At 66.3% G+C, this 115,343-nt stretch carries 103 protein-coding genes (1 of these 103 running past the window's edge); 65 read left to right on the plus strand and 38 right to left on the minus strand.

Features of this window, described 5'->3' with window-relative positions; genetic code table 11:
• Positions 1-81: 81 nt before the first annotated feature.
• On the minus strand, positions 82-435 hold the full coding sequence (locus tag AC1M2K_RS06250; RefSeq protein WP_480238871.1) for a hypothetical protein: 354 nt from the start codon (positions 433-435) through the stop codon (positions 82-84).
• 154 nt (positions 436-589) lie between these two features.
• Between AC1M2K_RS06250 and AC1M2K_RS06255 the strand changes: the two genes are divergently transcribed.
• Together AC1M2K_RS06255 and AC1M2K_RS06260 are read left to right on the plus strand one after the other, a co-directional pair.
• The gene (locus tag AC1M2K_RS06255) at positions 590-955 is read left to right on the plus strand and encodes a TraR/DksA family transcriptional regulator (RefSeq protein ID WP_480240264.1); all 366 of its coding nucleotides are present in this window, start codon (positions 590-592) and stop codon (positions 953-955) included.
• Between the two features lie 245 nt (positions 956-1,200).
• The gene (locus AC1M2K_RS06260; RefSeq protein ID WP_480240265.1) at positions 1,201-1,716 is read left to right on the plus strand and encodes an 8-oxo-dGTP diphosphatase; all 516 of its coding nucleotides are present in this window, start codon (positions 1,201-1,203) and stop codon (positions 1,714-1,716) included.
• Here the strand turns inward: AC1M2K_RS06260 and AC1M2K_RS06265 are convergent.
• Positions 1,694-3,841, minus strand: a complete 2,148-nt coding sequence (locus tag AC1M2K_RS06265; RefSeq protein ID WP_480240266.1) for a RecQ family ATP-dependent DNA helicase — start codon at positions 3,839-3,841, stop codon at positions 1,694-1,696. The two genes, AC1M2K_RS06260 and AC1M2K_RS06265, sit on opposite strands and share 23 nt — an antisense overlap.
• A 101-nt stretch (positions 3,842-3,942) precedes the next feature.
• Here AC1M2K_RS06265 and AC1M2K_RS06270 point away from each other — a divergent pair, with 101 nt between their 5' ends.
• Positions 3,943-4,299 carry a hypothetical protein gene (locus AC1M2K_RS06270; RefSeq protein ID WP_480240267.1) on the plus strand — a complete coding sequence of 119 codons (357 nt, stop codon included), beginning with the start codon at positions 3,943-3,945 and terminating at the stop codon, positions 4,297-4,299.
• A gap of 26 nt (positions 4,300-4,325) precedes the next feature.
• On the plus strand, positions 4,326-4,682 hold the full coding sequence (locus tag AC1M2K_RS06275; RefSeq protein WP_480240268.1) for a nuclear transport factor 2 family protein: 357 nt from the start codon (positions 4,326-4,328) through the stop codon (positions 4,680-4,682).
• Positions 4,683-4,721: 39 nt separating this feature from the next.
• Here AC1M2K_RS06275 and AC1M2K_RS06280 read toward each other — a convergent pair whose 3' ends face one another.
• The gene (locus tag AC1M2K_RS06280) at positions 4,722-5,093 is read right to left on the minus strand and encodes a YccF domain-containing protein (protein WP_480238865.1); all 372 of its coding nucleotides are present in this window, start codon (positions 5,091-5,093) and stop codon (positions 4,722-4,724) included.
• A 42-nt stretch (positions 5,094-5,135) separates the two neighbouring features.
• Between AC1M2K_RS06280 and AC1M2K_RS06285 the strand changes: the two genes are divergently transcribed.
• The 6 genes from AC1M2K_RS06285 (at position 5,136) to AC1M2K_RS06310 (ending at position 12,890) form a co-directional block, all read left to right on the plus strand.
• Entirely contained in the window at positions 5,136-6,665 is a 1,530-nt protein-coding gene (locus AC1M2K_RS06285; protein WP_480240269.1) for a class I SAM-dependent methyltransferase, read from the plus strand.
• A gap of 225 nt (positions 6,666-6,890) precedes the next feature.
• Entirely contained in the window at positions 6,891-7,133 is a 243-nt protein-coding gene (locus AC1M2K_RS06290; protein WP_480240270.1) for a hypothetical protein, read from the plus strand.
• Positions 7,130-10,171, plus strand: a complete 3,042-nt coding sequence (locus AC1M2K_RS06295; RefSeq protein ID WP_480240271.1) for a helix-turn-helix transcriptional regulator — start codon at positions 7,130-7,132, stop codon at positions 10,169-10,171. The genes AC1M2K_RS06290 and AC1M2K_RS06295 overlap by 4 nt, the downstream gene beginning before the upstream one ends.
• 103 nt (positions 10,172-10,274) lie before the next feature.
• The gene (locus AC1M2K_RS06300) at positions 10,275-10,775 is read left to right on the plus strand and encodes a bifunctional nuclease family protein (protein ID WP_480240272.1); all 501 of its coding nucleotides are present in this window, start codon (positions 10,275-10,277) and stop codon (positions 10,773-10,775) included.
• A gap of 184 nt (positions 10,776-10,959) precedes the next feature.
• Positions 10,960-11,937 carry a carbohydrate ABC transporter permease gene (locus tag AC1M2K_RS06305; protein ID WP_480240273.1) on the plus strand — a complete coding sequence of 326 codons (978 nt, stop codon included), beginning with the start codon at positions 10,960-10,962 and terminating at the stop codon, positions 11,935-11,937.
• Between the two features lie 47 nt (positions 11,938-11,984).
• Complete coding sequence (locus AC1M2K_RS06310) at positions 11,985-12,890, plus strand: carbohydrate ABC transporter permease (RefSeq protein ID WP_480240813.1); 906 nt, start codon at positions 11,985-11,987, stop codon at positions 12,888-12,890.
• A gap of 116 nt (positions 12,891-13,006) precedes the next feature.
• Here the strand turns inward: AC1M2K_RS06310 and AC1M2K_RS06315 are convergent, their stop codons facing one another.
• The 3 genes from AC1M2K_RS06315 to AC1M2K_RS06325 form a co-directional block, all read right to left on the minus strand.
• Positions 13,007-14,371 carry an ABC transporter substrate-binding protein gene (locus AC1M2K_RS06315; RefSeq protein ID WP_480240274.1) on the minus strand — a complete coding sequence of 455 codons (1,365 nt, stop codon included), beginning with the start codon at positions 14,369-14,371 and terminating at the stop codon, positions 13,007-13,009.
• Between the two features lie 161 nt (positions 14,372-14,532).
• Complete coding sequence (locus AC1M2K_RS06320; protein ID WP_480240275.1) at positions 14,533-14,976, minus strand: SRPBCC family protein; 444 nt, start codon at positions 14,974-14,976, stop codon at positions 14,533-14,535.
• Between the two features lie 7 nt (positions 14,977-14,983).
• On the minus strand, positions 14,984-16,450 hold the full coding sequence (locus tag AC1M2K_RS06325; protein WP_480240276.1) for a phytoene desaturase family protein: 1,467 nt from the start codon (positions 16,448-16,450) through the stop codon (positions 14,984-14,986).
• A gap of 218 nt (positions 16,451-16,668) precedes the next feature.
• Between AC1M2K_RS06325 and AC1M2K_RS06330 the strand changes: the two genes are divergently transcribed.
• Positions 16,669-17,628, plus strand: coding sequence for a phosphodiesterase (locus AC1M2K_RS06330; protein WP_480240277.1), 960 nt, complete (start codon positions 16,669-16,671; stop codon positions 17,626-17,628).
• A gap of 170 nt (positions 17,629-17,798) precedes the next feature.
• On the opposite strand, the gene AC1M2K_RS06335 is transcribed toward AC1M2K_RS06330, so the two are convergent.
• The 3 genes from AC1M2K_RS06335 to AC1M2K_RS06345 form a co-directional block, all read right to left on the minus strand.
• Positions 17,799-18,224 (minus strand): hypothetical protein, encoded by a 426-nt coding sequence (locus AC1M2K_RS06335; RefSeq protein ID WP_480240278.1) that lies wholly within the window; start codon positions 18,222-18,224, stop codon positions 17,799-17,801.
• A gap of 154 nt (positions 18,225-18,378) precedes the next feature.
• A complete protein-coding gene (locus AC1M2K_RS06340) occupies positions 18,379-20,094 on the minus strand; it encodes a stealth family protein (protein ID WP_480240279.1) in 1,716 nt (571 codons plus the stop codon).
• Positions 20,095-20,357: 263 nt separating this feature from the next.
• The gene (locus AC1M2K_RS06345) at positions 20,358-20,972 is read right to left on the minus strand and encodes an NADPH-dependent F420 reductase (RefSeq protein ID WP_480240280.1); all 615 of its coding nucleotides are present in this window, start codon (positions 20,970-20,972) and stop codon (positions 20,358-20,360) included.
• Positions 20,973-21,073: 101 nt separating this feature from the next.
• Here AC1M2K_RS06345 and AC1M2K_RS06350 point away from each other — a divergent pair, with 101 nt between their 5' ends.
• Complete coding sequence (locus tag AC1M2K_RS06350; protein ID WP_480238855.1) at positions 21,074-21,565, plus strand: MarR family winged helix-turn-helix transcriptional regulator; 492 nt, start codon at positions 21,074-21,076, stop codon at positions 21,563-21,565.
• A 59-nt stretch (positions 21,566-21,624) separates the two neighbouring features.
• Positions 21,625-22,176: a type 1 glutamine amidotransferase domain-containing protein gene (locus AC1M2K_RS06355; protein ID WP_480238854.1), complete on the plus strand. Its 552-nt coding sequence runs from the start codon at positions 21,625-21,627 to the stop codon at positions 22,174-22,176.
• A gap of 97 nt (positions 22,177-22,273) precedes the next feature.
• Here the strand turns inward: AC1M2K_RS06355 and AC1M2K_RS06360 are convergent, their stop codons facing one another.
• Positions 22,274-22,666, minus strand: coding sequence for a PPOX class F420-dependent oxidoreductase (locus tag AC1M2K_RS06360; protein ID WP_480240281.1), 393 nt, complete (start codon positions 22,664-22,666; stop codon positions 22,274-22,276).
• A gap of 93 nt (positions 22,667-22,759) precedes the next feature.
• Between AC1M2K_RS06360 and AC1M2K_RS06365 the strand changes: the two genes are divergently transcribed.
• Positions 22,760-23,185, plus strand: coding sequence for a hypothetical protein (locus tag AC1M2K_RS06365; RefSeq protein WP_480240282.1), 426 nt, complete (start codon positions 22,760-22,762; stop codon positions 23,183-23,185).
• 36 nt (positions 23,186-23,221) lie between these two features.
• Here AC1M2K_RS06365 and AC1M2K_RS06370 read toward each other — a convergent pair whose 3' ends face one another.
• Positions 23,222-23,770, minus strand: coding sequence for a pyridoxamine 5'-phosphate oxidase family protein (locus tag AC1M2K_RS06370; RefSeq protein ID WP_480240283.1), 549 nt, complete (start codon positions 23,768-23,770; stop codon positions 23,222-23,224).
• Between the two features lie 173 nt (positions 23,771-23,943).
• On the opposite strand from AC1M2K_RS06370, the gene AC1M2K_RS06375 reads away from it, so the two are divergent.
• The 3 genes from AC1M2K_RS06375 (at position 23,944) to nhaA (ending at position 28,414) form a co-directional block, all read left to right on the plus strand.
• A complete protein-coding gene (locus AC1M2K_RS06375; protein WP_480240284.1) occupies positions 23,944-25,371 on the plus strand; it encodes a lipase maturation factor family protein in 1,428 nt (475 codons plus the stop codon).
• A gap of 73 nt (positions 25,372-25,444) precedes the next feature.
• Entirely contained in the window at positions 25,445-26,989 is a 1,545-nt protein-coding gene (locus AC1M2K_RS06380) for a CYTH and CHAD domain-containing protein (RefSeq protein WP_480240285.1), read from the plus strand.
• A 90-nt stretch (positions 26,990-27,079) separates the two neighbouring features.
• Entirely contained in the window at positions 27,080-28,414 is a 1,335-nt protein-coding gene (gene nhaA, locus AC1M2K_RS06385; RefSeq protein WP_480240286.1) for a Na+/H+ antiporter NhaA, read from the plus strand.
• A 4-nt stretch (positions 28,415-28,418) separates the two neighbouring features.
• Here the strand turns inward: nhaA and AC1M2K_RS06390 are convergent, their stop codons facing one another.
• The 4 genes from AC1M2K_RS06390 to AC1M2K_RS06405 form a co-directional block, all read right to left on the minus strand.
• Positions 28,419-28,691: a hypothetical protein gene (locus AC1M2K_RS06390; protein ID WP_480240287.1), complete on the minus strand. Its 273-nt coding sequence runs from the start codon at positions 28,689-28,691 to the stop codon at positions 28,419-28,421.
• Between the two features lie 236 nt (positions 28,692-28,927).
• Entirely contained in the window at positions 28,928-29,512 is a 585-nt protein-coding gene (locus tag AC1M2K_RS06395; RefSeq protein ID WP_480240288.1) for a PepSY domain-containing protein, read from the minus strand.
• A gap of 76 nt (positions 29,513-29,588) precedes the next feature.
• Positions 29,589-31,031, minus strand: coding sequence for a sensor histidine kinase (locus tag AC1M2K_RS06400; protein WP_480240289.1), 1,443 nt, complete (start codon positions 31,029-31,031; stop codon positions 29,589-29,591).
• A complete protein-coding gene (locus AC1M2K_RS06405; protein WP_480240290.1) occupies positions 31,024-31,701 on the minus strand; it encodes a response regulator transcription factor in 678 nt (225 codons plus the stop codon). Before AC1M2K_RS06405 ends, AC1M2K_RS06400 begins: the two co-directional genes overlap by 8 nt.
• A 366-nt stretch (positions 31,702-32,067) precedes the next feature.
• Between AC1M2K_RS06405 and AC1M2K_RS06410 the strand changes: the two genes are divergently transcribed.
• The 6 genes from AC1M2K_RS06410 (at position 32,068) to AC1M2K_RS06435 (ending at position 45,162) form a co-directional block, all read left to right on the plus strand.
• Positions 32,068-32,991 (plus strand): J domain-containing protein, encoded by a 924-nt coding sequence (locus AC1M2K_RS06410; protein ID WP_480240291.1) that lies wholly within the window; start codon positions 32,068-32,070, stop codon positions 32,989-32,991.
• A 171-nt stretch (positions 32,992-33,162) separates the two neighbouring features.
• Positions 33,163-36,996, plus strand: a complete 3,834-nt coding sequence (locus AC1M2K_RS06415; protein ID WP_480240292.1) for a hypothetical protein — start codon at positions 33,163-33,165, stop codon at positions 36,994-36,996.
• A gap of 1 nt (position 36,997) precedes the next feature.
• Positions 36,998-41,308 carry a hypothetical protein gene (locus tag AC1M2K_RS06420; RefSeq protein WP_480240293.1) on the plus strand — a complete coding sequence of 1,437 codons (4,311 nt, stop codon included), beginning with the start codon at positions 36,998-37,000 and terminating at the stop codon, positions 41,306-41,308.
• A 145-nt stretch (positions 41,309-41,453) separates the two neighbouring features.
• Positions 41,454-42,437 (plus strand): LacI family DNA-binding transcriptional regulator, encoded by a 984-nt coding sequence (locus AC1M2K_RS06425; protein ID WP_480240294.1) that lies wholly within the window; start codon positions 41,454-41,456, stop codon positions 42,435-42,437.
• A 98-nt stretch (positions 42,438-42,535) separates the two neighbouring features.
• Positions 42,536-44,170: a fucose isomerase gene (locus tag AC1M2K_RS06430; RefSeq protein WP_480240295.1), complete on the plus strand. Its 1,635-nt coding sequence runs from the start codon at positions 42,536-42,538 to the stop codon at positions 44,168-44,170.
• 164 nt (positions 44,171-44,334) lie between these two features.
• Positions 44,335-45,162, plus strand: a complete 828-nt coding sequence (locus AC1M2K_RS06435) for a nuclease-related domain-containing protein (protein ID WP_480238840.1) — start codon at positions 44,335-44,337, stop codon at positions 45,160-45,162.
• Positions 45,163-45,490: 328 nt separating this feature from the next.
• On the opposite strand, the gene AC1M2K_RS06440 is transcribed toward AC1M2K_RS06435, so the two are convergent.
• Positions 45,491-46,222: an IclR family transcriptional regulator gene (locus AC1M2K_RS06440; RefSeq protein WP_480240296.1), complete on the minus strand. Its 732-nt coding sequence runs from the start codon at positions 46,220-46,222 to the stop codon at positions 45,491-45,493.
• Between the two features lie 125 nt (positions 46,223-46,347).
• Between AC1M2K_RS06440 and AC1M2K_RS06445 the strand changes: the two genes are divergently transcribed.
• The 4 genes from AC1M2K_RS06445 (at position 46,348) to AC1M2K_RS06460 (ending at position 49,807) form a co-directional block, all read left to right on the plus strand.
• Positions 46,348-46,671: a nuclear transport factor 2 family protein gene (locus AC1M2K_RS06445; RefSeq protein WP_480240297.1), complete on the plus strand. Its 324-nt coding sequence runs from the start codon at positions 46,348-46,350 to the stop codon at positions 46,669-46,671.
• Between the two features lie 40 nt (positions 46,672-46,711).
• Positions 46,712-46,942 (plus strand): PLD nuclease N-terminal domain-containing protein, encoded by a 231-nt coding sequence (locus tag AC1M2K_RS06450; RefSeq protein ID WP_480240298.1) that lies wholly within the window; start codon positions 46,712-46,714, stop codon positions 46,940-46,942.
• 295 nt (positions 46,943-47,237) lie between these two features.
• Complete coding sequence (locus AC1M2K_RS06455; protein WP_480240299.1) at positions 47,238-48,692, plus strand: flotillin family protein; 1,455 nt, start codon at positions 47,238-47,240, stop codon at positions 48,690-48,692.
• 161 nt (positions 48,693-48,853) lie between these two features.
• Positions 48,854-49,807, plus strand: a complete 954-nt coding sequence (locus AC1M2K_RS06460) for an L-lactate dehydrogenase (RefSeq protein WP_480240300.1) — start codon at positions 48,854-48,856, stop codon at positions 49,805-49,807.
• A gap of 86 nt (positions 49,808-49,893) precedes the next feature.
• Here the strand turns inward: AC1M2K_RS06460 and AC1M2K_RS06465 are convergent, their stop codons facing one another.
• On the minus strand, positions 49,894-50,811 hold the full coding sequence (locus tag AC1M2K_RS06465; RefSeq protein ID WP_480240301.1) for an NADP-dependent oxidoreductase: 918 nt from the start codon (positions 50,809-50,811) through the stop codon (positions 49,894-49,896).
• A 170-nt stretch (positions 50,812-50,981) separates the two neighbouring features.
• Here AC1M2K_RS06465 and AC1M2K_RS06470 point away from each other — a divergent pair, with 170 nt between their 5' ends.
• The gene (locus AC1M2K_RS06470; RefSeq protein WP_480240302.1) at positions 50,982-51,953 is read left to right on the plus strand and encodes an NAD(P)-dependent alcohol dehydrogenase; all 972 of its coding nucleotides are present in this window, start codon (positions 50,982-50,984) and stop codon (positions 51,951-51,953) included.
• A 141-nt stretch (positions 51,954-52,094) separates the two neighbouring features.
• Entirely contained in the window at positions 52,095-52,568 is a 474-nt protein-coding gene (locus AC1M2K_RS06475) for a VOC family protein (protein WP_480240303.1), read from the plus strand.
• A 6-nt stretch (positions 52,569-52,574) separates the two neighbouring features.
• Here AC1M2K_RS06475 and AC1M2K_RS06480 read toward each other — a convergent pair whose 3' ends face one another.
• On the minus strand, positions 52,575-53,156 hold the full coding sequence (locus AC1M2K_RS06480; protein WP_480240304.1) for a CGNR zinc finger domain-containing protein: 582 nt from the start codon (positions 53,154-53,156) through the stop codon (positions 52,575-52,577).
• A 75-nt stretch (positions 53,157-53,231) separates the two neighbouring features.
• Between AC1M2K_RS06480 and AC1M2K_RS06485 the strand changes: the two genes are divergently transcribed.
• Both AC1M2K_RS06485 and AC1M2K_RS06490 read left to right on the plus strand, forming a co-directional pair.
• The gene (locus AC1M2K_RS06485; protein ID WP_480240305.1) at positions 53,232-54,425 is read left to right on the plus strand and encodes an MFS transporter; all 1,194 of its coding nucleotides are present in this window, start codon (positions 53,232-53,234) and stop codon (positions 54,423-54,425) included.
• Positions 54,426-54,613: 188 nt separating this feature from the next.
• Entirely contained in the window at positions 54,614-55,627 is a 1,014-nt protein-coding gene (locus AC1M2K_RS06490; RefSeq protein WP_480238830.1) for an isopenicillin N synthase family dioxygenase, read from the plus strand.
• 224 nt (positions 55,628-55,851) lie between these two features.
• On the opposite strand, the gene AC1M2K_RS06495 is transcribed toward AC1M2K_RS06490, so the two are convergent.
• Both AC1M2K_RS06495 and AC1M2K_RS06500 read right to left on the minus strand, forming a co-directional pair.
• On the minus strand, positions 55,852-56,148 hold the full coding sequence (locus tag AC1M2K_RS06495; protein ID WP_480240306.1) for a hypothetical protein: 297 nt from the start codon (positions 56,146-56,148) through the stop codon (positions 55,852-55,854).
• Positions 56,149-56,299: 151 nt separating this feature from the next.
• Complete coding sequence (locus AC1M2K_RS06500; protein ID WP_480240307.1) at positions 56,300-57,193, minus strand: HNH endonuclease; 894 nt, start codon at positions 57,191-57,193, stop codon at positions 56,300-56,302.
• A 213-nt stretch (positions 57,194-57,406) separates the two neighbouring features.
• Here AC1M2K_RS06500 and AC1M2K_RS06505 point away from each other — a divergent pair, with 213 nt between their 5' ends.
• A complete protein-coding gene (locus AC1M2K_RS06505) occupies positions 57,407-58,390 on the plus strand; it encodes a DNA cytosine methyltransferase (RefSeq protein WP_480240308.1) in 984 nt (327 codons plus the stop codon).
• A gap of 21 nt (positions 58,391-58,411) precedes the next feature.
• On the opposite strand, the gene AC1M2K_RS06510 is transcribed toward AC1M2K_RS06505, so the two are convergent.
• The 4 genes from AC1M2K_RS06510 to AC1M2K_RS06525 all read right to left on the minus strand — a co-directional run bounded on the left by AC1M2K_RS06510 (position 58,412) and on the right by AC1M2K_RS06525 (position 61,797).
• On the minus strand, positions 58,412-59,353 hold the full coding sequence (locus tag AC1M2K_RS06510; protein WP_480240309.1) for a NaeI family type II restriction endonuclease: 942 nt from the start codon (positions 59,351-59,353) through the stop codon (positions 58,412-58,414).
• 44 nt (positions 59,354-59,397) lie between these two features.
• Positions 59,398-59,844: a very short patch repair endonuclease gene (locus tag AC1M2K_RS06515; protein WP_480240310.1), complete on the minus strand. Its 447-nt coding sequence runs from the start codon at positions 59,842-59,844 to the stop codon at positions 59,398-59,400.
• Positions 59,845-59,914: 70 nt separating this feature from the next.
• A complete protein-coding gene (locus AC1M2K_RS06520) occupies positions 59,915-61,207 on the minus strand; it encodes a J domain-containing protein (RefSeq protein WP_480240311.1) in 1,293 nt (430 codons plus the stop codon).
• 134 nt (positions 61,208-61,341) lie between these two features.
• Entirely contained in the window at positions 61,342-61,797 is a 456-nt protein-coding gene (locus tag AC1M2K_RS06525; RefSeq protein WP_480240312.1) for a VOC family protein, read from the minus strand.
• Between the two features lie 107 nt (positions 61,798-61,904).
• Between AC1M2K_RS06525 and AC1M2K_RS06530 the strand changes: the two genes are divergently transcribed.
• Together AC1M2K_RS06530 and AC1M2K_RS06535 are read left to right on the plus strand one after the other, a co-directional pair.
• Positions 61,905-62,846: a helix-turn-helix transcriptional regulator gene (locus AC1M2K_RS06530; RefSeq protein ID WP_480240313.1), complete on the plus strand. Its 942-nt coding sequence runs from the start codon at positions 61,905-61,907 to the stop codon at positions 62,844-62,846.
• A gap of 55 nt (positions 62,847-62,901) precedes the next feature.
• A complete protein-coding gene (locus tag AC1M2K_RS06535; RefSeq protein ID WP_480240314.1) occupies positions 62,902-63,504 on the plus strand; it encodes a YdeI/OmpD-associated family protein in 603 nt (200 codons plus the stop codon).
• 14 nt (positions 63,505-63,518) lie between these two features.
• On the opposite strand, the gene AC1M2K_RS06540 is transcribed toward AC1M2K_RS06535, so the two are convergent.
• On the minus strand, positions 63,519-64,235 hold the full coding sequence (locus AC1M2K_RS06540) for a DUF4386 domain-containing protein (RefSeq protein WP_480240315.1): 717 nt from the start codon (positions 64,233-64,235) through the stop codon (positions 63,519-63,521).
• A gap of 40 nt (positions 64,236-64,275) precedes the next feature.
• Positions 64,276-65,178, minus strand: a complete 903-nt coding sequence (locus AC1M2K_RS06545) for an oxidoreductase (protein ID WP_480240316.1) — start codon at positions 65,176-65,178, stop codon at positions 64,276-64,278.
• 202 nt (positions 65,179-65,380) lie between these two features.
• On the opposite strand from AC1M2K_RS06545, the gene AC1M2K_RS06550 reads away from it, so the two are divergent.
• Positions 65,381-66,034 carry an MBL fold metallo-hydrolase gene (locus tag AC1M2K_RS06550; RefSeq protein ID WP_480240317.1) on the plus strand — a complete coding sequence of 218 codons (654 nt, stop codon included), beginning with the start codon at positions 65,381-65,383 and terminating at the stop codon, positions 66,032-66,034.
• Positions 66,035-66,060: 26 nt separating this feature from the next.
• Here the strand turns inward: AC1M2K_RS06550 and AC1M2K_RS06555 are convergent, their stop codons facing one another.
• Positions 66,061-66,687, minus strand: coding sequence for a small multidrug efflux protein (locus tag AC1M2K_RS06555; protein WP_480240318.1), 627 nt, complete (start codon positions 66,685-66,687; stop codon positions 66,061-66,063).
• Between the two features lie 226 nt (positions 66,688-66,913).
• On the opposite strand from AC1M2K_RS06555, the gene AC1M2K_RS06560 reads away from it, so the two are divergent.
• The 7 genes from AC1M2K_RS06560 (at position 66,914) to AC1M2K_RS06590 (ending at position 75,783) form a co-directional block, all read left to right on the plus strand.
• Positions 66,914-67,684 carry a MerR family transcriptional regulator gene (locus AC1M2K_RS06560; protein WP_480240319.1) on the plus strand — a complete coding sequence of 257 codons (771 nt, stop codon included), beginning with the start codon at positions 66,914-66,916 and terminating at the stop codon, positions 67,682-67,684.
• 202 nt (positions 67,685-67,886) lie between these two features.
• A complete protein-coding gene (locus tag AC1M2K_RS06565; RefSeq protein WP_480240320.1) occupies positions 67,887-69,527 on the plus strand; it encodes an ABC transporter substrate-binding protein in 1,641 nt (546 codons plus the stop codon).
• Entirely contained in the window at positions 69,505-70,542 is a 1,038-nt protein-coding gene (locus tag AC1M2K_RS06570) for an ABC transporter permease (protein ID WP_480240321.1), read from the plus strand. The genes AC1M2K_RS06565 and AC1M2K_RS06570 overlap by 23 nt, the downstream gene beginning before the upstream one ends.
• On the plus strand, positions 70,539-71,402 hold the full coding sequence (locus AC1M2K_RS06575; RefSeq protein ID WP_480240322.1) for an ABC transporter permease: 864 nt from the start codon (positions 70,539-70,541) through the stop codon (positions 71,400-71,402). Before AC1M2K_RS06570 ends, AC1M2K_RS06575 begins: the two co-directional genes overlap by 4 nt.
• Positions 71,399-73,090: a dipeptide ABC transporter ATP-binding protein gene (locus AC1M2K_RS06580; protein WP_480240323.1), complete on the plus strand. Its 1,692-nt coding sequence runs from the start codon at positions 71,399-71,401 to the stop codon at positions 73,088-73,090. The genes AC1M2K_RS06575 and AC1M2K_RS06580 overlap by 4 nt, the downstream gene beginning before the upstream one ends.
• A gap of 27 nt (positions 73,091-73,117) precedes the next feature.
• The gene (locus tag AC1M2K_RS06585; protein WP_480240324.1) at positions 73,118-74,494 is read left to right on the plus strand and encodes an LLM class flavin-dependent oxidoreductase; all 1,377 of its coding nucleotides are present in this window, start codon (positions 73,118-73,120) and stop codon (positions 74,492-74,494) included.
• 398 nt (positions 74,495-74,892) lie between these two features.
• Positions 74,893-75,783 (plus strand): TM2 domain-containing protein, encoded by an 891-nt coding sequence (locus AC1M2K_RS06590; protein WP_480240325.1) that lies wholly within the window; start codon positions 74,893-74,895, stop codon positions 75,781-75,783.
• Between the two features lie 18 nt (positions 75,784-75,801).
• Here AC1M2K_RS06590 and AC1M2K_RS06595 read toward each other — a convergent pair whose 3' ends face one another.
• From AC1M2K_RS06595 to AC1M2K_RS06610, 4 genes are all read right to left on the minus strand, one after another.
• Positions 75,802-76,245 carry a bleomycin resistance protein gene (locus AC1M2K_RS06595; RefSeq protein WP_480240326.1) on the minus strand — a complete coding sequence of 148 codons (444 nt, stop codon included), beginning with the start codon at positions 76,243-76,245 and terminating at the stop codon, positions 75,802-75,804.
• Between the two features lie 97 nt (positions 76,246-76,342).
• Positions 76,343-76,615: a DUF6510 family protein gene (locus AC1M2K_RS06600; protein WP_480240327.1), complete on the minus strand. Its 273-nt coding sequence runs from the start codon at positions 76,613-76,615 to the stop codon at positions 76,343-76,345.
• The gene (locus AC1M2K_RS06605) at positions 76,615-77,349 is read right to left on the minus strand and encodes an FAD-binding oxidoreductase (RefSeq protein WP_480240328.1); all 735 of its coding nucleotides are present in this window, start codon (positions 77,347-77,349) and stop codon (positions 76,615-76,617) included. Before AC1M2K_RS06605 ends, AC1M2K_RS06600 begins: the two co-directional genes overlap by 1 nt.
• Entirely contained in the window at positions 77,346-77,939 is a 594-nt protein-coding gene (locus tag AC1M2K_RS06610) for a molybdopterin-dependent oxidoreductase (RefSeq protein ID WP_480240329.1), read from the minus strand. Before AC1M2K_RS06610 ends, AC1M2K_RS06605 begins: the two co-directional genes overlap by 4 nt.
• 236 nt (positions 77,940-78,175) lie before the next feature.
• Between AC1M2K_RS06610 and AC1M2K_RS06615 the strand changes: the two genes are divergently transcribed.
• The 3 genes from AC1M2K_RS06615 (at position 78,176) to AC1M2K_RS06625 (ending at position 82,070) form a co-directional block, all read left to right on the plus strand.
• Entirely contained in the window at positions 78,176-79,249 is a 1,074-nt protein-coding gene (locus AC1M2K_RS06615) for an alkene reductase (protein ID WP_480240330.1), read from the plus strand.
• Between the two features lie 136 nt (positions 79,250-79,385).
• Positions 79,386-80,930 (plus strand): deoxyguanosinetriphosphate triphosphohydrolase family protein, encoded by a 1,545-nt coding sequence (locus AC1M2K_RS06620; protein ID WP_480238810.1) that lies wholly within the window; start codon positions 79,386-79,388, stop codon positions 80,928-80,930.
• 333 nt (positions 80,931-81,263) lie between these two features.
• The gene (locus AC1M2K_RS06625) at positions 81,264-82,070 is read left to right on the plus strand and encodes a DarT ssDNA thymidine ADP-ribosyltransferase family protein (RefSeq protein WP_480240331.1); all 807 of its coding nucleotides are present in this window, start codon (positions 81,264-81,266) and stop codon (positions 82,068-82,070) included.
• Positions 82,071-82,233: 163 nt separating this feature from the next.
• Here the strand turns inward: AC1M2K_RS06625 and AC1M2K_RS06630 are convergent, their stop codons facing one another.
• Positions 82,234-83,388, minus strand: a complete 1,155-nt coding sequence (locus AC1M2K_RS06630; protein ID WP_480240332.1) for a DUF4185 domain-containing protein — start codon at positions 83,386-83,388, stop codon at positions 82,234-82,236.
• 187 nt (positions 83,389-83,575) lie between these two features.
• Here AC1M2K_RS06630 and AC1M2K_RS06635 point away from each other — a divergent pair, with 187 nt between their 5' ends.
• The 8 genes from AC1M2K_RS06635 (at position 83,576) to AC1M2K_RS06670 (ending at position 93,802) form a co-directional block, all read left to right on the plus strand.
• Complete coding sequence (locus AC1M2K_RS06635; RefSeq protein WP_480240333.1) at positions 83,576-84,607, plus strand: LacI family DNA-binding transcriptional regulator; 1,032 nt, start codon at positions 83,576-83,578, stop codon at positions 84,605-84,607.
• A 106-nt stretch (positions 84,608-84,713) separates the two neighbouring features.
• Positions 84,714-85,652 (plus strand): ROK family protein, encoded by a 939-nt coding sequence (locus tag AC1M2K_RS06640; protein ID WP_480240334.1) that lies wholly within the window; start codon positions 84,714-84,716, stop codon positions 85,650-85,652.
• Positions 85,649-87,478, plus strand: coding sequence for a class I mannose-6-phosphate isomerase (locus tag AC1M2K_RS06645; protein WP_480240335.1), 1,830 nt, complete (start codon positions 85,649-85,651; stop codon positions 87,476-87,478). The genes AC1M2K_RS06640 and AC1M2K_RS06645 overlap by 4 nt, the downstream gene beginning before the upstream one ends.
• A gap of 30 nt (positions 87,479-87,508) precedes the next feature.
• Entirely contained in the window at positions 87,509-88,777 is a 1,269-nt protein-coding gene (locus tag AC1M2K_RS06650; protein WP_480238794.1) for an ABC transporter substrate-binding protein, read from the plus strand.
• A gap of 6 nt (positions 88,778-88,783) precedes the next feature.
• Positions 88,784-89,659: a carbohydrate ABC transporter permease gene (locus AC1M2K_RS06655; RefSeq protein WP_480238793.1), complete on the plus strand. Its 876-nt coding sequence runs from the start codon at positions 88,784-88,786 to the stop codon at positions 89,657-89,659.
• A gap of 10 nt (positions 89,660-89,669) precedes the next feature.
• Positions 89,670-90,482: a carbohydrate ABC transporter permease gene (locus tag AC1M2K_RS06660; RefSeq protein ID WP_480238792.1), complete on the plus strand. Its 813-nt coding sequence runs from the start codon at positions 89,670-89,672 to the stop codon at positions 90,480-90,482.
• Positions 90,483-90,494: 12 nt separating this feature from the next.
• A complete protein-coding gene (locus AC1M2K_RS06665) occupies positions 90,495-92,645 on the plus strand; it encodes a glucosidase family protein (protein WP_480240336.1) in 2,151 nt (716 codons plus the stop codon).
• Complete coding sequence (locus tag AC1M2K_RS06670) at positions 92,642-93,802, plus strand: SGNH/GDSL hydrolase family protein (RefSeq protein ID WP_480240337.1); 1,161 nt, start codon at positions 92,642-92,644, stop codon at positions 93,800-93,802. Before AC1M2K_RS06665 ends, AC1M2K_RS06670 begins: the two co-directional genes overlap by 4 nt.
• A 118-nt stretch (positions 93,803-93,920) precedes the next feature.
• On the opposite strand, the gene AC1M2K_RS06675 is transcribed toward AC1M2K_RS06670, so the two are convergent.
• Positions 93,921-94,736, minus strand: coding sequence for a DeoR/GlpR family DNA-binding transcription regulator (locus tag AC1M2K_RS06675; protein WP_480240338.1), 816 nt, complete (start codon positions 94,734-94,736; stop codon positions 93,921-93,923).
• A 111-nt stretch (positions 94,737-94,847) separates the two neighbouring features.
• Between AC1M2K_RS06675 and melA the strand changes: the two genes are divergently transcribed.
• The 8 genes from melA to AC1M2K_RS06715 all read left to right on the plus strand — a co-directional run bounded on the left by melA (position 94,848) and on the right by AC1M2K_RS06715 (position 104,495).
• Entirely contained in the window at positions 94,848-96,170 is a 1,323-nt protein-coding gene (gene melA, locus AC1M2K_RS06680; RefSeq protein WP_480240339.1) for an alpha-galactosidase, read from the plus strand.
• 241 nt (positions 96,171-96,411) lie between these two features.
• Entirely contained in the window at positions 96,412-97,290 is an 879-nt protein-coding gene (locus AC1M2K_RS06685) for an SIS domain-containing protein (RefSeq protein WP_480240340.1), read from the plus strand.
• A 102-nt stretch (positions 97,291-97,392) separates the two neighbouring features.
• Complete coding sequence (locus AC1M2K_RS06690; RefSeq protein ID WP_480240341.1) at positions 97,393-98,673, plus strand: ABC transporter substrate-binding protein; 1,281 nt, start codon at positions 97,393-97,395, stop codon at positions 98,671-98,673.
• Positions 98,673-99,659: a carbohydrate ABC transporter permease gene (locus tag AC1M2K_RS06695; RefSeq protein ID WP_480240342.1), complete on the plus strand. Its 987-nt coding sequence runs from the start codon at positions 98,673-98,675 to the stop codon at positions 99,657-99,659. The genes AC1M2K_RS06690 and AC1M2K_RS06695 overlap by 1 nt, the downstream gene beginning before the upstream one ends.
• Positions 99,659-100,525 (plus strand): carbohydrate ABC transporter permease, encoded by an 867-nt coding sequence (locus tag AC1M2K_RS06700; protein WP_480240343.1) that lies wholly within the window; start codon positions 99,659-99,661, stop codon positions 100,523-100,525. The genes AC1M2K_RS06695 and AC1M2K_RS06700 overlap by 1 nt, the downstream gene beginning before the upstream one ends.
• A gap of 2 nt (positions 100,526-100,527) precedes the next feature.
• A complete protein-coding gene (locus AC1M2K_RS06705) occupies positions 100,528-101,556 on the plus strand; it encodes a carbohydrate kinase family protein (protein ID WP_480240344.1) in 1,029 nt (342 codons plus the stop codon).
• 114 nt (positions 101,557-101,670) lie between these two features.
• Positions 101,671-103,308, plus strand: a complete 1,638-nt coding sequence (locus AC1M2K_RS06710; RefSeq protein WP_480240345.1) for a hypothetical protein — start codon at positions 101,671-101,673, stop codon at positions 103,306-103,308.
• Positions 103,305-104,495: an MFS transporter gene (locus AC1M2K_RS06715; RefSeq protein WP_480240346.1), complete on the plus strand. Its 1,191-nt coding sequence runs from the start codon at positions 103,305-103,307 to the stop codon at positions 104,493-104,495. The genes AC1M2K_RS06710 and AC1M2K_RS06715 overlap by 4 nt, the downstream gene beginning before the upstream one ends.
• Positions 104,496-104,525: 30 nt before the next feature.
• On the opposite strand, the gene AC1M2K_RS06720 is transcribed toward AC1M2K_RS06715, so the two are convergent.
• The 5 genes from AC1M2K_RS06720 to AC1M2K_RS06740 form a co-directional block, all read right to left on the minus strand.
• Complete coding sequence (locus tag AC1M2K_RS06720) at positions 104,526-105,512, minus strand: carbohydrate ABC transporter permease (RefSeq protein WP_480240347.1); 987 nt, start codon at positions 105,510-105,512, stop codon at positions 104,526-104,528.
• Complete coding sequence (locus AC1M2K_RS06725; protein ID WP_480240348.1) at positions 105,509-106,435, minus strand: carbohydrate ABC transporter permease; 927 nt, start codon at positions 106,433-106,435, stop codon at positions 105,509-105,511. The genes AC1M2K_RS06720 and AC1M2K_RS06725 overlap by 4 nt, the downstream gene beginning before the upstream one ends.
• Before the next feature lie 87 nt (positions 106,436-106,522).
• Positions 106,523-107,887: an extracellular solute-binding protein gene (locus AC1M2K_RS06730; RefSeq protein ID WP_480240349.1), complete on the minus strand. Its 1,365-nt coding sequence runs from the start codon at positions 107,885-107,887 to the stop codon at positions 106,523-106,525.
• Positions 107,888-107,947: 60 nt separating this feature from the next.
• Positions 107,948-109,672, minus strand: a complete 1,725-nt coding sequence (locus tag AC1M2K_RS06735) for a glycoside hydrolase family 13 protein (protein WP_480240350.1) — start codon at positions 109,670-109,672, stop codon at positions 107,948-107,950.
• Positions 109,673-109,791: 119 nt separating this feature from the next.
• Positions 109,792-110,802 carry a LacI family DNA-binding transcriptional regulator gene (locus AC1M2K_RS06740; protein ID WP_480240351.1) on the minus strand — a complete coding sequence of 337 codons (1,011 nt, stop codon included), beginning with the start codon at positions 110,800-110,802 and terminating at the stop codon, positions 109,792-109,794.
• 281 nt (positions 110,803-111,083) lie between these two features.
• Between AC1M2K_RS06740 and AC1M2K_RS06745 the strand changes: the two genes are divergently transcribed.
• The 4 genes from AC1M2K_RS06745 to AC1M2K_RS06760 all read left to right on the plus strand — a co-directional run.
• Complete coding sequence (locus tag AC1M2K_RS06745) at positions 111,084-112,037, plus strand: carbohydrate ABC transporter permease (protein ID WP_480240352.1); 954 nt, start codon at positions 111,084-111,086, stop codon at positions 112,035-112,037.
• Entirely contained in the window at positions 112,034-112,942 is a 909-nt protein-coding gene (locus AC1M2K_RS06750) for a carbohydrate ABC transporter permease (protein WP_480240353.1), read from the plus strand. The genes AC1M2K_RS06745 and AC1M2K_RS06750 overlap by 4 nt, the downstream gene beginning before the upstream one ends.
• 62 nt (positions 112,943-113,004) lie before the next feature.
• Complete coding sequence (locus AC1M2K_RS06755) at positions 113,005-114,342, plus strand: ABC transporter substrate-binding protein (RefSeq protein WP_480240354.1); 1,338 nt, start codon at positions 113,005-113,007, stop codon at positions 114,340-114,342.
• A gap of 89 nt (positions 114,343-114,431) precedes the next feature.
• Positions 114,432-115,343, plus strand: partial view of a glycoside hydrolase family 36 protein gene (locus AC1M2K_RS06760; protein WP_480240355.1) — the 5' portion only. Its footprint extends 597 nt past the window's final position; the window shows 912 of its 1,509 coding nt (coding positions 1-912); its start codon is at positions 114,432-114,434; its stop codon lies beyond the right edge, outside the window.

Below are 115,343 nucleotides of genomic sequence, written 5' to 3' on the forward strand. Positions count from 1 at the left end.
GTGGGGCCGCGTCGCGACAGGCGGGCCCCGGAGAGCGGGGAGAACTGTCGGCGGTGCTCGAGGGTGTGAAGGGACGGGCGGCTACAGGCCGATCGACCCGATCATCGTCCAGACCGTCCGCGTGAGGTCCGGGTGCTCGAGCGCGATCTCGCGCAGCAACTCGTACTCGAGCTTCGCGACGTTGTGGCGGTGGGTATCGGCATCCGGCCGGTTGCTGCGCGCTGCGTACCTGGCCATCGTGTATTCGGCGGTGAGTCCGCGGGCATCGAGAGCATCGGTCTTCAGCTCGTAGACGACGAGTTCGTCGACCGTCGGAAGGTCGTGGATGAAGTCGTACGGGTCTTCTCCGGCGCGGCAACGGTTCTCGATGAGGACGTCGAGTTCATCGCGTGCGTAGCGGCGGAGCCGGTCGAGGTCGAAGGGCGTCGTAGTCAAATGTCGGCCCCTCCCTGGTCGTCTGAGCCGTGTGCGCGTTAAAGGTTACGCCTGTTTTTCTGAAGGGCGACCGATGTCAACCGCCCCGCGCGCGCCGCACAATCAGGGCCAATCGGGTCGCGCCGTGCAACCATGGGCTATGGAACACTCACGGTTGAGCAAGACAACGCTGGAGCACTTCCGCGCTGTCCTCGAAGAGCAGCGCGCCGAACTCGAGCAGCATCGGGCGCACACCGAGGAGTCCCTCGTCGAAGTCCGGGTCGCCCGCGACGGAGAGACCGACGACGAGCACGACCCGGAAGGCCCGACCATCGCCTCCGAGTGGTCGAGGCTCACCGGCCTCCAGGAAGAGGCCGCCCGGCAGCTCACCGTGATCGACAAAGCCCTCGCCCGGGTCGATGACGGCAGCTACGGTCTCTGCACCCGCTGCAACAAGCCGATCGGCCGCGCCCGCCTCGACGCGCGCCCCGCCGCCGAGCTCTGCATCGACTGCGCCCGCCTCGCCGAAGAGCACCGGTAACCCTTCTCGCGGGTTACAGCGCGGTCCCCAACTTCGGAGAATCGGCAGCCGACGGCCCCATCCGCACCTAAATGGGGCGGATCGACTCGAATCTCCGAAGTCACGTACGGCATGCGCGCGCTTCGGGAGGAAAATCAGGGTGTCGATCGGCCGATAGCGGATGGACCCGCCGATTTTCCTCCCGAAGTTCGACAACCCGCCAGGCATCGATGGCCGGCACGCGGATCCGCGCGTACGCTCGCCGTATGAGCGACAGCGAGCCCGACCTTCCCGAGGTCTGTGTCTGCTACATCCTTCGTGAAACCGGCCAGGGCGGTTACGAGGTCCTCCTCGGCGAGAAGAAGAAGGGCCTCGGTCTCGGAAAGATGGTCGGACCGGGCGGAAAGCTCGAACCGGGCGAGACGCCCGCGCAGGCGGTCGTGCGCGAGGTGCACGAAGAATCAGGGTTGCGACTGCGCGAGGAGGATCTCGTGCCGCTCGGTCGCATCCGATACGAGTTCCCGTACCGCCCGGCATGGAGTCAGGTCTCGTGGGTGTTCGCGACCCGCGCGTGGCAGGGCGAGGTCATCGAATCCGACGAGCTGCTGCTGGGCTGGCACCGTGTCGACGACATCCCGTTCGACCGCATGTGGGACGACGCCAAACACTGGCTCCCCGAGGCGCTCGACGGTGAGTATTGTGAACGCCGATTCGTGTTCGGCGCCGACCTGTCGACGGTGGCGACGGGCGACGTGCCGGTCAGGCCTGCAGCGCGAGGCTGAACGGCAGCACAGCGGATGCCCCAGCGCCGCGAAGCAGGCGGCCGGCGACGGTGAGCGTCCAGCGACTGTCGACCAGGTCGTCGACGAGCAGGATCGGTCGACCCCGGTAACCCTCGAGAGCGGTTACCAGCTCGGGATCCAGATCGAACCGGTCCCAGACGCTGGCCAGCCGGTAGGCACTGTTCCCACCTGGTTCGCCAGAAGGCCCGCCGTTCTTCAGGCTGAGCGTCCCGAGGTACGGCAGCCGGCCGACCTCTGAGAGAGCACGGGCGACCGAGTCGACGAGCTGCGGACGACGCCGTGACGGGATGCTGACGACGGCGGCAGGGCGTTCGTCCCAACCCCATTCAGCGAGCACGCGGATGCAGGCCTGCACGAGCGCCGGGCTGGCCGTCGCGTCCGGTGTCGTCGGGGCGAAGAGATCGCGGAGTGTCCCGCCCCAGCCGAGGTCGGTGAGCCGGGCCAGGGCGCGCCCCGCCTCGACCCGCTCCTCCGGCGCGATCTTGCCGCGAACCGGCACGCCGAGATTCTCGGCACCCGTCGGCCACTGGGCACGCGGTTCGATGGCGACCCCGACGCGGCTGAGCGATTTCTGTGCCTGGCCGGATGCCTCCTGCCGCACGTCGGTGGGATACCAGGCCGGCTCACCAGCCGCCGCCGCACAGTTGTCGCAGCGACCGCAGGGTACGGCTGTGTCGTCGTCGAGGGCGCGCTGGAGAAACTCCATGCGACATCCGGTGGTGCGTTCGTACTCGAGCATCGAGTTCTGCTCCTGGACGCGGGCGGCCGAGATGCGCTCGTACCGTTCGGCGTCGTAGACCCAGGGCTGCCCGGTGGCGACCCAGCCGCCGGTGACCCTTTGCACGGCGCCGTCGACGTCGAGTACCTTGAGCAGCAGTTCAAGCGGGCTGCGCTTGAGGTTCACCCGCGCCTCGAGAGCGGGGGTCGACAGCGGGGCTCCGTTGAACGCGAGCTCGTCGATGACGGCGAGGGCCTTCTGCTCGTTCGGCATCGACGACGTGGCGAAGTACTGCCAGATGGCTTCGTCCTCGGTTCCTGGCAGGAGCAGCACATCGGCGCTGGCCGCCCTCCCCTCGATCATGGCCGCACGACCGGCACGTCCGACCTGCTGGTAGTACGCCACTGGCGACGATGGCGCTCCGAGGTGCAGGACGAAACCGAGGTCCGGCTTGTCGAAACCCATGCCAAGCGCGCTCGTGGCGACGAGCGCCTTGACCTGGTTGTTCTTGAGCGCCTGCTCGAGGCCTTCGCGATCGCCGGCATCCGTTCGCCCGGTGTACGCCTGCACCTCGTGCCCGGCCTCACGCAGCAGACGGGCGGTGTCCTCGGCGGCAGACACGGTCAGGGCGTAGATGATCCCGGAGCCGCGGAGTTCTCCGAGGTGGCTCAGCAGCCAGCCGAGCCGGGCACCGGCATCCGGAAGTCGGAGGACACCGAGGCGGAGGGATGCTCTCGCGAGCGGACCGCGGATGGTCACGACGGGTTCGCCGCCGGCGTGCTCGAGCTGCTCGGCGACATCGGTGACGACGCGGGAGTTGGCCGTCGCGGTCGTCGCCAGCACCGGGACGCCGTGCGGCATCTCGGCGATGAGGTCGCGGAGGCGCCGATAGTCCGGGCGGAAGTCGTGACCCCAGTCGGAGATGCAGTGGGCCTCGTCGACGACGAGCAGGCCGGTGCGCTGCACGAGCTTCGGCAACTGCTCCTCACGGAAACGTGGGTTGTTCAACCGTTCAGGCGAGACGAGGAGCACGTCGACCTCGTCGTTGTCGAGCTTCGTGAGCACATCGCCCCACTCGTGCGGGTTGGCCGAGTTGATGGCCACGGCGCGCACACCGGCGCGCGCGGCCGCTTCGACCTGGTCGCGCATGAGGGCGAGCAGCGGCGACACCAGCAGGGTCGGCCCAGCACCCTGCCGACGGAGGAGCAGCGTGGCCACGAAGTAGACCGCCGACTTGCCCCACCCGGTGCGTTGCACGACGAGGGCACGCTTGCGGTCGGCGACGAGGGTCTCGATGGCTTCGAACTGGCCGTCGTGGAAGTCGGCGTCGGGCGAACCGACCAGCGTGCGCAGGATGTCGAGGGCATCGGCCCGGGTGTCGGTCATGGTCCCAGCTTGTCAGGTGCGGCTGACAGGACGGGTCTGTGATCGTGTGCGGTGGTGGGGCAGGGGGTGACCCGAAGCGGCTGAAAGCCTAGACTCCGGCCATGGCTACGACCGATCCGGCGGAGGTGGAGGCGCAACTCACTGCGATCCTCGACCGGTACCGCCCAGAACTCGTGGACGGGACGATCTACGGCATCCCGGCGCTGATCTGGCCCGGTGCCACTGGGCACGACTATTTCGCGGCGCTCAAACGCAACAAGGGGAACGTCGGTCTCTACCTGATCATCGCCGACCGATACCCCGACGACCTCGCGCTGGCCTCCGACGCCCTGCAATCACGGCGTACCGGCAGGGCGACGTTCTCGTTCTCGTCGCTGGACGAGGAGATGGCGGCGGAACTCGTTCGGCTGCTCGACCGGCTGCTCGACCGCTACCGCGCCGAACACCCGACGTCCTGAGCACGACACGCACGAAGGAGCACCCGATGACGAACGAAGACGTGGCGCGCGCCTTCTCCGGCCACCGATTCGAAGAGGCGCTAAACCTTCTCGCCGACGACGTGGTCTGGAATCTCGTCGGCGAGGCCAGGCTGGAGGGCCGCTCCGCGGTGACCGACGCCTGTCGCGGAACCGCTGCCGAACTTACGGACGTGACCACCACCTGGCTCCGGTTCGTGTCCACCGGCAACGGTGATGTCGTCGCCGTCGACGTGATCGGGCGGTACGAAGACAAGGACGGCGTCACAGGGGTGTCATCCTGCGATATCTATGAGTTCGACGACGGCCGGATCCGAACCATCACGTCGTACACGGTCGAGATAGACCCCGACGCACGCACCTGACTGACCGCACCGATCAGTCGGGCCGCCGGCATCCGTTTCTCAGGCGTCGACGATCTGCTTGCCGAGCGGAAGCAGGGCGACCGGCACCATCTTGAAGTTGGCCCAGCCGAACGGGATGCCGATGATCGTGATGCAGAGCGCCACGCCGCTGACGATGTGCCCGAGGGCGATCCACCACCCGGCGAGGATCACCCAGACCACATTGCCGAGAACCGACCCGATGCCTGCGGTCGGGCGGTCGACGACCTCCTTGCCGAATGGCCAGAGCGCGTAGACGCCGATCCGGGCTGAGGCGATGCCCCAGGGGATCGTGACGATGAGCACAAACATGATCAGCGCGGCGAGCATGTAGCCGACGAACAGCCAGAATCCGGACAGCAGCACCCAGATGATGTTCAGGAGAGTCTTCATGGTGTGACCAGTCTGCCACCGGGACGGTGCCACACTGGAACCGTGACTTCTGAGCTCGTGCACCGCCTCCGATCCGATCTCGACTCCGCCCGGTTCACGGTGACCACCCTCACCGGACTGTGGGGCGACGAAGCGGATGCCGCGCTGCACCGGAACGAGAGGGTCCCGGCATTGCGCGCGCTCGCGAGACGTCGTGCGGACTCCGGCGCCGAAGCATCCGCGACCCTCGCAACGGCGTTCGTGCTCGGGCTCCCGGTTCCCCTGGACGACCTCACCCAGGCCCTTCCCTCCCTCGGGGTGGACGGTGCGACCGAACTCGGACTGGTCTCAGTGGACGGCGCCGAAATGACCCCGCTGCTGGACCTGCGACCGTACAGTTTCGTCGACGCCCACGGTGCAGGAAGCTGGTGGATCCTCTCCGACCTCGGCGAACTCGCCCTCGGCCGCCCCCTCGGTGAAGAGCACGTCCTCGGTGTCGGCGGTGCGTCGATGACCCTCAGTGGCCTGATGACGCAGACCCCTGTCGGGAGCGTCCTCGACCTCGGCACCGGATGCGGCATCCAGGCGATGCACGCAGCCAGGCACGCGACGACCGTCGTGGCGACCGACATCTCAGAGCGCGCGCTCGAACTCGCCCGGCTCAACGCCGAGCTCAACTCCATCCACAACATCGAGTTCCGGCACGGCAGCCTGTTCGAGCCGGTGCGCGGCGAGCGATTCGACCAGATCGTCTCGAACCCGCCCTTCGTCATCACCCCGCGCGGCGAAGGGGTGCCCGAATACGAGTACAGGGATGCAGGCATGGTCGGCGACGCGCTCGTCGAGGCGGTCCTCCGCGGGGCGGCCGCTCACCTGAACCCGGGCGGCGTCGCCCAGATGCTCGGCAACTGGGAGTACCGGGTCGGCCAGGATGCCCTCACGCGCGTCGGCGGCTGGATCGACGGCACCGGGCTTGACGCGTGGATCATCGAACGCGACGTGCAGGATCCGGCCGAATACGCCGAGACCTGGATCCGTGACGGCGGCACGCGCTCGGGCACCCCAGACTTCGACCGGCTCTACGCCGCCTGGCTCGACGATTTCGCCGCCCGCCGCGTGACATCCGTCGGGTTCGGGTACGTCACCCTCCGGATGCCGTCGGCCGGCTCCCCAACGCTCCGTCGCCTCGAACGACTCCACGGCGCCCTCGGCTCGAACGAGTCCGGACTCGGTGTGCACCTCGTCTCGGCGCTCGCCGGACACGACTGGCAGGCGGCCTTGTCGCATGACGAGATCGCCTCAGGGCGACTCACCGTCGCGCCCGACGTGACTGAGGAACGGCACTACTGGCCGGGGGCGGAGGATCCGACGGCCATGATGCTGCGCCAGGGCGGCGGTTTCGGTCGCACGGTGCGGATGGACACGGCCCTGTCCGCCCTCGTCGGAGCGAGCGACGGTGACCTGTCGGTCGGTGCGGTCGCCGGTGCGATCGCGCAGTTGCTCGACGCCGACTACGTCGAGTTGCTCGCCGAGCTCGTGCCGCGCGTGAGAGCGCTGGTCGACGACGGATTCCTGCTGCCCCCTGACCTGTAAATCTCCGAACACCGCACGCTGAACAGGAGAAAGAGCACGCGACGCACGGTCAACGGGAGGAATCGGCCGTATCCGGCCTGGGTCTCCTGTTGAGCGGCATCCGTCTCAGCCGTCGCCCGCCGTCTAAGCCGTTTCCCACCCGATAAATAGGGCATCCGCCCGATACTGAGCCCCCTCCTTAGAGAACACGATGGAGACATCACCAAGACCTGAGGAGTTGAGATCATGCAGATTTCCGGAGAATACGGAACCGAGCTGCTCATCCGTTACACCGAAGAGCAGCTGGGCCGCGACCTGGAACGCCGCCGCATCGCGACCGAACGGCTTGCCGAGCGCAAGCCCGGCGCGAGCCGCCCGACATTCGCAGCGCGGCTGGCAGCACTGTTCGGTGCGCACGACGAGCGGATGCCGTCCGCGTCCACCGTGCGGTCGGCGGGCGTCTCGCAGGCCCACGCGGCGCACCGGTGAGCTTTCGTTCGACGACCGCACCCGGATTGGCGGTCGCAGTCGATCCGGTGGCCGAAACCCGCTCGACCGGTGTCGGCGGAGCGTGGGACCATGAAGGAATGAGGTCGCCGGCGGCAAGCCCATCGATGATCGGGCGCGAGTCCGAGCTCGCACAACTGCGCTCTGCGCTGGCCGACACTCTGCTCGGCCTGCCGCAGGGCGTTCTTGTGTCAGGCGAGGCGGGCATCGGCAAGACGCGCCTGCTCGAGGAGTTCCTGGCATCGGCGTCAGAGGAGGCACTTGTCCTCACCGGGCAGTGCGTCGACCTCGGTGCGGTCGGCGCCCCGTACGCCCCGATCAAGGGCGTGCTCCGTTCCCTGGTCAGCCAGATCGGCGCCGACACCGTGCTCGAGGCCGGCGGTCCCGGCCGCGGAGCCCTCACTGCGCTGCTCCCCGAACTCGGCGACGCCGACCTCGACCGCTCGGGCACAGGGCTCAACCGCCTGCACGAGACCGTCGCCGTCCTGCTCGAGACCGTGTCGCTGACCACACCGGTCGTCGTCGTGATCGAAGACCTGCACTGGGCCGATGACGCCACTCTCAACCTCCTCCGCTTCCTGCTGCGCGGACTCAGCAGGGGCCGGATCCTCGTCGTCCTCAGCGTCCGCACCGAAGACGTGCCCAGGGGGCATCCGCTCAGGGGTCTCATCTCCGAACTGGAGCGGTCCCGCAGCATCACGCGCATCGAGGTGCAACGGCTCAGCCGCCAGGAGGTCCAGCGCCAGGTGCACGAGATCCTCGGCACGCTGCCAGACGACGAAGCGTTCGACAGCGTCTTCTCCCGGAGCGAGGGCATCCCGTTCTTCGTCGAAGAACTCGTCGGGTTCGACGAGACCTGCGAGGGCGACCTCCCGTGGACGCTCCGCGAACTGCTCCTCGCCCGCTACGAACGACTCAGCGACGACACCCAGCATGTGCTCCGGCTGCTGTCGGCCGGTGGTGTCCGGGTCGACCACGAACTGCTGATGACGGTCTACCACGGCGACGCCGACGTGCTCGATCGCGCAGCGCGCGAGGCCGTGCTCGCGAACATCCTTCTCGCCGACGAGCGCAGCTACGCCTTCAGGCACGCGCTCGTCCGTGAGGCGATCCACGCCGACCTCCTGCCAGGGGAACGCACTCGCTTCCACACCCGCTTCGCCGAAGCGCTCGAGGCCGTGGCAGACGAACGGCGGGTGGCGACGGAGATCTCGTACCACTGGCTCGCCGCCCACGACGCGGCGAAAGCGTTCCCGGCCTCCCTTCGTGCGATGTCCGAGGCGCGCGCGACCTACGCTTACGGAACGGCCGCGCAGATGGGTGAGCGAGCCCTGGAACTGTGGGACCAGGTGCCGGATGCCGAGACCGTCGCGAATCGCAAGAAGATCGACCTCATCGCCCAGACGGCCTCGGCGCTGCGCAACGCCGGTGAGGGCGAACGATCGCTGGCGATGGTCAACCTCGCGTTGCAGGAATGCCCGCGCGACGACGCATTCCGCTACGCCCGACTGCTGCGGGACAAAGCGATGTACCTCGGCAACATGGGCAAACCGGGCTCGATCGAACTGCTCCGCGAGGCCCTCGAACTCGTCCCCCCGGGGTCGACAGGTCTGGCTGGCACATCCGGACTGGCGGGTTCGACGCTGACGGCAACTGAGTTGCGCTCGGCGATGCTCACCGGGCTCGCCGGCCGGCTCATGATCGAGGCTCGCTTCACCGAGGGTGCTTCGGTGGCGCTGGAGGGGCTGGAGGAAGCCCGCGCGGCCGGCTCCGACCGGCACGCGTCAATCGCCTCGAATATTTACGGTGCGGCGATGATCGACTCCGGCAGGATCGAGGAGGGGTACCGGCACCTCGAGAGCGCCCGCCGGCTGGCCGAGAGTGACACGAGCGCGATGCTCCGTTACCGGGTGAACGCCTCGGATGCCGAATACCTCCTCGGCCACTACCCCGAGGCGCTGCGGATCGCCGAACTCGGCATCGCCTTCGCACACGAGCTGGGTGTCGAACGCAGCACAGGCATCATCCTGCAATCCAACGCCGTCGATCCGCTCATTGCCCTTGGGGACTGGGAGCGCGCCGAACGGCTGGTCGCCCGCGCCCTCACGCTCCTGCCCTCGCCCGTCTTCAACGCTTACCTCCAGCGCGCCAGGATCTTCCTGATGATGTGGCGGGGCGACGTCGCAGGCGCAGCGAAGCTGTACAAAGGACTGCGCTCCGGCTTCCTCGCCCTCGCACAGGTCGAGATGCAGGTGGAACTCGGCCACGCAAGGATGGCCGCAGAACTCAACCTGGAGCGCGGCGACCCGAAGCAGGCCTGGGCCGACGTCTCAGTGCTGCTCGGCGACGACCATCGGCAATACCCCGGCTACGATCTGCCCCTGCTCGCCGCGGCGGCCCGTGTGCTCGCCGTGCTCCGCGCGGGCGGTAACACGCTCCCGGCCGGCGAAGACGCGGCAGCCGAGGCCCGCATGCGCGAACTCGCCGACGAGCTCGATTTCTGGCCGACCAGCCCGGTGTGGATTCCCCTTTTCCGCGCCGAACTGTCGGGCACAGACGGCACAGGAACCGACCCGGATGCCTGGCAGCGGGCCGTCGATGCGGTTGCAGGCAACACCGCAGCTCCCGCACACCTCCACGCTTATGTGCTGCTCAGGCTCGGGCGGGCGCACGCGGAATCCGGCGACAGGGCAGAGGCGGCATCCGCCCTGCAGGCGGCCACTGCCGAAGCCGGCCTGCTCGGTGCCGGCCTGGTCAGCGCCCAAGCCCGAGCGGTCGCCGCGCGCGCCGGCATCCCGCTCGACGGCGGCCAGCCGAAGCCGGTGACGGATGCTACCGAGCTCACCGCCCGCGAACGGCAGGTCCTCGAACTCATCGCCCAGGGCCTCAGCAACAAGCAGATCGGCGAGCAGTTGTTCATCAGCGCCAAGACGGCGAGCGTGCACGTGTCTGCGATCCTCCGCAAGCTCGGGGCATCCAGCCGTACCGAGGCGGCCTTCCTCGCCCGGGAACTCGTCTAGTCGGCCGTCGCGCCCTGCCCGATAGTCAGCCGAACCCCTGACGCGACGAGGCCCTGCCGCTTAACATGAAGGATCAGACCCGTTGCCGTCACGGGAGGTTGCCATGGTTCAGGTTCGCATCGTCGGCGTCGCGCTGGACTCCAGCGCCCAACCGGTCATCTTGCTGAAGCCGTTGGATGAGGTGGCAGGCACCGGGCGGATGCTTCCCATCTGGATCGGTGCATCGGAGGCGACATCCATCCTCATCGCGGTGGAAGGTGCCGAAGCGCCGAGGCCGCTGTCCCACGATCTGATGAACACCCTGATCGAGGCAGTCGGTGCCTCTGTCGACAGGGTCGAAGTGACGAAGATCGAGGACGGCACGTTCTACGCAGAGATCACGCTCCGTACGAGAGACGGGTCGCTGGTCATCGATTCGCGGCCCTCGGATGCAATCGCCATTGCGGCGCGCGCCCACGCACCCATCTGGGTCGACGATGAGGTGCTCGTGGTCGCTGGCGTCGTCGACACCGACGAAGGGCTGAGCCCGGCAGTCGAGGAGGAACGGCTCGAGGAGTTCCGCAAGTTCCTCAATGACGTCGACCCGGAGGACTTCCAGGGCTGAGACGTCGAAGTGACTGGCATGATAGCGCGATTTCGCTTCGCGCCAATGGTCTTGCCCACATCCTCTGCCGCTCCTAGAGTCCGGATGCGGCAACGATGCCGCGACTCAGCACTGCGCTGAACCTGACAAAGGGGACGAGCATGGAAGACAGGCGTTCGCTGAACCCTCGAACCGAGGGGCAGAGATGACCAGTATGACCGGACGGGCGCACCGGTCGACTGAACCGACGCACCGGGAGGCCCGGCGCAAACGCCCGAAGACGACGTACAACAGGCGGGAGGCGATCGCCGGGTATCTGTTCATCGGACCATGGATTCTGGGCTTCCTCATTTTCACGCTTGGCGCGATGATCTACAGCCTCGTGATCTCATTCAGCAATTACAATCTGGCCCGCAACACGGCGACCCCGGTTGGCTTCGCCAACTACGCGCAACTGTTCGAAGACCCGAAAGTGGGACTCGCCCTCGGCAACACCCTCGTCTATGCGCTCATGGCAGTGCCGCTCGAGATCGCCTTCGCCCTGTTCCTGGCCATGCTCCTCGCCCGGGTCGGACGAGGAGCCGGCGTCTTCCGCACGGTTTACTACCTGCCGAAAATGACGCCGACTGTCGCCACGGCATCGGTCTTCCTCCTGCTCCTGAATGGAAACAGCGGCGCGATCAATCAAGGTCTCTCGTTCTTCGGCATCGAAGGACCCCAGTGGCTTGTCGATCCCGCATGGGTCAAGTCGTCAATCGTACTGATGACCCTCTGGACAGTCAGCGGCACGATGGTGATCTTCCTTGCCGCCCTGAAGAACGTGCCCCGCGACCTCTACGAGGTCTCGTCCATCGACGGTGCCGGACCGGTACGCCAGTTCTTCTCCATCACCGTGCCGATGATCTCGAGTGCCATCTTCTTCAATGTCATCGTGCTCACCATCGCCGCGTTCCAGGTGTTCGACCAGGCGTACCTCCTGTTCTGGCGGGACCAGTCCAACTCCTCGCCCGAGTCGTCACTGTTCTATGCCGTCTATCTGTTTCAACAGGCCTTCCGTCAGTTCGATTTCGGTTTCGCCGCCGCCATGGCCTGGCTGCTCTTCGTGATCATCATGGTGATCACGTTCATCCAGATGAAGTTCGGAAACCGATTCGTGTACTACGAGGGAGATGAGCACAAGTGAGCGTCACTCAATCGTCACCGGAGGCCGTCAAGCTCACAGGTCAGGTGATCGGCGAGCAAACCGTCAGCGCACCGCAAACGAAAGGCTCGAAGCCCAACCGCTGGTACCGGCCGAAAAGCGTCGGCGCGAAGATCGCACTCTGGATCGCGTTGATCGCATTCGCACTGCTGTTCCTCTACCCATTCGTCTGGTTGCTGGCCGCCTCCCTCAAACCCCGCGGTCAGGTGTTCGACAACGCCCTGATCCCGAAGACCTGGGTGCCGCAGAATTATCTGGATGTCTGGGATCAGCTGCCGCTGGTGAGCTGGATGTTCAACAGCATCTCGATCGCGCTTCTCGCAGCGTTCGCCGTGGCACTATCGAGTTCAGTGGTGGCCTTCGGCTTCGCCTATTTCAGGTTCCCAGCCAGAAACCTGCTGTTCGCGCTGGTACTCGCGACGATGATGCTGCCGGGCGCAGTGACCATGATTCCGCAGTACCTGATCTGGAAGGAGCTCGGACTCGTGGGCACCTGGGTTCCGCTGTGGGGCGCGAACCTCTTCGGTTCGGCGTTCTACATCTTCCTGCAGCGACAGTTCTTCCTCGGTCTCCCTCGTGAACTGTTCGAAGCGGCCCGGATCGACGGATGCAGCTACTGGGGGCTCTTCCGGCGGATAGCCATGCCTCTGTCCATCCCGTCGTTCATCATCGTCTTCGTTTTCGAGTTCCAGGCCAGCTGGAACAATCTCCAGGCGTCACTGATCTACCTCAACGCCGGCACCGTGGAGGGATTCACCGCCCCACTGGGCATCGCATATGCCATGACGAAGTACAGCCCGACTGCAGGCGGGCATGGTGACTACCAGTACGTGATGGTGGCGTCTTTGATCGTGACGATCCCGATGCTGCTGATCTTCGCGTTCGGGCAGCGGTACTTCATCGAGGGCGTCGCGACTCAGGGCAGAAAGGGTTAGGCGGCTCGTGCGCTGACTCAGTATCACGAGAGAGGGTGTCGGGATCAGAATGCGATCCCGACACCCTCTCTCGCGTCGACCGGTCGCTGAGCGCGTCGAACGACCAGCGTGTTGCTCTACTTCTGCACGGCCTTGTCGTAGGCGCGCATCGCGGCTTCCTGGGCATCCGCGAGTGCGTCTTCTGATGACTTGTCGCCGAGAAGCGCCGACGTCACGGCGTTCTTGAGTTCGGTCTGAATTTCCTGTCCTGCGGCGGAGGCGCCGTATGACTCGCCTTCTCCGACGACCTCGTAGTACGTCGCGATGGTCTGGTCGAAGCCGGCGTTGCCGCTCTCCGTCACGAACGTGTCACGGATGGCCTCGTCGGCGGCCGGTGAGCCTGTGAAGAGGCCGGTGTTGATGGCACCGGGAGTGTCACTGATGGTCTTGGCGCGGGCCTCGCCCGCAGCCATCCAGGCGTCCTCGGACGTGAGGTTCAGCGCCCACGCGCAGGCAGCATCCGCATTCTTCGCCCCCGCCGGTATGACGAACGAGGTCCCGCTTGCCACCGAGAACGGCTCACCTTCCATGTCCTTGAACGGGACGGCTTCGATATCGACCTGATCGACATACGGGGTCAGGACGTTCACGTACCACTGGGCGTTGACCTGCGCACCGACCTGGTCGGCCACGTACGGGTTGTTGTCGCCGAACGTGTCGAAAGAGTCGGTGAAGCTCTTGTACTTCGCGTACCCGCCCTGAGCATCGAAGAGTTGCTTGAGGTAGTCGACCGCCTCCGCGTTCTTCGGATCATCGAGTGCCGGGACGCCGTCATCGTCCATCAGCCGGCCGCCGTAGCCGAGCATCCAGAGCCCGGCCTGGTTGACGCCCACTGAATCGAAGCCGAGAACGCTCGGGTTACCACCACTCTCCTGATACATCTTGCCGACGGCATCGAGAAGCACGTCCGGCTTCGATGTGTCGATCTGATCGGCGGTGACCCCCGCGGCATCCATCACCCGCTTGTTGAGCATGATGGCCGGCGGCTGATAGAACTGCGGAACAGCCCAGACCTTGTCGTCCCACGAGACGTCGTCCATGACCGATTCGTAGTATTGCTCATCTGGGTCGACTCCGTGAGCGGCGAAGCATTCGTCAAGCGGGACGATGAGTCCCTGTGCGGCGTACGTGCCGACGAACTGCCGATCCATCTGGACGACGTCGGGCACGTTGCCGCTCGCCACCCGCGTGGTGAACTTTTGCGCGTCGAATGCGGTCTGGTCGATCTTGATCTCGATGTCGCTCAACTCGCCTTCCGCGTAGTCGAGACGTGAAGTGCCCACCTCGTCAGCGTTGTCGAACCCCCAGGCAGAGAGAGACCCGGTGGGTGAGTCGGAGAACGAGGTGTCTTCGGTCGGGCCTGCGCCGCCCCCGCAGCCGGTGAGCATGAAAATGGATGCTGTCGCTGTAACGGCGATCACGCCTTGCCTGGTCCTGTACATCTGTTTGCCCCTTTGGATCGAGTGGCAGACGGCATCGTCGCCGCCCGCTGCTTCGGATCTCCGGGATGACCGGCGATCCATTCACACGGTTGGACGGTAGGCCGACTGTCTTTATCGAGACAAGGGCTTGCCAAGCGTCACGAGTGCTGCATGACGGGGCTTCAGTTCGCGGTCGCGCCCCCCTCGGCGAGGTACGCGAGTCGCTGCAGCGTCTCTGTATTGCGGGCGTGAAGCATCGCCTGGCGGATCGGACCCGGGATGTAACGGCCCGGCCCGCGGACGGCGTCCTCACCGATGCGGACGACGCATCCGTCTTTTCGCGGTTTCACGTCGAGGGTCACGTGTGCCTCGCCGATCGGCCAGCCCCTCGCCTTGATCTTCATGTGACGGGGCGGGTCCCATTCGAGGACGGAGGTCGAGTCGTTGATGAGGAACGGCCAGACACCGAAGGAGTGGAAGATCCGTGCGCCTTCTGCGGGCCAGGCGTCGTCGACATCGCGCATGCGGGAGGCGCCGACCACCCAGCTCGGGTAGAGCCAGCCGTTCGCCAGCACCGCGAACACCTCTTCAGGAGTGGCCTCGATGTAGCGGTAGTTGATGGACATGACTCTCCTAGAATTCGCGGGCGGCGTCTGGCGCCAGTAACGGCGTAGTCGACAGGCCGAAGACGTCACGCAGCGCGAGGAGCGCCGCGTTCCAGCCGGGCAGGCCGTGGACCCCTGGGCCGGGTGGAGTCGAGGACGAGCAGAGGTAGACACCCTCCAGCGGTGTCCGCCAGGGCTGCGCCGACAGCAGCGGACGGGCCAGCAACTGGGGCAGGTTTACGTCACCGGCCGAGATGTCTCCACGGATGTAGTTCGGGTTGTAGTGCTCGTACTCGACGGCGGTCTTCGACGTGGAGGCGAGGATGAGGTCCCTGAAGCCGGGCGCGAACCGTTCGATCTGGCTGATGATGGCTTCGGTCCGGTTCACCGTCGACCCGGCGGGAACGTGTGTGTACGCCCAGAGCACGTGTTTGCCTTCGGGTGCCCTGGTGGGGTCGAAGCTGCTCGGCTGCGAGACGAGGACGTAGGGGTTCTCCGGATGCTTGCCGCGGGCGACGTCGCGCTCGGAACGAGCGATCTCGGCGCGGGTTCCGCCGAGGTGAAGCGTTCCGGTGAGGGCGAGTTCGGGGTTGGTCCACGGCACGGGACCTGACAGGGCGAAGTCGACCTTGGCGACGGCGTTGCCGTATGAGAACCGGCCGAGCCGCCGGGAGTATCCATCGGGCAGGCGATTCCCGGCGATCTTCTGCAGGGCGCGGGGGCTGGTGTCGAAGAGCACGGCGCGGCTCGGCGGCAGTTCGCGCAGGCTGGTCACCTCATGGTCGGTGATGATCTCGCCGCCGTGGGCGACGACATCCGCTGCCATTGCGTCGACGATGCCCTGACTTCCGCCGACGGGGATCGGCCAGCCGCCCGCGTGTGCGTATGCGGCGAGCACGAGTCCTGCTGCGGTCGGGGCCAGGCCAGGCAACGGCTGGATGGCATGGGCGAGTACTCCGGTCAGAAGGGCGGGAGCGACATCTCCTTTCCACCGGACGTTCCAGAATGGGCTGCCCTGCTCGAGAGCGCGCAGCCCGAACCTGGTGAGTGTGATCGGATGCTTCGGCACACGCAGCAGGGAGGTGGATGTGAACTGGGCGATGCCGTCCGCGTGCGCCGCGAGCGGTCCGAACAGCTGCTTCCAGGCTGCTCCGTCTGCGCCGAGGCCGTCGGCCGCGCGGTCGAGGGAGCGCCAGGCGAGCCCGGCCTCTCCGTGGTCGAGCGGGTGGCCGTATGCGAGTTCGGGGTTGACGAAGTCGAGGCGGTCGGTGAGCCCGAAGTGCTGGAAGAAGCCGGAAGCGTATGCCATCGGATGCACGGCGGAGCAGACGTCGTGCCGGAAGCCGGGAAGCGTCAGTTCTGAGGTCCGGGAACCGCCCCCGATGGTGCTTTCACGCTCGTAGACGCGGACCGAGACGCCGGCCCTGGCCAGCGTCACGGCGGCTGCGAGTCCGTTCGGGCCGGCGCCGATCACGAGTGCATCTGGCTGAGTCATTGGTCGTCAGTATGACACCGTGATTCGGAACCGGGCGACCCCTTGACGGCGTCCGACGACACCCGAACTCGGGTCGCCGTCACACCCGAAGTCGGGGTTTGTCCAGCGCGTAGACGCGTGGCGTTCACGAATCGTTCGGAATACTCTGGTCGAATAGGGCCTTAACGCACCATGGTGTGAGGAAACGAGCACCACCGCCAAACCCGATTGGACGGATTGTGACTACCCGAACGGCCGAGTATCCGAGGCCGGATCATTTCATCCTTCACATCAGCGACACACATTTGCTTGCCGGGGGCAGCAAGCTTTACGGCCAGGTCGACAGCGAGACGCACCTCAAACAGCTGTTCGCCGAGCTCGAAGCCTCAGGGGGTCGCCCTGAAGCCATCGTCTTCACGGGTGACCTGGCCGACCGAGGTGAGCCCGAGGCGTACGAACGTATCCGGGCCATCGTCGACCCGGCCGCAGCCCGACTCGGCGCCACGGTCATCTGGGTCATGGGCAATCATGACGACCGCGAAGCCTTCCGCGCCGGCCTGTTCAACGAAGTGCCGACCCAGCGCCCGGTGGACCGCGTCTATGAGATCAACGGGCTGCGCATCATCACCCTCGACACCACGGTTCCCGGCCACCACTACGGCGAAGTGACGGGAGACCAGCTCGACTGGCTCGCAGAGGAACTCTCCGTTCCCGCACCTGAGGGGACCATCCTCGCCATGCACCACCCGCCGGTCCCGAGCATGCTCGATCTCGCGGCGAGCGTCGAACTCCGTGAGCAGGCCGGCCTTGCCGAAGTGCTCGAAGGAACGGATGTTCGGAGCATTCTGGCCGGGCACCTGCACTATTCATCGACGGCGACATTTGCGGGCATCCCGGTGTCGGTCGCGTCGGCCACCTGCTACACCCAGGACCTCACCGTGCCGATCGGCGGCACGCGCGGTCGCGACGGGGCTCGGGCCTTCAACCTCGTCCACGTCTACCCGAACACGGTGCTGCACTCGGTCGTTCCGCTTGGCAGCTTCCCGACCCTCGACTACATCGACGCCGCCGAGAGTGCGCGTCGGCTGTCGGCGCTCGGCGTGAAGTTCGATGAGGCCGTGCGCCTCGCCCACCCCGTCCTCGAATCACTCGTGGTGCCGAGCGCCCCGCCGACGGAATCGATCCCCGTCCTGCGCTGAGGGCCTGAACCGCGTCCGCTCACGCGTTCCGGACGCACTCACCCGGCGCACCAGGTGAGCGGGTCCGGAACAGGTGAGTACGTGTCGACGCGACCGAACCGCTGGTCAGGTCCGCTCCGGTGATCGAGCCTGTCGAGATCCCCGATCCGAAGAACGCCAGGTGCCGCCGATCACGAAAAAGGGATGATCCGGTCCCACTTCACATCACCGTTGAGCAGAACCACGTTTCGTGAGTTCCCCGTCCACAGGTCGATCCACGTGTCCGATCCTGAGCGATTAATGATCCGCGGCTTGCCGACGAGCTTCAGCGCCGCGAGTTCTTCCTCGTCGCACCACCACGGCTGGCACCCGACGTAGCCACCACACCCGCAGCCCTCGAATGCAACATCTGCGCCGGCCACGACGAGGACGGCGGCTTCCTTCGGCGTGATCTTCCGCTCACGGGTCAGCGGCGTCCCGTCGAGGTGGATCAGCTGGCCGGCTTCAGTGAACCAACCCGGGGTCGGTGGCTCTTCATCATCGCGCGGTTCGGCATCCGCCGCGTCCTTCAGCTCTGCGGCGATCTCCGCGAGCGAAGGGCGTCGGTTCTTCGGCATCCAACGAGCATCGCACCGACGAGTTCTCGCGGTCACGTCCCCGTTCGGGTCGACCGATCTCGGTATCCACGGGCAGGCCGGCGACCGAACGGGCCGAAAGGGTCGCTCGACGACGAATCGCCTCTTGGGACCGATCGAGCGTTACGAACGCCGGTCAGCCGGCATCCGTCGCCGAGTGCTCGGTCGAGTGCATGGCGACCTCGGTCTCCCACGGCGCAGCGAACGGGAAGTAGTGCTCGAGGAACTCGGTGACGGCCTGGGTGCGCTCCTCGACCGAGATCTCGGGCTTGGAGCCGTCGTTGAGACAGAACATGTCCTGGTCGCGGCGTTTCAGGAGTCGCTCCATCGACGGCAGCGCCGAGCGCAGCGTCGTTTCGATGTACTTCACCCGCGCGTTGGTCTGCACGACCGCCTTGCCGATCATCAGCGCGTAGTAGTGGTACAGCGAGTTCGTGACCGAGATGTCCGTCGCCGACCGGAACCGGCTGGCGGCTGTGCGACGGAACTCCTCGGGGAACTCGTTCTCGAGCTCCTGCATCACGCTCTTGCGGAGCGGGGCGGCGGAGTGTTCGAGGTGCCTTGTGGTGACCTTGCCGAATCGCTCGCGGAGGAGCTCACGGTTGACGCGCGCGGCGTTCTCGAATCCGCTACGCGAAGGGTCGCTTTCGCCGAGACCGATGCGAGTGGATGCCTCGACGAACTTCGTGATTCCCCCGGGGGAGAAGAACACCTCAGGCTTGATCGGCCGGCCGATGAACATGTCGTCGTTCGAGTAGAGGAAGTGCTCGGCGAGTCCGTCGATGTGGTGCAGCTGGGCCTCGACGGCGTGTGAGTTGTGGGTCGGCAGCACGCTCAGGTCGGCGAAGTGGTCCTCACTGCGCACGAGGGTGACGGAGGGGTGCTCTGCGAGCCACTCCGGACGCGGGGAGTCGGTCACGATGAAGATGCGACGGACCCACGGCGCGAACATGTAGACGCTGCGGAGCGCGTACTTGAGTTCGTTGATCTGGCGGAATCGGGCATCCGAGTCGTCACCGTCGCCGACGACGTAGCTCTGCATCCGCTTGGCGCGGGCACGCTGGAACTCGGCGCTCGACCCGTCGACCCACGAGAAGACCATGTCGATATCGAAGCTCACGTCGCTGGCGAGTTCGGCGAACATGTTCTGCAGGGTCGGCCAGGTCTGCCCGAACATCTCCACAGTGTCTTCGAGGGCCTCCGACCGCGGGAGCCAGCGCCGCATGAGCGCGTTCTCGACCGGCGCGACGATCTCGTCTTCGCCGAACCGCCACAGTTCCAGCTGCACCGCAGTATCCGGGCCGTAGCGCAGGCGGCCGATCGGCTCGATCCGCGGCCGGTAGAGACGGAAGACGGATGCCTTGCGGTAGGTCGTCAGCGCACCGTCCGCGAGGAGGACCGACGGGGCATCCTGTTTCTTCGACCGCTTGCCGCTGTTGATCGACGCAGGGTCGAGGACCTTGGCGTAGAAGGGTTCATCGGCGAAGGCTTCGGAGAATGCCGCGCTCAACTGCTTGCGGCACTTGCGGTCGACGGCGATCACGAGATTGTCATTGCTGCCACGGACGAGGAGGTAGGGGATCTCGTGGCGCTCGAGGACGCGACGCAGCGAGAGGATGTCGGTGATCGCCGACTCGCGGGGGGTCAGGTGCCCGTTGATCAGGGTGTACTCGCCTTTGCGCAGGACGACGTCGTCGCGGCTGAAGCGGTTCGCGCGCGTGCCGTTGGAGAGGAGCACGAGTTCGGGGGTCTCGCTGATGATCGGCATCGACGCGGTGATCGGGTCGTCGCGGCGGAACGCATCGACGGAGTTCTCGGTCTTCGTTGCGTGATGCTTGTTAACTGTCGTCATGATCGCCACCCTTCCCGATGGGTCGCCCACCAGGGGGGCGAAGAATGCGCTGTCACTTCAGCGAGAGAGCGCGAGCGACTCGACGGATATCGGCGCTGCTTGCTCATTGTACGGGCGGAGACTGAACTCGACGACGACTTGACTTCCGGGCTGTCCGATCCCACGCCGGGAGACACCGATGGCCCCGGTCCGCAGGGTGCGGAGCGAGGCCATCTGGTCAGCGAGACCGCCGGAATCCGGCGCAATCGGCTGGGAGCGGGGTGTTACTTGACGAGCGCGAATCCGGTGTTCCAGGAGGTCTTCTCTCCCACGGCCAGGGTCAGCTGCAGGAAGCCGACGGCTTCGAGCTCGCGGGCACGCTTGAGCGAGCCGGCGTCGACAGCCGTGAGGCCGCCGCCCTGGATGATCGCCGCAAGGGTGGCCTTGGCTGCTGCGTCGTCACCGGCGATGAGCACTGTGGTGTCCTGGTCGCCGACCGAACCGGTCGCGACGGTAGCCGCGAAGTTCGTGTTGAACGCCTTGAGCACGTGGGCTCCAGGGACCTGCGCGGCGATCTCGGCTGCAGCAGAGCCGTCGGCCGGAACGACCAGGTCGTCGAAGGTGGCGAAGTCGAGCGGGTTGGTGAGATCGACGAGGACCTTGCCGTCGAGCTGACCGTCGTATGCACCGAGCACCTCGGCGACGGCGGGGTAGGGGAGGGCGAGGATGACGACGTCACCGGTGATCGCGTCGCCGACGGTACCGGCGGTGACCTGCTCGCTGACCGCGGCCTTCTCGGTGTCTCGGGCGAGGACCTGCACGGTGTTGCCGCCTTCGAGCGCGATTCCCGCGATGGCCGAGCCCATGTTGCCTGCTCCGATGATGGTGACACTTGTCATGCTGTTCTCCTTGAGTCTCGGGCGGCGGCCCGATTAGTTGTTGATACAAGTAACGATAGGACACATTAGTTGTAGCGTCAAGTATTTGCTAGAATAGGGGCATGGATGATGTGCGCTGGCTGACGACAGAGGAACTCCAGGCGTGGACGAAGTTCGTCGCCGTGGTCGAACTGCTGCCCGGCGTGCTCGATTCACAGCTGCAGCGCGACGCCGACCTCAGCCACTTCGAGTACTTCGTGCTCGCCATGCTCTCGGAGGCTCCGCGCAAGACGCTGCGGATGACGGGGCTCGCGTTCGCGACGAACGCGACGCTCCCCCGGCTGTCACACGTGGTCTCACGGCTCGAGAAGCGCGGGTTCATCGAGCGCACCGCGTGCGCGGAGGACCGCAGGGCGACGAACGCAACGCTGACCGACGCCGGGTGGCAGAAGGTCGTTGCGACTGCTCCCGGGCACGTCCACACGGTCCGTGAGAACGTCATCGATCCGCTCACCGCCGAGGATGTCGCAGACCTCAACCGCGTGATGGGGAAGGTCCTGGCGACGCTCGATCCCGAGCACCGCTTCAACTACGCGGCCACGAGCGGCGACTAGTCAAGGCCCTCGGCCTTTCTGGAGCTCCCGCGTAACGTGGCGAGCCGGAAAGGAGCACCATGACAGAAACACTCACAGGCAAGAAGGTCGCCTTCCTCCTCACGGACGGTTATGAGGACTCGGAACTCACGAGCCCCTGGCAGGCGGTGACGGATGCCGGCGCAGACGCAGTTCTCGTCTCGCCAGAGATCGGCACCGTCACGGGGAAGAACGGGCACACCCAGCAGGTCGACGTACGGGCGGCCGAAGCGACCTCCAACAACTTCGACGCGCTCGTGCTCCCCGGTGGAGTCGTGAACGCGGATCACCTGCGCATGGATGCCGATGCCGTCGCGCTCGCGCACGCATTCTTCGAGGACCACAAGCCGGTCGGCGTGATCTGCCACGGCGGCTGGCTGCTGATCGAGGCCGACGTCGTCCGCGGCAGGGAGCTCACCAGCTACCCCAGCCTCAAGACCGACCTCACCAACGCAGGCGCCAGCTGGGTCGACGAAGAGGTCGTCGTCGACAGCGGGCTCGTCTCGAGCCGTACCCCAGACGACCTGCCGGCGTTCAACGCCAAGCTCGTCGAGGAGATCGCCGAGGGCGAGCACGAGGGCCAGAAGCCGTAGGTCTGCAGTAACCGCGTTTCGCGCGGGTGATTCGGCTTCCCGCGGGTGAAAAATCACCCGCGCGGAACCGATTCGCCCGCGCGAACTGGTTTTCGCCTCAGCGGCCGATGACCTTCGTAATCGCCATCACGAGGATGACGCGGTCGGCCTTGTCCGGTGGAGCTGCCTGTGCGGCGTTGCCGTAGCGCTTGCCGAGCCGAACGTAGAACGCACCGGTCGGATCCTCCCGTACCTCCGAGAGCGCACCGCGCAGCTCGACGTAGCTCAGCGGATTCTCCGGGTCGAACACCGACAACGCCATCGATGGGTTCTTCTGCAGGTTGCGGTACTTCGCCCGCTTGGTCGTGTGGGTGAAGAGCAGGTGCTCTCCGTCGAACTCGAACCACATCGGGTTCACCTGGGCGGAGCCGTCCGGGCGGACGGTGGCCAGGCTCCCGAAGTTCGGGGCGGTGACGAGGTGCAGCAGGTGGTCGGGGATCTCAGCCGTCATGCTCTCAATCTACGTGTTCTCCACAGGCATCCGTTTCTCCACAGAAATCGGATGCGACGGCACACGGCATCCGCGAAGCTCACCATGGTGGGCATGACCGAAATCAGAGCCGAAACGGCGTCGAACGAACCGCTCGTCACCGACGAGCTCATCGAACAGCGAGTGCGGGCGATCGTCGGCCGCGCCTGTCGACGGCAGGTATGGATGCTGTTCCTCGACGGGGACAGCGTTCAGGTGCCGTTGATCCTCCCGATGGCGGACTACCCGTCCAGCCCTGCCGACGGCAACGCGGCAATCTTTGCCGCGCGGGTGAAGGAGATCGTCGAGGTCGCCGGTGCCGCTCAGGTGATCTTCGTGTGGGAGCGGTACGCGGGTGACCGACTCACCCAGTCCGACTGCGCCTGGGCCCAGCACCTGCACGAGGCGTGCCGGGCGGAAGGCGTGGTGGTGCGGGCGCAACTCCTCAGCCACAAACGCGGCGTCAGGTGGATGGCCGCCGAAGACTACCTCGACATCTGACCGTGTGCAGCGCTCGCCGCGTCCGCCCCGGACGGTCTAGAGGTCCACCGATTTGTTGTCGCCGACGTCTGGCTGCGTGTGGGTCACGACCGCTTTGGCGATTTTGAACATCGTCACGACTCCGGGCTCATTGGTTGCCCAGTATTCCGCGGATTCCGCGTTGACCTTGATCAGGGCGACGGTGGGGTCGTCCTTGCCGTCGGGGAACCATGCCTCGACCGCCGGTGTCCACAGCTCGTCGACCTTGGCCCTGTCGTGCACGATCGTTGCTGTTCCCGCGATCGAGAGGTAACCCTTGCCGGACTCGAACGCGGCATTGACCTGGTTGTTGGCACGGATGTCGTCGACTTTCGAACTGGGGTCCTGCGTGAAGAACCAGAGATCGCCGTCGAAGTCGGTCTCCTGCGTCGCAAGCGGGCGGCTGTGCAGGTGGCCGGTGGACGTGATGGTTGTGAGAAGCGCGATCTTCGCCGACTTCACCAGTCGGGCGATCGTCTTCATGTCATCGTCGTCGGCCGGAATGAAGGTGTCCACCGGGACGGTGCGGTTGGCCGGGGTCGCGATGTCGTCGTCGCTGAATGTCATGACTGGGTCTCCCTCGGATCGTGTGAGACGCGCGGCAGAATCGCGCCGGGCGCTGATCGCACGGTACGCCGCGACATCCGCGGCCCTCTACCCGTTGACAATCACGGGGCTGCAGCCGCACCCGCGCGACCCGTTGAACCGGGTGTGGAAGCAGGTCTAACGTCGGCAGGGAGATGGAGTGGTTCGCCGCCGGGGACTATGAACTCGCCCGCCAGGTCCTGCAACGCGGTATCGCGGCGCTGTACCTGATCGCGTTCGTGTCTGCCGCGTACCAGTTCCCTGCGCTGCTCGGAGAGCGCGGGCTGCTCCCGGCGCCATGGTTCCTGAACCGGGTCTCGTACCGGCAGTCGCCGAGCGTGTTCCACTGGCGGTACAGCGACAACTTTTTGCTCGGCATCGCCTCGGCCGGCGCAGGGATCGCGGCGACCGTCGTGGTCGGCCTGCCCCAGTCAGGACCACCCTGGCTTCCGATGGTCGTCTTCCTGGCGCTGTGGGCGGCCTACCTGTCGATCGTGAACATCGGGCAGACCTTCTACAGCTTCGGCTGGGAAAGCCTGTTGCTCGAAGCCGGGTTCATCGTCGCGTTCCTGGGCTCGGACCAGGTCGCCCCACCGCTGGTGATCATCCTCTTCCTGCGCTGGCTCGTCTTCCGACTCGAATTCGGCGCCGGCATGATCAAGATGCGCGGCGGGCGCGAGTGGCGCGACTTCACCGCCCTGTACTACCACCACGAGACGCAACCGATGCCGAACCCCGTCAGCTGGTTCGTGCACCATCTGCCCAAACTGTTCCACCGCGGAGAAGTGCTCGGCAGCCACTTCGCGCAACTCGTCGTGCCGTTCTTCCTCTTCGCACCCCAGCCCGTGGCATCCGTCGCAGCGCTCATCATCATCGCCACCCAGCTCTGGCTGGTGGTCACCGGCAACTTCGCGTGGCTCAACTGGATCACCATCGTGCTTGCGTTCTGCGCGATCGATGACGGGACGATCCGGGCCGTGATCCCCGGCTTCGGCCCCGACACGGCGTTCCTGCCCACTCCCCTCTGGTTCGATGTCCTCGTGATCGTTGCGACGGCGTTCCTCCTCGTGCTTAGCTGGCGCCCGCTCGCCAACCTGTTCGCCCGCCACCAGTTGATGAACGCGAGTTTCAACCGGTACCACCTCGTGAACGCGTACGGAGCGTTCGGCACCGTCACCAAGGTGCGGATCGAGGTGATCATCGAGGGCTGCGCCGATGAGCGCCCCGGACCCGACAGCGAGTGGCTGCCGTACGAATTCAAGGGCAAACCGGGCGATGTGAAGCGGATGCCGCCGCAGGTTGCGCCGTACCACCTCAGGCTCGACTGGCTGATGTGGTTCCTCGCGCTCGGGTCGCCGGACACCCGCTGGTTCCAGATGCTGATCTACCGGCTGCTCGACGGCGACGAGCGCACGCTGAGGTTGCTGCGGTACAACCCGTTCCAGGAGGCGGCGCCGACGTGGATCCGGGCGCGCGCGTTCCGCTACCGGTATTCGACCTGGGCCGAGCGCCGGGAAACCCGACAGTGGTGGGTTCGCAGCTTGGTCGGAACGCTCATCGACCCGGTGCGCCTGGAGCGCTGAGCGACTGCAGAAAGGCCACCGGCCGGCTGCGGCGCTGGTGGCCGCCCGCCCGCCGACACGGTAGACAAGGGGTATGACGAACTCCGCCCCCGCCGGCCACTCCCAAAGCGAGATCGAGCGCAAGTACGACGTCGAGGACGGCGCGGAGGTCCCTGACCTCAGCTCCGTGAACGGGATCGCGACGGTCGACATCCGCGAACCGGTCGACCTGGAGGCCGTCTACTACGACACCGAACGACTCGACCTCGCCGTGCGGCGGATCGTCGTCCGACGGCGCACGGGCGGTGGCGACGCGGGCTGGCACATCAAGAAGCCTGCCGCTGAGGGACGCACGGAACAGCACTGGCCCCTCGGCGACGACACCGGGACAGTGCCGGATGAGATCCTCGAACCGGTCCGCGCATGGGTGCGCGACCGTGACCTCACACCGCTGGCCCGCATCTCGACCAGACGCACGGCGATCCACCTCGTCGCTGCCGACGGCACCGGGGTCGTCGAGATCGCCGACGATGAGGTGACGGCGACGGATGTCCGCCGCGGCGGAGAACGCAGCTGGCGTGAGTGGGAGGTCGAACTCCTCGACGGCGCCCCGGACACCGAAGAAGGACGCACGGCACTCCTCGACCAGATCGAAGGCGTGATCGCCGAGGCCGGAGCCCACCCGTCGTCGAGCGTGGCCAAGGTGGCGCGTGCCCTCGGTGTGAACTCGCTGACCGAGGTGACTCCCTCAGCCGGCGACGACGCGGGCGATGCAGCAGCCGACGGGACGGCATCCGCTGTCCTCCTCCCCGCCATCGCGGAACTCGTCGAGACGTTCAAACACGCCGACCCCGCTGCTCGCGCCGACGCACCCGATGCGGTGCACCGCATGCGCACTCTCGTGCGGCGGCTGCGCAGTGTGCTCGCCGCGTACCGGCGTCTCTTCGACCGTGAGGTCGCGGACGATCTTCGGGAACGCCTCGGACGGATCGGGTCCGCCCTCGGTGAGGCGCGCGACCTCGAGGTGCAGGGGCTCAGGGCCGAGTCGCTGCTCGACGAACTCGTCAGCTCAGAGGCCGAGGCCAGGTCGCGGCTCGTCGACGGCGCCCGTTCGCGCTACGACACCGCACACCAGCGGCTGCGCGACGTGTTGTCCTCGACCGAGTACTACCGCCTTCTCGACGACCTCGACGCCTTCGTCGCATCCCCTCCGCTGACGGATGCCGCGTCGAAGCCCGCGAAAAAAGTTGTCAAGAAGGTGCTGGGCCGTGAGGTGCACCGCGTGCGGAAACGATCGGATGCCGTCGGCGCAGCCGGCGGAGAGCTCGAATCCCAGCTGCACGCGGCGCGAAAGGCCGGCCGACGGCTCCGGTACGCCGCCGAGATCGTCGGTGCGGCGGGTCTCCGGCGGGCGGCCGCCGCCGCGTCGGCCGGTGAGCGGGTGCAGGACACCCTCGGTGAACACCGCGACAGCGTCTTCTTCGGCGAGTACCTCGTCCGCACGGCCGAACGCGCCGAGGAAGACGGTGAGAAGACGGCTGTCTATGCCGCGTTGTCCGAACTGAGCGCCCGGCGCGGCACGGCCGCCCTCGTCGATGCGGCCGGCGCGCTGAGCGACGCGTGCGACCTTCGACCCTGACCCGGGCAGGCGGCTGACGGTAGAGTCGAAGCTGGTGAGCCGGGAAGTCTGGTCGGCAATGATTTCGTGACCCGTCAGCAAGGAGTCCTCGTGACCGCCCGTTCTCCCCAGCCCACCCGCCCCGTCTTCGGCCCCGGCAGTTACGCCGAGGCCTTGCGGATAGGGAACATTCTCCGCAAGGAGACGGTCGGGGGCATGCTGCTCCTCGCCGCCGCGGTGATCGCCGTGGTGTGGGCGAACTCCCCCGCCACCGACAGCTATTTCGCCCTCCGGGATTTCCGGGTCGGGTACGAACCATGGCACCTCGACCTCACTCTCGGACAGTGGGCATCCGACGGTCTCCTGGCGATCTTCTTCTTTCTCGTCGGCCTCGAGCTCAAACGGGAGTTCATCGCCGGTGACCTCCGCCAGTTCAGCAAGGCCGTCATCCCCGTCGCGGCAGCGATCGGCGGAGTCGTCGTCCCCGCCCTGATCTACGCCGCCATCAACGCCGGCGACCCGGAAGCCATCCGTGGCTGGGCGATCCCGACCGCGACAGACATCGCATTCGCCGTCGCCGTTCTCGCGATCATCGGCTCACACCTGCCGAGCGCCCTGCGCATCTTCCTGCTCACCCTCGCCGTCGTCGACGACCTGCTCGCGATCACCATCATCGCCGTGTTCTACACGGAGGAGATCGTGATTCTGCCGCTCGTCCTGTTCCTGATCCCTGTAGCGGTGTACGCGTTCCTCGCTCACCGCTACCGCCGGTTCTTCGGGCTCCACGCCTCGGCAGCCTGGCTGATCCTGCTTCCGCTGGGGCTGATCGCCTGGGGACTCCTGCACGCTTCGGGCGTACACGCGACGATTGCGGGCGTCGTGCTCGGCTTCGCCGTCCCCGTCATCCGCAGTCAGGCGAGCGGAGGGCCAGACGCCGGACCGGGCCTCGCCGAGATCTTCGAGCACAGGTTCCGACCGATCTCCGCCGGATTCGCCGTCCCGGTCTTCGCGTTCTTCGCGGCGGGTGTCGCTCTCGGTGGGGTGGAGGGATTCACCTCAGCACTGCTCGACCCGGTCACCATCGGCATCATCGTGGCGCTCGTGCTCGGCAAGCCGCTGGGGATCGTCGCCACGACCTGGCTGGTGAGCCGGTTCACGAAGGCGCGACTCGACGCATCCCTCGCCTGGATCGACCTCATCGGAATCGGCCTTCTGGGCGGAATCGGGTTCACGGTCTCGCTGCTCGTCGCCGAACTCAGCTTCGGACTGGGCGCCATCGAGAACGACCACGCCAAGGTCGGCATCCTGCTGGCATCAGTTCTCGCCGCCGTCCTGGCATCCGTCGTGCTGATCAGCCGCAACCGGCGCTACAAACGGATCGAACAGGACGCCCAGCGGGATGCCGACGAAGACGGCATCCCGGACGTCTACCAGCGCGACGCCTGATCACTCAGCTGAGGCCGGCGTTACCCTGCAGGTCGATCTCGCCGGGATCCACGTCGACATCGCCGACGTCGTCGGGCCCGCCGGTGCCAGGGAGGACGTTGACGTCGTCTGCGTCGATGTCCGGGTCGTCAAGTGCGGCGGAATCCGAGGAGGCCTGCAACTGCTCGGTCTCCTGGCCGCTCGACGGGCTGTATGACACGTCCTTGCCCGTCTGTTCGGCGTCGCTCAGGTCGCCGCCGGAAGGTGTCGCGCTGTCGTTCTGGGTCTCGTCGCTCATGCGTCGAGGCTACGGGCGCGGCATGGGGCGGAGAAGCCCCTTGCGCCGGGCCCGTTCGTAACTGCGGAGATTCGGATGCCGTCACCCCGTCTCGGTGCCGAACGCGGCAAGGAGGGCACAATCTCCGCAGTTGGAAACGCTCCCTGCCGGCGCCGCGACGGTTTCGGGAGGAAAATAAAGGGGTCCATCGACGTATTGTCGATGGACCCCCGGGATTTCCTCCCGAAACGCAGCTCTTAGTCGTTGGAGTTGTCGTCCGAGCCGTCCTCGTCGACGAACACGACGACGAACTTCTCATCGAGGTCGATGTCGGCTTCGGTTCCGTCTGCGCGTGTGACCTCGACCTCGAAGGCGTGGTCGGCGTCGTCGCTGCGGTCGATGTCGGTCACGGTGCCGGCAACTTCTGCCAGGGCGGCCTTCGTGGCGCTGGCCTTCTCGGCCTCGGTCAGGGGCGTGTTGGTGTCGTCGCTGCTGGTCGAGTTCGACCCGGTGTTGTCGTCGTCGTCCCCACGAGTGTCGTCGTCTCCGCCGCGGTCGTTGTCGACCCGAACGACCCCGAAGTCGCCGTCGAGCGAAACATCGACCTCGGTGCCGTCCTCACGGGTGACCTCGACCTCGTAGCCACCGTCGTCCGAATCCGAGTCGGTGACGCGTCCTTCTCCGACTTCGTCGAGAGCGGCCCTCGAGGCCTTCTCGAGTGTCGTCCCGGTGAGCTGGTCATCCCCGTCGAACGGGTCGGTCACTGCGACGGCCACTCCGGTTCCACCGAGCACGAGTACGGCAGCGACGGCCGCGCTGATCCAAATGGTCTTCTTCTTCACGAGAGCCTCCTTGTGGCGTTTGTTCCACTGTGCCCGGGAGGTGCTGAAGCAGACCTGAAGCCTCCTGAACGGAATTTCAGGAAGGCGCGTCGGATGCCGCAGGCAGGCGCAGGTCGAATCGCGCACCACCCAGCGTGCTCACCGTCGCGACCACGGAACCGCCGTGCGCCGTGGCGATCTCCCGCACGATGGCGAGCCCGAGTCCGCTGCCGCCCGACTCGCGGGCGCGGGCCTCGTCGAGCCGCACGAACCGTTCGAAGACTCGCTCGCGCTGGTCCTCGGGGATGCCGCCGCCGTCGTCGGCCACCGTGAGAAGCACCTGCCCGTCGGACTCCGTGAGTTCGAATTGCACGGTCCCGGTCGCGTGGCGGGCCGCGTTGTCCGCGAGGTTCCGCAGTGCCTGACCGAGCAGGCCGAGGTCACCGAGCACGCGCGCGGGGCCGACCCCGCTGGTGTCGATGCGGAGGCCAGAGGTGTCCTTGAGCCGCCGCGCTTCTGCCAGCGCGAGATCGTCGAGGTCGACAGCGGTCCGAACCGGAGTGAGCGTCCGCTCGTCGGCCTTCGCCAGCACGAGCATGCCCTGCACGAGGCGTTCCAGCCGGGCGCCTTCGTCGAGGACGACGTCGGCGAGCTCCCCGTCGCCCACCTGGTCGGGGTGCGCGCGGGCGACCTCGGCGTACTGGCGCATCGACGCGAGGGGTGATCGCAACTCGTGCGAGGCATCCGAGATGAAACGCCGTTGCGAGCGTTGTGAGGCGTCGAGACGGTCGAGCATCCGGTTCATGGTGGTGGCCAGTCGGCCGATCTCATCGGAGGTCCCCGGGTCGGCGATTCGACGGTCGAGACTCACCGCGGTCACGTCGTCGACCTCGCGGCGCATCCGTTCGACCGGTCGCAGCGCACGGCCGACCACGAACCAGGTGGTGAGGGCGACGAAGAGCAGGAGGACCGGCAACGCGATGGCGAGCAGACGGATGACGGTTGCGGTGGTCTCGCCGACGGTCTCGAGACTGCGGCCGGTGACCACGGTGAGGTCGTCGGCCTCTCCGGCGACCACGACGAACTCGCCGAGCTCGCCAGGCAGGGTGACAGTGCGTGATTCTCCTTCGGCTGGAGCACTGACCGTTCCGATTCCGGTGACGTTCTCGCTCGCGGCCACGACGGCGCCGGACTCGTCGACGATCTGGAAGAAGGCCTCGTCATCGTCGTAGTCCGAGAGGAACTCCTCGGTGCTCTCGGAGGCCGGGTCGTCATCGTCGTCAGCGTCGGGATCGGGGGTGTCACTGTCGTCGGAGAGCGAGTCGAGACCGGATGCTTCGACACGGTTCGTGAGTTCGCTCAGGCTCTGCTCTGCGGTGTCGCGCACCCCGTCGCGCAGGGCGCCCTGGAGCAGCACGACGAATCCGACGGCACCGAGCAGCAGGGCGACCGCCACGACCGCGGTCGCGGCGAGAACGATCCGGACACGGATGGAGCCTCGGCGCTTCTGCCCCTGGCTCGCGGTCGTCTCCTCAACCACCGTTCGCTGCCAGACGGTAGCCCGCGCCACGGAGCGTCTCGATCGCCTCGCGATCGAAGGGGCGGTCGAGTTTGTTGCGCAGGTGGCGCACGTAGACCTCGACGATGTTCGGGTCGCCTTCGAAATCGAAGTCCCACACGTTGTCGAGCACCTCGCGTTTGGACACGACGGTGCCCCGCTGCCTGATGAGGTATTCGAGCACGGCGAACTCCCTGGAGGTCAGGTCGATCGGGGCGTCTCCCCGCCAGACCCGGCGTGAAGCGGGGTCCACCCGGATGTCACCCGCCTCGAGCACGACAGGGCGCTCGGCCGCGCCGCGGCGCAGCAGCGCGCGGACCCTGGCCAGCAGGATCGCGAACGAGAACGGCTTGGTGAGGTAGTCGTCTGCACCGGTGTCGAGGGCCTCGACCTGATCCCACTCGCCGTCCTTGGCCGTGAGCATGAGGATCGGCGTCCAGTTCTTCTCCGCGCGCAGGGTTTCGCAGACACGGTACCCACTCATTCCCGGCAGCATGATGTCGAGCAGGATGACCGCGTACTGGTTCTCCCGCGCCAGCCAGAGCCCGTCGGTGCCGGTCGGGGCGACGTCGACGGCGAAGCCCTCCGCCTCGAGTCCGCGGCGCAGGCCGTCGGCGAGCCGTACTTCGTCTTCGACCACGAGTATCCGCATGCCGACCACCTCCCCCGCCATTCTGCCCGAGCCGGGCTGAAGCGCCGCTGAAGCGGCGTCGCCGCAGCCATTCGTGCACGGGCCCGTCGGTCACCACGCCGAACTCCACTCGCCACGAGTCTCCGCTGGAGTGACGTCACCAACTTCGGAGATCCCTGGTCGAACGGGGCGGTTGAGGCTAGAAACAGCCCCAATCCAGAGAATCTCCGAAGTTGTGGCCCGTGGTCTCCATACGCTCGCTGGCGCTCGGACTCGACCCACGCGGGTGGGCGCTCGACACTCGTCTCGCGGGCGAGGTCGCCGCAGCCTCCCAGTTTTCCTCGGTATCGTCGGATACTGCAGATCTCCCCACCCGAAAGCGAGCGGATGCCAGACAGCCCGATCTCGGCGACGCCTTACGAAATCCTCGGCGTGAGCCCGACGGCCGGCCAGGACGACCTCCGCCGTGCCTATCGCAGGCTGATGCGCGAGACCCACCCGGATACCGGCGGGAACGCGGCACGATTCACCGCCGTCCAGCTGGCGTGGGAGCGCATCGGCACAGCAGAAGGCCGTGCCGCATACGACCGCGGCCGGGCGACAGGCACGAACGCTCCCGAGGAACACCACACCTGGGCCGCGTCGGCGGCGAAACCGAAGGCGGACTCACGCCCCCGCGCACGTTCGTACGGGCATCCGGGTGGCTGGCGGCGGGAGCGCTACCTCCGTCTCATGCGCGAATGGGCGGGCCGCGGGGTCGATGCCGATCCCTACGACCCGACACTTGTGCGCACGGCCCCTCGGGAGCTCCGCCACCTTCTCGCCGATGCGCTCGCCGAAGAGGCCACGGCCAGGAACCTCGCCGAACTCGGCCTCGGTTTCACCGTCTGGCATGACGTCGCCACCGGCGCCCCTGACGAGAAGATCGACCACGTCGTCCTCGGCCCGACCGGTCTGTTCGCCCTCCTCTCCGAGGACTACGGCGACGCGGTCAAGATCAAGCGCGGCGAGCTCATCGGCGAGGCGCTCGCCGGCGACCGTCCGATGCACGACCTCGCCGCCCGCGCCAAGGTGCTCAGCCGTTCGCTCCGGGTGAAATTCACCGGCCTCGCGATCGTGCTGCCGGACAACGCACTCGAAGCCCCGTACGTCCAGCTGGGCAGCAGCCGCGGCGCCGCGACCCTCGCCATCAGGGAGTCGTTCCTCCCCGGATTCCTCCGTGCAGGGCTCCCCGACCTCGCGCGAGCCGGCGGCAACGAACTCTTCGACCTGCGAACCAGGCTTCAGAACGGCATCCGCTTCGTCGAATAGCCCCCCGGAGTGAGGGTCGCTCAGGTATTGACGCGCGCTCCGGGCGCGCAGTACGGTGAGCGGGTCCGCGCCGGCGGACCGAGTCCGGCAGTGAGGCATGCGCCCCCACCCGACTGTTCTGTGCCATCCGTTTGAACGCCACTTCGGCGAACCGGTTTGCTCCCGAGGAGCATGATGTCACCTCTCGATCCTCGTTTCGTTCGCGCGCTCGACCGCATCTATCTCCCGGCGGACACCGTCATCCAGCATCCGGTCGAAGACGCGATCGAGCACCTCTTTCCGGCCGAGCCGGCCGCACTGGCCGAATCTCTCCCGGCGGTCTTCCTGCTTCGGTCCGGCGACCTCGTCAACATCGTCTTCCGCTTCGTCAACCTGCAACGCACAGCGGATGCCGCGCCGGTTCTGAGCCGGCTGGACGGGTCGCGTCCCGCGTACCTCGTGGCTCAGTTCCCGGCGCAGCACCTGCTCGAGAGGGCGTACTTCGACTCGGCAGGCAACGTTCCGCAGATCGGCGGCCCGCCTCTCCCGGGGGCGTCAGAGGATCCGAAGGTCCCCGTCGAGGCGATACTCTCCGCGCCGAGCCGTCTCGTCTTCCTCGTCACGACCGAGCAGATCCCCTTCTCCGAGGCCGGGCTGCTGGATGCCATGCGATACCTGCCGCTGAGCGTCGCCCCGCACGCCCACACCTTCCTGAAGCTCATCCCCTGGCTCGACCTGGCCGTCGACCTCGGAGCGCTCAGCCCGGTGACCCGGGCGTCAAAAGCCACGGCTCGGCGGACCGGTCGCGGGCGGGCCGTCAGCGAACTCGTCACCGAACCCGTCTTCGCCCGCAGCACCCTCACTGACCTGGCCGGCCGCGGACGCCTGCACCGGACGGCCGCCGAGGTCGAGGTGCAGTTCGGGGCGTACAGCGCGGTCGCCGCCGTGTCCGACCGGTTGACCGATATCGACATCATCACACCCTTGCCGCGATTCCCGCGGAAACCCCCGGTACCGCGGGAACCCCTCAGCACCGAGACGGCCATCGAACTGCCGTGGCGCCTGCAACTCAGCCCCCACTCCGGCGGCGCCTTCGCGCACAGCACGCCGGAGGTCACCCACAACGGCAGAACCGAGCTCTGGCACACACGCCTCGGAACGCGGGTGCCAGGCGAGGTCCCCACGATCGACGAAGTCGAGCCGGCAACGAAGACCGTCCGCGCGGTCTGGACCCGTGATTTCGACAGGACCGGCGAGACCCTTCCGGTGGCGGCCGCGGCCATCCGTCAGGATGACGACGAGCTCAGCCCGTTCCGCGCATCGCTGTCGATCCGCGACCGTAAGTTCATCGTCCACCAGACCTCCAACTTCGCACTCACGGGGATGCCAACCGGGTGGGTGCCGATCCCGGCCACGGTGCACAACCTCATGCTCACCGCACTCGGCGGCTGGCTCGACAGTGAGGCCAAGTTCCCGATCACGAGCCCGGCGATCAGCCTCCAGGAATGGAAGCACCGCGCGACCCTCGGCAGGGACCAGTACGTGAAGGTGGTCTACAGCGGTGTGTTGTACCCGTTCGGTCACCGGGCGTCGCTCGTCAAGATCACCGAACGGCGGAGGCCTGAGGGCAAGACCCACGCCATCCTGTTCCAGAGGCTGTTCGTCGTCGTTCGACAACCCGAACGCGTCTTCCGCACCTCGGCCGACCCGTCGCTCAATAATCGGATGCCGTTCAGCTGGGTTCGCATCCTCACCGACTCGACCCCGCCGCTGATGGACCCGAAGAACGGACTGCGCAACAAGTCCGCACCGGGTGGGAGGATCTTCGTTCCCCGGGTGGCGACGAAGGCATCGGACCCGAACGCGGAATCCGGCGAGGAATTTCGGTTCAGGATGCTAGCGAGCGACGTCGACAACCACCTGATCGAGTTCGAAGGGCCGCTGGTCTTCATCGAGGAAACCCTGCTCGATCCATCAAAACTCTCGAACGCACTTCTCGACGCCGCTGACGCGAAGATCAGCTACCCGATGCGCGGGCAGCGGGTCGCGTTCGCGAAACCTGAGGAGCCCGACGACACGACCCTGGCCACTGACTCGATCGTCTTCGTCGCGGAGAAGGACCCGCAGACCCCTCTCCCGAAGCAACCGAACTACATCCTCCCCGTGCTGAAGTCGACGAAGGCCATCGTCCCGGCCATGAGCGCGTTCACCGGCCAGACCGCACCCGTCGTGCTGTCGTACCCGGCCGCGTTCGCGACGAACGGGTTCACCGCCGGGCAGAACTGGTCGCAGCTCTTCCTGCAGGTGGCGAATGCCGACGGGTCGCCGGCGGCGTCTCCTGAAGTCCTCGGTTTCGAGAAGAAGTCGGACCGCGCGGGCGGTTTCGTCAGCCCCAGCGTCGGCATCACGGCGCTGGCGCGGAAGGTGGGACCGGTCGGTGGGGAGCTGGCCGCGCTCACTACGGGCAGCCCGGCGACGTTCCCCGTGGGGAAGATGTTCCCGTTGTCGGCGGCCAAACTGTTCGGCATCCTGCCCCTCGCCGAGTTGTTGCCGGCGGGAGGACCCCAACCGAAGTTCGTGACCCAGGCGGTGACCGCCGTGGTCTCATTGCAGGAGAACATCGCCAGGGCGCAGGCATTCGCCGTTCAGCAGGTCACGGTGTTCCAGGCGAGATCGGCCGCCGTCGGTCAGGCCGCAACGGACCTCGCTACGGATGCCGGCCAGCTCCCTGCGGCGCTGCTCGCCCTGTCCAAGGATCCGACCGATCTGGCACCGGTGGAGGATCTCCTCGGGAGAGTCCACGGTCACGTTGCCGTCCTCCTCACGGCATTCGACGACCTCACAAACCCGCTCCCGTTCGCCCGGCCGACGCTCGAACAGATGAGATCGCTTCTGGACAGCGTGGAACGTGCCACGGCAAACGCCAACGCGATGGTCACGGTGATCGCCCAGTTCTACCAGGGCTTCGCGCTACCCGAAACGATCACGGCCCGGCTCGACTGGGAGATTCCGCTCGTCCCCTGGCCGACACCGGCGACCGCGATCTTCCTTCCAGACGGCAACCTCCGCATTGTCGCCGAAATCGAAGCACCGACAAACGGGGACGACCCTCGTGCGATGGTGTCGTGCTCGCTTCCGCCGTTCGAGATCCACCTGATGTCCGACCCGCACTTCGTGAGCATCAACGTCGCCGTGATGGAGTTCTCCGTCCGACCCGACCACAAGCCGGACGTCAACGTCGAACTCGAAAAGACCGATGGGATCGTCTTCGCCGGCCCGCTCGCCTTCATCGAGACCCTCAAGAGCATCATCCCGGCCGACGGGTTCAGCGACCCGCCTTTCCTTGATGTCAGCACCGAGGGCATCCGTGCCGGCTACGACCTCGCGCTCCCGGACGTGCCGATGGGGATCTTCGCCCTGTCGAACGTGCACCTCGGCGCCGAACTCATCGTGCCGTTCATCGGTGAGTCCCTCGAGTTCCGGTTCTTCTTCGCGACGCGGGAGAATCCGTTCCGGCTCCAGGTCTCGCTGTTCGCGGGAGGGGGCTTCTTCGCCATCACCGTCACTCCCAAGGGCCTCAAGACCATCGAGGCGTCCTTCGAGTTCGGGGCAGCCGTCGCGATGAGCTTCGTCGTGGCATCCGGATCGCTGTCCGTGATGGCCGGGATCTACTTCAAACTCGAATTCAAGGGCGAGACGCAGAGCGTGCAGCTCACCGGCTACTTCCGGGCGCGAGGAGAGGTCGACGTGCTCGGCCTGATCTCGGCCTGCATCGAGTTGTACCTCGAGCTGAGCTACTTCAACGACGGCGGCAAGTCGAAGGCGATCGGAAAGGCGTCGATCAGCATCGAGGTTTCCGTGTGCTTCCTGTCGTTCTCGGTGTCGGTGTCGTGTGAGAAGAAGCTCGCCGGTTCTGCCGGCGACCCGACCTTCGTCGACATGATGGGCCCGTACACCGATCATCGCCAGCGCCAGCTGGACCCCTGGCTCGACTACTGCGGTGCGTTCGCGCCAGAGGCGGTGTGAGATGAACGAGGAAGCGATCTTCACGGTGATCCCCGTCGGCCGGGTGGCCGACGGGCTCAAGGTGACGGTGTTCGTGACGCCCCGACTCGACGCGGCCGGCGGCCCGCCCGAAGGCACTCCTGTCAGGGACTTCGAGGCGTTCTCCAACTGGCCGCGGAGCGTCGAAACGGCGCAGTTCCGGTTCGAGATCGCCAATTTCGGGGTCGTGGAGGGATTCCCGCTCCCCACCCCTGTCGTGCCGAACCCCGCCCTCTGGGACCAGCTGTTCGGCGAGACCGCCGTCGGGGTGGCCGGGTTCCAGGACTACTCGGCCGCTGCGGTGAACTCCTACCCCGTCGCCGAGGTGGCGGACACGCTGACCGAGCTCTACCAGACCGTCGCCGTGCTCTACCCGTCCGGGTTCCCTCCCGTGACCCGCGGGCCACTCGCTGATGCTGCCAGGGACCTCAGCATCCCGGACGAGGTCGACGACCCCCGCCGCGTGCACCGCCCTCGGCGCGAGACCGTGAAGCTGCTGCTGAGGAGGCTTCGCGAGAGTTCGGACGCCGCCGGCCGCTTCGTCGACTATCTCGACCCGACCGTGGTGCCCGCCACCGAGCGCCGCAAGGTCGCCCTGGCCGCGGCGTCCGCGTTCTACGACCGCAACGACGACCCACTCGACCCGGTGGTCGCGGCGACGGGGGCACCCGATCCGGTGCCGCCCGAGTTCCATAGTTTCATCGCGCGCTGCGCCGACTACCCCCAACTGCTCAGGCATCTCGGCCTCGCGTTCGACGTCCTTCTCAAGGACGATCCGGGTATCCCCGAGGTCTCGACGATCCGGCTGCTACCTGACGACAACGAAGGTCCCTTCCTCACCCTGCTCACGCCGGAGGCCGCTCGCCCTGAAACGCTGTACCACTACACCGAGCGGGTCTGGGTGCCCGCGAGTCGCGAGCACATCGGCGACGTGCGCGACGGCAGCCTCGCGATCGAGAGGGACGACGCGTTCGACGTCATCCAGGTCGACCCGGACGGGTCGGCTCTGAAACTTTCGAACCTGCTCGACACGGTCAGGCGTACAGCCGCCGGGCTGGCCGGCACGGACCGATCGATGACAGCAGACGCGGCGTCGCTCCCGGCGCTTCGCTCAGCCGGCATCCTCATCGCCCGCCAGAACCGCGCCAAGGGGCTCGTCGGTCAGTTCGACGCCGCCAAGGCGCACGAAACCGATCGGACGGCGGGCCAGGCGTCGTTGCTCGAGTCCGCGGATGTGACGCGCGGGTGGCGGGTCGACATCCAGGATGCCTCGACTGGCAGGGACTGGATGTCCTTGCATCGCCGCGAAGGCATATACGAGATCGCGCACCCGGACGGCACCGTCGACCCGCTGCCGGTCCAGCCAGACGCCGACGAGGGGTACCTCAAGGCGGCGAGCACGTCGAGCACAACGACGGGAGTCGCGACCGACCAGTACCTGCACGAATCCGTGGCGGGCTGGGACGGCTGGTCGCTCGCCGTCAAACGCCCGGGGCGCCAGCAGACCGAGGACGGAACCGTCGAACCCGGTCAGGCGCCCGAAGTAGCGAAGACCGGGTTCGGCCTCACCGCGGAGTTCCGCCCGCAACGGGGATCGCTCCCACGTCTGCGATACGGCCGGTGGTACCGGGTGCGGGTGCGCGCCGTCGACCTCTCAGGTGGCTCCATCCCCGGCGACCAGTTGCTCGACGAGCACGAGCGCGACCTGCCCGAGCCGTATCAGCGCTGGGAGCCGGTGCCGTCGCCGGCCGTCGTTCCACTCACCGAATACACCGAGGGCGAGTCGCTGATGCGGATGGTGATCCGCTCCACCGACGGGGTGAGTGCAGCGGAATACGTCGCCCAGGGCCGGGTAACCGGTTTGACCGGTCACAGCCCCGATGGCATCTGGTACCGGGCCGACAATGCCAGGCACCTCGCAGCCCCGGCGACGAGTGTGCAGTTGGCCGAGACACACGGGAGGCTGGATGCCGCCCTGAGCGGTGACCCCGCAGCGATCGCGGCTCAGTTCGCTGTGGCAGCGAAGGAATCAGGCAGCTACCTCCTGCTGCCGGGCGGACGGCTGGTCAGCCGCCGGGAGGTCCCGACAGTGCTGAGCGGCGGCAAGGACCAGATCCTGCTCGACGGTGAGTACGTCGTGCACGACACCCCCATGCTCGACCTGCCATACCTGCCCGACCCGCTGTCGCGGGGAATTTCGTTCTCCACACTGCCGGGGGATGCCGCAACGCGGCTGCTTCGCTGGCCCGGGCAGGAGGAGGTCTGGCACGACCGCCTCCCTGTGCGCGTGCTCACGGTGGAGGGCACGGACCCGCCGAGCTTCGACGCGGCATCCCGCACCCTGACCGTGTCGCTGCCGAAAGCGGAGTTCACCACTGTTCGGCTGGCATCCTTCCTCGACCCGGGTGACCCCGAATTGATGCGGATCTGGAATCTCATCGAACAGGACCAGAGCCCAGCGACCGCTGCCCAGCGCGAGGCTGTGCTGTCGGGGAAGCACTGGATGATCACGCCGTTCTCCGAGCTCACGCTCGTGCATGCCGTCGAGAAGCCGCTCGAGAAGCCGGTCATCCTGGTCGGGGCGGGCGGTCCGCCGAACAGCCGGGTGCAGCGCCTGCCCGGACAGACCTTCGCGGCGCTCGTCGGTGCCGTGCGCAACCATGCGGCAAGCACCGGCCGACTCGACATCGACGCGCGCTGGACCGACAAGATCGACGACGTGACCCAGCCTCTGCCCGGCGAGGAGGACGTGTTCGCCCATGTGGCCGGGTTCCAGCTCGAACGGGACGAAGCGGACTGCCTCATTGCAGCGACAGAAGGGCCGGCCGGCGGACCGATCGGACCCCGCCACGAGGTGCGGCAGGAGTTCGGTGACACGAAGCACAGGTACGTCGACTATCAGGCCACGGCGACCACCCGGTTCAGGGAGTATTTCCCGCCGGAGATCACCGACGACCCGGCTCTCGTCACGACCGAGGGTGATCCGCTCCTGCTCAACATCCCGTCGAGCCGGCGACCGGACCCTCCGGACGTGAAGTACATCGTGCCGACGTGGGAGTGGACGACCGACGACCTCGACGGTGACGGGTTCGGCGTGCGGCGGGTGCGCACCGGTGGTGGACTCCGGGTGTACCTCGGCCGCCCCTGGTACTCAAGCGGCGAAGACGAGCTGCTCGGTATCGTTCTCCGGAGGCAGCCATGGCTCACCTGGCACGCCGACGTGGCCCACGGAGTCGCCGGCAGTCTCGAAGCCCGGGCGCTGAGCGACGCGTGGGCCACGAAGGTGCTCGAACACGACGGCGTCACGGTGTCGGATCGCAGTCCGGCATCCGCCCAACTGCTCGCTTCGCTGACCAGCCGGGCCCAGGCAGCGGAGGCATCTCAGGTGCGAGCGCGAACCGTGGAGGAACGCGCTCTCGCGAAGACGAAGACGACGCTGGCGAAGCTGCGCCTGCGCGACGAGGTGATCGACACCGGTGCGATCGAGAGCTACATGCCGCTGTTCGGCCAGACCGGACCGGACGGGTTGCCGTTCACGAGCGTCTGGGGAGCGGACCCGGTCTACGATTCGGAACCGGTGGCATCCGGCCCACTGATCTCGCAGTTTCCCCTGCGGACGAGCGTCGGCAACAGCGTGCTGCTCGCCGAGGTGAACGAGCGGGTGACCGTTGTCGGCCACCAGCCCGAGTTCGACCCAGACCGGCGACTCTGGTTCTGCGACCTGCAGGTCGATTCGGGGTACTCGTACACACCGATGGTGCAACTCGCCCTGGGGCGGTACCAGCCGTTCTCCGTCGGTGACGAGCACCTGTCGAAGGTGGTGAAAGCGGATTTCGTCCAAGTGCTGCCGCGCCGGGAGGCGACGTTCGTGGAGAACGCCGACCGTTCGGCTGTCGTCGTCACCCTGAGCGGACCGGTGGGAATCCCGCTGCACGCCAAGTCGCTCCCGAACCTCGCCAGCAAGGTCACGGCGTCCCGCCTCGTCGAAGCCTGGGTGGAGAAGCTCCCGGCGGATTCGACGACCGACCTCGCCTGGGAGCAGGTGGGCCGGCGGATCACACTCCCCGTCGTGCTCGGCTTGCGGATCCTGCGAAGCGGGACATACGGCGAGATCGACTGGGCCGGGGCCGTTCCTGTTCCCGACCGGGCTGAAGCCGTCGCGGGTGACCGCTGGCGGGCGCGGATCGCCGAGTACGAACTGCACGTCTCGGACCGGTCGCCGGTCGCGGCCATCGCCCCGTTCCGGATGCGGGACCACAGGCTCGTCTACAGCGACACCGTGGAGCTGCCGTAACCGAAGCACCGCCAGCGCGTTGACCGCGACCGGTCGACGTGCCGGTACGCTGCACTCAGCGCGCATCTCCCCCGGGTTCCAGCGGCCGGGTACGAGCACGCCCCGGCACGACAGCAGGCTGCGGCCTCGGACAGGTAAGGACCCCATGGCCACGATCTACGACGTCGCCGCGCTCGCCGGTGTCTCGCCGGCCACGGTCTCGCGGGTCTTCAACGGCAGGGCCGTGTCCGAGGACCGGGCTGAGCGGGTACGTGAGGCGGCGGCCAGCCTGTCATTCACGCCGAACCGCACGGCGAGGACCCTTCGCCGGCAGAGCTCTGAGGTGATCGCGCTCATCATCCCCGACATCGAGAACCCGTTCTTCACCGCGCTTGCCCGCAGCGTCGAGGACCGGGCACAGTCCGCCGGCTTCTCGGTCGTGCTGTGCAACACCGACGACGACCCGGAGAAGGAGGCCCACTACCTGCAGATCGCGGTCTCCGAGAACATGGCAGGCGTCATCCTCGTTCCCGCCTCCGACCACAGCGACCTCACGACGATGGTCAGCCAGAACCGCCCCGTCGTCACCGTCGACCGCACGACAGGCTTCTCCGTCGACCACGTGATGATCGACAACCGGCCGGCAGGAGCATCCCTCACCGCGGCCCTCTTCGACGCCGGATACGAGCGCATCGCGTGCATCGCCGGACCTGAGACGATCGTCACCGCGACTGAGCGCGCCCTCGGCTGGCGGAACGTCGTCGAGGAGCGCGGCGGCTACGACCCCGAACCGTACCTCCGCATCGCGAACCACCGGGTCGACGGAGGTCGGCGGGCGATGGCCGAACTGCTCGCTGCGGCCGAGGTGCCCGATGCCGTCGTCGCGACGAACAACCTCATGGGGGTCGGCGCCCTCCAGGTGCTCAACGAGCACGGCCTCACACCTCCGGCATTCGGCGTCGGCGTGATAGGCGACCTCCCCTTCACCACCCTGTCGCCTGGGCTGATCACCCTCGTCCACCTGCCGACGCGGGACCTTGGCACGACGGCGGTGTCGATGCTCGTCTCCCGCATCGCCGGCGAGACGCAGGCACCGCGCACCGCCGTCTTCCCCGGCGAACTGGCCCGGGCCACGCGCGCGGCGCACTGAGGCCGGCGAACGGATCGGGCTGCCGGACGGCTTGCGCATGAAATCGATTTCTGCGACCCTGAAGTCGATCGTCTTCACGCACGAGCAAGGAGCCAATGATGTCCACCTACAGCCTCCCGGCGACCACCACCGAGACGGTCCCGGAGCCGAAGACCGCCTACCTGATCTCGAGCGGTGACCTGCGCGAATCCGCAAACACCGCCGGCTGGCCCGTGCAGGAGGCGATGGAACGTGACCTCGAGAAGGCCTTCGCCGGCATCGGCTGGACCATCACGCGCGGCAACCCGATCGACCCCGAGCTCGGGCACGGCTTCATCCGGAGCCAGCGGATGGGACTCGACGTCTTCCGCAACATCCCGCCGACCGCGCCGCTGATCGTCGCCGAAGCCGTCTGGCAGTACAGCCACCACGTGCTCGCCGGTCTCCGCACCCACCGCGGCCCGATCCTCACCGTCGCCAACTTCGCGCCGGACTGGCCCGGCCTCGTCGGTCTGCTCGGCCTCAACGCCGGCCTGACCAAGATGGGCACCGACTATTCCACGATCTGGAGCGTCGACTTCACCGACGAGTGGTTCCTCGACGGCATCCGCAGCTGGGTCGAGACCGGCACGATCAGCCACGACGCCTCGCACGTGCGCCCGCTGCCCGAGCTGCCCGACTCCCCGGAGAAGGAACTCGGCGTCGCGCTCGCCCGCCAGCTCAAGACCGAGAAGGCCATCATCGGCGTTTTCGACGAGGGCTGCATGGGCATGTACAACGCCATCTTCGACGACGAGCTGCTGAACACGCTCGGCATCTACAAGGAACGACTCTCGCAGAGTGCCCTCTACGCCGAGATGCTCACCGTCAGCGAAACGGATGCCGCCGCCGTCGGCGACTGGCTGAAGGACGCCGGCATGACCTTCCGGGTCGGCACGGATGACGCCACCGAGCTCACCGAGGAACAGCTGACCTGGCAGTACAAGATGTACATCGCCGCGCTGCGCATCAGCGACGATTTCGGACTCGACGCCGTCGGCATCCAGTACCAGCAGGGTCTCAAGGACCTCGTCCCTGCGAGCGACCTCGCCGAGGGCATCCTGAACACGACCGATCGGCCGCCGGTGACGAGTCGCGACGGCTCCCGTGTGCTGCACGAGGGCAAGGCGTTCCCGCACTTCAACGAGGCCGACGAGGGTGTCGCCGTCGACTCGCTCATCACCGACCGGGTCTGGCGTGCCATGGGACTCGTCCCGGACAACACGCTGCACGACGTGCGCTGGGGCGAGGACTTCGACGGTGAGTTCGTCTGGGTGTACGAGATCTCCGGCTCCGTGCCCGCTTCGCACCTCGGCGGCTGGCAGAACGCCGAGGGCTGGCGGCAGCACCCGGTGTTCTTCCCCGCAGGCGGCAGCACCATCAACGGCGTCTCCAAGCCGGGTGAGATCGTCTGGTCGCGGGTCTACATCGCGGACGGCGCGCTCAACCTCGACATCGGCCGCGCGAGCGTCGTCGAGCTGCCCGCCGAAGAGACCGAACGGCGCAAGCATGCCACGAATCCGGAGTGGCCGATCGCACATGTCGTGCTCCGTGGAGTGACCCGCGACCAGTACATGGCCCGCCACAAGGCCAACCACGCACAGGTGGTCTACGCACCGGATGCCGAGACCGCGGACAAGGCGCTGATCGCCAAGGCCGCACTGTTCGCCGAACTGGGCGTGCACGTGCACCTCGTCGGTGACGTCACCGTCTAGACACCCCCAGAACGCCCGGCCGGAGTCGATCCGGCCGGGCGTTCTCGCGTCGTTTCGCGGGTCCTGCGGCATCCCGATCGCGAAAGATCCTCATGCCCGTTCTGGGGATGCGTGTCGGGGTTGACCGGTAGGTACTGTCGAGCAAAAGCAACAGAGGGGGACACGTGACCGACACCGTCACCGCCACGAGCATGCGGCAGCGTTTTGCCGCCCAGGCCGTCATCGAGGAACTCGTCGGCGACCAGACACATGTCGTCCCCCGGGGGCGTGCGGCCCGGATTCTCGGTCGTTCCCCGCTGAGCTACAGCGGCACCGCGTGGTACCTCGGCGCGCAGGGCGAGCTCGCTGTCGGGCGGATGCTCGGGGAGCTTCCTCCTGAATGGACCGTCTTCCACGCGCTCCCCGTCGGCACGAAAGAGGCCGACATCGATCACCTGGTCGTCGGCCCCGGCGGTGTGTTCACGATCAACACGAAGCACCACAGCGGCAAGCCGATCTGGGTCGCGAACCGCACACTGATGGTGTCGGGTCAGCGTCAGCCGCACATCCGCAATGCCGAGTACGAGGCAGCGCGGGTGACCAAGATCGTGCACCAGAAACTCGGCCTGCCCGGGCGGGTGCGCCCGGTCGTCGCCATCCACGGTGCGTCATCGATCGTCGTGAAGGAATGGCCGGATCTCGTCGCCGTGCTCGACGCCCGCCGGCTGCGCCGCTGGCTGCTCAAGCGGCCCATCGTGCTCAACGCCGAGGAGCGCGAGCATGTCGTCCGCCTCATCGACGACCCGGGGACCTGGCGCACCGTGCCGACCGCTCCGAACTCAGACGTGATGGCTCGGTTCGCCGACATCGACCAGGAGGTTCGCACAGCGGCGACGCGGCGATCGCTCTGGGCGCTCGGCGGCATCGCTGCCGTCGGTGCGACGGCGATCGCTGTCGCGCCGCCCGTGCTCACGGCCGTATTCACCGAGGTCGCTGCGGCGCTGGTCCGGTAGCTCCGGGTGCTCGCACGCCGACTGCTTCGTCCTCCGCGTCGGTCCTCTGCTCGGTGTTCGTTCTCTGCTCGGGCGTCGTCCGCTGCGAATGCCTCGGCAACAGAGTGAGGGGACGCACACCAAAAGTGCACGCCCCCTCGCCCCGGACGATGCCGCGATGCGCGAACGATCGCGACATCCCTTATTCCCCCCAACGGGCCGGCTACGGCCCGCTCAGCGCACACCGTGCGCTGTAGCAACGGGCGCTCTCGGCGCACACGTTGCAGATTGACGCTAGCCGGGGCACCGGCATCCGGCTAGGGCCGTGATTTCAGATAGTGAAACCCGGTCAGACCAGCCGATCTGCACCCAACTGAAGCGACAGGCGAGCCGCTGCAGCCTGCATCCGTTTCATGATGGCGGGCACGTCGGCCGGCGTGGCATCCGCAGGCGCGGACACCGCCAGCGACGCAATGACGCCAGGAGCGCGAACCGGCACGGCAAGGCAGTTGAAGCCGAGGACGTACTCCTCGTGGTCGACTGAGGCGTGCTTGTGCTCGCCGAGTTGGTGGAGCAGGACCCGCCGGTCGCAGATCGTGTTCGGGGTGAGCTGCTCGAGTGGATGCCGCGACAGGTAGTCGAGCCGGTCCGCCTCTTCCAGCTCTCCGAGGATGCGTTTGCCGAGTGCGGATGCGTGTGCGCTGTTGTCGAGCCCCACCCAGACCTCGACACGGGGGCTGTTGACCGCGTCGACGATGTCGACCAGGTGCACCTCGCCGTCGGTGAAGCGGGAGAGGTAGGCGGTGGCGCCGAGTTCCTCGGTCACCGACCTCAGGGTCGCTCGGACGCGGGCGATGAACACGCCGTCCTCATCGCGTGCCCGGAGGCTGGGGAAGCGGTGGCCGAGCACGAGGCCGTCGGGTTCGCTGCGCAGGTACCCCTCATGGATGAGCGTGCGAACGATGTTGTACGCCGTCCCCAGCGTGAGGCCGGAGGCCCGCGCGAGTGCCTTCACCGGCATCGGCCGGTTGGCATTCGCCACGACATCGACCAGCTGCAGTGCCCGTTGGATGGACCCCAAGAGAGTCCCGTCCCGTTCCCCGTTCATCATTTCCCCCAGGTTCAGGCTAGCTGTATTCAGAGCACTATTTACGGCATCCGTCTTCAGGTCTAACGTGAGTGGCATCACGTGAGAGAGGAACCACGATGGCTACGACGCTTCCTGAGCCGGTGGCCCGTCTGCTGGCTGCGGCCAACTCCGGAGACACGGAAGGATTCCTCGACGTGTTCGCCCCAGACGGGAGCGTCAACGACTGGGGCCGCGTGTTCACGGGCCGGGACGAGATCAAAGCGTGGTCGGATGCCGAGTTCATCGGCGTCGACGTCAGCCTCGACGTGACGGCCGATATCACCACGGGCGAGTACTCCACGATCACCGCCACCGTCGGCGGGCGCGGCTTCAACGGGCAGAGCCACTTCAGCTTCACGGTCACAGACGATCTCGTCCAGGAGATGACGATCACGGCGTGAGCGCTCGTCCCGCTGGTCGGTGCGCTGCTAGGTTGGCGCCATGGAATCAGGGCTTATCGGCTGGCATCTTCTCATCATCCTGGGCTGCCTCGCGCTCGCGGGTGGAACGATCGCCCTCTGGATCGTCGCCCTTCTGCAGATCACGAAGTCGTACCTCGACTCGACCGCGAAGGCGATCTGGGTGCTGATCGTCGTCGTAGCGCCGTTCCTCGGGGCGCTCGCCTGGTTCTTCATCGGCGCGCAGCAGGCGCCGCCGCTCACCAGACGCTGACCGGCATCCGTGCGGCGGCGCCTTCTAGCCGGGGTGCTGTCTCCAACCGCGGAGATTTCGCTGCAAAGTGTCGGATCCGGCCCGATCGGCCGCTGTTCTGACCGTTTCTCCGTAGTTGCGAACACAGCCGCGGACCGACGGCCGGGTTTCGGGAGGACAATCGCAGGGTTTATCTCCGATACGTGGACTGACCCCCGATTTTCCTCCCGAAGGTGGGGCATCCGTCGCCGTCGGGGCGAAAGCGCCCACCGATAGGCTGGGAGCGCCGTCAGTACCGCCGGCGCCAAGGAGAGTCATGGATTTGCTAGCCACCCTGTTCAGCCCCGTCGTCCTGGCGGTCGTAGCAGGGATCATCCTGCTGCTGATCATCATTGCGTTCGTGCAGAGCCGATACAAGATCGCGCAGCCAGACGAGGCGATCATCGTGACCGGGCGCCGTGCGCGCAAGTCCGTTGGAGTCGACGGTCGCACGATCACCGACCTGACCGGCCAAAAGGTGGTGCAGGGTGGCGGTGTCTTCGTCGTCCCGTTCCTGCAGAAGCAGTTCTCGATGTCCCTGCGTTCGCGGGCCATCGGCATCCAGGTGGTCGCGCAGACCCGCAACGGTGTGACGATCCGCATCGAGGCCGTCGCCGTCGTGAAGGTCGGCGACAGTGACTCGGCGATCCGCTCGGCCGCCCAGCGGTTCCTCGGGCAGGACAAGCACATCGAGCCGTTCACCCAGGAGGTGCTGTCCGGTTCGCTGCGTTCGTCGATCGGTAACCTCACCGTCGAAGAGATCATCCGCGACCGGGCCGGGCTCGCCGAGCAGGTCATCGAAGCCGCTCGCACCTCGCTGCTCAACCAGGGTCTCGACGTCGACACGTTCCAGATCAAGGAGATCGCCGACGACAAGGGCTACATCACCGACCTCGGTCGTCCGGAGCAGGCCCGTGTGCGCCAGGCAGCCGAGATCGCCGAGTCCGTGTCTGCGCGTGCATCCGAGCAGGCCCGGATCGAGGCTGCTGAAGCAATCGCAGACGCCAACCGTGAACTCTCGCTGAAGAACGCGTCGATCAAGATGGAGACCGACAAGGCGCTCGCCGAAGCCGAGGCCGCGAAGCCGCTCGCCGAGGCATTCGCGCAGCAGGGCATCCTGCAGCAGCGTGAAGTCACCGCCCAGCGTGAGACCGCACTGCGTGAGCAGCAGCTCAACGCCGACGTCCGCAAGACGGCGGATGCCGAGTCGTACCGAATCCGCCAGATCGCCGAGGCGCACGCCGCCCAGGTCGTTGCGGAGGCCAAGGCCGACCGTGACCGTCGTATCGCCGAAGCCGAGGCCACCCGCGCCGAGGGTGAGGCCGAAGCGGCCGCGATCTTCGCCAAGGGTGAGGCAGAGGCCCGTGCCACCGAGCTGCGCGTCGCCGCTCTCCGGGACGAGTCCGAGGCCCTGCTTCAGCAGCGCGCCATCGAGATCCTGCCGGAGATCGCCAAGCAGCTCGCCTCACCGTACGCGGCCATCGACAACCTCACCGTCATCTCCACCGACGGTGCATCGCACCTCTCGAAGCAGGTCGTCGGCGGAGTCACCGAGGTCACGAAACTGCTGAAGGATGCCACGGGTATCGACCTGGCGAGCATGCTCACCGGTGCCGTCGGTGGACGCGCCGCCGCAGGCACTGTCGGTCGCGGCAACCGGGGCCCGAGTGCGTCCGCTGCACCCACGGCTGAGCCGACCGCCGAACCCGCGGCAGCACCTGCCGCGGAGTAGCCGCCGGGTCGCCGGTGCGACCAGCACGACACGAGGACGAAGGCCCGGGAGAAGGAAGCGGATGTGATCCGCGTCCTTGTCTCGGGTCTTTTCGTGCCCAGGACCGATGGCTGGTGGGCGACCGCGCCGACGGCATCCGAGGGCACCGCGATAATGGGGCCATGAGTCCTGTGCGCAACACGAAACTGTCCGTCATCGGTGCGGGGAGCGTGGGGTCGTCGCTGGCGTATGCCGCGCTGATCCGCAATTCGGCGCGGGAGGTCGCTCTCTTCGACGTCAACGCCGCTCGCGCTGAGGCTGAAGTGCTCGACCTCGCGCATGGAACGCCGTTCACCGGCTCGTCGCGGATCACCGGCGGTGGCGACATCGAGGTCGTGGCTGACTCGGACGTGGTCGTCGTCACGGCGGGCGCCAAGCAGGAGCCAGGGCAGACCCGGCTCGACCTGGCCGGGGTCAATGCGCGGATCCTCGAAAAGCTCATGCCGCGACTCGTCGAGCTCGCGCCGCATGCAGTGTTCATCCTCGTCACGAACCCCTGCGACGTGCTCACCGTCGTCGCCGATCAGCTCGTCGATCTGCCGGCCGGGCGGCTGTTCTCGTCAGGTACGGTGCTCGACTCGGCCCGGCTCCGCTGGCTGCTGGCCGAGGCCGCCGGCGTCGCACCTCAGAACGTACACGCGCTCATCGTCGGTGAGCACGGTGACAGCGAGTTCCCGCTGTGGTCGGATGCCACGATCGGCCAGACCCCGCTCCGCGACTGGACGGACGAGAACGGCACCCTTCTCTTCCCGCGCGAGCGGCTGGCATCCCTCACCTCGGATGTCGTGCACGCCGCGTACAAGATCATCGAAGGCAAGGGGGCGACGAACTATGCCATCGGACTCTCGGGCGCGCGGATCGTCGAGGCAGTGCTGCGCAACGAGCGGGCGATCCTGCCGGTGTCGAGCGTGCTGCACGGCTACCGCGGGATCGAGGGCGTTGCGCTCAGTGTTCCGTCGATCGTCGGGTCGAACGGCGTGGAACGGACGCTCGACGTTCCGATGGACGACGTCGAGCTCGACCTGCTTCACCGGTCGGCCGAGGCGCTGAGGGCGTCGGTCGCGCACCTCGGCTGATCCCGTCACGCGAGTTGCTGGGTTTGCAGCGGTTCGGGCGGGGCCCGACCACCCCAAACCCAGCGACTCGCGGGAGTGGTTGAGAGTCAGTCGGTGACGAGCACGATCTTGCCGCGCACGTGGCCCTGCTCGAGCTTCTCGTAGGCCTCTGCGGCACGCTCGAGCGGGAAGACGTCACTGATCGGCAGCTGCAACTCACCAGAGGCGAGCAGCTCGGCGACGTGGCTGAGGTCCTCGCTGGTCGCCTGCGCTCCACCGATGTGGGTCGCGCCCCGGTCGGCCGGGCCGTGGGTCGCGATCGTGTTGATCCGCTCGATCGGAACGCCTAGTTCGAGGCCGGCCTCGATGGTGTCCGGTCCGTGGTTGTCGAGCACGGCCGTGTAACCCTGCGGAGCCGCCTCCTTCAGCCGCTCGACGAGACCGTCACCGTGGGCGACCGGGATCACCCCGAGAGAACGCAGGAACTCGTGGTTCGACGGGCTCGCCGTACCGACGACCGTCGCACCGGTCCGGACGGCGAGCTGTGAAGCCAGCACCCCGACCCCACCAGCGGCTGCGCTGATCAGCACCGTGTCGGCATCCGTGAGGTGAAGTGACTCGACGCTCGCCCACGCGGTGCGTCCGACGACGGTGATGGCCGCAGCGACCTCGAACGACAGATCGGCAGGCTTCGAAACGAGGATGCCGTCGGCCGGCAACACGATGAAATCGGCGAGGGCGTGGTTGCGGGCTCCGCCGATCACTTCGTCGCCGACGGCCCAGGAAGTGACGCCATCGCCGACCTGCTCGATGATTCCGGAGAAGTCGTTGCCGGCGCCCGAGGGCAGGGTCGCGCCGTAGATCTTCGCCGCAGGACCGCGGAAGATCTTGAAGTCGACCGGGTTGAGTCCGGCGGCCTTGACGCGCACGACGACCTCGCCCGGGCCGGCCTGCGGCTTGTCGACGGAGATCAGGTTGAGGACCTCTGGCCCGCCGAACTCGGTGAACTGGATGAATCGTGGCATGCGTTCCTGCTTCCTGCGCGGCGACCGCGCGTCTTCAAGTGTTACGCCGGAGCATCCGTCGTTGTTCCCGCCATCGTCACATTTTCAGGCTTCAGGGCTATCCCGCCCGCCCACAGCGGCCATAGCATGACGCCCGTCGACCCACTGAGAATCCAGCAGGAGGAGCCACCATGAAGGCAGCAATTCAGAATGAATATGCGTCGCCCGTCACACTCCGTTTCAACGTGGATGATCCGCTGCCGGTCGGCGACAACGAGGTGCTTATCGCGGTGCGCGCGGCCGGTGTCGACGCCGGCGTGTGGCACACCACGGCGGGCAAGCCCTACCTGTTGCGGTTGTTCCTCGGCTTCACCGGTCCGAAGCAGCCCATTGCGGGTCGGGATGTCGCCGGTCAGGTCGCTCAGGTCGGCAAGGCGGTGACGCGATTCGACGTGGGCGATGAGGTGTTCGGCACGACGTTCGAGGGCAGCTTCGCCGAGTTCACGAAAGTGGGCGAGGACCGCCTCGCGCACAAGCCGTCGAACATCAGCTTCGAGCAGGCGGCGGCGGTTCCCATCTCCGGCTGCGCGGCGCTTCACGGACTGAAGGATGCCGGAGGGCTGCGCGCCGGCGAGAAGGTGCTTGTGCTCGGAGCGGGTGGCGGGGTCGGATCGTTCGCCGTGCAGATCGCCGTCGCCCTCGGCGCGACGGTCACCGGGGTGTGCAGCACGTCGAAGGTCGACTTCGTGCGGTCACTCGGCGCCGACCGGGTGATCGATTACACGCGGGAGGACTTCACGGATGGAACTGAGGCCTGGGACGTCATCCTCGACACCGCCGGGCACAACTCGCTCTCGCGACTGCGCCGGGTGCTGCGGCGCGGGGGCACGCTCGTGATCGTCGGCGGGGAGGGCGGCGGCCTGCTGCTCGGCGGCTTCGGTCGAGCTCTTCTGGCTCCGGTGGTGTCGGTCTTCACGAGCCAGTCGATGAAGGGACTCGTCTCTGATGAGGACCAGCCCACCCTCGAAGTCCTGCGTGAAATGCTCGAGGCCGGCAGCATCACGCCGGTGATCGACCGGACCTTCCCGCTCGAGGATGCCGCAAAGGCGATCGCGTACGTCCACACCGGCAAGGCGCGGGGCAAGGTGGTCGTGACGGTCTAGCCCCCGCCGATCGAGCTTGTCGAGATCAAGGCCCCGCTCGCTGGAGGAGCGCTGCGACGAAGCGGAGGGCCACGGGCTGTACGCCACCCGCCGGCTTCAGTAGCATGGCGGCTCAACCAGGCCCGCACGAAGGAGTGCTCCATGCAGAAGATCGTCCCCTCGCTGCTGTTCGACGACGAGGCTGAAGAAGCCGCCACGTTCTACGTGTCGGTGTTCGAGAACTCCGAGATCACCGACGTCTCCCGCTACGGCGAGGGCGCGCCGCTACCGGCCGGCACGGCGCTCGCCGTCTCCTTCGTCGTGGACGGTGTCGAGTTCCAGGCGATCAACGGCGGCCCTGATGTCACCTTCACCGAGGCGACGTCGTTCTCGGTCAGCGCCGAGACACAGGAAGAGATCGACAGGCTGTGGAACACCCTCACCGCTGACGGTGGCGAGCCGAGCATGTGCGGCTGGCTCAAGGACAAGTACGGGCTGTCGTGGCAGATCGTGCCGCCGATCCTCGGCGAGCTGATGAACGACCGGGATCCGGAGAAGTCCGGTCGGGTGATGCAGGCCATGCTCGGCATGGGCAAGCTCGACATCGCCGAGTTGAGGGCCGCCTACAACGGGTAGGCGTTCCTACGGGATCTCGACCGGCTCGACGGCGGGGTCGGATGCCTTCTGCCGCGCCCGGTGCGCACGCACCCGTTCCCGGGTCGCGCACGCCGGTGACGGGCAGTAGCGGCGGCGTCCGGACGGATCGGCGAACACGAACCGGCACCCATCGGCGGCGCACTCGTGGAGGTGCCGGCGTTCCGGACCAGACAGGTGCAGCGAAGCTTCCCAGGCGACGCGAGACAGAGCATCCGTCGTGGTCGCGGGCTGCGGCATCCGCAGTTCACCGTCGACCAGTGCAGGAGCCGGTGGTGGGGTGAGGAACGGCCCGAGCGCATCGGTGGCTGCGCTGTCTGGCGTGTCATTCGAGGTGACGGCGAGAGCCAGCACACGGAGTGCTTCCCTGAGCGCCACGGCCGACTCGAGATCCGCGTCTGATGGCGGAGTGGTCGGCGCCAGGTCGACGGCAGTGAACCACTCGGCGAGGCGGTCGGCATCGAAGAGGCGCTCGATCGGATGCGACGTGAACGCCTTGCCTCGCGTGGCTAGGAAGTTCAGCCAGGTCGAGCCTCCGTCGAGGCGGAATGTCATGAGATCGGATGCCATGTTCCCATTGTAACGGGTATTGCGTTACACTCGGTAACGTCTCAACCGTTACACCTTTCGCAAAGGCAGAAAATCATGCACTCTCTCGGACGCCGGGCAAGCTTCTGGGTCGCCGCGGCCGTGGTCGCGATCGCCCTCTGGACCAGCGCAGCACCCACGGTCAGCTACCCGCTCTATGCGGCCGAGTGGAACCTCACCCCGGCGGTGACGACGGCGATCTTCGCGGTCTACCCGCTGGTGCTCGTCATCGTGCTCGTACTGTTCGGAAACCTCTCCGACTACATCGGCCGCCGGAGGACGATCCTCTACGGCCTCTCCGCGTCCCTCGCCGGCGTGCTGCTGTTCGCCCTCGCGCCGAACGTCGGCTGGATCTTCGTCGGTCGCGCTTTGATGGGGATCGGGGTCGGCCTGTCGCTGAGCCCCGCGACGGCCGCGATGGTGGAGTTCAGCGCGCCAGGCCAGGAGAGGCGGGCGAGCTCGACCACGACCGCGTCGACCGCGGTCGGTCTTGCGCTTGCCACCCTCGTCGGCGGTGCGCTCATCGAGTACGGGCCCATCCCGACGCATCTCAATTTCTGGGTGCTGTCTGCTGTCGTTGCCGGAGTCGCTGTCGCCGCGTGGTTCCTTCCGCGCCACACGGCGGCCGAGGCAACGGGGCGGTGGCGCCCGCGACCGCTCGTCGTGCCGCGTGGTCTACGCGGCAGCTTCGCCATCTCGGCGGCGGCCGTGTCCGGCGCCTTCGCACTCGGAGCCCTCATCCTGTCGCTCGGAGTGGACATCGCACAGGAACTCATCCGGTCCGACAACGCGCTCGTGAACGGCGCAGTCCTCTCACTCAATGCCGTCGTCATCGGAGCCAGTGCACTCCTCGTGCGACGGTGGCGCTCTGACCTGATCATCGTGCTCGGCGGTGTCACGACGGTGATCGGTGTCGGCCTGTTCTTCCTCTCGTCGGTGGAGCACTCGCTGGCACTGTTCCTCGCAGCGGGAATCGTGGCAGGCTTCGGCTACGCCGCCCTGTTCTCCGGCGGACTCGGACTCATCAGCGCGGCGGCGCCTGCGCACCACCGCGCCGGAACCGTGTCGAGCGTCTACCTCGTCGCGTACTTCCTGCAGGGATCGATCGCACTGATCCTCGGAGCGCTGGCGACGGCATCCGGACTGCAGCTCGCGCTTGAGATCGGCGTGGCCGTTGTCGCGCTGCTGAGCATTGCCGCGGGGGCGCTCGCCGTGACGGTGGGTCGGCAGCGGGTGCTCGCGACGGCGTAGCTCGGCAGACCCGCCCGCTGGTCCTCGCCGCCGCTCCCGCTCCCGCTCGCTGGAGGAGCGCCAGCGACGAAGCGAAGGGGTCCACGTAACATTCTCGACAGATGACGTAACCCGGCAATCTGCCCCGCAGAATCGGCATCCGTCGTCATATTGTCAGCGGCCGTGATCGTCGGTGGCAGGATCGAATCATGAGTGAGACCCTCCCGATCCTTGATTTCTCCCGACTGGATGCCGGCGCTGACGAAGCGGCCGCATTCCGTGCCGATCTGCTGCGCGCGACCCACGAGGTCGGCTTCTTCTACCTCGTGGGCCACGGGGTCGACCGCGGACTGATCGACGACCTCCTCGACGTGTCGCGTCGCTTCTTCGACCTGCCCACCGAGGAGAAGCTCAAGCTCGAGAACGTGCACAGCCCGCAGTTCCGCGGTTACACGCGGGTCGGTGGCGAACTCACCCACGGCGACGTTGACTGGCGTGAGCAGATCGACATCGGACCGGAACGGGATGCCGTCGAGCCGGCCCCAGGGACGCCCGACTACTGGCGCCTCGAAGGCCCGAACCTGTGGCCCGAGGCACTGCCCGAGCTGGAGGAGATCGCGGTCAAGTGGAACGACGAGCTCAGCCGGGTCTCGCTGCGGTTGCTGCGCGCCTGGGCGGTGTCGCTGGGGGCGCCCGAGGATTCCTTCGACGCGGCGTTCGCCGACAAGCCGTTCTCGCTGACCAAGATCGTGCGGTACCCAGGTGAGTCAGACACCGAGCGCAAGCAGGGCGTCGGTGCGCACCGTGACGGTGGGGTGCTGACCCTGCTGCTGGTCGAGCCGGGCAAGGAAGGTCTGCAGGTCGAGCACGACGGCGAGTGGATCGATGCGCCATCGATCCCCGGGGCGTTCGTCGTGAACATCGGCGAGATGCTCGAGCTGGCGACCGGCGGCTACCTCAAGGCCACGCTGCACCGGGTGTTCTCTCCCCCGGTCGGGTCGGACCGCATCTCGGTGCCGTTCTTCTTCAACCCGGCTCTGGACGCGACGATCCCGCGGCTCGAGCTGAGCCCGGAGCTGGCGGCGAAGGCGCGTGGACTGTCGGTGGATCCGACGAACAGCCCGATCCTCGACACCTACGGTGACAATGCGCTCCGGTACCGCCTGCGGGCGCACCCGAATGTGGCGGAGATCCACCACCAGGATCTGCTCGTAGCGCGCTGATTGGGTTCCAGCCGCTGGTCGGGCGTCACTCCGCTGATCGAGCTTGTCGAGATCAAGGCCGCGGGTCGCCGGTCGTTACCTGCCCGCACCGATGTAACGGTCGTCGATGCCGGTCTCGGTGTTCGTCCCTACGAGGTACCCGGACGATTTCACACCGTCCAGGAAGCCCCACGTATCGATGATTTTCCAGTGACCTCTGGATCCGAACTCACCGAATACGGCGGTCAAGCGGACATCGACGCCCCCTCGCCGCCAGCGCAGGTGAACTCCTTCACGCCCGCGTATACGCCACCCCACGACGCGAAGTGCGTCTTGCTCCTTCCCTCAAGAACCGTTCCGGTGGCGCAACCGGGAATGTTGCCTTCGAGCGCGCTCACCTCTTGGCCGAAGACAGTGTGCACGGTCACGTCTATTGGAATGGGCTGCAGTGTCGCGTTGACCGGGCCTACAGTACCGACCGCCAGAAGCGTACCGAGAGCGACGCCCGTCGCGCTCGCCTTCGCTATCGACTTCTTGAACATTTTCTTGCCCAATCTTCGGGCACCGTTGCCCAACCGCTGGGACAGTACGCCCTTGAGCGGAGCGCCTCCAGCCCCTCCGCGAGTTGATCGACGAAATAGGCGATGGGTCGACCTCACGGACGAAAACGAACAGCTACTCAAGCCTGGTTCGCTAAAGCAGTTTTCCCGCATTCCGCCGACTCTTGGCTTCTCTCAGTGCTTCGTGTATTGACGTGAGCGGCCACGATTCAGCGTGCTCCAAGAAGTAGTGCGAGCGGACGCGCCTGGTGCCAAAACCAAGGCGAACGTTCTTGTGTCCCACTCTCCAGCCGAGCTCGCGAAGCTCACGGAGTCGCTTCTGCCAATCCTCCTGGAAGGCGCCCATCGAGGCCACCACGCTTATGAGATCGCCCGGGACAAGTTCACCGTCGAACGCCTTCAGAAGTTCGCCGATGCGCCTGTGTGGCTCAGGAAACTGTGTAGCCGTTTCGATCTGCGATGCGAACACTTCGTAGCTTGAAAACCAGTCTTTCTTGCCTGCGTTGCATTCAGTACAAAGCGGTTGCAGGTTATCCTCGTCATTAAGCCCACCCCATGACTGTGGAAGTTTGTGATCGACTTCGAGTTCTACGCCATGAACAAGTGGCCCACGGCCACACATAGCGCAGCGTTGAGGCGAAAGAACCCTCGCCCGGAGGGCTTTGCTGATTCGCACGTTCTTGCTGGATTTCGGTGATTCTTCCCACGCGACAAGTTTGTAGCCGGGTCCTCGTTTCCCTTTTATCGGGATCTTTTGGATCTCGAAGTAGACATAGAGATCTCGTACTCGCCGGTCGATCTGGGTTCGCGCTCCCGAACCCGACGTGGACGTTAGCGCGAGGTCGAACTCGCGAATCTCGTTCATGGTCGGCGGATTTTCTCGTCGCCCGTGGAGGTAACCGTAAAGCTCCAAGTGGGAGACACCGAGTCCGTCGAGGCCGGAAAGTACGACGTCACTGGGCTCCGGAAGAAATCGCCGTTCGGGGAGAGTCCTCGCGGTCAAATCTGTAATCGCGTCGTTGTTCACAGGTAGCGACGTTAGCGTCGCACAATATTCCTCTCCAGCCCCAGTACGGGACAGCTCAGGTTGTCGATTCGGGAGTGCCTGTGTCTGGCTCCTGAGTTTCGATGCGATGGCTAGGCGCCCCGCCCTGGGCTCGCACGCCGTCGATTCCGCAAACTTAGACCGACTCCCGTGCGCCGGTACGTCGATGTCGGACGCCCCGCTTAAGCTATTCACATGAGTTCGAACCTTTCCGCCATTGAGATCTGCGCCGGTGCCGGTGGTCAGTCGTCCGGACTAGAGCAAGCGGGTTTCGGACACGAACTCGCGCTAGAGATCGATGTGGACGCGGCTCAGACTCTCCGTCGGAATCGACCGGAGTGGAATGTCGTCACCGATGACGTTCGTAACCTTAACGGTCGGGATTTCCGCGGCATTGACCTCCTCGCTGGTGGTGTCCCCTGCCCGCCCTTTAGCCTCGCGGGCAAGCAACTCGGTGCCGACGATGAGAGGGATTTGTTCCCCGAGGCTCTGCGGTTGGTGCGTGAGGCGAAGCCGCAAGCTGTGATGCTCGAGAACGTGAAGGGCTTGGCGTCTGCGCGGTTCGAGCCATACCGGGCACAGATTCTTGATGAGCTTGAGCGCCTGGGCTACGCGTCCAGCTGGCAGCTCCTCTTCTCTTCCGAGTTCGGGGTGCCTCAGTTGCGACCGCGATTCATCCTTGTTGCGCTCCGGCGATCAAAGATGAAGAAGTTCGAATGGCCGCGCCCAGTGAACGCTATGACGACCGTCGGCCAGGCTCTGCGGCCGCTGATGGGTGCGAATGGGTGGTCGGGAACAGAGCAATGGGTTCGTGGTGCCAATGGCATTGCGCCTACCGTCGTGGGCGGATCCAAGAAGCACGGTGGCGCGGACCTCGGGCCGACCCGTGCGAAGGCAGCTTGGCTTGCACTCGGGGTTGACGGCAAGGGAATTGTGGAAGATGCCCCGAGCGCGGACATGCCGGAGACACATATCCCTCGGTTGACCAATCCCATGGTCGCGCGGATCCAAGGGTTCGACCCATCCTGGCGATTCGAGGGCCGCAAGACTTCGGTCTACCGTCAGATCGGGAATGCTTTCCCGCCGCCCGTGGCACAAGGCGTTGGCGTTGCGATAGCGACAGCGCTCGGAGCAAAGTTCGCTGTACCCGAAGCAGCCGAACTTCGCGCCGTGGGCTAAGCCACGATGTGCGATTAATCGTCAGGCGCGGTTGCTTAACGAGGTAAACGTTGGCGCAGGCGTGTTCACGGACTCGCCGGGGGACACCGCTCGCCACCACTTTCCGTCGAGCATTGCAGAAGCGATGTCCATCGAGGTGGCGGGGACCACGCGAACGCTGACGAACTCGCCCGGCTCGGGGACGGCTATTGCCAGGCTCTCCGCAAGGTGTCGTTGGGCGCTGTAGTCACCGCCGAGGATCAGGTAGCCCTCGGGTCGCAGCTTCTCGCGCGCGCCTCCGTTCTCTCTCACCCGTTTCATAAAATCGTCCTGTTGCGCAACGGTAGCGATGATCGATCGCGAGAGGCGCCGGTTCGTTGCGACGCGGAACAGCTCGTTGATCCGCTGTTGGCCGCTCGACGAGGCGAATATCCTGTCGATCGCTGCGGGTGGCAATTGGGCTAACGCGTTCGGCTGCATCGGTGCATTGCGGTGCAGCCAAGTAACGTTCGCTCGGCCACCCGAGTTGAGACCTGTCTTCCTGTCTCGATTCTCGCTGAGGCGACGGTTCGCGAGGGTCGCACGGATAAGCCCAAGACTCCACACGGATTTCTGATCGTCTGCCTGCGCGACCAAGACGAGTTGCTCAAAACTCTCAGGAGGAAGCATCCACGCACCCGTGTGCGAGTACTTGCAGTCCACTTCGCTGCCGGCAATTCGGTAGTCGAGGAGATTCCCGTCCTCGAACTTGAACGCGCGCTGAAGGTTGATCTCGATCAGCGTCCCGAAGTGGGTCTTCTCCGTCTTGAAGAGTTGGTCAACGCGAAATCGTCCGGTCCGTTGCCCGTCATACAGTTGGTCGAACGTTTGCCGGAACACTTTTGCTGCAATGACGCCATCGGGGTCAAGCGTCTTCAGTTCCACGATGACGTCTTCGAGGGCATGGTCTGGTGGCGAACCGGGCACATCGTCAAAGAGCGTCATGTGATCACCATAGGGCCAAGAATGTCGTGCTCGTGGAGCGGGATCTATTCAGATTCGGTCGGAATTGGTGGGTAGATGAGCGTCATTACCAACGCTGCGGCTTCAGCTGGTGGAACATGCTCCCAAACCCGCAAGACGGTCCAGCCGGCCGCCTCAAGCGCAGATGTGTTCCTAAGGTCGCGTTCCCGGTTCTTCTGGAGCTTTGGGGTCCAATACGACTGGTTCGTTATCGGATCGCGACCATGCTGGGGACACGAATGCCAGAAGCAACCGTCGACGAAGACGGCCACACGTCGGCGGGTAAAGACAATGTCGGGCCGCACTCGGACGCCATCTAGGTCAATCCGAAGGTCGCATCGATACCGAAGACCCGACGCATGGAGGATCGAACGAATCGCGAGCTCCGGTCCAGTGTCACGACGACGATTGGCCTGCATGTTGCGTCGCCGTCCCAGGGTGGGCGGTATCAGGCGTTCGGTTGGAGAGATCATCTAATGGGTCCGTGGTCAGGCTCTAGAGTCAGCTTACTTTGCAGATCCGGTGGCTGACTGAGTTGCGGGACTACGCGAACGCCACCCTCCGCGCCACCCGCTCCGCGAGCTGACGCACCTCCCAGTCCTCGCCGTGGCCGACGCCGTGGATGCCACCCTCGAGCAACGCCGCCAGCCGGCCGGTTCCCACCCGCCACATCAGTGTCGGATGCTCACCGAGCTTCGCCGGCGTCGCATTCACCGCCGCCGGGTCGACATCCACGAACAGGATGCCCGTCAGCCCGGAGACGCCGATAGCATCCGCGAGCTCGGCGACCCGCGCCGCATCGATCCGCGAGCGCTCCAGCAGCGGCTCAACCAGGAAGAGCCCCTGCGGCCCGACGACCAGATGCGACGCATAGAGGTTCGCCTCACCGACGAGCACGTCATGCCAGACCGTGAACTCAGCACTGAGAGACTTCAGCGCCAGCGCGATCCGCTCCTGCGCCAGAGCACGGTCGAGATACGCTCGGGCCTTCGCCGGCGCGACCATCACGGAGTCGAACGCGAACGGCGAGCTCAGGAACGCCTCCGCGTCCTCCGGACGCCGCGCCAGGTCCTCCGCGAACTGCTTCTGCTCCGCCCGATGCTGGCGAACGAGTGCGTGATAGATCTCCCGGTTCCTCGCACGCACCCGGCGCACCTCGGCCCGCGGCCGGCTCGTTGCCAGACGCATCACCGCGATCAGCCCGCCACCGAGGAACGAGAGACTCGCCGCCGAGACGCTGACCGATCGCCAGACCTGCCACACGACATCCGCCGGCAGGGTCCCGGTCAGCGCACCGATCAGCACGAGAACACTGAGAACCGCGACGAACCCGGCCGTCAACTGCAGGAAGACGACACCCCACATATGTAAAAACCTGTCGTGCTCATGCGGGACCCGCGACGGTCTCGGCGGCGCTGCCGGCGGCTGGGGCGACAGCATCCACTCACGGGAGATGTCGAGGTAGCGCGCCCGCGACCGCCCACCAGGATGCCCGTGCACGGTCGCAAAGGTGGGCGTTGCCTTCGCGCTCGGCTGGGCCGTCTGCTGATCCGCGGCTCGCCGCGACGAGGTGCGCTCCCGCCTGGTCCCACCGGTCGGAGCGGATGCAGTCCTCGGCGGAGCGGATGCCTGCGGCATGTACAGGCGGTCGTACTCAGCCCGACGCGCGGTGTTCCCGAGCACCGCCCATGCCGCCTGAACGACCCGGAAGCGCTCGGCCGACCCGCCGACGTCCGGGTGGCTCGTGCGGAGCGCTCGCCGATAGGCCTGCTTCAGCTCCGCGGCCGTCGACGAGCGCGGAGCTCCGAGCACGTCGTAGTGGGTCTCGTGATCCATCCGATCCCCTCGTTCGGCAGCGACACCCAAATCTAGGTTGCGACGGATGCCCGCGGCGAGGCCCCAGTGTGGGGTGCCGGCGACTCCGGCGAGCGGAGGGCTCCCGGGTTCGAGACCGGGAGCCAGCCCGAGGTTCAGTCAGCGTATGCCGACTGGACGTCGAGGACCCACGTCACTCCGAACCGGTCGCTCAGCATCCCGAAGCCGGGAGTCCACGCCGACGCAGCCAGGGGCTCGATGATGGTGGCGCCGTCAGCGAGGGCGTCCCAGTAGCTCGTGACTTCGTCGAGGGATTCGCCTCGAACCGAGAGGAAGAAGGGCTGATCGGTGATTGTCGCGCCGTTCGCACGACGGGTCGACCCGGTGAACTCCTCCGTTCGACCGGGGACGTCGTATGCCATGACCCGGAATCCGTTCTCGGCGATGAGCTGGCCGAAGACGACCTTGCCTGCATCGGGCAGATCCTGGGGCATGCCGAGCTGGCCGTACGTGGTCGCGGAGACCTCGCCCCCGAAAACGCTCTGGTAGAAGTCGAGCGCTGCGCGCGCAGTTCCAGGGAAGTTGAGGTGCGTCGTGGTCGAGATGGTCATCGTGTGTCCTTGTCTTCGGAGGTGTGCGGCGGCGAGGAGGCCGTCGGGACGAGACTGACATCAGTAGCGGACAGATCGAGTCCTCTTCTTTTGCCAGAATGGATGTCATGACCGGAGCTCCCTCACGCATGCTGGCTCTTCTGTCGCTGCTGCAGACTCGGCGAGACTGGCCGGGGCAGGTCCTGGCCGAGCGACTCGAGGTGACCACCCGAACCGTGCGACGCGACGTGGACCGCCTTCGCGAACTGGGGTACCAGATCGGCGCCGTGAAGGGACCGGATGGCGGGTACCGGCTCGCCGCGGGCTCCGAACTGCCGCCTCTGCTCTTCGACGACGACCAGGCGGTGGCCATCGCGGTTGCCCTGCAGAACGTTGCATCGAGCGGCGTCGCCATCGAAGAGGCGGCCGGCCGCGCTCTCGCCACAGTGCGGCAGGTGATGCCGTCGCGGCTCCGCCACCGCGTCGATGGGGTGCAGTTCACCGGCACGGCGAGCCGCGATCAGGTCGACCCCGCAACGCTGGAAGCAGTGAGCGAAGCCGTCAGGCTCAACAAGATTCTTCGCTTCGACTACCGTGACCGGGATACGCCTCCGCGGCGGGTAGAACCGCACGGACTGGTCGCCCGGAACGCCTCGTGGTACCTCGTGGCATGGGACCTCGACCGTGAGGACTGGCGGATCTATCGCCTCGACCGGATGGCGCCCCGCACTCCCGCCGGTCCGTCTTTTGTTCCTCGACCGGTTCCAACAGGGAACGTCGGAACCTTCCTCGCGGCCAGGTCGAAGGGGTCGACGGACGAGGATCGCTGGCCCTGCGTCGGGCAGTTCGAGGTGGCCCTGTCGGTGCGCGAACTCGCACCCTGGCTGCTCGACGGAAAGGTCGAGGCGATCACCGATCGGTCATCGCTCGTCACGGCGGGCTCGTGGTCGTGGACAGGTCTTCTCGCTCACATCCTGCGTCTCGACGCGCCGTTTCGCATCGTCGGGCCTCAGCCGCTCCTTGCCGCGTCGGCGGTGTTGGCCGAGCGGCTCGATCGCTCGCACGGGTGAGGCTTTCGCAGATAGCGGACGCGGACTGTCCGCTTGCTCTGGCATCCTCAGAATTGTGAGCAACGAAGACGACCCGAAGCATCCGCTGATCATCTCCGACATCGACGGATGGCGCGAGTGGCTCGCGAGCAACGAGGGCACGTCTGACGGCATCTGGCTGATGCTCGCGAAGAAGGGCGTCACCAGCCCGACCTCGATCACCTATCAGCTCGCGCTTGAGGAGGCGTTGTGCAGCGGGTGGATCGACGGCCAGCGCAAGTCGTTCGACGCCCACACGTTCCAGCAGCGCTTTACCCCGCGCCGTGCTGCGTCCCTGTGGTCGCAGCGCAACGTCGAGATCGTCGGGCGGCTTCTCAGTGAAGGTCGCCTGCGGGAACGGGGACACGCGGAGATCGCACGCGCGAAAGCCGACGGTCGCTGGGAGCGCGCCTATGCCGGCCAGGCGACGGCGGAGGCCCCGGCCGACCTGGTCGATGCACTCAACGCGGTACCGGCGGCTGAGGCGGAATTCTCCCGCCTCAACCGAGGGGACCGGTTCGTCGCGATGAGTCCGATCCTGACCGCACCGAACCCGGTAACCAGGGCCCGTCGAATTGCCAGCCTGGTCACACGGCTCGCCGGACGTCGTGCCGCGCCAGACTCGCCAGCCTCGCCGTAGTCCCCGGTTGTGCCTCAGAGGGCGACGGATGCTCGTTCGGCCGGGACGCCCGCGGGTCGCCCGCCGAATCCCTTCACGATCAGCCACACCCCGAGCACCAGTTCGAAGAGCCCGCCCGCAATCGAGAGCGGCAGCCCCCAGCCCGCTGCGCCGAGGAGTTCGAGCACCGCTCCGACGAAGAAAACGCCGTATCCGACGAAGCCCCACACGGCGAGGAACCGCGGAACCAACCGCGCCCGGAACAGCAGCGCACAGAAGAACAGACTCGCGAACCCGAGCGCAGCCATCGCGATCTGATAGGCGACATCATTCGCGGCGAGTGCGGAGGTGGCTTGTGTCGCAAGCTCCGTGGCATCCGTGGCGCTGGCCGTCGCCAGCTCACCGCTGAGGCCGACGAGGGAGACGAGGAATCCGATCCCGATGAGGAGGACGACCGACTCGACCAGGCGGCCGCCGAGGTAGATCCGAGCGGTGAGCCTGCTGTGTCGCGCGAGGAGCGGGAACAGCAGCACGCCGATGGTGGCGACGATCACCGAATTGGCGACCATCAGTGCCGCGCCCAGGGTGAATTGCCCGGTGCTCGCTGCGACGCCGGCGAGCGGGTCAGGTGAGGCGAAAACGGATGTCGTGAGGGACGTCCCGATTCCGTAGGCGAGGATCGCGGCGAGAAACAGCATCCCGACGATGCGTGCCCTGGTGCGGTCGGTGAGTGGTCTGCGGGTGGTGCTCATGGTCGTCTTCTTTCGGGTCTGGTTGGAGTGGAGATGGCGTTCACAGCGGAAAGCTGACACCGGTGAGGTCTTCGGATGCCGCCCAGAGGCGGGCGGCGGCGATCGGATCGGAGGCGTCGGCTGAGCGGTCGACGAGGGTGGGCGGGCCCGCGAATCCGCCGCGCCTGCTCGGTCCGGCGTATCCGGCGGCGGGCATCGCGGCTGTCGCCGCGAACAGCGTGGGCGCCGCACCGTCGAGCGCCTTCTGGGCGAACAGCGCGACGACGACTTTGGCGAAGGCGTTGAGCATCACGTTCGTGGAACTCGAGTTGAGGTTCGTCGCCGCCATGCCCGGGTGAGCCGCCGTCGCGAGAACGCTCGACCCCGCCTCGGCCAGACGCCGCTGCAGCTCAAGGGTGAACAAGAGATTCGCGAGCTTCGACTGTGCGTAGCCGGCCGAGCCACCGCCGTAGCGACGGCTGGTGAAGTTGAGGTCATCGAAGTCGATCCGACCCGAGCGGTGCACACTACTGGCGACGGTGACGACCCGGCCGGTGATCTGCGGCAGGAGCAGGTTGGTGAGCGCGAAATGCCCGAGGTGGTTGGTGCCGAACTGCAGTTCGAAGCCTTCGGCCGTGCGGGTGAGAGGTGGCACCATGACGCCGGCGTTGTTGACGAGCAGACGGATGTCGCCGGTCCAGGATGCCGCGAACTCGCGGACCGAGGCGAGGTCGGCCAGATCCAGCCGGCGAACCTCGGTGGAGCCCGCGATCGTTGCCGCGGCATCCCTCCCCTTCTCCTCGTCTCGGACGGCGAGCACGACATGGGCACCGTGGGCGGCGAAGGCGCGCGCCGCTTCGAAGCCGATCCCGCTGTTGCCGCCGGTGACGATGACCGTCGACCCGGTGAGATCGGGCATGCTGGCTTGAGTCCAGGTGTGGGAGGTGGTGAGAGTGCTGGTCATGATCGAGTCCTTTGAGCGGAGCTGCGGCTGTCTCGAATCAGTCGCTCACCATACGGCGTAAGGTGATGTGAGGAAAGCTACCATACGGCGTAAGGCTACGTCTAGACCCCGGCGATTCCACCCTTATCCGACTTGCCACCGAGGCAAGCCATTGCGCCACAACGCTCCCAGGTGACGTAATTGACGTTCAGGGAGGATCCACATGCGCAAGATCGCCGAGAACTGCTTCCAGTTGGAGAGATCGACGGGAGCGAACGGCTACGTCGTGCGCGGTGAGGGGCGTACTGCGGTCATCGACCCCGGCATGGACTCCGGCTTCGAGGCAGTGCTCGCCGAACTCCGCGACGCTGAGTCCCGCACCGGGGCCGTCACCGACATCCTGCTGACCCACTACGACGTCGACCACGCGCAGGTCGTCAAACGACTGCAACTGGCGCTCCAGGTCCCGGTCTGGATCAGCACAGCGGATGCCGCGATCCTCCGCGGCGACGTCCGCCCGCCGACCGCTCTGCGCCGTTTCATCAACAGGATCGCCCACTCGGACTGCCCGGGCGGTGTGGTCGAGATCACAGGTACGCTCGAGATCTTCCCCGGCCTCCTGGCGTTTCCCACACCGGGCCACACGCCGGGACACGTCGGGTACCGCTGGCACGATGTGCTGTTCACGGGGGATGCCGTCCGGGTCACCAGGGAGGGCGACCTGAAGCAGTTCTACCGCGTGATCATCAGCGACAAGCCGATGGCGAAGACGACCGAGAAGCTGCTGCGCGAGCGGATCAAGGCGGAGGAGATCGAGTGGGTCTGCGCCGGCCACAACCCGCCGACGCGCTGGATCGGTGGCGCCGCCGAGTGGTGACCGTCCGAGGTGTATGCGGCCGCGCATCACCAGCCGAGCAGAGCGAGTACTCCGGTCGCGGCTATCGCCACAGAACCCGTCCACAGGACGATCGCGACGATCTGCCAGAGGATGACCCACTCCTTGCGCACTCCGGACGCGACGAAGAATGCGGCGGTCAGCATGGTCGGCAGGGCGAGCGGCGCAAGAAGACTCGCGCCCGGTACGCCGAACTTGACCAGCCAGCGCCGCAGTTTGGCCTGACCCTTGGATGGGCGAGCCGCGTCGGCATTCTCCTCTGATCCGACAGCGGTGCGGGGGATCTCTTCGGTCGTCAGTGTGGCGGTGCCCGTGGTGGCGATCGACGAGGTGACGAGACCCGATCCCGCACGTTCTGCGGCGACCTCCGTCGCCGTCGTGCGAGCTGCGCGTCGCCTGACGGCACCGCTGCGGATGCGTGAACCCAGCAGCACCACGGCGATCACGCACAGCACGTTGCCTGCGATCGCGGCAAGCGCAGCGACGATCGGGTTGATGCCGGCGATGATGCCGAGCGCTGCCGCTCCCTCGCCCTCGACATAGGGGATCGCGGCGGCGACCGCGACCATCAGCGGCTGGAGGATGTCTGGAACCTGGTTGATGAAGTCCTGCAGCCAGTCGTATGGATTGTTCATAGCTCTTCTCTTCGAATCGGATGCCGCTCGAATGGGAGGCCGCCGAGCGGCCCGATCCTGCGGACGTGATGGCACTCAGCTAAGACCGTGTTCTCAGAACAGGGTCAAGCGCGGGGTCTGCGAAATGGTTTTTTCGCACCACCCTTGACCCTGTTCCGGGAACACAGTCTTGAATGGGAAGGGCAGGATGAAATCGTCACTGCACCAGGGAGAGGAGGCGACAGCGATGGCATGGAGCACACGCGAAGTGGCAGACCTCGCCGGGACCACCGTCAACACGGTCCGGCACTATCACCGGGCCGGGCTGCTCGACGAGCCCGAGCGCATGTCGAACGGATACAAGCAGTACCGCGCTCGCCACCTCGTGCGCCTGCTGCAGATCCGCCGGCTCCGCGATCTCGGTGTTCCCCTCGCGCAGATCGAGGCAGTCGGGGTCGCCAACAGCGCGGATGCCGCTCCGGCGCTGAGAGCGATCGATGCCGACCTCACCGCCAGCATCGAACGGTTACAGCGTGCACGAGCCGAGATCCGGGCGATCCTCGCAGGATCGACGGTGACCAACGTCCCGGCTGGGTTCGAAGACATCGCGGGCAAACTGTCCGACCCTGACCGGTCCCTGATGCTCGTCTATTCGCAGCTCTACGACGAGTCGGCCATGTCTGATCTCAAGCAGATGATCGAGGCGGATCCCGATGTCGCGAGCGTCGAGTTCGACGCGCTCACGCCTGACGCCAGCGACGCCACCCGGCAACGCATCGCCGAATCGCTTGCGCCTCAACTCGCCAAGCATCTCGCGGACTATCCCTGGCTGACACAGCAAACCGAGCATCTGTCCAAGAGTTTGAGAGTGGCGCAGGAGACATTCCTCGCGACGATCACCGAGCTGTACAACGAGGCGCAACTCGACGTGCTCGGGCGCGCGAGCATCCTCGCGGTACCGCCCCCGGACGCGGATGCCGCGGATGCCGCGTCTTCCGACGACGACACCGAACGCTGAAGGACCCGGGGAACCCGTCAGGCACCACTGAGCGGATGTCGTCGGACCCACTATGACGCCGCGTTACGCCCCACGCTACGAAGTGTGACCGACGACCTGTTGCGCGTGTCCGGCTCGACCATAGAGTCCTTCACTACCAACCGGTGCCACGCCTCGACCTCCACGGTCGGCGTCTACTCCAGTCACACGAGAGCCCATTCGCATGTCACGAATCCCCGCAAAACTTCTGTCTGCCGTAACCGTCGGTGTGCTCGCCACCCTCGCGCTGACCGCGTGCGCCGGTGGCGCAGAAGGCCCAGCAGACGACGCCAAGCGCGTCGACGGCGGCACCATCGAATACGCCCACCAGCAGGAACCGGCCTGCGTCTTCGGCGGCTGGATCGAACAGGCGTACCTGAGCTACCAGGTGCTCGACAACCTCACCTCACTCGACAAGGACGGCAAGGCCGTGTCGTGGCTCGCCGAGGAGTGGAGCCCGTCAGACGACGGCCTCACCTGGACCTTCACTCTCAAGGACGACGTCAAGTTCACCGACGGCAGCGACCTCACCGCCGAAGCCGTCGCGTACAACTTCGACTACTGGGTCGCCGGCGGCAACTCCACCGCAAAGGTCTGGCTCGACGGCTACTACGACTCGGCAGAGGCCATCGACGAGAAGACCGTCGCCGTGCACCTCAAGGCTCCGTACCCGCGCCTCGCCGACAACCTCTCGCAGAGCTACTTCGCGATCCAGTCGCAGGAGGCACTGGAGACCCGCACCGAGGAAGAGAACTGCGAAGCCCCGATCGGAACAGGTGCCTTCATCGTCAAGGAGTGGAACCGCGGCGAGAACATCGTCCTCACCCGCAACGATGACTACACCTCCTGGCCCGCTGACGCGAAGCACGAAGGCCCGGCATACGTCGAAGAGATCAACTGGCGCTTCGTCGCTGACGGAACCACCCGCACCTCGGCGCTCCGCGCAGACGAGGTCGACGCGCTCTACGACGTGCCCGCCATCGAGTGGGCCGGACTCGAGACCGAGGGCTTCAACCTCGCCAAGTACGTCACCCCCGGGCGACCGCAGCAGCTGAGCTTCAACACCGTCGAGGGCCCGTTCGTCGACGAGAACGTCCGCAAGGCGTTCGCATACAGCCTCGACCGCGAAACCCTCGTCGACACCATCGGCAAGGGCGTCATCCCGTTCGAAGGTAACGGCGGAGTCAGCCAGACGACCCCCGGATACAGCCAGAAGGCAGCGGATGCCTACGACTACGACATCGACAAGGCCAACGAGCTTCTCGACGAGGCCGGCTGGACCGAGAAGGATGCCGACGGCTACCGCTCGAAAGACGGCGAGACGCTCGACATCGTTCTCCCCTACGGCGCCGGATCGATCATCAACGCCGAAGGAGCATCCATTCTCCAGGGCGTCCAGGAACAGGCGAAAGCTGCCGGCTTCAAGGTCGAGCTGATTCCGGTGCCGCAGAGCGAGTTCTTCTCCGGGGCGTACTCCACGCCGGAGGAGCGGGACATCTCCGCCGGCTACTGGACTGCCGTGACCGCAGGCATCCTGCACATCAACTGGCGCCAGAACCTGCCGGAGAGCCCGAACTACAACAACTCCGCGTTCTACAACAGCACGGAACTCGAGGAGCTCATCCTCGCGGCCAACTCCGAAAGTGATCTCGACGCCCAGAACGCGCTCTACGCCCAGGCACAGGAGTACATCGCCGACCACGCACTCGCCATCGGCCTGTACGACAGGCTGTCGACCCTCGCCGTGTCCCCGTACCTCAAGGATGTCTGGCAGGAGAACGCGCAGGGAGGACCGGTGTTCCATGACGCTTACTTCGTCGAGTAATCCCGAAACGGACGACGCGACCACCGCGGCCGCTGACGCTCAGGCGTCGGCGGCCCGGCGGCGGTCGCGCAACCGCCTGCTCGTGAGGCGGTTCGTCGAAAAAGTTCTCGGCGCCGTCATCGTGCTGTTCGGTGCGGCCACCGCCGCGTTCCTCGCCCAGGCGGCCCTTCCGGGCGACCGGGCCACCGTCATCCTCAACACCCGCGCCGGCCAGGCGATCCAGCGCACGCCAGAAGAGCTCGCGCAGATCAACGAGCAGTACGGTCTGCTGAACCCCATCGTCGTGCAGTACTTCGACTACATGAAGGCGCTCGTCACCGGCAACCTCGGTATGTCGTACCAGCAGTACCGGCCGGTCTCGACGATCATCCTCGAGCAGATCGGCCCGACCCTCGTCCTGACCCTCACCGCCATCGCGCTGTCGTGGCTCATCATGGTCGTCTGGATCGTCCTCACCGCCGGACGCGGCCCGAAGACCAGCTCCTTCGGCGCGATCGTCGACACGACGACGGCAGGACTGCCGCACTACTGGCTCGCCATCCTGCTGCTGCTCGTCTTCTCGCTCAGCCTCGGCTGGTTCCCCGTGATCAGCGGGTCGAACCCGGCCGGACTCCTGCTCCCCGCCCTCACCCTCGCCATCCCGCTGGCCGGGTTCATGAGCCAGGCCACCCGCACCGAATTCGAGAAGTCGCTGGAACAGCCGTTCGTCATCTCGGCACGGATGCGCGGAATGGGCGACCTCGGCGTTCGACTGCACCACGTTCTCCGGCACTCGGTGCTCCCCGCCGTGACCCTGTCGGGCTGGGCGCTCGGCGCCACCATCTCCGGCGCGGTCGTCGTCGAGACCGTGTTCTCCCGGGCAGGCATCGGGCGGGTGCTCGTCACCGCCGTCGCCACCCAGGACCTGCCCATCGTCACCGGAGTCGTCGTACTCATCGCCGCGCTCTACGTCGTCGCCAACCTCCTGGTCGACCTCGTCTACGTGCTGATCGATCCGAGGTTGAAGAACTCATGACCCTGCAGCAGAAAGTCCCCGTCACCCCGCCGGCCGCTCGCGGTCGCAAACGGGCTGTCGTCCCGCTCGGCCTCGGTGTCGCGCTCGCGGCGCTGCTCTTCTTCGTCGTCGCGATGCTCGCACCCCAGGTGCTCGCCACCCACGACCCGTACGCGCTCGACCTGGCGAACTCGCTCCAGCCGCCGTCGCTCTCGCACTGGTTCGGCACAGACGAATCCGGCCGCGACCTCTACAGCCGTGTCATCTGGGGCACCCGCGAATCCCTCCTCATCGGAATCGGGGCGACGGCGGTCAGCCTCACCATCGCCCTGATCCTCGGCTCGATCGCCGCCCTCTCCGGCAAGTACCTCGCCGGCACGGTGAACCGGGTCATCGAAGTGCTGTTCGCCTTCCCGACCCTCCTGCTCGCGCTGCTGCTCGTCGCGGTGATCGGACCGTCCGCGTTCTCGCAGGTCTTCGCCGTCGGCGTCGGAACGTCACCCGGCTACGCCCGGATGATCCGCGGCCAGATCCTCTCCGCGAAGACGTCCGGCTACGTCGAGGCCGCGACAGCGCTCGGCCACAGCCGCGGACGCATCCTCCGCCACCACATCATCCCGAACGCCATCCGCCCCCTCGTGGCGATCATCGCCCTCTCGGTCGGCCAGTCCATCGTCTGGGCGTCGAGCCTCGCGTTCCTCGGCCTCGGCGTCGCGCCGCCATCGCCGGAGTGGGGCGCCCTGCTCGACGCCGGCCGCCAGTACATCACCTCGGCCCCGTGGCTCACGGTCATCCCCGGCCTCGTCATCGTCGCCCTCGCGATCGCGGCGACCACACTCGGCAAGCACATTCAGGCCTCCCTCGAGAAGGGTGAGAAATGACCGACCTGCTCCCATCACAGCGAACGGATGCCGCCGGCATCCCCGCGACGGAACAGCCGCGCCTGTCCGTCCACAACCTCAACGTCGGATTCACCCGCGGCGGTCAGTTCCACAAGGTCGTGAAGGATGTCTCCTTCGACCTGTACAGCGGGCAGTGCATCGCGATCGTCGGTGAATCCGGGTCGGGCAAGAGCGTCACCGCCCGCACGATCGTGGGCCTCACCGGCCGCAACTCCACGGTCGACTCGACCGCGCTCACTCTCGACGACGAAGACCTCACCACCGTCGCGTCGAAGCGCTGGCGTCAGATCCGCGGGCGCCGCATCGGCTTCATCCTGCAGGATGCCCTCGTCTCGCTCGACCCGCTCCGCCCGGTCGGCAAGGAGATCGAGGAGGCGCTCAAGCTGCACGGCTGGGGCGACCGGTCCAGCCGTAAACGCAAGGTGGTCGAACTGCTCGACTCCGTCGGCGTTCCCCTTCCAGCGCAGCGCGCACGGCAACGGCCGGACGAACTCTCCGGTGGACTTCGCCAGCGTGCGCTCATCGCATCCGCTCTCGCCCTCGACCCTGAGATCATCATCGCCGACGAGCCCACGACGGCTCTCGACGTGACCGTGCAGGCTCAGGTTCTGTCGCTCCTCGCCGACACGAAACAGCGGGGCGTCTCGATCATCCTCATCAGTCACGACCTGTCGGTGGTCTCGCACCTCGCCGATCACATCCTCGTGATGAAGGGCGGCGTTGTCGTCGAAAGCGGGGCGGCTCAGCAGGTGCTCACCGACCCGCAGCACGAGTACACGAAGAGCCTCATCGGTGCCGTGCCAGGCGAGCACACCCGTGGCCGTCGGCTCGGTCCGGAGCTCGACATCGTCGCGACAGCACATCCTGCCGTTTTCGCTGAGGAGTTCGCCGACTACGCCGGCCCGGTGCTCGAGGCGAGGAATCTCGTCAAGCGGTTCCGGTCGCCGGACGGCAGCCTGTCGACGGCCGTTCACGACGTGTCGTTCGAGCTGGAGCCGGGAACGACCCTCGGGATCGTGGGCGAATCAGGCTCAGGGAAGAGCACGACCGCCAGGATCGCCCTGGCGCTGACCGAGGCGGACGAGGGATCCGTCACCCTCCTCGGCCGGGAGTGGACGTCGATCAAGGAGACCCAGCGGCGCAAGCTGCGCAAACGGATCTCGGTGGTCTACCAGGACCCGCTGAGCTCGTTCGACCCGCGCTGGAACACCGAGCGCATCCTCCTCGACGCCGTCACAGACGAAGAGCCCCGCACCACGGCCGAGAAGAAGGCGCGCGTCCACGAACTGATCCGGCAGGTGGGGTTGACGGATGACATCCTTCCGCGCTTCCCGCTGCAGCTCTCCGGCGGGCAGCGCCAGAGGGTCGCGATCGCGCGTGCCCTGGCCCCTTCACCGTCGGTGATCGTTCTCGACGAGGCCGTCTCGGCGCTGGATGTCTCCATCCAGGCGCAGATCCTCGACCTGCTCGTCGAACTGCAGAAGCAGATCGGCCTCAGCTACCTGTTCATCTCACACGACCTGGGCGTGATCAGCCACATCAGCGACAAGGTCCTCGTCATGAAGGACGGGGCCGTTGTGGAACGCGGAACCGCAGACGACGTCTTCAACCGCCCGCAGCATCCGTACACGCAGCAGCTCGTCGCTTCGCTGCCGACCCTCGACTAATAACACCCTCAGATTCAGGAGAGTCTCGTGCCCAAGCCCCTTCATTTCAACGCGTTCGTGATGAACACCGGATCGCACATCCACCACGGCCAGTGGCGCCGGCCGGATGCGCGCCAGACCGAGTTCAACGATGTTCACACCTGGATCCACCTGGCCAAGCTGCTCGAGGCCGCGAAGTTCGATGCGATGTTCTTCGCCGACGTCACCGGACTGTACGGGGATTCGGATGCCGACTTCGACGTCTACGTGCATGAAGGACTGCAGATCCCCAGCAACGACCCGACCGTGCTGCTCAGCGCGCTCGCCGTCAACACCGAGCACATCGGACTCGCGCTGACGTCGAACGTGGTGCAGAGCCACCCGTTCCAGTTCGCGCGGCAGGTGTCGACGCTCGACCACATCTCGAACGGGCGGATCGCCTGGAACGTGGTGACCGGGATGCAGAACAACGGGGCACGCAACTTCGGGCAGACCCAGCTCACCGACCACAACGAACGCTACGAGTGGGCGGAAGAGTACGTCGACGTGACCTACAAGCTGTGGGAGGGCTCGTGGGATGAAGGCGCTCTGCTGAAGGACAAGGAAGGGTCGTCGTTCTCGGACCCGTCGAAGATCCACAAGATCTACCACCAGGGCAAGCGGTACAGCGTCGAAGGGCCTCACCTTCCCTCCCCGTCGCCGCAGCGGACGCCGGTTCTCTACCAGGCCGGATCGTCGGCATCCGGTCGCGGGTTCGCGGCCCGCAACGCGGAGGCCGTGTTCATCATCGCGCCGAGCCCTGCCGTTGCCGCCGAGCAGATCGCCGAGACGCGCGCGCTCGCCGTCTCGCACGGACGCAACGCCGACGACATCAAATTCTTCCAGGGTCTCAGCTTCGTGATCGGAGACACTGAGGAAGAAGCGCAGGCGAAGGCGGTCGAGTACGAGAAGTACGTGAGCGTCGACGGCTACCTCGCGCACATGGCCGTCGTCGACAAGAACGGTCGCGTGTACGACCCGTCGACCCCGCTCAAGGATGTCGACACGAACGGAGCCCGGGGCTTCCTCGAGTGGACGTCGCGTTACATCACCGACCGGGAACCGGTGGTCGGTGACCTCGGGATACTGCAGGCGCGAAACACGCGGCTGGTCGGGACGCCGTCACAGATTGCTGACCAGATCGAGGTCTGGCAGGCGGCAGGCGTCGACGGTATCAACGTCATCAACTGGGTGATCCCGGGGTCGTTCGAGGAGTTCGCCGACAAGGTGCTGCCGGTGCTGCGTGAACGTGGGCTCGCGCAGTCGGAGTACTCCGAGGGTCCGCTGCGGCAGAAGCTGTTCGGGGAGCCTCGTCTCAACGAGCGTCACCCGGCCGCACGTTACCGAGGGGCGTTCGCGGTGCCGGCGCCGGCGTTGGTCGAGTAGCGGAGCCCGTACACGTACTCACTCGTTGCGGTCGTACTCACGTGTTGCACCAGGTGAGTACGACCGGAACAGGTGAGTAGACGCCCCCTTTCTCGTCGGCGTGCGCAGAAAGTACTCTGTCGCTGGCCTTCGTGCTCGGGACGTTCGTGCCGGCGTGGATTACTGGGCGTTGCTTCTCCTGCTGTTGTCGGGTCCGGTTGGCGTTCTGCTTGATCGGCGTGCGGCGCGGTAGCGGATTTGCACCCAATCATGGTGACAAACCGCGGAATTCCGGGGGTGAGGCCGCCGCCGCGTGAGGCGCTGGCCCTAGAGTGCGAAGGACGCGCCGCACCGGCTCGTGGGGGGTGGTGCGACTGACGTCGGCCGACTCCTTTCACAGCACCACATTCTGGAGTTTCATGACCGACCCCAACGGCGTTTCGCCGGCGCCGGAGCCCTATCAGCACGCTTCGTCTGAATACGGTCAGCCGCAGCGCGGCTACACGCCGGTTGCTCCCGTCGGAGAAGGCAAGTCATTCATCGCCACCTGGCTCCTGGCCTGGCTTCTGGGCGTCTGGGGCGTCGACCGCTTCTACCTGGGCAAGGTGGGAACGGGTCTGCTCAAGCTCTTTACCCTCGGCGGACTGGGGCTTTGGGTTCTCATCGACCTGATCCTGGTGCTCGTCGGCGCAACGCGAGACAAGCGTGGGCGCCCGCTCGTCGGGTACGACCAGAACAAGAAGGTCGCCTGGATCGTCACAGCGATCGTGATCGTGCTGGGGACCATCACCGGAAGTATCAGCGGCTTCACCGCGGGTCTCGCGGCCGCGACCAGCGTCGCCGCGGCCGTCGCCGAAGACAATGCTCCTGCCCAGGTTCCTGTCGAAGACGACATCGCCCAGGACGAGGAGGTCGTCGACGCGGCACAGCCGTCGGTTGTGGAGGATCCAAGCACCTACACGGAGATCTCTGCGGAGGACTACGCAGTCCTGGTCGAGGACCCCGACGCGGCCTACGGACAGAACTTCATCGTCTACGGCAACATCTGGCAGTTCGATGACGCGAGCGGTCCGTGTTCGTTCCTCGCCGCCACCGCCCCGACTGTTATGGCAACCGTGTGGGACTACCCGACAGACGTGATGGTCTTCGGTGGCGACGCCACGTACAACTGCCCCGTGCTGGATGCGGTCGTCGAAGGCGACACGGTGAAGATGTGGGTTGGGAACTCTGGAAGCTACAGCTACGAAACTGAAGCGGCGGAAACCGTGACTGTCCCATTCTTCGAGGTGCGCAAGATCGAGGTGCTGTAGTTCGCCACCCAGAACGCCCTACTTCGCGCGCTCGCCGAGCGACGTGCTGAAGCGGAGCAGGTAGCCGTCCGGATCCTGCACGAGGAACTGCCTCACGCCGATCTCCGAGTCACCCCTGTCGTACCACTTGGTCTCCGGATCCATGAAGAGCGGAATGCCGGATGCTGCGAGGCGCCCCAGGAGCGGGTCGATGGCCGGGACCGTGATCTCGAAGTTCACTCCCCGGCCGAGGGGATGCTCCAGGGTGTCTGTGACCCAGTCCCGACCGACCGCAATCTGGTCGAGCATGACGTGCGCCGATCCCAGGTGCAGATAGGCGAAACCCTCGTCGGCCCGGCCGTAGAGCACCTCGAATCCACAGAGGTCCACCCAGAATTCGAGACTCGTCGCGAGATCAGTGATGAGCAGTTCGGGCACGAGGCTCGGCGACGGCGGCGCGGGGTTGTCCAGGGGGTGTTTCATATCTCTCAGTATGGATGTGTCGTGGTTTCCGGAGGAAAATCCGGGAGTCTGTCCACCTATGGACGATCGACCCCCTGAATGTCCTCCCGAAACGCCGTCACGACGCGGGCCGGGGCATCCTGAGCAGTCGGAGGCCGCTGAAAATGAGCGTCTGCTCGGTCTCGGTGGCGACGATGACGAACAGGACGTCGTCGCAGTGGGAGCACCTCACCGTGGTGTCGGGCTTGTTGATGACGACCGTGCTCTGTGCGAGCACCGCCTCATCGCCACACGAATTACAGACGGCGATCGTCGTGGTCGGTTCGACAGCGAGGACTTCGGCGAGCAGCCCGGCGATGACGTTGCCGTCAAGATGATCGGAAGCCACCATCAGATTCCTCCAAAACGCTCGGCGTGGATGTCTTTGGCCGGGTGACCGAGTTCGATCAGCCAGGTGAGCACCGTCTCGACGAAACCGGTCGACCCGCAGACGAAGAGCCGGGGCCGTTCCGCAGGCCGGAGCGTCCGCTCGGCGAGCAGCTTGAGTGAGATGCGGCCCGGAGGGCCCGGCCAGTCGTCGGGGGTCCGACGTGAGAAGGCCAGCTGAACGACCGCCGACGGATTCTCCGACGGGATGCGTTGCAGCTCGTCCCTGAAGAAGAGATCGTCAGGTGACCTCAGGCCATAAAGCAGGTGCATGGGAGTGGCGCTCGCGGCGGCGGCGTGAGCGCGGAGCATCCCGATGAACGGAACGACGCCAGAGCCCCCGGCGATCAACTGGACCGGTCGCGGATCGGGGCCGGGTTTCCACACGAACCATCCGCCGAGCGGACCCTGGATCTCGAGCTGGTCACCGGCGCGGAGGTCATCGACAAGAAAGGGCGAGACTTCGCCGTCGACCACTCGATCGACGGCGAGTTCGATCCGGGTTCCTGCTCCCGCCGAGGCCAGGGAGTACGACCGGCTGGCCTGGTAGCCGTCCTCGGCAGTGAGCCTGATGTCTATGTGTTGCCCACCGTCGTTCCCCGGCCAGGTCGGAACGTCGAGTGTGATGAGCCGGGCGTTCGGCGTGAGCTGCTCCGCCGTGACCACCGTTCCGATGTGCCACGTCGCCGCGAACGTCATGAATAGCGTTCCTCGAGCCATGGGTCGCCACGCAGATGGTACCCGCGCTCCTCCCAGAACCCTGCGTCGTCTGTCGGCATCATCGTGAGGCCGCGGATCCACTTGGCGGACTTCCAGAAGTAGAGATGCGGCACGAGCAACCGGGCCGGACCGCCGTGCTCAGGGGTGAGCGGGGCGCCGTCGGCTTCGAAGGCGATCCATGCCTTTCCGTCGAGCATGTCGCGCAGGGGCACGTTCGTCGTGTATCCGCCGTAGGAGTGGGCCATCGTGAAGTTCTGGCGGGTGTCCACCTCGGCGAAGATGGCATCCAGCGGCACCCCACGCCAGCGCATCCCCAGCTTCGACCAGTGGGTGACGCAGTGGATGTCGATGGTGAATTCCTCGACGCCCAGCGCGTGCAACTCGTCCCAGTCCCAGGTGTAGTCGGTGCCGTCTTCGGCCCGCACCGTGAAGCGGAATTCGTCGGTCGAGATGTGCGGCGTCGCCCCGGCGCTGAGCACCGGCCAGTCCTGCACCTGTGTCTGGCCGGGCGGGATGCGATCATCCTCGGAACGAGGGCGGCCGCGGAAGCCTCTGGTGATCAATGCCATCGGAACTCCTCACTCGAGCACGTCCACACAGCCAAGCACTCGGCGCACCGTGATGTCCAGAGGTTCGGGGCGGATTCCGCGAGATGGCAGTTGAGCACCCAAAACCCGATCACGGGCCCGTTTTGGGTGCTCAATTGCGATCTCGCGAGCAGCGGGTGCGGAATAGCGCGATGCGAACGCGCGTTCCCCCGGGGGTCGCCGTCCGGCGGCATCCGCCACAGAAAGGCATCCGCCACATGGATTTGTTCTCGCCCGTCACCCTCGGAGATCTCCACCTGCCGAACCGCGTCGTCATGGCCCCGCTCACCCGCATGCGCTCAAGCGCTGAGGGCGTTCCGGGCGATCTCGTCGTCGAGCACTACGCACAGCGAGCAGGCCTGGGCCTGATCATCACCGAGGGCACGTACCCGAGCGCTGAATCCCGGTCGTACCCCGGCCAGCCCGGCATCGTCACCGCCGAGCAGACCGAAGGATGGCGCCGCGTCGCCGATGCCGTCCACGTCGACGGTGGGCGCATCGTCATGCAGATCATGAACGGCGGCCGCGTCTCGCACACCGCGATCACCGGCACCGAGCGCATCGTCGCCCCGTCGGCCATCGCCATCCAGGGCGACGTGCACACGCCGGAAGGCAAGCTGCCGTTCCCGGTACCGCACGCGCTGACCATCGACGAGCTCGCCACCATCCGCGACGAGTTCGTTGCCGCTGCCCGCAACGCCATCGACGCCGGACTCGACGGTGTCGAGGTCCACTCGGCCAACGGCTACCTGCTGCACCAGTTCCTCTCCCCCGCCTCCAACCAGCGCGACGACCAGTACGGCGGATCCCCCGAGAATCGAGCCCGCTTCGTCATCGAGGTGACCGAAGCGATCGCTGCCGAAATCGGAGCCGGACGCGTCGGCATCCGCCTGTCGCCGTCGCACAACATCCAGGACGTTCTCGAAACGGATGCCACGGACGTCGCCGCCACCTACGGCATCCTCGTCGACGCACTCGCGCCGCTCGGACTGTCGTACCTCAGCGTGCTGCACCACGAACCGACCGGCGAGCTCGTGCAGAACCTGCGCAGCCGCTTCGGCGGGGCGCTCATCACGAACAGCGGGTTCAGCTCCATCACCACGCGCGACGAGGCCGTCGGCCTCATCGACGACTCCCACGCGGATGCCGTCGCGGTCGGCCGCCTGGCCCTCGCGAACCCCGACCTCGTCGAGCGCTGGCAGAACGAACACCCGCTGAATGAGCCGAACGCGGCGACGTTCTACGCGGCGGGCGCCGAGGGGTACACCGACTACCCGCGGCACTCCGCGTAAGGTCGCACCCCCGCGATTTGCGCACTCACTCACCCGTTCCGGACCTGCTCACCTGGTGTACCTGGTGAGTTCGTCCGGAACGCGTGAGTAGGTGGGGGCGCACCAGCGCGCGGGGCCTCGGTAGGCTGGCGACACCATGCTGAGCTACCCGAAGTCCCACACCGAGGGCGGACGCGACCGCAACCTCCCCGAACCGCACACCGACGATGAGGACGAGTTCCGCGTCGACGTCGAGCGCATCCGGTTCTCGCCCTACTTCACGCGGCTCTCCGCGGTCACCCAGGTGATCCCGCAGGCCGGCTCCGGCACGATCGTACACAACCGGCTCACGCATTCGCTGAAGGTGTCGGCGGTCGCCCGTTCGATCGCGGTCGGCTTCCGCGACGCCTCAGACAACGTGCGCAGCATCGTCGACGACCTCGGCGGATGCGACCCCGTCGTCGTGCAGGCGGCCGCAGCTGCCCACGACCTCGGCCACCCGCCGTTCGGCCACCTCGGTGAACAGGTGCTCGACCGCGTGGCCCGCGAACGCCTCGGCCTGCCCGACGGTTTCGAGGGCAACGCCCAGACCTTCCGCATCCTCACCGCGCTCGACAGCTGCGACGCCACCCCGCGCGGCCTCAACCTCACCAAGGCCGTCCGCGCCGCAGTGCTGAAGTACCCGTGGACGCGCAACGAGTGGCGCGCGATGCCGCCCCGGCCGGCCGAGCAGCTGCCCCGCGGAGTCGGGACCGACGTGACATCCGGAGCCCTGAAGTTCTCGGCATACTCGATCGATGCGCTCGAGATGGCTGACGTGCTCTCGGTGTTCCCTGCGATCGGCACGCACCAGCAGACGCTCGAATGCTCGGTGATGGATATCGCCGACGACATCGCGTACTCCGTGCACGACCTCGACGACTTCTATCGCGCGGGGGTGCTGCAGTACACGGCCGTGTCCTCAGAACTGAACGGCTGGCTGGCCGCGCAGACCAAGCTGGCAGAGCTCGACGACACCGAGCTGGCCTTCCGTCGCCCGGGCCACTCGCTCGAGGCGGCGTGGCGCAAGGTGCAGGAGAAGGATGCCTGGATCGCCGACCCGGATGCCTTCCGCAACTCGGTCGAACGCGTCACCACGGATCTCGTCGAGGGCCTGCTCACCATCCCCTACGACGGCGGACTGGATGCCGATCGTGCCGTCGCCGCCTTCACGCGGAGGTGGATCGACCGGCTCAAGGGGAGCATCCGGGTCGAACGCGATCCCAACATCCGCAGCGGACATGTGCGGCTGAGCCGCCAGGCCTGGCACGACGTGATCGTGCTGAAGTTCGTGCACACCCGGTTCGTGCTCGACCGGTCCGACCTCGCCGTGTACCAGCGCGGTCAGGCGCGCGTGATCGAGACACTGGCCGACGGCTTCCACTCCTGGCTGAACGACCCGGCGGATGCCGCCCGCGCGCCCCGCAGGCTGCTCGACTCGGTCGAGGCAGCGACCGAGGAGTACCGGCAGTTGCGCGACAACGCGCCCGAGTACCTCGTGGTCGCCGGCGTCGGAACGGGCGAAGCCGACCTGACCCGGCTCGGCAAGAGCCGTGCGGTCGTCGACTACATCGCCTCGTTCACGGATGCCCAGGCCATGTCGGTCGCGACGCTGATCAGTGGCACGTCCGACAACCTGTGGGAGTCGGGGCGGAGCCTGTAGGCCCTCTGTACGTAACTTCGGAGATTCGCGTCGATGAGGAGATGAACGAGCCCGATTCGGCGGTTTGGAGAGAAATCTCCGAACTTCGGGACAGCCCTCCGGGTTCCTTGCCTCGGCTGGTGCGCTCGCACGATGCTCAGGAGATCACACGGTTATCAGGACCGAATACGGCGAAATCTCCTGCGAATCGCGAAATCTCCTGATCTGGCGCCGTAGAAGCGGGAGCAAAATCGCCCGACGGTAAACGACTCGCAGCAAATGAACGTAACGTAGAGAGGTGGCACTTCCGGCAGTCGGGAGCTGGGGAGACGCCACGCACTGAGAGGTTCTGCCGTGAGCGACGAATGTAAGCATGGATTCGAGCAGGGATTCTGCGATACCTGCTTCCCGAAGCCCGCCCCGGTCATCGAGGCGAAAGAGCCCGCGAAGCGCGTCGGTCGCGTCCGTGCCCCTGCCCGCACGCCAGGCACCGCAAAGGTCACCGCCCCTGCCGCCAAGCTGCCACCGTTCAACGCCGGCGAACTCCGCCTCTACCACGTGACCCACATCAGCAACCTGCCGGGGATCCTCGAGACCGGCAGCCTGCTGGCGGATGCCGCCACCCCGGTCGTCGACATCTCCTCCCCCGCCAACCGCGAGGCACGGAAGACCGTGTTCGTCGCCGGTCAGCAGGAATCGCCGGTCGCCTCGTTCGTTCCGTTCTTCCTCTCGCCGGATGCGAGCCTGTGGCGGAGCATCCGTTCGGGCAAGCCCGACTACCGGCTGTCGAAGGACGTCTCGGCTCTCGCCGTCAACGACTTCGTCGTGCTCGTCACCACGATCGGCGCCGCGAGCGTCGTCGAAGCATCCACCCTGTCGAACGTCGTCGTCGCAGACGGTGACGCGGCCGGTTCGCTCACCCCCTTCGCGGCGAACCCCGCCAGCGCCGAACGGATGCTGCGCAAGCTGCGCGCCGACGAGCAGTCGGAGGCGATCCTCGAGGCAGAGGTCCTCGTCGCCGGACAGGTTCCCGTGGAGAAGATCGCCCTCATCGGTGTCGCGAACGTCACGGTGCGCGAACAGGTCAAGCGGATGCTGGCGCCCACCCCGTATGCGACGAAGGTCGCGGCGTACACGCCCTGGTTCGAGGCCGTCGAGTAGTCCCGCGTTCGGCGGTTCGGGATGCTCGATTTGCCGCATTCGGTCCTCCCTGGAGGCAATGAGCGACCGTTTGTGGCGACTCGAGCCGAGGGCGCGTATCGCACGCAAAAGCCCCCCGCTACTGCCGAAGCAGCAACGAGGGGCCTTCGCAGTCGTGCTCAGATCAGCAGTTCGGCAGCTTCGCCGACACGTTGACGTACCGCGGACGGTAGTTGTCGACGTCGGTGTAGACGTCGTTCGTGTCGAAGCTGTTGACGTTGTAGCTGATGTTCAGCGTGTGGCCGTTGCCGAGCTCCGGGTGCGCCTTCGCGTTGTAGGTGAACACGTTGCCGTTGGTCTCAGGCGTGGAGTACAGCACCGTCTTGCCCTCGAACGGACCCGTGAGTGACGTACTGCGGTACATCACGATCTTCGAGCTGAGGATCTCCGTGGCATCCCCGGTGACGAGCGTGTACCGACCCTGGAACTTCGTCACGCTGAACTCGTTGGCGACACCTTCGAGGATGCGCTTCGAACCGTTCGGGTCGCTGACCCAGCCCGACTCCCCCAGGTACTCCCATGCACCCGTCGTCAGCTGGCCGCTGCGAACGCGTGCCAGGTGCGCGAACTTCTGCGACTGCAGGTCCTCGACGCCGTAGACGTAGGTGTACGTGCCGTCCTCATAGATCGCGGATGCCCACTGCACCGGGCTGTCCGGCAGGATCGTGACGCCCTCGAGCGACATGTCGCTCAGCGAGAACGAGGCGATGGCCGTGCCGGCGAACGCGAAGTCGAAGTTGCCCGGCCCGGTCTTCTCGAACTCGAGCAGCATCACCCGCAGGTGCTCGCCCTCGACGGTAGCGTCGCCGAACCAGTACCAGTTCTGCGCCTCGTTCCCGCCCTCGACGTGGACGAGGGACTCAGGAGCATCCGCCGTCCCACCGGTGTATGTGGTCAGCGTCCCGTGGTCGTCGACGATGATCGAGTTGTGGATGAACGGCGAGTCGAGCGGCCGCGAATGGTCGGCGTTCACGGTGCCGAGGAACGTGTCGGAGTAGATCCAGGCGATCTTTCCGCCCGGCAGCTTCACGCTGTATGCCGAGTCGGCGCCGGTCCAGCGGCCGGCCGTGTCGCCGTACTCCCCGAATTTCTCGGTGAGCTCGGTGTCGACGCTGGCCGAGATCCGCGGCGTGCAGTGCTTGCCGGTCTCCGGTGCGATCGTGGATGCTCCTGCGGCGGTCGCGGGGACCGTCACCATCGTGATCAGCAGCCCGAGGCCGGCGGCGATGGTCGCTGCCCGAGCCCTCCGGCTGGGCGCGGGGGTCGTGGTTCGTCTCATGAAATGGTCACTCTCCATCGAGTTGGCCGGGCATGGAGCCGGCGGGATAGCCCTGCTCGCCCGTGTCTGTTAACGTTACCAATGGCGAGAGTAACATTCAGAGCCGGGTCTGCCTAGGGTCACGACCGGATGCCCCGCGGTAGTACCGTGAGATCGCCGCGATATCGGGCAGAAAGGGAGGCACATCGTGACCGGTTCTGCCAAGCCTGCCCGCCAGCCCACGATCAAGCAGGTCGCCCTCCAGGCCGGCGTCAGCCCGATGACCGTTTCCCGCACACTCGCCGGTGGCCTCAACGTGCGGCCCGACGTGCAGGAACGCGTGCTCGACGCGGTGAAGTCGCTCGGCTACTTCCGGAACGAGAATGCCAGGAGCCTGCGCCCCGGCCAGGCCAGCGGCCTGATCGGCGTGGCCATCACCAACCTCGCCAACCCGTACTACAGCAATGTCGCCCTGGGCATCGAAGAGGTCGCTGCGCAGCACGGCAAGCGGATCGTCCTCGGCAACACGAACGAGGACGGCGGGCGTGAGAAGCAGCTCATCGCCGACTTCATCGGGCGCCAGGTCGAGGGTCTCGTCCTTGTCCCGTCCGGCGGGGCATCCGAACACCTGCAGCCGGAACGGCTGGGGGATACGCCGATCGTGCTGGCCTCGCGCCGCGTCTACGGACTCGACGTCGACACCGTCCTGCTCGACGACGTCGGCGGGGCGTACCGGGGGACCAGCTGGCTCCTCGACGCCGGCCACAAGCGCATCGGCTACCTCGGAAACGTGCTGTCCGTCTTCACCGGACAACGCCGGTTCGCCGGTTTCGAGCGGGCGCTGGCTGAACGCGGGATCGTCCCGGACCCCGAACTGATCCAGCGTGGCCAACAGGATGTCGACACCGCGCGGGCGGCCATGGAGCGGCTGCTCGACCTGCCGGAGCCTCCCACGGCGGTCTTCGGTGCCAACAACCGGAATACCATCGGTGCCCTCAAGGAGATCGGCCGCCGGATGCGTGCCGGCGCCGACGCCGCTGACCTGCCCACCCTCGTCAGCTTCGACAACTTCGAGCTCTCCGAGCTCATGCCCGTGCCCGTCGCCGTGCTCGAACACGATGCCAGGCAACTCGGCAGGGAGGCTGCCACCATGCTCTTCGCCCGGCTCAGCGGCACGGCCGATCCGGGCACGGCGCGCACGGTCGAAATGCCGGTCACGCTCGCCGTCGCGGGTAACTGACCCCGAAAGAACCGCAGAACCACGGTCCGCGAAAGCCGGTTGCGCGATCCGTTTGTTGCATGGTAACGTTACCAACCGTACCGACACCCACAACGAGGAGGGAAGAATGACCGAGCTCTGTTTCGACTTCGGCGGCACCGCCGTCAAAACCGGTCTTCTCTCCGACGGTGAGGTCCTCGCGTCCCGCGAATTCCGGGTCTCCGGCACCTCCGCAGACCTGACCGAGGCCGAACGCATCGGCCGCGAACTCGTCGCCGCTGCAGGCGCACCGATCTCCTCGATCGGCATCGCCCTCCCTGGAGTCGTCAACCAGCGCACCGGCCAAATGGTCGCCGCTCACGGCAAGTACGGCTACCTCGGCGACCGCGACATGCGCGACTGGGCCAGCACGGCCTTCGGCGTTCCCGCCGGCATCGAGAACGACGCCAGGGCGGCCCTGCTCGGCGAGACCACCTACGGGGTCGCCGCAGGAGCGACGGATGCCGTCGCCGTCACCCTCGGGACCGGGATCGGCACTGCCGCCCTCATCGACGGATCCCTTCTGCGCGGCGCCCACGACCACGCTGGCATCCTCGGCGGCCACGTCACTGTCGACATCGACGCTCCGGCGTGCCCGTGCGGCAACATCGGGTGCGCCGAATCGCTGGCCAGCACGTGGGCCGCAGGCGCCGCCGTGCTCGCCCACCCGGATGCCGCGTCTTCCAGCCTTGCCGCGACGGAGACCATCGGCATCCGCGAGATCATCGAGGCCGCCCAGGCCGGCGACGCCGTGGCATCCGACGTTCTCGCCCGCTTCCTCCGGGTCTGGGGCGCAACGATCGTGTCGCTCTGCCACGCATACGACCCCGACGTCGTCATCATCTCCGGGGGAGTGATGCGCTCCAGCGACGTCGTTCTGCCCGCCCTCACCGCCTACGTGAACGAGCACCTGTGGTCCTCGGCCCACCGCCCAGACATCGTCACCCCGGCGAACCCCGAACTTTCCGTCCTGCGAGGCCTCTCGGTCATCGCCAGGAACGCCACCGACCAGGAGCACGCACGATGACCCCTCCGCACCACACCCACCAGTCCGGTTACGTCAAGCAGCCGACGATCCCGCTTGCCGCGGGGGAGTCCGTGCTCTCGGGCGCGGCCGCCTGGCAGGCCGTGCACGAGAGCGCGACGGCGTCAGCGGGAACGAGAGCGCCCGTCGTCGTCGTCGACACCTACCCCGGCGTCGACCTCCCCGAACTCGTCGAGCAGCTTCGCACCGGGCTTCCCGACTACCGGATCATCGACGTCGAGACCGCCGCTGCCCTCCCGATCGCCGAGATCGACCAGCGCATCGCCCACAACCTCACCGACGACCGGGTGTTCGGGGTCATCAGCCACGCCACCCTCGACGTGTTCTACGACGCCGAGCGCCTCGCGGCCGTCGGCGACGACATCCGTTCCACGCAGAGCCCCACTGTTGTCGTCGGCTGGGGTGCCGCTCTCGCCGCACCGGATGCCGACGCCACCGTCCTCGTCGACATGGCACGCTGGGAACTCCAGCAGCGGCAGCGTGCAGGCGCCACGAACTGGCGTTGCGACAACGCCGGCGAAGACAACCTGCGCAAGTACAAGCGCGGCTTCTTCGTCGAATGGCGCGTGGCCGACCGGCACAAGCTCGAACTGTTCGCCACTCTCGACTTCGTGCTCGACGGCAACGCCATCGGGGGAACAGCAGCGACGGATGCCGCAGGCATGATCACCGGCACGGCGTTCCGTTCCGCGCTCCGCCAGTCCACCTCAGGTCCGCTCCGTGTCGTTCCGTTCTTCGACCCGGGTGTCTGGGGCGGGCAGTGGATGAAGGACAAGATGGCGCTCGACGAGTCCGCGCGCAACTACGCGTGGTGCTTCGACTGCGTGCCCGAGGAGAACTCGCTCCTGCTCGAGGCCGACGGCAAAGTCGTCGAGATCCCGGCCATGGACCTCGTGCTCGCCGAGCCGCGTGCCCTCCTCGGCGACAAGACCTTCGCGCGCTTCGGCGCCGAGTTCCCGATCCGGTTCGACCTGCTCGACACCATGGGCGGCGGAAACCTGTCGCTTCAGGTGCACCCGCTGACGAACTACATCCAGGACAAGTTCGGCATGCACTACACGCAGGACGAGAGCTATTACCTGCTCGATGCCTCCGACGACGCCGTCGTCTACCTCGGCACGAAGACCGGCACGGACCCGCAGGAGATGCTCGACGACCTGTGGGCGGCGACAGACGGACAGCATCCGTTCGACGCCGAGAAGTACGTCAACATGATCCCGGCGAAGAAGCATGACCACTTCTCCATCCCGGCCGGAACGGTGCACTGCTCCGGATCCGACTCGATGGTGCTCGAGATCTCGGCAACCCCGTTCATCTTCACCTTCAAGCTCTGGGACTGGGGTCGCCTCGGACTCGACGGCATCCCGCGTCCTGTCCACCTCGAACACGGTGGCAGGAACATCCAGTGGGACCGCGACACCGAATGGGTTCAGGAGAACCTGCTCGACCAGGTCGAAGTCCTCTCCCAGACCGACGAGGTCACCGAAGAACGGACCGGCCTGCACGCCCTCGAATTCATCGAGGTGCGCCGCCACTGGTTCGACACCGAAGCTGCCCACGACACGGAGGGGACGGTCAACGTCCTCAACCTCGTCGAGGGAGACCAGGTCGAGGTCGTGAGTCCGACCGGCGCGTTCGCGCCGTACCGGATCCACTACGCCGAGACCTTCATCGTGCCCGCGAACGTCGGGCCGTACCTGATCCGGCGAACGGCTGACTCGAAGAGTGAGTCATTCGCCACCGTCAAGGCTTTCGTGCGCGGCACGAGGGACAACGACACCGCACTTCTCACCACCTCACCCGAGTAACACACAGCACAAGGACAAGGGAGTTCGAAAATGAGGACCACAAAGACCAGGATCGGCGTCGTCTCGGCGCTGTCCATCACCGCGCTGTTCCTGTCGGGATGCTCCGGCGGAGGCAACACGAACGACGGCGAAGTCACCGGCGAGCTCAACTTCTACACCGACAAGGCCGCATGGGAGCCCGACTTCGAGACGCTGAACACCGCGAGCGGTGACGACGTCGACATCACGCTCAACACCACCGGATATTCGGACGCGAACCAGTACGACGCCTTCATCAAGCAGTCGTTCCGCACCGCGAAGAGCCCCGGCCTGTTCAGCTGGCACACCGGCGACGCGATGAAGGAACTCGTCGACGAGGGCCTGCTGGCCGAGACGACGGACATCTGGGACAAGGCCATCGAAGAAGGCTGGGCGACCGAAGAGCTGAAGAAGTACTACACCTACGACGACAAGCAGTACTGCGTCCCGATGAACATCGCCTACTGGGTGATGTACTACAACAAGACGATCTTCGACGACAACGGCATCGAGGTCCCGGCCACGTGGGAAGACCTCGACGCGGCCGCAGCGACGCTGAAGTCCGCCGGAGTCACGCCGTACTACCAGACCAGCCAGCTGTTCACCTTCCAGTGGTTCCAGCAGCTCGTCGCCGGCACGGACCCTGAGCTGTACGAAGGCCTGAGCACAGGCGAGGTCAAGTACACCGACCCCGAGATCGTCGACATCATGAACGTCTGGCTCGAGCAGCAGGAGGCGGGCTGGTTCAGCGACGCCGGCAGCACGACCGACCCCGCCGTCGGCCTCAAGCAGGGCGACTTCGCCATGATCAACTTCGGCAGCTTCTTCGGCGGTTCACTCGACGCCGCAGGCATGACCGCAGGAACCGACTACGACTTCTTCGTCATCCCGGCCACGAACGCCGAACTCGACAAGACTCCGGTCGCCGTCGAGACCGGCCCGCTGTGCACGGCTGAGAACTCGAAGCAGAAGGACCTCGGCCTCGCCTACTCCGAATGGTGGATGTCACCAGACGCCCAGACCGCATGGGGCGACGCCCGCGGAGACGTGCCGTTCAACCCCAAGGCCGAAGTGAAGAACGAAAGCCTGTCCGAGCTCGGCCAGACAGTCGCAGGCAGCGACTACTCGCTGTTCGAGCGCTACTTCGAGGCAACCCCGACGCCGATCCTGACCGTCGCCCTCGAGCAGTTCGGCGCATTCAACGCCAACCCCGGTGACCCGCTGCCGTTCCTGGAGAAGATCCAGGCCGAAGCGGACAAGTACTGGGCAGAGCAGGAATAGTCGCCGGTGGCGAAGTCGAAAACGCCGTACCAGTGGTCAGCCCGGGGCTTCATGGCCCCGGGCGTGATCATGGTCGCGGTGCTCCTGTATCTTCCGCTGATCTGGACCACGTTCCTCAGCTTCACCGAATACAACGGGCTCGGTGACCCCGACCTGGTCGGCTTCGCCAACTACGTCGAGATGTTCGAGGACCCGGACTTTCTCGGGTCGTTGGGGAACACTCTCCTCTGGGTGATCGGCACGCTCATCGTGCCGGTCGGCCTCGGTCTCGCCCTGGCCCTCCTCACCTGGAACCTTCCGGGTGGGGTGTGGCTGCGCCTGCCGTTCCTCATCCCGTACGCCATCTCCGGAATCGGCGTCGGCCTCATCTGGTCGTTCATCCTCCAGTCGAACGGTGCACTCGACCAGGCGCTCGGCGTGTTCGGCATGGTCGAGACACCGCGCTGGCTCGTCGACTCGCCGCTCAACACGCTCGTCATGATCGTCGCGTCGTCGTGGCAGGGTGTCGGCGTGAACGCACTGCTGTTCACCATCGGTCTGCAGTCGATCCCCAAGGAGCCGCTCGAAGCGGCCCGCGTGGACGGCGCGACCGGTGTGCGGCTGTTCGGCGAGATCCTCTGGCCGATGCTGCGTCCGCTCACCGCTGTCGTCGTGGGGTTGTCGATCGTCGCCAGCCTCAAGACCTTCGACATCGTGCAGGGCATGACCAAGGGCGGGCCAGGCCGGTCGTCCGAGACGCTCGCCCTGACGATGTACAAGGAGACGTTCGTGAACAGCGAATACGGACTGGGTTCGGCCATCGCCGTCTTCCTCACCGTCGTCACCCTCGTGGCATCCATCCTGTACCTGCGTGAGCAGCTCTCGAAGAAACACGAAATGTAGGGATGCCGACATGATCCGATTCCTCAAAACCGCCGTCCTCGTCTTCTTCGGCGTGATCTGGCTGCTGCCCGTCTACCTGCTCATCATCAACGCGGCGAAGTCGCCGCTCACGTACACGTCGAAGGAGGCGTGGATCCCGACGGACTTCTCGCTCTTCGCCAACATGGCCGAGGCGCTGCAACTCTCAGGCCTCGCCGACAGTGTCGTGAGCACGGTCATCTACAGCCTCATCTCGCCGATCATCGCCGTGCTCGTCGGTGCAGCCGCCGGTTACGCGATCGTCGCCCTCCGGCTCAAGCACGGGTTCCTCTGGTTCGTGGTGATCTTCGGCGGAACGGTGTTCCCGCTGCAGATGGTCCTGCTGCCGCTGTTCGACGGATACTCCCGCATCGGCCTCTTCGACACCCAGCTCGGCATGATCATCGTCTACACGGCGATCAGCATTCCGTTCTCGGCGTTCGTCATGCGCAACTTCTTCACCGGCATCGCGCATTCGACGTTCGAGGCCGCCGTGCTCGACGGAGCCACCACCTGGCGCATCTTCACCCGGATCTATCTGCCGATGGCATCCAGCGCACTGGTGGCGATCTTCATACTGCAGGCCACCTTCATCTGGAACGACCTGCTGCTCGGCCTCACCCTGAGCCAGTCGGACAGTGTCCGGCCGATCGTCACGACACTCAGCGGAATGCAGAGCACCTACGGCGGCGCCCAGCTGTCTACGGTGCTCGCCGCAGGTGTGCTCGTGTCGCTGCCGACAGTGATCCTGTTCCTGTTCACCCAGAAATTTTTCGCCCGCGGCCTCGCGCTCGGGCAGTACTAGCCTCGGAGCCCTATGACTTCCCCGCTGATCCCCACCGTCGACGATCTCGCCGCGGATGCCGTCACGCACCACTACGAGGACATGATGGCCCCGCCTGGGCTCACCAACTTCCTCGGAACGGTGCGGGTCGACCACGACCTCACCGCGATCACCGCCGTCACGTTCCCTCCGGTGTCGCAGGGCCAGGCGGCCACGGCCGTGCTGTTCGTCGACGGCCGCGTGTTCGAGTCGTACGGGATCCCTGTCACACATGAATGGCAGCCGGACCGTGTGGTGCGCTCGGCGACGGTGAACGAGCTGTTCATCGAGACCGTGACGGTCTGCGTGCCCGGCGAGACCGCTGTCGCCATCGATGTGCGCGTGACGAACACCTCGGCATCGGCGCGCACAGTGCCGCTGACCCTCGCCCTCAACGCGCGGGTGACGCGCACCGGGTCTTCGTGGCTCGACGCGGAATCGCCCGCGGCGCAGAACACCGTCTCGACGGGCGAAGACCGGCTGCAGTTCACCGACGATGCGGAGTCGGCGTGGAGCATCCAGGGTGTGGACATCCACGCTGACGTGCGTCTGAGCGGTGTCGCGCCTGCAGCGGCCGAGGAGTTCGAGCCGGGCATCGGCGGGGCTGGTCGCGGTGGCGAGATCGCCGTCGTGCTCGAGATCCCGGCGGGCCAGACCCGCCGGTTCGGCTACGTCAACGCCGTCGCCAGGTCGAGGAACGCAGCCGTCGACACCTTCGAGCGTGTGCTGGCGGATGTTCCGGAGGCCGTGGCATCGTCGGAGACCTTCTGGAACCGCCAGCTGGAGGCGGCGTTCACTCCGGGGAACAGCGAGTTCTCCGGGCACCTTCCGCTGCTCGAGACGTCGAACGACGCCCTGCGCAAGCTGTACTGGTGGGGCGCGCTCGGCGTGATCTGGTTCCGGCGTGAGTTCGCCGGCAACGTCCTCGGCCGCAGCTACGACACGCTGATGCCGAACTACTGGGCCACGACGACGTTCATCTGGGACTTCAGCCTGAGCTCGATCAGCCACGCGCTGCTCGACCCGGCCCCGATGAAGAAGCAGCTGAACCACTGGATCGCCAGTGACATCCATTCGCATTTCGGCACCTCGTCGCTCACCGGCGGTCCTGTCGGTCGCTGGTACTCGGTCAATGACTACGCGATGACCCGCCTCGTGAACGACTACGTGCGCTTCACCGGCGATGCCGCGTTCCTCGACGAGACGCCGGCGGAGGCCGTCGGCGGCAGCGTGGCCGAGCACCTCCGCTCGTGGTCGACCGCGTGGGAGGACCTGCGCCAGGCATCCGACCTGGCCGACTACGGCGAGATCGACAACCTGCTCGAGTGCGTGAGCTCGTACACTCACGAGGTGGCGAGCCTCAATGCCGCGAACGTCTGGAACATGCGCACAGCGGCGGACATCGCGGCTTCCCGTGGCGACGACAGCGGCGCCGCCGTGCTGCGCGCCAAGGCCGACGCACTCCTCGGTTCGGTGCTCGACCTGTACCTCCCCGGCACCGGACACTTCGCGGCAGGGCAGCCGGACGGCACCCGCCTGCCGGTTCGGCACTGCTACGACTTCAACGTCGTCGGCACGACGATCGCCGCAGATCTGCCCGTCGAGACGCGGCAGGAGATGGTCGCGTTCTTCACCCGTGAGCTGCAGACGCCGTCATGGATGCGCGCCCTCTCGCCGTGGGACCCGGACGCCAGCTACAGCGTGCGCCCTGACCACCAGTGGAACGGCGCTTACCCGGCATGGCCGGCGGATGCCGCCCGCTCGCTGGTCGCGCTCGGTGCGCCAGGCGTGGCGCTCGACTGGCTGGAAGGGCTCGCCAGGTCGACCAACCAGGGGCCCACCGGCCAGGCACACTTCGTCGAGGAGGCCCAGCCGCTCATCAACGGTGGTGCCCGCAAGGCGCCGCCGCAGCTGCCGTACATCACCGACTGGTCGTGCTCGTCGTCCGGAGCGTGGGTGGCGCTCGTCATCGAGTCGCTGTTCGGTGTGAACCCGGCGATCGACGGTGCTGTCACCGCTCAGGGTTGCGTCGCTGCTCTCGATCCCGACGCCGTGCTCCGCAACCTCGCGCTGCCCGGTCGGCTCGTCGACGTGCGCGCTGACGGCACGGTCGTCGACACTGCCGCGGTCGACACAGGCGCGTGATCACCGTTCCACTTGACGGTGGCGGCCCGGTGGAGATCCGGGGCGCCATCGCAGTGGAGCGCACCGCCGACGGATGCCTTCCGCAGCGGTTGGGACGTGTGGCGCGCAGCCAGGTGCCCGACGACTTCATGCGGCAGACCTCGGCCGAGAGTGCGGGGATCAGGCTCGCATTCCGCAGCGCGGCATCCGTTCTCGAACTCGAGGTCACGGCGACGAAGATGGTGCCGGACGACAGCTCGCCCTTGCCGTCGAACACGTACGAGCTCGTCGCCGATGGCGTCGTCGTGCAGGCTCGGGAGGCGGTGGCCGGGAGCCGGTACGTCTTCTCGTTCGAGGAGCCTGTCGCGCGGGTGGTGCCTGGTCCGCGAACGGTGGTGCGGTTCGACGGGCTGGCCGGCGGCGAGAAGGAGTTCGAACTCTGGCTGCCGTACACCGACGCCGTTGAGCTGCACGCGTTGCGGACGGATGCCGAGATCCTGCCGCCTGCACCGGCGGCAGGCCTGCGCTGGCTGCATCACGGAAGCTCGATCAGCCATGGCTACCGGGCCGACACGACGCTGGGGACCTGGCCGGTCGTCGCTGCCCGGGCGGGCGGCGTCGAGCTGACGAGTCTCGCGTTCTCGGGCAGTGCGATGCTCGACCAGCTGACCGCGCGCACCATGCGCGATGCGCCTGCCGACCTGATCAGCCTCAAGATCGGCATCAACATCGTCAATGGTGATGTGATGCGGCTGCGGGCGTTCCGGACCGCGGTGCATGGCTTCCTCGACACGATCCGCGACGGGCATCCGTCTGTGCCTATGCTCGTCATCTCACCGATCTTCTGCGAGCCGGTCGAAGAGAGTGCGGGGCCCACGGTGCAGGATCCGACCCGGTCGTACGAGTGGAGCATCGCGGGAGGAACCCGCGACGACGTTGCCGCAGGCAAGTTGTCGCTCCAGGTGATCCGGGCGGAGCTCGCGGCGATCGTCACTGCCCGAGCCGTGACCGACCCCGCGCTTTACTACCTCGACGGGTTGTCGCTGTACGGCCCGGCCGATGCCGCGCTGATGCCCCTGCCGGACAATTTGCACCCCGGGCCTGACGTGCAGCGACTCATCGGCGAGCGGTTCGCCGCCGGTGCCCTGCGTGCGCTTGTGCGTCAGGTGGCATCCTGAGCGCGAGTCGCCACGACCTGCTCGCGCCGCGGACGAGTTGCCAAAATGTGCTGCTCGTGGGCACCTTGGACGACATTTTGTGGCAACTCGCGGGCAGCGTAGCAGCGGCGGCCCGGCCTCACACGTCGAGGACGTGCACCTCGACGCCGGCAGCACGGATGGCGTCGACGGCCGCAGCGTCCGCGGAACTGTCGGTCACGAGAAGATTCACCGCAGTGATCGGCGCGACCTCGGCGAGGGCGAGCCGTCCGAGCTTCGAACCGTCAGCCACCACGATCGTGTACTGCGCGTGGTGGATCATCGCGTTATTGGTGCGTGCCTCGGTCTCGTTGTGGGTCGTCACCCCTCCGGATGCCGAGATGCCGTCGGCTCCGAGAATGGCCGTTCCGACGTTCATCGCGTTGAAGGTGCGCTCGGCGATGACCCCGACGAGCTCGAGCGACTCGGCCCGAAGGGTACCCCCGGTCATCACGACGCTCAACTGGGGATACGTGGTGATCAGCCCGGCGATGGTCAGCGAGTTGGTGACGATCGTGAGTTCGCGGTGGTTGGACAGCGCGTGCGCGACCGCCGAGGTCGTCGAGCCGCCGCACAGGGCGACCGCGTGCCTTCCACCGTTCGGGATCAGCCCGGCGACATGTGCTGCAATGGCCCGCTTGGCGTCCTGGAACTTCGAGTCGCGCAGGGTGACGGGCAGTTCGGGGCGCGACTCGATGACCGCAGCCCCGCCATGCGTGCGAAGCAGGAGACGCTGCGTCTCGAGTTCAGCGAGATCACGCCGTGCGGTGGCTGCGGAGACGCCGAGGGAATCCGATAGCTCGCTCAGGCTGATCGTGCCGCGCTCGGAGACCAGGTCCAGGATCGCGAGCATCCGCTCCGACCGCTTTCCTGAAGCGGCCCGCAGCCGAGGGTGTCCCGTCGATGGCAGGTTCACAGCATCCTCCAGCGTGGTCGAACGACGATAAGCGATCAGTGTAGCTGATCACTTCACCCAATATTCGCTCAATCGGTTGCACGGTTCGCGCACTACCCTCAGACTCTCCCCATGCCTCGAATCGTCTTTCTCGGCGCGGGAAGCGTCGTCTTCACCCGCCAGCTGCTCAACGACCTGCTCCGTTTCGACGACCTGCCGACGCTCAACATCGTCTTGCATGACATCGACGCCGAACGATTGGCCGTGGCCGAAGGGACCGCCCGCCAGGTCGCCGAACGCCGCGGACGGGAACTCGACCTCGAAGCGACAGGGGATCGCCGGGCCGCACTCGCCGGCGCCGACTTCGTCGTGAACATGATCCAGGTGGGCGGCATCACCGGCACGAAGATCGACCTCGAGATCCCCGCGAGCCACGGTCTGCTCCAGACCATCGGCGACACGACCGGCGTCGGCGGTGTCTTCCGTGCCCTGCGAACGTTCCCCGTACTGAGCGGGATCGCCCGCGACATGCAAGACCTCTGCCCTGACGCGTGGTTCCTCAACTACACCAACCCCATGGCGATGAACGTGTGGTGGATGTCCGTCGTCGCCCCCGACATCAAGACGCTCGGCCTCTGCCACAGCGTGTACTGGACAGTGAACGACCTGTGCGATCTCGTCGGCGTTCCGCTCGAGGAGACCCACTACCGCGCCGCAGGCGTCAATCACCAGTCCTGGCTGTATGAGTGGTCGCACAACGGCGAAGACCTCTACCCGCGGCTCCGCGCCCTGATCGACTCCGACCCCGACCTGCAGCGCCGTGTGCGCGCCGAGATCTTCAGGCGGATCGGCTTCTACCCGACCGAGACGAGTGAGCACTCCTCCGAGTACCTGTCGTGGTTCCTGCGGGACCCGGCCCAGATCGAGAGATTCCGGATCGAGCCTCTCCAGTACATCGGAATCAGCGAGGACAACCTCGCCGAGTTCCACGCGGCGCGCGAAGCGCTGGATGCCGGTACCGACCTGGAACTCGATGAGGGCGCGGCCGAGTACGCACCGCAAGTGATCCACTCGATTCTCACCGGAACCGAGCGGGTCATCCACGCGAACGTGGTCAACACCGGTCTCATCGACAACCTGCCCGAAGGGGCCGTCGTCGAAGTGCCTGCTCTCGTGAACGCCGACGGCGTGCATCCGATCGCCGTCGGATCGATCGCCGAGCAGGGCGCCGCGCTCAACCGCACCTACCTCTCCGTGGCCGGTCTGACCGTCGAGGCCGCGAGGCGAGGCGAACCGGAACTGGCCAGGCAGGCGGTTCTTCTCGATCCCAATGCGTCTTCCACCCTCACCCCCGCTCAGATCTGGGCGCTGTGCGACGAACTCACTGCCGCACACTCCGCCTACCTGCCCGTCGCGCTTGGCGGGACTCTCGAGCAGGAGTCGACACCGGTGTAGCCCGGGTCTCTGGTCGAAGGCGCGGTCGGGATTCTCGGCCGCGCCTTCGGCATTCAAGGCGACGGATGCGACACCTCGCGTGACCGTCGAAACCTTCCTGTAACAATCGATCACTCCGATTGATTGACTCAGGCATTTTTCTTGTCAGATGAACATTTCTGCCCGAGACTGTCACACAACCCAACGACGGGTTGAGGTTCCTCCTCGCTCGATTGACCGCTTCTTCGACCATCGGAGTCCCATGACGATCACCCAGCTCGAGATCTCCAGTCAGCCCGCCATCTGGCGTGAGGCGCTCGACCGGGTGGACGAGGCGCGCGAGACGCTCGGGCGCCGGGGTGAGAACGTGCTCGTCATTGGCTGCGGAACCTCGGCCTACGTCGCGGAATCCTTCGCCCTGCTGCGCGAGCAGGCTGGCTGGGGACGGACGGATGCCGCATACGCGTCCGAGCCGCGGCCGTGGCGGGACTACGACGCGGTGATCGCCCTGACCAGGTCCGGCACCACCACAGAGGTACTCGACGCACTCCGTGAGATTCCGGCCGGCGTCACCCGCATCGCGGTCACCGGTGTTTCGGACTCCCCGGTCGCCGGCCTGGCCGACATCGTCCTCGGCCTCGATTTCGCCGACGAGGAATCGGTCGTCCAGACCCGGTTCCCCACCACGTTCCTTCTCCTCGCCAGGGCGGCACTCGGGTACGACGTCATCGGCATTCCCGAACAGGCCGACGCGGTGCTGAGCGCACCGCTCCCGGTCAGCATCGACCGCAAGAGCCACTTCGTCTACCTCGGCAGCGGATGGGTCCACGGGCTCGCCCAGGAAGCCGCACTCAAGATCCGCGAGGCAGCGCAGGCATGGTCTGAGTCCTACCCGACTCTCGACTTCCGTCACGGTCCACTCGCCGTCGCGAGCGAAGCATCCGTCGTCTGGATCTTCGGCGACTCCGACCCGGCACTCGTCAGGCAGATCGAAGCGACAGGAGCCACGGTCGTCACCTCGGTGTCAGACCCGCTCGTCGAACTCGTCCAGGCCCAGCGGCTCGCCGTTGCCGTGGCCGAATCGCGTGGCCTGAATCCAGACGCGCCCCGGCACCTGACCCGCTCGATCGTGCTCACCTGAGCCGACCTGCCCATCCACCACCCACCGCACCAGAAAACAGAGGACACCATGAGGATCGGACGCCACACCAGTACTGCCCGAAGAATCGGTCGCGTCTCCGCAGTGATCGGAACCGTCGCCGTTCTCGTCGGGGTGGCCGGCTGCAGCGGCACCCAGCAGGGCGCCACGACGCTCGACAAGGACGCCGACGTCACCATCACGATGTGGAGCGGACAGACCGACGACGCCCAGAAGATCCTGAAGAAGCTCGCAGACGAGTTCGAGAAGGACAATCCGAATGTGACCATCGACCTGTCGCCCGGGGCGTCGTCGACTGAGGACCTGCTCCAGAAGCTGTCCGCCGGTTTCGCCGGAGGCTCCTACCCCGACATCTCCTACGCATTCGGTTCCTGGGCCAGCCAGATCGAGCGGTCCAACCGCACCCTCGACATCACCGAACAGGTCGCCGAACCCGACGTGAAGTGGGACGAGTTCTCCGACGCCGCCCGCAAGACCGTCCAGCCGACGGGGGAGAAGACGATCGGCTTCCCCGCGATCGTCGACAACATCTCCCTCATCTACAACAAGACCGTGTTCGATGCCGCCGGCGTCGACTATCCGACTGACGAGTGGAGCTGGGACGACTTCCGCGAGGCGGCCGCCGAGCTGACGGATGCCTCGACGAACACCTACGGTTACGCCTACTCTGTCTCCGGATCCGAGGAGACGACCTGGCAGTTCTGGCCGCACCTCTGGCAGAACGGCGGGTCGATTCTCAGCGACGACGAGAAGACGGCTGCGTTCGCCTCTGACGCCGGTGTCGACGCCCTCACGTTCCTCCAGGGCATGGCGGTCGACGATAAGAGCGTCTACCTCGATCAGACCGACACCAAGTTCGCCCAGCTGTTCGCGACCGACCGCATCGCCATGATGACCTCGGGGCCGTGGCAGCTCTACGACCTCAACACCGCGGGAACCGACTACGGCGTCACGGTGCTCCCCGGCACCGACGGTGACCACACGACGGTGTCAGGTCCGGATATCTGGGCTCTGTTCGACCACAAGGACAAGAACCGCGAGTACTGGGCATACGAGTTCACGAAGTGGCTCACCTCTGCCGAGCAGGACGAGCGCTGGAACGTCGAGGTCGGCAACCTCCCGATCCGGTCGTCCTCAGCGGACTCCGAGGCGTTCGCAGCCCAGGTCGAGAACTACCCTGGCCTCGACATCATGGCCGCGAACAACGCGAACGCCACCCAGGCCCGCCCGACGGTCCCCGGCTATGTCGGTCTCTCGGAGGCGATCGCCAACGCCATCGCCGAAGTCCTCCAGGGTCAGGGCGAGCCGAAAGCAGCCCTTGAAGAAGCGGCCGAACGCGCCAACACGGCTCTGAGCGAAGAATAGTGACCGCTTCCTCGTCCACCAGAAGTGGCAGTCGCAGGCGTGCCGGGAAGACCGGCACGCCTGCCCTGACCTTCACGGTGCCGACCGCCCAGCGCGTCGAGGCACGCCGCAAGGCCGGGCTGCGGGGCGCCCGCGACGGGTGGGGATTCGTCGGACCCGCAACGCTGATCATCCTGGGTCTGTCCATCTTCCCCGCGGTGTGGGCTTTTATCCTCTCGCTGCAGAAGTGGGACGGCTTCAGCGACCCCGAGTTCGTCGGACTGGCGAACTACCAGCGGCTCGTGACCGACGACCAGTTCTTCGACGCGATCAGCCACACCGGGCTGTACACGATCCTCTTCGTGCCCATGTCGGTGCTCGGCGGGCTGTTTCTCGCGGTGGCGCTCAACAGGAACATCCGCATGATCGGGCTGTACCGCACCGCCATCTTCGTGCCGTTCGTGGCGTCGGCCGCCGCCACCGGCATCCTCTCCACCTACCTCTTCAACCCGCAGTACGGCCTGGTCAACAACGTGCTCAGGCTGCTCGGCCTTCCGCAGCAGGGCTGGCTCGAAGACCCGGACCAGGCGATGGTGGTCATCGCCATCATGTCGCTGTGGGGGCAGGCCGCGTTCACCACGGTGATCTACCTGGCGGCGCTCCAGGACATCCCCAGCGAACTGCTCGAAGCGGCTCGCATCGACGGCGCGAACCGCTGGCAGGGGTTCTGGCAGGTGGTGTGGCCGCAGCTCGCCCCTGTGACCGTGTTCGTCACCATCTGGCAGGTCATCGGCGCGATCCAGCTCTTCGACCTGGTGTACACGACCACGCGGGGTGGGCCGCTGGATGCGACGAAGACGATCGTCTACTTCCTCTGGGAGCGGGCGTTCCGTGGGCTCGAGTTCGGCTACGGATCGGCCGTCGCCTATGCCCTCTTCGCCATCACCCTCGCGATCACCCTTTTCGTCGTCGTGTATGCGCGTCGCCGCAACCTGGAGGCCTTCTGATGAGCACGTCCCTTTTGAAGACGGCCCCTCCGCTCACGACACCGTCGAAACGCCGAAGGGGATTCAGCGGCTGGCACTTCTTCCTGGCCCCGGCCGCCCTGCTGTTCCTGCTGCCGTTCGCGCAGATGTTCCTCGCCGCGCTGTCGCCGGCCGAGGAGCTGGTGAGCTTCCCGCCGCCGTTCATCCCGTCGCGGCTCACCCTCGACGGATTCGTCGGGCTGTTCGCCGACTCGAACATCCTGCTGTGGCTCGGCAACACCGTGATCGTCTCGAGCGTCGCGATCCTGTCGCACATCGTGCTGTGCTCGATGGCCGGCTACGGGTTCGCCCGGCTGAAGTTCGCGGGCCGCAACCTCGGCTTCTTCCTGATCATCGGCACGATCATGATCCCCACCCAGCTCCTGATGATCCCCACATACATCCTCTTCTCCCGGCTCGGCCTCATCGACGGCCTCGGAGCGGCGATCGTGCCGTGGCTGGCATCCGCGTTCGGCATCTTCCTGATGCGCCAGTTCTTCCTCTCGCTGCCGGCCGAACTCGAAGAGGCCGCGACGATCGACGGCTGCAGCAAATGGCAGGTGTTCTTCCGGGTCGTGCTGCCCCTCGCCAAGCCCGCGATCGCAACGCTCGCGATCTTCACTCTCCTGAGCTCGTGGAATGACCTCGTCTGGCCGCTGATCGCCATCAACAACGAAGCCGCCTTCACGCTGCAGCTGGGCATCGCCAACTTCCAGGGCACCCGCCGCACGCAGTGGGACCTGCTCATGGCGGGCAACGTCATCGCCACCCTGCCGCTCATCCTGTTCTTCCTCATCGCCCAGCGTCAGTTCATCGCGACGATGTCCTTCTCGGGACTGAAGGGGTGATCGTGGGCGAACGGATGCCGTCGGCCGGCCCGGATCCCGACGGCCTTGTCGACGTGCTCGTCGTCGGCGACGCCAACCCGGACCTCGTGCTCCGGGGTGACGTCGTCCCGCGGTTCGGGCAGGCCGAGCAACTGCTCGACGGCGCCGATCTCGTCATGGGCGGCAGTGCGACGATCGCCGCCTGCGGTCTGGCGCGGCTCGGGGTGACGACCGCGGTCGCTGCCGTGGTCGGTGACGATGTCTTCGGCCGGTTCACCGTCGGTCTTCTCCGCGACGCCGGACTCGACGTGTCCGCCGTGCGTCTGGACCCTGACACCCCGACCGGGCTGTCCGTCATCCTGTCCACCGGCGACGACCGGTCGATCCTCACCCTCCCCGGAACGATCCCCGCGCTCTCGGCTGCTGACGTCGACGAGGCGGTGAGGCGGCTCCGGCCGCGCCACGTGCATGTCGCCTCCTACTTCCTCCAGCCGGGTCTTGCCGCCGATCTCCCCGCGCTCCTGAACCGTGTCCGGGCGACCGGGGCATCCGTCAGCCTCGACACGAACTGGGACCCCGCCGAACGGTGGAGCGGACTGGTGGACGTGCTTCCGCTCGTGGACGTGCTGCTTCCCAACGCCGAGGAGGTGCTCTCGATCGCCGAAGCCCTGCCGGGCGGCCGACTCGAGCTCGGCACGATCGAGGACCGGGTCGCGCGAGCCGCCCAACGGATCGCCGCGCTGGGGCCCGTTGTGGTGGTCAAGGCGGGGAAGGCAGGGGGCCGTTCGTTCGCACCGGGCGGGCAGGCATCCGCAGCACCAGGACTCACCCTCGACGTCGTTGACACGACCGGCGCAGGCGACAGTTTCGACGCCGGTTATCTCGCCGCATGGATGGCAGGAGTGACGGCCGATGAAGAACGGATACGCTGGGCCGCGGTCGCCGGTTCGCTCTCGACGCGCGCAGCGGGCGGCACGGCCGCGCAGGCCACGCGGGCCGAACTCGATGCGCACCTCAGCGACACTGTCACCCGCGGCCCTGCGAGGTCCTGACCGGATGCCGCGACGACGGGAGACCCGATGGAACACGACGTTCGTTCGAGGCGCCATCGCCGCACCCGGGCGCGACGACCAGTCGCTGTCGTCACTCTCCTGGTGGTCGGTCTCATGACCGGGTGCGCGAGTCCGCCGCCTGAACCGCCTGCCCCTCCGGCGCCGAATGCCGACGGTCCGGCTTTCGGGTTCCTCGACGCGGGTGATGGACTCGAGATCCGCGAGGGCGACGACTGGAGCCTGCCGTCCTCCGCCCGCCCTGCCACGAACTCCGGGTTCTTCTCGGAGGAGGCATCCGCAGGCGACCACGTCTTCACCAGGTCGGTGGATGTGTCGTGGCGGCAGATTCAGCCACGTTCGGGCGACCTCGACAGGGGAGCGTCAGGCGAGGCGCAGGGAATGAGCTTCGATTCGCTCGACGACCAGCTGGCGAGTCCTGACCGGTTCTGGATGCGCATCTTCGCCAGTGGCGAGAGCTGGGCGCCGGAATGGGTCGCCGAGGAGTGCCGGGTGTCGACGTATGGCCCCGACTACGACGGCGAACGGCACCTGCCGATCTGGAACGAGTGCGTCTGGGGCCACCTCCTCGACACCTACCGACGGGTGTTCGTGGACGGAGGACTGGCTGCCGATCCGCGCCTCGCCTTCGTGTATGTGCCTGGGGCGTTCACCTGGGCCGAGTACGACTACGAGATGGTGACGGCCGCTGTCGACGCAGGCGACCTCGATCTCGAAACCTACCTCTCCTGGTACGACCACGCCTGGACCGACCTGGCCGACCTGTTCGGCGAGCACAAGAACAAGCTCGTCTTCACCGGTGAGGACTACCCGTTCGGCCCGTTCGGCGCCGACGACGACCTGCTCGCCGCACAGGCGGTCGAGGCGGGACTCGGCATCCGGACCGGTATCACCGAGCTGTCGAACTTCCACCTCAGCGAAGCGCCGGCGTACGGCTCCCACATCCTGCCGAACGGCCACCTGTCTCTCGACGACACCCTGCCTGTGCACGACGGCACCCGCATCGTCGCCACCGAGAACGAGTGCTACAACGACTGCGGCTACGAGACCGACGAGCCGTACTACGCCGTGCGGCAATCGAACCTCAAGGCTCTCCAGCTGCGCACCAACTGGATCTACGTCGTGCCCGGTCCATCGTATTTCGCCGAATACCCGGAGCACTGGGACTGGGTGCGGTTGTCGATGGGGGCGACCGCAGAGACATCGATGGATGCCTGGGCGGCATTACGGGACGCCGAAGACACCTACTGGGCTGGGAACGAGACCGGGCCGTTCGCGGACTCGGGCTCCTGGGACACGCGCCCGTGGGTGCGCAACCTGGAACGCTGGCTCGTGCAGGTCGACGAGCCGGGGTCTGAGGCGCACCGTTCAGACGCGGACGTGCACGCGGAGGTCCTCGAAGCCGACAACGGCACTGCACATGAAGGATTGACGACGGATGCCGCAGGCGGCGACACCGGGTTCGTGTTCGAACTGGATCCGCGGTTCGCTGCGGCATCCGGAGCGTGCGTCGTGAAGGTGACGTATCTCGACGCCGGCACCGGCGGGTTCACCGTCGACGTCGGGGACTGGTCGTCGCAGCCGGTCGAGCGCACGGGCGACGGCGAGTGGAAGACGGCGACCATCGCCGTCCCGCCCGGCGCACTCGGGGAGAGCCCGTCGTTCCGGATCTCGCTCGCACCGGGTGCCGACGACCTCACGGCCCGGTTCGTGCGGGTCGTGCGTTCCGAATGACCCGGTCGACTGAAGCGCCGCCACTGTCGGAACGGCTTCCGGTCATTCCGCTGGCCGCTCTGGCTGCGGCCGTGTTCGCCAGCGTGACCACGGAGTTCCTGCCGACCGCTGTGCTGACACCGATGGCGCGCGACCTGGAAGTCGACCCTGCCGCGCTGCCGCTCCTCGTCACCGTCTTCGCCGTAGCCGTCGTCGCGCTCACCCCACTGCTCGTGCGGCTGACCCTTCGAGTCGAGCGGCGCAGATTGCTTCTGATCGCTCTGGGGGTGATGGCCGCCGCCAACCTCGGTGCCGCCTTTGCGAACGGGATGCCGCTTATCGTCGTGGCACGGATCGTCGCGGGCGCAGCGCACGGACTGTTCTGGGCCGTGACCGGAAGCTATACCGCCCAGCTCGTGCCGGGCAATCGACTGGCGCAGGCCGTGGCGATCACCGGTGCCGGGGTGAGTGCGGCCTTCATTCTCGGGGTGCCCGCCGGCGCCGCGCTTTCCGGCGCGTTCGGCTGGCGGATGCCGTTCGTCGTCGTCGCGGTTGCGTTGGTGGTCGCCGTCGTCCTGCTCCGGGTGGTGCTTCCGGAGGCCCCGGCCGGCCACAGGCAGTCCACCGGGCGGAGACGGCACGATCGGGACCCGTCGATAGTGCGAGTTCTCGCTCTCTGCGGAATCGTGGTTCTCGTGATGGGATCGCAGTATGCGCTGTTCTCGCTGGTGAGCCCATACCTTCTGGATGTCGTCGGGCTTTCCGCTGCGGCCCTGCCGGTCGTGCTCGTCGTCTACGGGGTGCTCGGGATTGTCGGGCTCGTCGGCGCAGGGTGGGCGGGTACGCGGTGGCCGCGGACAACTCCGATCGTGCTCGTCGCCGGACTGGCGGCCGGCGTTCTCCTGCTCGCCCTGGCCGCGGGAAGGCCCGCGCTTGGTGTAGTCGGAGTCGCCGTATGGGGGATCGCGTTTGGCGGAGTGCCCGCGATCCTGCAGTTCTCGGTGCTCGCCGCGGCATCCCCGGACCTTCGCCCGCGGGCATCCGCCTGGCTGACCAGCACGTTCAATGCGGCGATCGGGGGAGGAGCGCTCGCCGGTGCCGCGCTCGCATCGACCGCCGGGCTCGGCCCGCTGGCGTGGGCTGCGCTTCCCGGTCTTGCGCTCGCCGTGGTCGGGTTGGTGCTGCTCGCGCGGCCCGCAGGCGAGTGACGGAGACGGCCCCCCCATCTGCTGAGGCGCTCAACCCTTCACTGCACCACCCAGCCCGGCGCCACTCAGGAACATCCGCTGGAAGACCACGAACAACGCGATCGGGATGAGCGTCGAGATTGCGAGGGCCGCGAGGTACACGTCGAGCTCGATCGTCTGCTGCAGCGCCGGCAATCGCACGGACAACGGCTGCATCTTCGGATCAGTGAGCACGAGCATGGGCCAGAGGTAGTCCTTCCACGCCGCGATGATCGCGAACACCGAAACGACACCGAGGATCGGCTTCGACATCGGCAGCACGATCGACCAGAATAGCCGGAAGGACCCGGCGCCGTCGGTTCGTGCGGCCTCGAAGACCTCGCGCGGCAGGCCGTCGAAGAATCGTTTGACGAGCAACACGTTGAACGCGCTTGCACCTGCCGGGAGCCAGACGGCCCAGAACGTGTTGATCATCGACGAACCGATCAGGGGCGGGTTGACGATCGTGAGATAGAGCGGGACGAGGAGAACGACTGCCGGCACGAAGAGCGTGGCGAGGACGAGACCGTTGAGGACGGGCGCGTACGAGGGCCGCAGAACCGAAAGAGCGTATCCGGCTGTCGTCGCCACCACGATCTGCACGGCCCACGAGCCGGCCGCGACGAAGATCGTGTTCATGAACTGCACGTCGAGGTGGATCGTGGTCCACGCCGTCGCCAGGTTCGCCCAGTCGATCCCGCTTGGGAAGAGCGCCATCGGAGTGCGGAGGGTGTCCTGTGTCGACGTGACGGCCGCTTTCATCAGCCACAACAGGGGGCCGAGCCCGACGATAACGAGCAGCACGAGCGTCAGGATCTGCAGCCCGGTCAGCGAACGGCGTACCCCACGTCGACGCCAGTCAGCGGCCGAGACGATTCCGCGGTCGGGCTGGTCAGGTTCGCGCTTGCCCCTTTTCGCCGTCACCACCTCAAGGTCGTCGGTCGTGATCGGCGAGTCCGGGGTCGTGGCCTCCGGCATGGCATCCGTTACCGTGGTCAATTCTCGCTCCAGGATCTGGTGAGTCGGAAGTACAGGAGTGACAGCCCGGCGAGGAAGAGCGCGAGCATGACGCTCAGCGCGGTGGCGGCTCCGTAGTCGCCGCCCAGGCTGTTCTGGAAGGCGTACTTATAGATGAGCAGGAGCACGGTCATCGTGGCATTGGCCGGGCCGCCGCCGGTGAACAGGAACGGTTCGAGGAACACCTGGGCTGTGCCGATGATCTGCAGGATGAACGTGATCAGCAGGATCGGACGCAGTTGGGGCAGGGTGACGAACCAGATCTTTTGCCAGATCGATGCCCCATCGAGTTCGGCTGCGTCGTACAGGTCCGGCGACACGCTCGTCAGAGCGGCCAGGTAGATGATCACGGTGCCGCCCGCAGCAGCCCAGGTGGCCTCGAGGACGAGTGAGGGCATAGCCGTGGCAGCGGTCTGCAACCAGGGCCACGGGCCGATGCCGACCCAGCCGAGGATCGTGTTGAACACTCCGTTCGGCCCGGCGTCGTAGAAGAACTTCCAGAGCAGGACCGCGACGACGGGCGGAACGACGACCGGGAGATAGGCGAGGGCGCTGAACAGCCCCTTCGCACGGCGCACCTCGCTCATGATCACGGCGAGAACGAGGGGCAGCGGATAGCCGAAGATGAGCGCAAGGAAGGCGAAGTACGCCGTGTTGAGCAGCGCTTGCGCGAGCTGTGGATCGGCGAGCACGCGCGCGAAATTGTCCAAGCCGACGAACGTCGCCGGCGTGACGAGGTTGGTCTTCTGGACGCTCATCACGATCGCCTCGACGATGGGCTTCCACGAGAACACCCCGAAGATGAGCAGCATCGGGAGCAGGAAGACGAGAGTGGATGCACCGCCGCCCCGAACCCAGGTCAGTGGTGTGCGCCGTCGGCGCCTCGCTCGAACAGTCGTGGTCATGGGAGTTCCCTGGTTGTCTTTCCGGAGGGTCGAGCGTGGCTGCCCGGCGGGGGGCAGCGCCGGGCAGCCATGCTCAGATCAGGTGGATCAGTCGGCGTCGATCAGAGCCTGGATGTCAGTGTTCACCTTCGCGAGAAGGGCGTCGACATCCGCGTTCTCGTCGGTGAGCACCGCCTGTACGACCACATCGAGCGCCGCATAGAGTTCCTGCGTATGCGCCACCGGTTCACCGACGATCGTGCGGCCCTCATTGCCTTCAGCGAAGAAGGCGACCTGGTCCTGCGGAACGTTGATGTACTCCTCGATCCAGCCACGGGAAGTGTCGAGTGTCTCCTGGTCGAAGATCGGAAGCGCCGGGGTTCCCACCGCCTGGTCCGACTCGGCCAGCGTCTTTGCGTCCCGCACAGCGGCATCCTCGTCCACGAGTTTGTTGAGGTCGTAGAACTCGATCCACTTCACGGCGGCGTCCTTCACCGCATCGCTTGCCTTGACGTTGACGGCGTTGAGGGTTCCTCCGCCCATCACCGCGGCATCAGAGCTGTCTGACAGCGGGATCGCGGCGAGCCCGTAGTGAGCCGGGTCGAGGTTGTTCTCCCTGGTCAGTGACGTGAACAGGTCGGAACCGCCGGTGTACATGCCGATCTGCCCGGCCGCGAAGGCCTGGTTGATGGTCCCCCAGTCGAAGAGGAAGTTGCTGCCCATCGAGTTGTCCTCCCAGCGCAGCGCCTTGAGGAATTCGAGGGCTTCCTTCGTGCCGTCGTTATCTGCGGTGACGGTGATGGTGTCGCCGTCGACCTCCTCCAGCGTGCCGCCGCGGGCGACGGTCGCCGCGGTGAGCTGCCAGCCACCGGTGTTGGCCTGGGTCATCTGCATGTAGCCGGCCTGGCCGGTCTTCTCGGAGATGATCTTCGCGTACTCACGGACCTCCTCCCAGGTGGTGGGCGGCTTGTCCGGGTCCAGCCCCGCCTGCGTGAACAGGTCCCTGTTGTACTGCAGGCCGATTCCGTATGCCTCGCGCGGGATCGCGAAGATGTTGCCGTCGGCGTCCTGTGCCGCCTCGAGCACGCTGGGGTTGAACGAGTCGTAATACGGGAGCGCCGTGACCTGTTCGGTGATGTCCGCGAGCTGGCCGTTCTCGATCAGAGTGCGGGCGTCGGTCAGCGGGATCCTGAAGACGTCAGGCAGGGTGCCGCCGGCGAGTTGGGCGGCGAAGGTCGGCGCCGTCCACTCGTACTCGACCCCCTCGACGTCGATGTCGGGGTAGGTGTCCTCGAACTGGGCGACCTGCTCGTCGAACGCGTCGAATGCGGCCTGCTCGGTGCCGGGGATGAGGCTCACAACGGTGAGTTTGGTTTTCCCTGGTTCGGATTCCGCCGGGGCGCATGCGGTGAGCATGCCCACGGTGACGAGACCGGCCACTGAGAGGTGGACGATCCTTCCTGGTGACTTCATTGTCGTGCCTTTCTGCGTGTGGTGCTGGGATGTGATGGGAACGGAGATCTGAGGGTCGCGTTATCCGGGTGGTTGTGTTGTGCGGCTGATCCAGGCCGTCGTGTCCGGCGGCAGGAGCCCGTTTTCGAGGGGTGAGCTGCAAAGCAGGACACGGTTGTGGGAGGGCAGTGCGATCGCTGTCGCCGAGAGGTTGCTGATGCTGCAGAACGACTCGCCCCTCGCGAATGCAAGGGCTTCGGTCCCCGTTTCGAGCCAGGCGAACGATTCATCCTGCAGGGCCGGCAGAGTCCGCCTCAGCCCGAGTGCCCGCTGGTAGAGACGCAGCATCGACGAGTCGTCGTTGCTCTGGGCGTCGACGGTGAGCGCCCCCCAGTCCGCCGGCTGGGGCAGCCACGGCGTCGAGTCCGCGGGGCCGAAACCGAACGGGGGTTCCGTGCCGCTCCATGGAAGCGGCACGCGGCATCCGTCCCGCCCAGGGTCGACACCGTCCGACCGGAAATGCATCGGGTCCTGAAGCCAGCCGAGGGGAAGGTCCTCGACCTCGGGCAGACCCAGTTCGTCGCCCTGGTAGATGTAGAGCGAGCCGGGGAGCGCCGCGGTGAGCAGGGCGGCCGCACGTGCCCGCCTCGTGCCCCGTTCCCGGTCGGTGGGGATTCCGAATCGCTTCTGCGTGAAGGCGAAGGAGGAATCGTCGCGACCGTAACGGGTGACAGGGCGGGTGACGTCGTGGTTCGACAGCACCCATGTGGACGGTGCCCCGACCGGCGCGTGAGCGCTCAGGGTCGTGTCGATGGAGATGCGCAGCGAGCGGGCATCCCACGGCCGGGTCATGAAGTCGAAGTTGAATGCGGTGTGCATCTCATCAGGACGCAGGTACTTGGTGAACCGCTCGATGTCGGGGAGCCAGATCTCACCGACGAGGATCCTGGTGCCGTCGTATTCATCGGCGATGGCGCGCCACCGCCGGTAGATGTCGTGCAGTTCGTCCCTGTCCGTGTTCGGGTGCTCGCCGTGGCCCGGACTCGCCGGAATCTCGGGGAGTTCCGGGTCCTTCACCAGGAGGGCCGCCGAGTCGATCCGCACACCGGCGACGCCCCGGTCGAACCAGAAGCGGAGAATGTCCTCGTGCTCACGTCGCACATCCGGATGGTTCCAGTTGAGATCCGGCTGTTCCGGCGTGAACAGGTGGAGATACCACTGCCCCGGCCGGCCGTCAGGGTTCGTCGTGCGGGTCCACGTCTCGCCCGAGAAGTTCGACACCCAGCTCGTAGGCATCTCGTCTCCGTTCGCACCCGATCCGTCGCGGAACCAGAAGCGCTCCCGCTCAGGGGACCCGGGGCCGGCGTTCAGCGCATCCTGGAACCAGGGATGCTGGTTGGAGATGTGGTTGGGGACGATATCGATGATCGTGCGGATGCCGTGGTCGAGTGCGGCGGTGATGAGCTCCTCAGCCGCCGCCAGGTCGCCGAACGACGGATGGATGCTGCGGTAGTCGGCCACGTCGTAGCCCCCGTCCGCGAGCGGCGAGGCGTACCAGGGCGTCAGCCAGATCGCGTCGACACCGAGATCGCGGAGGTAGCCGAGCCGGGACCGCAGCCCGGCGAGATCCCCGGTTCCGTCGCCGTCGCTGTCGGCGAAGCTCCTCGGGTAGACCTCATAGATCACGGCGTTCCGCCACCAGCCGGCATCGCCGACGGGCGCCCCGGAGACCGTCGTCGCGGTCACGGTCGGCACCGGCTCGGCCTCACCCGAGCCCGGAGTGCGAGCGAACGTGGTGGAGTCCATCAAGGTCCTTCCGGTCAACGCCGATGTTGGCAGGACCGAATGTATCCTTACGAACAATTCAATGCAAGAAGTTTACAAATAGTAAGAAACTTACTTTGCTTGCACGGAATTACGCGGAATTACACGGGTGACACGGGAGCCGTCGACCCCCGAACCACCAATTCCGGTTCGAAGAGAAACTCGTCGGGGGTCGCGGCGCTGTCGGAGATCTGCGCAATCAGGAGGTCGATGACCATCCGTCCCATGGACTCGATCGGCTGCCTGACCGTGGTGAGCGGCGGTTCGGTGCAGTTCATCAGGGCCGAGTCGTCGTAGCCGATGATCGACACGTCGCCTGGCACAGAGAGTCCCGCACGTCGAACAGCGCGGATGGCGCCCAGTGCCATCGGGTCGCTCGCGCAGACCATCGCGGTGACGCCGGCGGAGAGCAGGCGGGTCGCCGCAGCCTGGCCCGCCTCGAGGGAGTAGAGCGAGTGAACGACCTGCTCCGGGAGGAACTCGAAGCCTGCGGATGCTGCAAAGCGTCGGGCTGCCGCCAGCTTGCGCTCGGAAGGGACGTGGTCTTCCGGCCCGAGGATGAGGCCGATCTTCGTGTGGCCGAGCTGTCGGAGGTGGCCGAGCGCCAGCTCGGATGCCACGGCGTCATCGCAGGAGACAGTGTGGAAGTCGAGGCCGGCGATGGGTGCATTGACGAGCACCGTCGGCATGTTGAGTTCGGTGAGCCGACGGTAGTGGTCGTGCGGGGCGTCGCGCTGGGTGTACTGGCCGCCGGCGAAGACCATGCCAGATACCTGCTGCTGGAGGAGGAGTTCGACGTACTCGGATTCCGAGATGCTGCCCGCACTCTGCGTGCAGAGGACGGGTGTGTAACCGTTCTGGGCGAGCGCCCCTCCGACCACTTCACCGAAAGCGGGGAAGATCGGGTTGGTGAGTTCGGGGAGGAACAGGCCGACGAGCCTGGCCCGTTCGCCGCGCAATTTGCTCGGCCGCTCGTAGCCGAGCACGTCGAGAGCGGTGAGCACGGCCTGTCTGGTCGCTTCGCTCACCCCGGGCTTCTCGTTGAGCACCCGGCTGACGGTTGCTTCACTGACTCCGACCTTTTTCGCGACATCCGCAAGCCTTCTCGACATGCGCGCAAGTTTACGCAAGTTGCACGCAAGCGAGAGCAAGGAGTTGCTGCGGATCGACTCGCGCGGCGGCCTCGGGCCGGGCGCTCAACGCGACCCGGGCCATTGTGCGGCGTCAGGCCCGCGACCCCGCGCGGCGGCGCAGGACAAGAAGAGTCGTTCCACCGAGTAGTAACGCCAGAGCAGTCAGAGGTTTTGCAAAAGTGTTGACAAAACCCGGTAATGATGTTTACCTAACTGTGGCCCACGGTCGGGCCCCCAACCGCCCATGAAGGAGGTTCTCGATGACGAGAACGACGCTGGAGCGCACACGCAGTCGCGCCCCTCGCGGTACGGACGACTCCCGGGTCACCAGTCCAGGACCATCACGGCTCCGCCGCGCAGAAAAGTGGGCGGCGCTCGTTTTGCTGCTGCCCGCACTGCTCGGGTTCGTCGTGTTCTACCTTTACCCAACGGTCCGCGGCGTCTGGTACTCGATGACCGACTTCAACCTGCTCAACGATCCAACCTTTTTAGGCACTGCGAACTTCGAGCAGCTCGCCGCAGACCCGCAGGTGTGGGACTCACTCCGGATCACCGCGGTGTTCGCGGTCCTGAACATCATCATCGTGATGCTGCTCGCCCTCGGTCTCGCGGCATTCATGCAGCGATTGCACCTACGCAACTGGGTCCGCTCGCTCCTGCTTCTGCCCTGGCTCGTACCGAACGTCGCGATCGCGCTCATCTGGGGCTGGCTGCTCGACGCGAACGTAGGGTACCTGACCCAGCTTTTGAAGTCGGTAGGGATCAAGGGGGTTTCCTTCTACAACAGCGACGCCGCACTGTGGATCATCATCGTGATCTCGGTGTGGTCGGGTCTCGGCTACACGGCGCTGCTGCTGTACGCCGGGATGCTGCAGGTTCCCAATGAGCTCTACGAGGCCGCAGCCCTGGACGGGGCCAGTGAGACCCGGATGTTCTTCCGCGTCACTGTGCCGCTGATCCGCCCGGTGCTCGCTCTCGTTCTCGTGGTGTCACTCATCGGCTCGTTTCAGGTGTTCGACCTCGTCCAGGTCGGGTATGGCAACAACCCGATTCCGGAGGTGAGAGTCATCTATTACTACATCTACCAACAGGCCTTCTCGTTCTACAACATGGGCTACGCGTCGGCGATCGCGATTCTTCTCGTCGTCATTCTCGGCGCGTTGACATTCGTGCAGATGCGTTTGATGCGCGCCAACCGATCGGATCTCTCATGAGTACGGCAACCGCGGGCAACAGGTCGAGCGTGCGCCTCAGGCCCGGCAGAACGGCCGCGTGGATCATCATCGCGATCGTGGTGGTCGCAACCGTCTTTCCCTTCTATTGGATGGTGCGCACCGCGCTCACGCCAACCGCTGACCTGGTACCGCAGGCGTCCCAACTCTGGCCGTCGACTCCGACACTGATCAACTTCCAGCGGGTGCTCGGGCTCACGAGCATCGAGGAGTCGGTCGCGGCTGGAGGAACCGGAGCGAGCATCGACTTCGTGCGCTACACGATCAACTCAGTGCTCTATGCCGGATCCATCGCCGTTCTTCAGACCCTCTCGTGCGCAGCCGCTGCCTACGCGTTCGCTCGACTGAGATTCCCCGGTCGCGACGTTCTCTTCGGCGTTATCCTGGCCGGCCTGATGATCCCCGGGATCTTCACACTTCTGCCGAACTTTGCCCTCATGCGTGAACTCGACCTGCTCAACACCATGCTCGGTCTCGTCGCGCCGGCATTGCTGATGAGTCCATTCACCATCTTCTTCCTGCGCCAGTTCTTCCTGTCTCTCCCCAGAGATGTGGAAGAAGCGGCGATGCTCGACGGGGTCGGCAGTCTCGGACGTTTCTGGCGGATCGCTCTGCCGCTGAGCCGTGGCCCGATCGCCACGATGATGCTCATCACCCTCGTGGGTATGTGGAAGGACTACCTCTGGCCGCTCGTCGCGGGCAACTCAGAACTGACCCGCGTCCTCACCGTGGCACTCGGCGTCTTCCAGCAACAGTCCCCGAACACGGCGCCGGACTGGACCGGCCTCATGGCTGGAGCGACACTGTCGGTCCTTCCCGTGCTGCTGATCCTCATCTTCCTGGGCAAGCAGCTCATCCAGTCACTCAACTTCTCCGGCGGCAAGTAGTAGCACTCACCGCAACACCCTTGCACCTGTTACGCACCATCACTGTGATCGAAAGGAATGGCATGAAGAGAACCACACCGCTTGCAGCACTCGGAGTCGCGTCGCTGCTCGCACTCACCGCGTGCTCTGCCGGAAGCGAAAAAGGCGGCGCCGAAGCCGTCACGCTCGACTACTGGCTGTGGGACGACACCCAACTCCCGCTCTACCAGGAATGCGCGGATGACTTCACGAAAGAAAATCCGAACATCACCATCAAGATCACCCAGACCGGGTGGGCGCAGTACTGGCAGAACCTGAGCACCCAGATCACCGCCGGGACCGCCCCGGATGTCTTCACGAACCAGATCTCGTACTACCCGCAGTTCGTGCAGAACAACCAACTGCTCGACCTCACCGAGAACGTCGAGGCGTCCGACATCGACTTCGCGGACTACAAGGAGGGGCTCGCCGACCGTTGGGTCACCGACGGCAAGCGCTACGGCTTGCCGAAGGACTGGGACACCGTTGCGTTGCTCTACAACGTCGAAGCCGCAACCGAAGCCGGCTATACCGCCGAACAGCTCGGCACGCTCACCTGGAACCCCGATGACGGTGGTTCCTTCGGTGAACTCGTGAAGGCGATGACGGTCGACGGGGCCGGCCGCAACGGACTCGACCCGGCCTTCGACAAGAACGACGTCGTCCGTTACGGCTACTACCCCGAGTGGGCGGATGGCGCCGTCGGCCAGAACGGATGGGGCAACTTCGCTCACTCGAATGGCTTCACCTACACGGACGACGAGGGGATCCCGACCACATTCAACTTCGATTCCGAGCCCCTCGTTGAAACCGGTGCGTGGCTTCAATCGCTGATAGAGGACGGCTATGCCCCGAGCTTCGACGCTCAGTCCACGCTCGGCACGCAGGCCGTGATGGAGAACCAGAACGTGGCATCCACCATCACCGGCTCCTGGATGGCGTCGACCTACCTCGCTGAGGATGCGCCGGTCGAGTTCGCCTTCGCGATGGTTCCCGAGGGTCCTGAAGGGCGAACTGCGGCAACCAACGGGCTGGCCGACTCGGTCTGGGCCGGCACCGAACACCCGGAGGAGGCCTATCAGTGGGTCGAGTACCTTGCATCTGCTGACTGCCAGGACAAGGTCGGCGCAGCCGGCCTGGTCTTCCCAGCGCTGAACTCGGGCACTGAAGCCGCGCTCGCCGCACGAGACGCAGCCGGCTACGACTCGTCCGCATTCGCCAGCGTCGCCGACGCAGGGGAGACCTTCTCGATCCCCGCCTTCGAACGGTCGGCCGAGGTGAACACCGCGATCCAGGATGCGATGCAGGCCATCGCCCAGGGCGCGGACCCCGCTGAACGGCTCAAGGAAGCGAACGACACCGTCGAGGCACTTTTCAAATAACCATCAGTAGAACAACGACCGGTTCCGAACCGGCCCACGACGGCGGAAGTGGTGTCTCACCACTTCCGCCGTTCAGTCAAGGAGAATCCATGCCACCTGTAACCCAGGCACCAGTCCCGATGCAGCTCACCGGGTCCGTCACCGAACGGCCTGATTGGGCCTCCCCGGCCAGCGGGGTCGACGAGACGTTCATCACAGCATCGCGGGTGTCGATTCTGCACGCCCTGGCCGGTGGGGAGGTCTACCGCAATGGGCAGAACTCCTGGTCGCCGACTGGATGGCGGCGCCTGTCGGAGCAGCCGCTGCGGGTCGAGAGCCCCCGCAGGCGGCAGACCGCGGACGACACCACCTGGGACGACCCGGCGCGTCACCACTCCTCCTGGATGATGGTGGTCACCGATGGCGCGCGGTCGCTGCTCCTCGGTTGTCTGGAGGGTGAGACACCGCGATTGCATGCGGATCAGGATGTTCTCGCCGCATGGACCGAAACCGGGAGCGACGCGAGCTGGGTGCTCGTCACAGCGCGCAGCGAGCGCGAGGTGATGGAACGATACAAGCAACTGCTCATCAGCCGTTACGGAGTACTCGCGCCAGATCCAGGCAATGTGTGGTCATCGTGGTACTCCTTCTACGAAACGATCTCACGCCAGGATCTGGACCGCATCGTGCCTCAGCTCCCGGCGCTCGGCTTCGACACGGTGCAGATCGACGACGGCTGGGAACGGCTCGTCGGCGACTGGCATCCGAATGCGAAATTTGCCTCAGGAATGAAGGATGCTGCGTCCGCGATCACCGACACCGGCATGCGCCCCGGGCTCTGGATCGCTCCCTTCATTGCGTTGCCCTCTGCCGAGATCGTGCAGAAGAACCCCCAGATGCTCCTTCGCGGCACCGATGGGGCGCCAGTTCGCGCCGGATCGAACTGGGGCGCCGACTACTACACCTTCGACTTCACCAGAGACGATGCGCTCGGGTTCCTCACCGACACGGTAAGCCGTGCT

This window comes from Mycetocola sp. Y171, from assembly GCF_056713165.1.

Coding starts and splice junctions, on each gene's coding strand:
- AC1M2K_RS06315 (WP_480240274.1), bottom strand. CDS start 14,371: ATGTACAGGACCAGGCAAGGCGTGATCGCCGTTACAGCGACAGCATCC.
- AC1M2K_RS06590 (WP_480240325.1), top strand. CDS start 74,893: ATGACCGACCCCAACGGCGTTTCGCCGGCGCCGGAGCCCTATCAGCAC.
- AC1M2K_RS06320 (WP_480240275.1), bottom strand. CDS start 14,976: ATGTCCATCAACTACCGCTACATCGAGGCCACTCCTGAAGAGGTGTTC.
- AC1M2K_RS06660 (WP_480238792.1), top strand. CDS start 89,670: ATGATCCGATTCCTCAAAACCGCCGTCCTCGTCTTCTTCGGCGTGATC.
- AC1M2K_RS06550 (WP_480240317.1), top strand. CDS start 65,381: ATGCGCAAGATCGCCGAGAACTGCTTCCAGTTGGAGAGATCGACGGGA.
- AC1M2K_RS06290 (WP_480240270.1), top strand. CDS start 6,891: ATGCAGATTTCCGGAGAATACGGAACCGAGCTGCTCATCCGTTACACC.
- AC1M2K_RS06455 (WP_480240299.1), top strand. CDS start 47,238: ATGGATTTGCTAGCCACCCTGTTCAGCCCCGTCGTCCTGGCGGTCGTA.
- AC1M2K_RS06745 (WP_480240352.1), top strand. CDS start 111,084: ATGACGAGAACGACGCTGGAGCGCACACGCAGTCGCGCCCCTCGCGGT.
- AC1M2K_RS06730 (WP_480240349.1), bottom strand. CDS start 107,887: ATGAAGTCACCAGGAAGGATCGTCCACCTCTCAGTGGCCGGTCTCGTC.
- AC1M2K_RS06735 (WP_480240350.1), bottom strand. CDS start 109,672: ATGGACTCCACCACGTTCGCTCGCACTCCGGGCTCGGGTGAGGCCGAG.
- AC1M2K_RS06650 (WP_480238794.1), top strand. CDS start 87,509: ATGAGGACCACAAAGACCAGGATCGGCGTCGTCTCGGCGCTGTCCATC.
- AC1M2K_RS06740 (WP_480240351.1), bottom strand. CDS start 110,802: ATGTCGAGAAGGCTTGCGGATGTCGCGAAAAAGGTCGGAGTCAGTGAA.
- AC1M2K_RS06515 (WP_480240310.1), bottom strand. CDS start 59,844: ATGATCTCTCCAACCGAACGCCTGATACCGCCCACCCTGGGACGGCGA.
- AC1M2K_RS06710 (WP_480240345.1), top strand. CDS start 101,671: ATGACCGGGTGCGCGAGTCCGCCGCCTGAACCGCCTGCCCCTCCGGCG.
- AC1M2K_RS06545 (WP_480240316.1), bottom strand. CDS start 65,178: ATGACCAGCACTCTCACCACCTCCCACACCTGGACTCAAGCCAGCATG.
- AC1M2K_RS06560 (WP_480240319.1), top strand. CDS start 66,914: ATGGCATGGAGCACACGCGAAGTGGCAGACCTCGCCGGGACCACCGTC.
- AC1M2K_RS06445 (WP_480240297.1), top strand. CDS start 46,348: ATGGCTACGACGCTTCCTGAGCCGGTGGCCCGTCTGCTGGCTGCGGCC.
- AC1M2K_RS06620 (WP_480238810.1), top strand. CDS start 79,386: ATGCTGAGCTACCCGAAGTCCCACACCGAGGGCGGACGCGACCGCAAC.
- AC1M2K_RS06465 (WP_480240301.1), bottom strand. CDS start 50,811: ATGCCACGATTCATCCAGTTCACCGAGTTCGGCGGGCCAGAGGTCCTC.
- AC1M2K_RS06480 (WP_480240304.1), bottom strand. CDS start 53,156: ATGGCATCCGATCTCATGACATTCCGCCTCGACGGAGGCTCGACCTGG.
- AC1M2K_RS06495 (WP_480240306.1), bottom strand. CDS start 56,148: ATGTTCAAGAAGTCGATAGCGAAGGCGAGCGCGACGGGCGTCGCTCTC.
- AC1M2K_RS06305 (WP_480240273.1), top strand. CDS start 10,960: ATGACCAGTATGACCGGACGGGCGCACCGGTCGACTGAACCGACGCAC.
- AC1M2K_RS06725 (WP_480240348.1), bottom strand. CDS start 106,435: ATGACCACGACTGTTCGAGCGAGGCGCCGACGGCGCACACCACTGACC.
- AC1M2K_RS06410 (WP_480240291.1), top strand. CDS start 32,068: ATGCCAGACAGCCCGATCTCGGCGACGCCTTACGAAATCCTCGGCGTG.
- AC1M2K_RS06265 (WP_480240266.1), bottom strand. CDS start 3,841: ATGACCGACACCCGGGCCGATGCCCTCGACATCCTGCGCACGCTGGTC.
- AC1M2K_RS06425 (WP_480240294.1), top strand. CDS start 41,454: ATGGCCACGATCTACGACGTCGCCGCGCTCGCCGGTGTCTCGCCGGCC.
- AC1M2K_RS06615 (WP_480240330.1), top strand. CDS start 78,176: ATGGATTTGTTCTCGCCCGTCACCCTCGGAGATCTCCACCTGCCGAAC.
- AC1M2K_RS06685 (WP_480240340.1), top strand. CDS start 96,412: ATGACGATCACCCAGCTCGAGATCTCCAGTCAGCCCGCCATCTGGCGT.
- AC1M2K_RS06260 (WP_480240265.1), top strand. CDS start 1,201: ATGAGCGACAGCGAGCCCGACCTTCCCGAGGTCTGTGTCTGCTACATC.
- AC1M2K_RS06340 (WP_480240279.1), bottom strand. CDS start 20,094: ATGACGACAGTTAACAAGCATCACGCAACGAAGACCGAGAACTCCGTC.
- AC1M2K_RS06360 (WP_480240281.1), bottom strand. CDS start 22,666: ATGACGGCTGAGATCCCCGACCACCTGCTGCACCTCGTCACCGCCCCG.
- AC1M2K_RS06470 (WP_480240302.1), top strand. CDS start 50,982: ATGAAGGCAGCAATTCAGAATGAATATGCGTCGCCCGTCACACTCCGT.
- AC1M2K_RS06490 (WP_480238830.1), top strand. CDS start 54,614: ATGAGTGAGACCCTCCCGATCCTTGATTTCTCCCGACTGGATGCCGGC.
- AC1M2K_RS06355 (WP_480238854.1), top strand. CDS start 21,625: ATGACAGAAACACTCACAGGCAAGAAGGTCGCCTTCCTCCTCACGGAC.
- AC1M2K_RS06540 (WP_480240315.1), bottom strand. CDS start 64,235: ATGAGCACCACCCGCAGACCACTCACCGACCGCACCAGGGCACGCATC.
- AC1M2K_RS06645 (WP_480240335.1), top strand. CDS start 85,649: ATGACCCCTCCGCACCACACCCACCAGTCCGGTTACGTCAAGCAGCCG.
- AC1M2K_RS06600 (WP_480240327.1), bottom strand. CDS start 76,615: ATGGTGGCTTCCGATCATCTTGACGGCAACGTCATCGCCGGGCTGCTC.
- AC1M2K_RS06380 (WP_480240285.1), top strand. CDS start 25,445: ATGACGAACTCCGCCCCCGCCGGCCACTCCCAAAGCGAGATCGAGCGC.
- AC1M2K_RS06755 (WP_480240354.1), top strand. CDS start 113,005: ATGAAGAGAACCACACCGCTTGCAGCACTCGGAGTCGCGTCGCTGCTC.
- AC1M2K_RS06475 (WP_480240303.1), top strand. CDS start 52,095: ATGCAGAAGATCGTCCCCTCGCTGCTGTTCGACGACGAGGCTGAAGAA.
- AC1M2K_RS06575 (WP_480240322.1), top strand. CDS start 70,539: ATGACCCTGCAGCAGAAAGTCCCCGTCACCCCGCCGGCCGCTCGCGGT.
- AC1M2K_RS06280 (WP_480238865.1), bottom strand. CDS start 5,093: ATGAAGACTCTCCTGAACATCATCTGGGTGCTGCTGTCCGGATTCTGG.
- AC1M2K_RS06365 (WP_480240282.1), top strand. CDS start 22,760: ATGACCGAAATCAGAGCCGAAACGGCGTCGAACGAACCGCTCGTCACC.
- AC1M2K_RS06595 (WP_480240326.1), bottom strand. CDS start 76,245: ATGAAACACCCCCTGGACAACCCCGCGCCGCCGTCGCCGAGCCTCGTG.
- AC1M2K_RS06510 (WP_480240309.1), bottom strand. CDS start 59,353: ATGACGCTCTTTGACGATGTGCCCGGTTCGCCACCAGACCATGCCCTC.
- AC1M2K_RS06665 (WP_480240336.1), top strand. CDS start 90,495: ATGACTTCCCCGCTGATCCCCACCGTCGACGATCTCGCCGCGGATGCC.
- AC1M2K_RS06345 (WP_480240280.1), bottom strand. CDS start 20,972: ATGACAAGTGTCACCATCATCGGAGCAGGCAACATGGGCTCGGCCATC.
- AC1M2K_RS06350 (WP_480238855.1), top strand. CDS start 21,074: ATGGATGATGTGCGCTGGCTGACGACAGAGGAACTCCAGGCGTGGACG.
- AC1M2K_RS06525 (WP_480240312.1), bottom strand. CDS start 61,797: ATGACCATCTCGACCACGACGCACCTCAACTTCCCTGGAACTGCGCGC.
- AC1M2K_RS06460 (WP_480240300.1), top strand. CDS start 48,854: ATGAGTCCTGTGCGCAACACGAAACTGTCCGTCATCGGTGCGGGGAGC.
- AC1M2K_RS06450 (WP_480240298.1), top strand. CDS start 46,712: ATGGAATCAGGGCTTATCGGCTGGCATCTTCTCATCATCCTGGGCTGC.
- AC1M2K_RS06565 (WP_480240320.1), top strand. CDS start 67,887: ATGTCACGAATCCCCGCAAAACTTCTGTCTGCCGTAACCGTCGGTGTG.
- AC1M2K_RS06300 (WP_480240272.1), top strand. CDS start 10,275: ATGGTTCAGGTTCGCATCGTCGGCGTCGCGCTGGACTCCAGCGCCCAA.
- AC1M2K_RS06530 (WP_480240313.1), top strand. CDS start 61,905: ATGACCGGAGCTCCCTCACGCATGCTGGCTCTTCTGTCGCTGCTGCAG.
- AC1M2K_RS06430 (WP_480240295.1), top strand. CDS start 42,536: ATGTCCACCTACAGCCTCCCGGCGACCACCACCGAGACGGTCCCGGAG.
- AC1M2K_RS06700 (WP_480240343.1), top strand. CDS start 99,659: ATGAGCACGTCCCTTTTGAAGACGGCCCCTCCGCTCACGACACCGTCG.
- AC1M2K_RS06325 (WP_480240276.1), bottom strand. CDS start 16,450: ATGACTCAGCCAGATGCACTCGTGATCGGCGCCGGCCCGAACGGACTC.
- AC1M2K_RS06580 (WP_480240323.1), top strand. CDS start 71,399: ATGACCGACCTGCTCCCATCACAGCGAACGGATGCCGCCGGCATCCCC.
- AC1M2K_RS06415 (WP_480240292.1), top strand. CDS start 33,163: ATGATGTCACCTCTCGATCCTCGTTTCGTTCGCGCGCTCGACCGCATC.
- AC1M2K_RS06605 (WP_480240328.1), bottom strand. CDS start 77,349: ATGACGTTCGCGGCGACGTGGCACATCGGAACGGTGGTCACGGCGGAG.
- AC1M2K_RS06610 (WP_480240329.1), bottom strand. CDS start 77,939: ATGGCATTGATCACCAGAGGCTTCCGCGGCCGCCCTCGTTCCGAGGAT.
- AC1M2K_RS06370 (WP_480240283.1), bottom strand. CDS start 23,770: ATGACATTCAGCGACGACGACATCGCGACCCCGGCCAACCGCACCGTC.
- AC1M2K_RS06275 (WP_480240268.1), top strand. CDS start 4,326: ATGACGAACGAAGACGTGGCGCGCGCCTTCTCCGGCCACCGATTCGAA.
- AC1M2K_RS06375 (WP_480240284.1), top strand. CDS start 23,944: ATGGAGTGGTTCGCCGCCGGGGACTATGAACTCGCCCGCCAGGTCCTG.
- AC1M2K_RS06420 (WP_480240293.1), top strand. CDS start 36,998: ATGAACGAGGAAGCGATCTTCACGGTGATCCCCGTCGGCCGGGTGGCC.
- AC1M2K_RS06335 (WP_480240278.1), bottom strand. CDS start 18,224: ATGCCGAAGAACCGACGCCCTTCGCTCGCGGAGATCGCCGCAGAGCTG.
- AC1M2K_RS06630 (WP_480240332.1), bottom strand. CDS start 83,388: ATGAGACGAACCACGACCCCCGCGCCCAGCCGGAGGGCTCGGGCAGCG.
- AC1M2K_RS06270 (WP_480240267.1), top strand. CDS start 3,943: ATGGCTACGACCGATCCGGCGGAGGTGGAGGCGCAACTCACTGCGATC.
- AC1M2K_RS06750 (WP_480240353.1), top strand. CDS start 112,034: ATGAGTACGGCAACCGCGGGCAACAGGTCGAGCGTGCGCCTCAGGCCC.
- AC1M2K_RS06405 (WP_480240290.1), bottom strand. CDS start 31,701: ATGCGGATACTCGTGGTCGAAGACGAAGTACGGCTCGCCGACGGCCTG.
- AC1M2K_RS06390 (WP_480240287.1), bottom strand. CDS start 28,691: ATGAGCGACGAGACCCAGAACGACAGCGCGACACCTTCCGGCGGCGAC.
- AC1M2K_RS06555 (WP_480240318.1), bottom strand. CDS start 66,687: ATGAACAATCCATACGACTGGCTGCAGGACTTCATCAACCAGGTTCCA.
- melA (WP_480240339.1), top strand. CDS start 94,848: ATGCCTCGAATCGTCTTTCTCGGCGCGGGAAGCGTCGTCTTCACCCGC.
- AC1M2K_RS06715 (WP_480240346.1), top strand. CDS start 103,305: ATGACCCGGTCGACTGAAGCGCCGCCACTGTCGGAACGGCTTCCGGTC.
- AC1M2K_RS06520 (WP_480240311.1), bottom strand. CDS start 61,207: ATGGATCACGAGACCCACTACGACGTGCTCGGAGCTCCGCGCTCGTCG.
- AC1M2K_RS06640 (WP_480240334.1), top strand. CDS start 84,714: ATGACCGAGCTCTGTTTCGACTTCGGCGGCACCGCCGTCAAAACCGGT.
- AC1M2K_RS06485 (WP_480240305.1), top strand. CDS start 53,232: ATGCACTCTCTCGGACGCCGGGCAAGCTTCTGGGTCGCCGCGGCCGTG.
- AC1M2K_RS06570 (WP_480240321.1), top strand. CDS start 69,505: ATGACGCTTACTTCGTCGAGTAATCCCGAAACGGACGACGCGACCACC.
- AC1M2K_RS06505 (WP_480240308.1), top strand. CDS start 57,407: ATGAGTTCGAACCTTTCCGCCATTGAGATCTGCGCCGGTGCCGGTGGT.